At 67.2% G+C, this 110817-nt stretch carries 111 protein-coding genes and 5 tRNA genes; 41 read left to right on the forward strand and 75 right to left on the reverse strand.

Annotation, left to right across the window (positions count from 1 at the left end; all coding sequences use genetic code 11):
* Window positions 1-309 precede the first annotated feature (309 nt).
* From FY251_RS04195 to FY251_RS04215, 5 genes are all read right to left on the reverse strand, one after another.
* Window positions 310-1278: an ROK family protein gene (locus FY251_RS04195; protein WP_148413939.1), complete on the reverse strand. Its 969-nt coding sequence runs from the start codon at window positions 1276-1278 to the stop codon at window positions 310-312.
* Window positions 1279-1362: 84 nt separating this feature from the next.
* A complete protein-coding gene (locus FY251_RS04200; protein WP_148413606.1) occupies window positions 1363-2040 on the reverse strand; it encodes a TIGR00266 family protein in 678 nt (225 codons plus the stop codon).
* Window positions 2041-2119: 79 nt separating this feature from the next.
* On the reverse strand, window positions 2120-2578 hold the full coding sequence (locus FY251_RS04205) for a universal stress protein (RefSeq protein ID WP_148413607.1): 459 nt from the start codon (window positions 2576-2578) through the stop codon (window positions 2120-2122).
* Between the two features lie 192 nt (window positions 2579-2770).
* The gene (locus FY251_RS04210) at window positions 2771-3151 is read right to left on the reverse strand and encodes a DUF5611 family protein (protein WP_148413608.1); all 381 of its coding nucleotides are present in this window, start codon (window positions 3149-3151) and stop codon (window positions 2771-2773) included.
* A gap of 70 nt (window positions 3152-3221) precedes the next feature.
* Window positions 3222-4238, reverse strand: coding sequence for a hypothetical protein (locus FY251_RS04215; RefSeq protein WP_148413609.1), 1017 nt, complete (start codon window positions 4236-4238; stop codon window positions 3222-3224).
* A 104-nt stretch (window positions 4239-4342) separates the two neighbouring features.
* On the opposite strand from FY251_RS04215, the gene FY251_RS04220 reads away from it, so the two are divergent.
* Together FY251_RS04220 and FY251_RS04225 are read left to right on the forward strand one after the other, a co-directional pair.
* A complete protein-coding gene (locus FY251_RS04220; RefSeq protein WP_148413610.1) occupies window positions 4343-4642 on the forward strand; it encodes a DUF6432 family protein in 300 nt (99 codons plus the stop codon).
* A gap of 139 nt (window positions 4643-4781) precedes the next feature.
* Window positions 4782-5879 (forward strand): aminomethyltransferase family protein, encoded by a 1098-nt coding sequence (locus FY251_RS04225; protein WP_148413611.1) that lies wholly within the window; start codon window positions 4782-4784, stop codon window positions 5877-5879.
* Window positions 5880-5915: 36 nt separating this feature from the next.
* Here FY251_RS04225 and FY251_RS04230 read toward each other — a convergent pair whose 3' ends face one another.
* From FY251_RS04230 to FY251_RS04245, 4 genes are all read right to left on the reverse strand, one after another.
* The gene (locus FY251_RS04230; RefSeq protein WP_148413612.1) at window positions 5916-6998 is read right to left on the reverse strand and encodes a geranylgeranyl reductase family protein; all 1083 of its coding nucleotides are present in this window, start codon (window positions 6996-6998) and stop codon (window positions 5916-5918) included.
* A 72-nt stretch (window positions 6999-7070) separates the two neighbouring features.
* Window positions 7071-8081, reverse strand: a complete 1011-nt coding sequence (locus tag FY251_RS04235) for a sialidase family protein (RefSeq protein ID WP_148413613.1) — start codon at window positions 8079-8081, stop codon at window positions 7071-7073.
* A gap of 103 nt (window positions 8082-8184) precedes the next feature.
* Window positions 8185-8988, reverse strand: a complete 804-nt coding sequence (locus FY251_RS04240) for an ABC transporter permease subunit (protein WP_148413614.1) — start codon at window positions 8986-8988, stop codon at window positions 8185-8187.
* Window positions 8981-9880, reverse strand: a complete 900-nt coding sequence (locus FY251_RS04245; RefSeq protein ID WP_148413615.1) for an ABC transporter ATP-binding protein — start codon at window positions 9878-9880, stop codon at window positions 8981-8983. Before FY251_RS04245 ends, FY251_RS04240 begins: the two co-directional genes overlap by 8 nt.
* 133 nt (window positions 9881-10013) lie before the next feature.
* On the opposite strand from FY251_RS04245, the gene FY251_RS04250 reads away from it, so the two are divergent.
* Complete coding sequence (locus tag FY251_RS04250; RefSeq protein ID WP_148413616.1) at window positions 10014-11966, forward strand: COG1361 S-layer family protein; 1953 nt, start codon at window positions 10014-10016, stop codon at window positions 11964-11966.
* A gap of 55 nt (window positions 11967-12021) precedes the next feature.
* Here the strand turns inward: FY251_RS04250 and FY251_RS04255 are convergent, their stop codons facing one another.
* The 3 genes from FY251_RS04255 to sepF all read right to left on the reverse strand — a co-directional run bounded on the left by FY251_RS04255 (window position 12022) and on the right by sepF (window position 16003).
* A complete protein-coding gene (locus FY251_RS04255) occupies window positions 12022-12444 on the reverse strand; it encodes a hypothetical protein (RefSeq protein WP_148413617.1) in 423 nt (140 codons plus the stop codon).
* A 133-nt stretch (window positions 12445-12577) separates the two neighbouring features.
* The gene (uvrA, locus tag FY251_RS04260; RefSeq protein WP_148413618.1) at window positions 12578-15526 is read right to left on the reverse strand and encodes an excinuclease ABC subunit UvrA; all 2949 of its coding nucleotides are present in this window, start codon (window positions 15524-15526) and stop codon (window positions 12578-12580) included.
* A 120-nt stretch (window positions 15527-15646) separates the two neighbouring features.
* Window positions 15647-16003 carry a cell division protein SepF gene (gene sepF / locus FY251_RS04265; RefSeq protein ID WP_148413619.1) on the reverse strand — a complete coding sequence of 119 codons (357 nt, stop codon included), beginning with the start codon at window positions 16001-16003 and terminating at the stop codon, window positions 15647-15649.
* A gap of 141 nt (window positions 16004-16144) precedes the next feature.
* On the opposite strand from sepF, the gene FY251_RS04270 reads away from it, so the two are divergent.
* Window positions 16145-16831: a DUF1028 domain-containing protein gene (locus FY251_RS04270; RefSeq protein WP_148413620.1), complete on the forward strand. Its 687-nt coding sequence runs from the start codon at window positions 16145-16147 to the stop codon at window positions 16829-16831.
* 46 nt (window positions 16832-16877) lie between these two features.
* On the opposite strand, the gene FY251_RS04275 is transcribed toward FY251_RS04270, so the two are convergent.
* Complete coding sequence (locus FY251_RS04275) at window positions 16878-17357, reverse strand: RNA-binding protein (RefSeq protein ID WP_148413621.1); 480 nt, start codon at window positions 17355-17357, stop codon at window positions 16878-16880.
* 195 nt (window positions 17358-17552) lie between these two features.
* On the opposite strand from FY251_RS04275, the gene FY251_RS04280 reads away from it, so the two are divergent.
* Window positions 17553-17855, forward strand: a complete 303-nt coding sequence (locus FY251_RS04280; protein WP_148413622.1) for a hypothetical protein — start codon at window positions 17553-17555, stop codon at window positions 17853-17855.
* Window positions 17856-17975: 120 nt separating this feature from the next.
* Window positions 17976-19295, forward strand: a complete 1320-nt coding sequence (locus FY251_RS04285) for a ribonuclease R family protein (protein ID WP_148413623.1) — start codon at window positions 17976-17978, stop codon at window positions 19293-19295.
* Window positions 19296-19445: 150 nt separating this feature from the next.
* Here the strand turns inward: FY251_RS04285 and FY251_RS04290 are convergent, their stop codons facing one another.
* From FY251_RS04290 to FY251_RS04300, 3 genes are all read right to left on the reverse strand, one after another.
* Window positions 19446-19685 (reverse strand): hypothetical protein, encoded by a 240-nt coding sequence (locus FY251_RS04290; protein ID WP_042663886.1) that lies wholly within the window; start codon window positions 19683-19685, stop codon window positions 19446-19448.
* Window positions 19686-19780: 95 nt separating this feature from the next.
* Window positions 19781-20155, reverse strand: a complete 375-nt coding sequence (locus FY251_RS04295; RefSeq protein WP_148413624.1) for a hypothetical protein — start codon at window positions 20153-20155, stop codon at window positions 19781-19783.
* Between the two features lie 100 nt (window positions 20156-20255).
* Complete coding sequence (locus FY251_RS04300; protein ID WP_148413625.1) at window positions 20256-20456, reverse strand: hypothetical protein; 201 nt, start codon at window positions 20454-20456, stop codon at window positions 20256-20258.
* A 173-nt stretch (window positions 20457-20629) separates the two neighbouring features.
* On the opposite strand from FY251_RS04300, the gene FY251_RS04305 reads away from it, so the two are divergent.
* A complete protein-coding gene (locus tag FY251_RS04305; protein ID WP_148413626.1) occupies window positions 20630-21061 on the forward strand; it encodes a hypothetical protein in 432 nt (143 codons plus the stop codon).
* A 452-nt stretch (window positions 21062-21513) separates the two neighbouring features.
* Here FY251_RS04305 and FY251_RS04310 read toward each other — a convergent pair.
* From FY251_RS04310 to FY251_RS04335, 6 genes are all read right to left on the reverse strand, one after another.
* Window positions 21514-21585, reverse strand: a tRNA-Ala gene (locus tag FY251_RS04310).
* A 252-nt stretch (window positions 21586-21837) separates the two neighbouring features.
* Complete coding sequence (rpsJ, locus tag FY251_RS04315; RefSeq protein ID WP_004044563.1) at window positions 21838-22146, reverse strand: 30S ribosomal protein S10; 309 nt, start codon at window positions 22144-22146, stop codon at window positions 21838-21840.
* A gap of 2 nt (window positions 22147-22148) precedes the next feature.
* Complete coding sequence (tuf, locus tag FY251_RS04320; protein ID WP_042663874.1) at window positions 22149-23414, reverse strand: translation elongation factor EF-1 subunit alpha; 1266 nt, start codon at window positions 23412-23414, stop codon at window positions 22149-22151.
* Between the two features lie 191 nt (window positions 23415-23605).
* Window positions 23606-24559, reverse strand: a complete 954-nt coding sequence (locus tag FY251_RS04325; RefSeq protein ID WP_148413627.1) for a homoserine dehydrogenase — start codon at window positions 24557-24559, stop codon at window positions 23606-23608.
* Window positions 24556-25125, reverse strand: coding sequence for an amino acid-binding protein (locus FY251_RS04330; protein WP_148413628.1), 570 nt, complete (start codon window positions 25123-25125; stop codon window positions 24556-24558). Before FY251_RS04330 ends, FY251_RS04325 begins: the two co-directional genes overlap by 4 nt.
* A 363-nt stretch (window positions 25126-25488) precedes the next feature.
* On the reverse strand, window positions 25489-27672 hold the full coding sequence (locus FY251_RS04335) for an elongation factor EF-2 (RefSeq protein ID WP_148413629.1): 2184 nt from the start codon (window positions 27670-27672) through the stop codon (window positions 25489-25491).
* A gap of 190 nt (window positions 27673-27862) precedes the next feature.
* On the opposite strand from FY251_RS04335, the gene FY251_RS04340 reads away from it, so the two are divergent.
* Entirely contained in the window at window positions 27863-28618 is a 756-nt protein-coding gene (locus FY251_RS04340; RefSeq protein WP_148413630.1) for a DUF5781 family protein, read from the forward strand.
* Between the two features lie 99 nt (window positions 28619-28717).
* Here the strand turns inward: FY251_RS04340 and FY251_RS04345 are convergent, their stop codons facing one another.
* The 9 genes from FY251_RS04345 to FY251_RS04385 all read right to left on the reverse strand — a co-directional run bounded on the left by FY251_RS04345 (window position 28718) and on the right by FY251_RS04385 (window position 39167).
* Complete coding sequence (locus tag FY251_RS04345) at window positions 28718-29332, reverse strand: 30S ribosomal protein S7 (RefSeq protein ID WP_042661920.1); 615 nt, start codon at window positions 29330-29332, stop codon at window positions 28718-28720.
* A gap of 2 nt (window positions 29333-29334) precedes the next feature.
* Window positions 29335-29763: a 30S ribosomal protein S12 gene (locus FY251_RS04350; RefSeq protein WP_004044570.1), complete on the reverse strand. Its 429-nt coding sequence runs from the start codon at window positions 29761-29763 to the stop codon at window positions 29335-29337.
* 227 nt (window positions 29764-29990) lie between these two features.
* The gene (locus tag FY251_RS04355) at window positions 29991-30884 is read right to left on the reverse strand and encodes a mechanosensitive ion channel family protein (RefSeq protein WP_148413631.1); all 894 of its coding nucleotides are present in this window, start codon (window positions 30882-30884) and stop codon (window positions 29991-29993) included.
* Between the two features lie 51 nt (window positions 30885-30935).
* The gene (locus FY251_RS04360) at window positions 30936-31355 is read right to left on the reverse strand and encodes a NusA-like transcription termination signal-binding factor (RefSeq protein ID WP_148413632.1); all 420 of its coding nucleotides are present in this window, start codon (window positions 31353-31355) and stop codon (window positions 30936-30938) included.
* Window positions 31356-31357: 2 nt separating this feature from the next.
* The gene (gene rpoA2, locus FY251_RS04365; RefSeq protein ID WP_148413633.1) at window positions 31358-32617 is read right to left on the reverse strand and encodes a DNA-directed RNA polymerase subunit A''; all 1260 of its coding nucleotides are present in this window, start codon (window positions 32615-32617) and stop codon (window positions 31358-31360) included.
* Entirely contained in the window at window positions 32610-35534 is a 2925-nt protein-coding gene (locus tag FY251_RS04370) for a DNA-directed RNA polymerase subunit A' (RefSeq protein ID WP_148413634.1), read from the reverse strand. Before FY251_RS04370 ends, rpoA2 begins: the two co-directional genes overlap by 8 nt.
* Window positions 35535-35546: 12 nt before the next feature.
* Window positions 35547-37376, reverse strand: coding sequence for a DNA-directed RNA polymerase subunit B (gene rpoB / locus FY251_RS04375; RefSeq protein ID WP_004044575.1), 1830 nt, complete (start codon window positions 37374-37376; stop codon window positions 35547-35549).
* Between the two features lies 1 nt (window position 37377).
* Window positions 37378-38943, reverse strand: coding sequence for a DNA-directed RNA polymerase subunit B'' (locus tag FY251_RS04380; RefSeq protein ID WP_004044576.1), 1566 nt, complete (start codon window positions 38941-38943; stop codon window positions 37378-37380).
* The gene (locus tag FY251_RS04385) at window positions 38940-39167 is read right to left on the reverse strand and encodes a DNA-directed RNA polymerase subunit H (RefSeq protein WP_004044577.1); all 228 of its coding nucleotides are present in this window, start codon (window positions 39165-39167) and stop codon (window positions 38940-38942) included. Before FY251_RS04385 ends, FY251_RS04380 begins: the two co-directional genes overlap by 4 nt.
* Window positions 39168-39434: 267 nt before the next feature.
* Here FY251_RS04385 and FY251_RS04390 point away from each other — a divergent pair.
* Both FY251_RS04390 and FY251_RS04395 read left to right on the forward strand, forming a co-directional pair.
* Window positions 39435-39507, forward strand: a tRNA-Asp gene (locus tag FY251_RS04390).
* A gap of 29 nt (window positions 39508-39536) precedes the next feature.
* Window positions 39537-39609 (forward strand) — tRNA-Asp (locus FY251_RS04395).
* A 794-nt stretch (window positions 39610-40403) separates the two neighbouring features.
* Here FY251_RS04395 and FY251_RS04400 read toward each other — a convergent pair.
* Genes FY251_RS04400 through FY251_RS04410 form a run of 3 tightly spaced genes read right to left on the reverse strand, consistent with a single transcriptional unit; the run spans window position 40404 to window position 42162 of the window.
* A complete protein-coding gene (locus FY251_RS04400) occupies window positions 40404-40760 on the reverse strand; it encodes a CrcB family protein (protein ID WP_148413635.1) in 357 nt (118 codons plus the stop codon).
* Window positions 40757-41092 carry a CrcB family protein gene (locus FY251_RS04405; protein ID WP_148413636.1) on the reverse strand — a complete coding sequence of 112 codons (336 nt, stop codon included), beginning with the start codon at window positions 41090-41092 and terminating at the stop codon, window positions 40757-40759. Before FY251_RS04405 ends, FY251_RS04400 begins: the two co-directional genes overlap by 4 nt.
* Window positions 41093-41112: 20 nt before the next feature.
* Window positions 41113-42162, reverse strand: a complete 1050-nt coding sequence (locus FY251_RS04410) for an ATP-binding protein (protein WP_148413637.1) — start codon at window positions 42160-42162, stop codon at window positions 41113-41115.
* 75 nt (window positions 42163-42237) lie between these two features.
* Here FY251_RS04410 and FY251_RS04415 point away from each other — a divergent pair, with 75 nt between their 5' ends.
* Entirely contained in the window at window positions 42238-42681 is a 444-nt protein-coding gene (locus FY251_RS04415; protein WP_148413638.1) for a carboxypeptidase regulatory-like domain-containing protein, read from the forward strand.
* Between the two features lie 24 nt (window positions 42682-42705).
* Here FY251_RS04415 and FY251_RS04420 read toward each other — a convergent pair whose 3' ends face one another.
* Window positions 42706-43971, reverse strand: coding sequence for a tRNA(Ile)(2)-agmatinylcytidine synthase (locus FY251_RS04420; RefSeq protein WP_148413639.1), 1266 nt, complete (start codon window positions 43969-43971; stop codon window positions 42706-42708).
* Between the two features lie 142 nt (window positions 43972-44113).
* Here FY251_RS04420 and FY251_RS04425 point away from each other — a divergent pair, with 142 nt between their 5' ends.
* Both FY251_RS04425 and FY251_RS04430 read left to right on the forward strand, forming a co-directional pair.
* Window positions 44114-45088: a transcriptional regulator gene (locus tag FY251_RS04425; protein ID WP_148413640.1), complete on the forward strand. Its 975-nt coding sequence runs from the start codon at window positions 44114-44116 to the stop codon at window positions 45086-45088.
* A 73-nt stretch (window positions 45089-45161) separates the two neighbouring features.
* Window positions 45162-45545, forward strand: coding sequence for an MmcQ/YjbR family DNA-binding protein (locus FY251_RS04430; RefSeq protein WP_148413641.1), 384 nt, complete (start codon window positions 45162-45164; stop codon window positions 45543-45545).
* A 56-nt stretch (window positions 45546-45601) separates the two neighbouring features.
* On the opposite strand, the gene FY251_RS04435 is transcribed toward FY251_RS04430, so the two are convergent.
* From FY251_RS04435 to FY251_RS04465, 7 genes are all read right to left on the reverse strand, one after another.
* Window positions 45602-45856: a glutathione S-transferase N-terminal domain-containing protein gene (locus FY251_RS04435; RefSeq protein ID WP_089779625.1), complete on the reverse strand. Its 255-nt coding sequence runs from the start codon at window positions 45854-45856 to the stop codon at window positions 45602-45604.
* Window positions 45857-45959: 103 nt separating this feature from the next.
* Entirely contained in the window at window positions 45960-47348 is a 1389-nt protein-coding gene (locus FY251_RS04440) for an aryl-sulfate sulfotransferase (RefSeq protein ID WP_148413642.1), read from the reverse strand.
* Between the two features lie 91 nt (window positions 47349-47439).
* Window positions 47440-48852 (reverse strand): NCS2 family permease, encoded by a 1413-nt coding sequence (locus FY251_RS04445; protein WP_148413643.1) that lies wholly within the window; start codon window positions 48850-48852, stop codon window positions 47440-47442.
* A gap of 186 nt (window positions 48853-49038) precedes the next feature.
* Window positions 49039-49752: a phosphoribosyltransferase family protein gene (locus tag FY251_RS04450; RefSeq protein WP_148413644.1), complete on the reverse strand. Its 714-nt coding sequence runs from the start codon at window positions 49750-49752 to the stop codon at window positions 49039-49041.
* Between the two features lie 74 nt (window positions 49753-49826).
* Window positions 49827-50357, reverse strand: a complete 531-nt coding sequence (pyrE, locus tag FY251_RS04455) for an orotate phosphoribosyltransferase (RefSeq protein WP_148413645.1) — start codon at window positions 50355-50357, stop codon at window positions 49827-49829.
* A gap of 124 nt (window positions 50358-50481) precedes the next feature.
* Window positions 50482-51678 (reverse strand): glycosyltransferase family 2 protein, encoded by a 1197-nt coding sequence (locus tag FY251_RS04460; RefSeq protein ID WP_148413646.1) that lies wholly within the window; start codon window positions 51676-51678, stop codon window positions 50482-50484.
* Window positions 51679-51906: 228 nt separating this feature from the next.
* On the reverse strand, window positions 51907-52449 hold the full coding sequence (locus FY251_RS04465; protein WP_148413647.1) for a CDP-2,3-bis-(O-geranylgeranyl)-sn-glycerol synthase: 543 nt from the start codon (window positions 52447-52449) through the stop codon (window positions 51907-51909).
* Between the two features lie 126 nt (window positions 52450-52575).
* Here FY251_RS04465 and FY251_RS04470 point away from each other — a divergent pair, with 126 nt between their 5' ends.
* On the forward strand, window positions 52576-53415 hold the full coding sequence (locus tag FY251_RS04470; protein ID WP_148413648.1) for a proline dehydrogenase family protein: 840 nt from the start codon (window positions 52576-52578) through the stop codon (window positions 53413-53415).
* Window positions 53416-53496: 81 nt separating this feature from the next.
* On the forward strand, window positions 53497-54144 hold the full coding sequence (locus tag FY251_RS04475; RefSeq protein ID WP_148413649.1) for a DUF502 domain-containing protein: 648 nt from the start codon (window positions 53497-53499) through the stop codon (window positions 54142-54144).
* Window positions 54145-54225: 81 nt separating this feature from the next.
* On the opposite strand, the gene FY251_RS04480 is transcribed toward FY251_RS04475, so the two are convergent.
* Entirely contained in the window at window positions 54226-55164 is a 939-nt protein-coding gene (locus FY251_RS04480; RefSeq protein ID WP_089779639.1) for a branched-chain amino acid transaminase, read from the reverse strand.
* Window positions 55165-55254: 90 nt separating this feature from the next.
* On the opposite strand from FY251_RS04480, the gene FY251_RS04485 reads away from it, so the two are divergent.
* Window positions 55255-56145, forward strand: coding sequence for an NAD(P)-dependent oxidoreductase (locus FY251_RS04485; protein WP_148413650.1), 891 nt, complete (start codon window positions 55255-55257; stop codon window positions 56143-56145).
* A gap of 37 nt (window positions 56146-56182) precedes the next feature.
* Here the strand turns inward: FY251_RS04485 and ribB are convergent, their stop codons facing one another.
* The 3 genes from ribB to FY251_RS22440 all read right to left on the reverse strand — a co-directional run bounded on the left by ribB (window position 56183) and on the right by FY251_RS22440 (window position 58015).
* On the reverse strand, window positions 56183-56872 hold the full coding sequence (ribB, locus tag FY251_RS04490; protein ID WP_148413651.1) for a 3,4-dihydroxy-2-butanone-4-phosphate synthase: 690 nt from the start codon (window positions 56870-56872) through the stop codon (window positions 56183-56185).
* Window positions 56869-57609, reverse strand: a complete 741-nt coding sequence (locus FY251_RS04495; protein ID WP_187367343.1) for a DUF120 domain-containing protein — start codon at window positions 57607-57609, stop codon at window positions 56869-56871. The genes ribB and FY251_RS04495 overlap by 4 nt, the downstream gene beginning before the upstream one ends.
* A gap of 253 nt (window positions 57610-57862) precedes the next feature.
* The gene (locus FY251_RS22440) at window positions 57863-58015 is read right to left on the reverse strand and encodes a hypothetical protein (RefSeq protein ID WP_167344136.1); all 153 of its coding nucleotides are present in this window, start codon (window positions 58013-58015) and stop codon (window positions 57863-57865) included.
* 212 nt (window positions 58016-58227) lie between these two features.
* Here FY251_RS22440 and argS point away from each other — a divergent pair, with 212 nt between their 5' ends.
* Window positions 58228-59991 (forward strand): arginine--tRNA ligase, encoded by a 1764-nt coding sequence (gene argS, locus FY251_RS04500; RefSeq protein ID WP_148413652.1) that lies wholly within the window; start codon window positions 58228-58230, stop codon window positions 59989-59991.
* Window positions 59992-60036: 45 nt separating this feature from the next.
* Here the strand turns inward: argS and FY251_RS22445 are convergent, their stop codons facing one another.
* Together FY251_RS22445 and minD are read right to left on the reverse strand one after the other, a co-directional pair.
* Window positions 60037-60174 carry a hypothetical protein gene (locus tag FY251_RS22445; protein WP_187367344.1) on the reverse strand — a complete coding sequence of 46 codons (138 nt, stop codon included), beginning with the start codon at window positions 60172-60174 and terminating at the stop codon, window positions 60037-60039.
* Between the two features lie 39 nt (window positions 60175-60213).
* Window positions 60214-62079, reverse strand: coding sequence for a MinD/ParA family protein (minD, locus tag FY251_RS04505; RefSeq protein WP_148413653.1), 1866 nt, complete (start codon window positions 62077-62079; stop codon window positions 60214-60216).
* 155 nt (window positions 62080-62234) lie between these two features.
* On the opposite strand from minD, the gene prf1 reads away from it, so the two are divergent.
* The gene (gene prf1 / locus FY251_RS04510) at window positions 62235-63479 is read left to right on the forward strand and encodes a peptide chain release factor aRF-1 (protein WP_089779650.1); all 1245 of its coding nucleotides are present in this window, start codon (window positions 62235-62237) and stop codon (window positions 63477-63479) included.
* Window positions 63480-63536: 57 nt separating this feature from the next.
* Here the strand turns inward: prf1 and FY251_RS04515 are convergent, their stop codons facing one another.
* The 11 genes from FY251_RS04515 to ahaH form a co-directional block, all read right to left on the reverse strand.
* Window positions 63537-63920, reverse strand: a complete 384-nt coding sequence (locus FY251_RS04515; RefSeq protein WP_148413654.1) for a DUF6276 family protein — start codon at window positions 63918-63920, stop codon at window positions 63537-63539.
* A gap of 88 nt (window positions 63921-64008) precedes the next feature.
* Complete coding sequence (locus FY251_RS04520; RefSeq protein WP_089779654.1) at window positions 64009-64698, reverse strand: V-type ATP synthase subunit D; 690 nt, start codon at window positions 64696-64698, stop codon at window positions 64009-64011.
* A 134-nt stretch (window positions 64699-64832) separates the two neighbouring features.
* Entirely contained in the window at window positions 64833-66830 is a 1998-nt protein-coding gene (locus FY251_RS04525) for a bacterio-opsin activator domain-containing protein (RefSeq protein WP_148413655.1), read from the reverse strand.
* A 129-nt stretch (window positions 66831-66959) separates the two neighbouring features.
* Complete coding sequence (locus FY251_RS04530) at window positions 66960-68366, reverse strand: ATP synthase subunit B (RefSeq protein ID WP_148413656.1); 1407 nt, start codon at window positions 68364-68366, stop codon at window positions 66960-66962.
* A gap of 4 nt (window positions 68367-68370) precedes the next feature.
* Window positions 68371-70131: an ATP synthase subunit A gene (locus FY251_RS04535; RefSeq protein WP_148413657.1), complete on the reverse strand. Its 1761-nt coding sequence runs from the start codon at window positions 70129-70131 to the stop codon at window positions 68371-68373.
* A 6-nt stretch (window positions 70132-70137) separates the two neighbouring features.
* Complete coding sequence (locus FY251_RS04540; RefSeq protein WP_089779662.1) at window positions 70138-70458, reverse strand: V-type ATP synthase subunit F; 321 nt, start codon at window positions 70456-70458, stop codon at window positions 70138-70140.
* On the reverse strand, window positions 70455-71501 hold the full coding sequence (locus FY251_RS04545) for a V-type ATP synthase subunit C (protein ID WP_148413658.1): 1047 nt from the start codon (window positions 71499-71501) through the stop codon (window positions 70455-70457). Before FY251_RS04545 ends, FY251_RS04540 begins: the two co-directional genes overlap by 4 nt.
* Window positions 71498-72082 (reverse strand): V-type ATP synthase subunit E, encoded by a 585-nt coding sequence (locus FY251_RS04550; protein WP_089779666.1) that lies wholly within the window; start codon window positions 72080-72082, stop codon window positions 71498-71500. The genes FY251_RS04545 and FY251_RS04550 overlap by 4 nt, the downstream gene beginning before the upstream one ends.
* A gap of 21 nt (window positions 72083-72103) precedes the next feature.
* Window positions 72104-72361 carry a F0F1 ATP synthase subunit C gene (locus FY251_RS04555; protein ID WP_089779668.1) on the reverse strand — a complete coding sequence of 86 codons (258 nt, stop codon included), beginning with the start codon at window positions 72359-72361 and terminating at the stop codon, window positions 72104-72106.
* A gap of 171 nt (window positions 72362-72532) precedes the next feature.
* Entirely contained in the window at window positions 72533-74722 is a 2190-nt protein-coding gene (locus tag FY251_RS04560) for a V-type ATP synthase subunit I (protein ID WP_148413659.1), read from the reverse strand.
* Window positions 74709-75041 carry an ATP synthase archaeal subunit H gene (gene ahaH, locus FY251_RS04565; protein ID WP_089779672.1) on the reverse strand — a complete coding sequence of 111 codons (333 nt, stop codon included), beginning with the start codon at window positions 75039-75041 and terminating at the stop codon, window positions 74709-74711. The genes FY251_RS04560 and ahaH overlap by 14 nt, the downstream gene beginning before the upstream one ends.
* Before the next feature lie 154 nt (window positions 75042-75195).
* Between ahaH and FY251_RS04570 the strand changes: the two genes are divergently transcribed.
* Window positions 75196-75819 carry a methyltransferase domain-containing protein gene (locus tag FY251_RS04570; RefSeq protein WP_148413660.1) on the forward strand — a complete coding sequence of 208 codons (624 nt, stop codon included), beginning with the start codon at window positions 75196-75198 and terminating at the stop codon, window positions 75817-75819.
* Between the two features lie 51 nt (window positions 75820-75870).
* On the opposite strand, the gene FY251_RS04575 is transcribed toward FY251_RS04570, so the two are convergent.
* Both FY251_RS04575 and FY251_RS04580 read right to left on the reverse strand, forming a co-directional pair.
* Complete coding sequence (locus FY251_RS04575) at window positions 75871-76353, reverse strand: type IV pilin (RefSeq protein ID WP_148413661.1); 483 nt, start codon at window positions 76351-76353, stop codon at window positions 75871-75873.
* Window positions 76354-76392: 39 nt separating this feature from the next.
* Window positions 76393-77769 (reverse strand): hypothetical protein, encoded by a 1377-nt coding sequence (locus FY251_RS04580; protein WP_148413940.1) that lies wholly within the window; start codon window positions 77767-77769, stop codon window positions 76393-76395.
* On the opposite strand from FY251_RS04580, the gene FY251_RS22450 reads away from it, so the two are divergent.
* The 5 genes from FY251_RS22450 to FY251_RS04600 all read left to right on the forward strand — a co-directional run bounded on the left by FY251_RS22450 (window position 77741) and on the right by FY251_RS04600 (window position 81993).
* Window positions 77741-77902, forward strand: coding sequence for a hypothetical protein (locus tag FY251_RS22450; protein ID WP_187367345.1), 162 nt, complete (start codon window positions 77741-77743; stop codon window positions 77900-77902). The two genes, FY251_RS04580 and FY251_RS22450, sit on opposite strands and share 29 nt — an antisense overlap.
* Before the next feature lie 13 nt (window positions 77903-77915).
* Entirely contained in the window at window positions 77916-79085 is a 1170-nt protein-coding gene (locus tag FY251_RS04585; RefSeq protein WP_148413662.1) for a hypothetical protein, read from the forward strand.
* A gap of 69 nt (window positions 79086-79154) precedes the next feature.
* Window positions 79155-79952: an electron transfer flavoprotein subunit beta/FixA family protein gene (locus FY251_RS04590; RefSeq protein ID WP_148413663.1), complete on the forward strand. Its 798-nt coding sequence runs from the start codon at window positions 79155-79157 to the stop codon at window positions 79950-79952.
* Complete coding sequence (locus FY251_RS04595; protein WP_148413664.1) at window positions 79949-80902, forward strand: electron transfer flavoprotein subunit alpha/FixB family protein; 954 nt, start codon at window positions 79949-79951, stop codon at window positions 80900-80902. The genes FY251_RS04590 and FY251_RS04595 overlap by 4 nt, the downstream gene beginning before the upstream one ends.
* A gap of 248 nt (window positions 80903-81150) precedes the next feature.
* Entirely contained in the window at window positions 81151-81993 is an 843-nt protein-coding gene (locus FY251_RS04600; RefSeq protein WP_148413665.1) for a polyprenyl synthetase family protein, read from the forward strand.
* Between the two features lie 57 nt (window positions 81994-82050).
* On the opposite strand, the gene FY251_RS04605 is transcribed toward FY251_RS04600, so the two are convergent.
* Both FY251_RS04605 and FY251_RS04610 read right to left on the reverse strand, forming a co-directional pair.
* Window positions 82051-83184, reverse strand: coding sequence for a DUF373 family protein (locus FY251_RS04605; protein WP_148413666.1), 1134 nt, complete (start codon window positions 83182-83184; stop codon window positions 82051-82053).
* A 131-nt stretch (window positions 83185-83315) separates the two neighbouring features.
* The gene (locus FY251_RS04610; protein ID WP_148413667.1) at window positions 83316-85196 is read right to left on the reverse strand and encodes a PAS domain S-box protein; all 1881 of its coding nucleotides are present in this window, start codon (window positions 85194-85196) and stop codon (window positions 83316-83318) included.
* 107 nt (window positions 85197-85303) lie between these two features.
* Here FY251_RS04610 and FY251_RS04615 point away from each other — a divergent pair, with 107 nt between their 5' ends.
* Window positions 85304-86299, forward strand: a complete 996-nt coding sequence (locus tag FY251_RS04615) for a radical SAM protein (protein ID WP_049904989.1) — start codon at window positions 85304-85306, stop codon at window positions 86297-86299.
* A gap of 34 nt (window positions 86300-86333) precedes the next feature.
* Here FY251_RS04615 and FY251_RS04620 read toward each other — a convergent pair whose 3' ends face one another.
* The gene (locus tag FY251_RS04620; RefSeq protein WP_148413668.1) at window positions 86334-87020 is read right to left on the reverse strand and encodes a hypothetical protein; all 687 of its coding nucleotides are present in this window, start codon (window positions 87018-87020) and stop codon (window positions 86334-86336) included.
* A 90-nt stretch (window positions 87021-87110) separates the two neighbouring features.
* Here FY251_RS04620 and FY251_RS04625 point away from each other — a divergent pair, with 90 nt between their 5' ends.
* The 3 genes from FY251_RS04625 (at window position 87111) to FY251_RS04635 (ending at window position 89067) form a co-directional block, all read left to right on the forward strand.
* Entirely contained in the window at window positions 87111-87575 is a 465-nt protein-coding gene (locus FY251_RS04625) for a TRAM domain-containing protein (RefSeq protein WP_089779695.1), read from the forward strand.
* A 76-nt stretch (window positions 87576-87651) separates the two neighbouring features.
* Window positions 87652-88146, forward strand: a complete 495-nt coding sequence (locus FY251_RS04630) for a Tfx family DNA-binding protein (RefSeq protein WP_089779697.1) — start codon at window positions 87652-87654, stop codon at window positions 88144-88146.
* Window positions 88147-88281: 135 nt separating this feature from the next.
* Window positions 88282-89067: an SDR family oxidoreductase gene (locus FY251_RS04635; protein ID WP_148413669.1), complete on the forward strand. Its 786-nt coding sequence runs from the start codon at window positions 88282-88284 to the stop codon at window positions 89065-89067.
* A 15-nt stretch (window positions 89068-89082) separates the two neighbouring features.
* On the opposite strand, the gene FY251_RS04640 is transcribed toward FY251_RS04635, so the two are convergent.
* From FY251_RS04640 to FY251_RS04650, 3 genes are all read right to left on the reverse strand, one after another.
* Window positions 89083-89730 (reverse strand): hypothetical protein, encoded by a 648-nt coding sequence (locus FY251_RS04640; protein ID WP_148413670.1) that lies wholly within the window; start codon window positions 89728-89730, stop codon window positions 89083-89085.
* A gap of 41 nt (window positions 89731-89771) precedes the next feature.
* Window positions 89772-90776, reverse strand: a complete 1005-nt coding sequence (locus FY251_RS04645; RefSeq protein ID WP_148413671.1) for a mannose-1-phosphate guanylyltransferase — start codon at window positions 90774-90776, stop codon at window positions 89772-89774.
* A gap of 63 nt (window positions 90777-90839) precedes the next feature.
* Window positions 90840-91121, reverse strand: coding sequence for a hypothetical protein (locus FY251_RS04650; RefSeq protein ID WP_148413672.1), 282 nt, complete (start codon window positions 91119-91121; stop codon window positions 90840-90842).
* Window positions 91122-91292: 171 nt separating this feature from the next.
* Between FY251_RS04650 and FY251_RS04655 the strand changes: the two genes are divergently transcribed.
* From FY251_RS04655 to FY251_RS04665, 3 genes are all read left to right on the forward strand, one after another.
* A complete protein-coding gene (locus FY251_RS04655) occupies window positions 91293-92228 on the forward strand; it encodes a replication factor A (protein ID WP_148413673.1) in 936 nt (311 codons plus the stop codon).
* A complete protein-coding gene (locus FY251_RS04660; protein WP_004969002.1) occupies window positions 92229-92819 on the forward strand; it encodes an RPA family protein in 591 nt (196 codons plus the stop codon).
* 173 nt (window positions 92820-92992) lie between these two features.
* On the forward strand, window positions 92993-93406 hold the full coding sequence (locus tag FY251_RS04665) for a ribbon-helix-helix protein, CopG family (RefSeq protein WP_148413674.1): 414 nt from the start codon (window positions 92993-92995) through the stop codon (window positions 93404-93406).
* Between the two features lie 43 nt (window positions 93407-93449).
* Here the strand turns inward: FY251_RS04665 and FY251_RS04670 are convergent, their stop codons facing one another.
* Complete coding sequence (locus FY251_RS04670; RefSeq protein ID WP_148413675.1) at window positions 93450-93911, reverse strand: DUF5814 domain-containing protein; 462 nt, start codon at window positions 93909-93911, stop codon at window positions 93450-93452.
* Between the two features lie 150 nt (window positions 93912-94061).
* Here FY251_RS04670 and FY251_RS04675 point away from each other — a divergent pair.
* Window positions 94062-94134, forward strand: a tRNA-His gene (locus FY251_RS04675).
* A gap of 677 nt (window positions 94135-94811) precedes the next feature.
* Window positions 94812-95636, forward strand: a complete 825-nt coding sequence (locus tag FY251_RS04680) for a molybdopterin-binding protein (protein ID WP_148413676.1) — start codon at window positions 94812-94814, stop codon at window positions 95634-95636.
* A gap of 7 nt (window positions 95637-95643) precedes the next feature.
* Here the strand turns inward: FY251_RS04680 and FY251_RS04685 are convergent, their stop codons facing one another.
* Window positions 95644-96816, reverse strand: a complete 1173-nt coding sequence (locus FY251_RS04685) for a M50 family metallopeptidase (RefSeq protein ID WP_148413677.1) — start codon at window positions 96814-96816, stop codon at window positions 95644-95646.
* A gap of 86 nt (window positions 96817-96902) precedes the next feature.
* Here FY251_RS04685 and FY251_RS04690 point away from each other — a divergent pair, with 86 nt between their 5' ends.
* From FY251_RS04690 to FY251_RS04710, 5 genes are all read left to right on the forward strand, one after another.
* Window positions 96903-97292: a cupin domain-containing protein gene (locus tag FY251_RS04690; RefSeq protein WP_148413678.1), complete on the forward strand. Its 390-nt coding sequence runs from the start codon at window positions 96903-96905 to the stop codon at window positions 97290-97292.
* Window positions 97293-97423: 131 nt separating this feature from the next.
* The gene (locus FY251_RS04695; protein WP_148413679.1) at window positions 97424-99481 is read left to right on the forward strand and encodes a DEAD/DEAH box helicase; all 2058 of its coding nucleotides are present in this window, start codon (window positions 97424-97426) and stop codon (window positions 99479-99481) included.
* Window positions 99482-99661: 180 nt separating this feature from the next.
* Window positions 99662-101410: an SLC13 family permease gene (locus FY251_RS04700; RefSeq protein WP_394349424.1), complete on the forward strand. Its 1749-nt coding sequence runs from the start codon at window positions 99662-99664 to the stop codon at window positions 101408-101410.
* 49 nt (window positions 101411-101459) lie between these two features.
* Window positions 101460-101532, forward strand: a tRNA-Pro gene (locus tag FY251_RS04705).
* Window positions 101533-101841: 309 nt separating this feature from the next.
* Window positions 101842-102033 (forward strand): hypothetical protein, encoded by a 192-nt coding sequence (locus FY251_RS04710; RefSeq protein ID WP_089779721.1) that lies wholly within the window; start codon window positions 101842-101844, stop codon window positions 102031-102033.
* Between the two features lie 83 nt (window positions 102034-102116).
* Here the strand turns inward: FY251_RS04710 and coxB are convergent, their stop codons facing one another.
* Window positions 102117-102881: a cytochrome c oxidase subunit II gene (gene coxB / locus FY251_RS04715; protein ID WP_148413681.1), complete on the reverse strand. Its 765-nt coding sequence runs from the start codon at window positions 102879-102881 to the stop codon at window positions 102117-102119.
* Window positions 102882-103068: 187 nt separating this feature from the next.
* On the opposite strand from coxB, the gene FY251_RS04720 reads away from it, so the two are divergent.
* Together FY251_RS04720 and FY251_RS04725 are read left to right on the forward strand one after the other, a co-directional pair.
* Window positions 103069-105345, forward strand: a complete 2277-nt coding sequence (locus FY251_RS04720) for a DUF6789 family protein (protein WP_148413682.1) — start codon at window positions 103069-103071, stop codon at window positions 105343-105345.
* The gene (locus FY251_RS04725) at window positions 105342-105854 is read left to right on the forward strand and encodes a hypothetical protein (protein ID WP_148413683.1); all 513 of its coding nucleotides are present in this window, start codon (window positions 105342-105344) and stop codon (window positions 105852-105854) included. The genes FY251_RS04720 and FY251_RS04725 overlap by 4 nt, the downstream gene beginning before the upstream one ends.
* Before the next feature lie 47 nt (window positions 105855-105901).
* Here FY251_RS04725 and FY251_RS04730 read toward each other — a convergent pair whose 3' ends face one another.
* Window positions 105902-106714, reverse strand: a complete 813-nt coding sequence (locus FY251_RS04730) for a heme-copper oxidase subunit III (protein ID WP_148413684.1) — start codon at window positions 106712-106714, stop codon at window positions 105902-105904.
* A 66-nt stretch (window positions 106715-106780) separates the two neighbouring features.
* Complete coding sequence (locus FY251_RS04735) at window positions 106781-108376, reverse strand: spermidine synthase (RefSeq protein WP_148413685.1); 1596 nt, start codon at window positions 108374-108376, stop codon at window positions 106781-106783.
* A 134-nt stretch (window positions 108377-108510) separates the two neighbouring features.
* Here FY251_RS04735 and FY251_RS04740 point away from each other — a divergent pair, with 134 nt between their 5' ends.
* Entirely contained in the window at window positions 108511-109209 is a 699-nt protein-coding gene (locus tag FY251_RS04740; RefSeq protein WP_148413686.1) for a hypothetical protein, read from the forward strand.
* 50 nt (window positions 109210-109259) lie between these two features.
* Here FY251_RS04740 and FY251_RS04745 read toward each other — a convergent pair whose 3' ends face one another.
* From FY251_RS04745 to FY251_RS04755, 3 genes are all read right to left on the reverse strand, one after another.
* Window positions 109260-109862, reverse strand: a complete 603-nt coding sequence (locus tag FY251_RS04745; protein ID WP_148413687.1) for an L-threonylcarbamoyladenylate synthase — start codon at window positions 109860-109862, stop codon at window positions 109260-109262.
* Between the two features lie 90 nt (window positions 109863-109952).
* The gene (locus FY251_RS04750; protein WP_148413688.1) at window positions 109953-110459 is read right to left on the reverse strand and encodes a redoxin domain-containing protein; all 507 of its coding nucleotides are present in this window, start codon (window positions 110457-110459) and stop codon (window positions 109953-109955) included.
* A complete protein-coding gene (locus tag FY251_RS04755; protein WP_148413689.1) occupies window positions 110459-110722 on the reverse strand; it encodes a glutathione S-transferase N-terminal domain-containing protein in 264 nt (87 codons plus the stop codon). Before FY251_RS04755 ends, FY251_RS04750 begins: the two co-directional genes overlap by 1 nt.
* Between the last annotated feature and the right edge of the window lie 95 nt (window positions 110723-110817).

Here is a 110817-nt window from a genome sequence, read left to right on the forward strand (position 1 = left end):
GGTGTGGGTTACCCCGCCCGCGTCGGTCGGTCGACGATGGTGGTGGGGGGTGTCGACCGGTCCCGTTCTAGGCTTCCGGTGGAACGCCCGTGCACCGTGCGGTTCGACGAGAACGGGAACGCGCCGACCGATGCGCCGAATGACTCGGCGTCGTCGGGTGCACGTCATCGCGTTTCTCGACCGGGGTTATAAGACTGCGCCACCGAGTATCAATCGAGATAATTCGACGACGAGGCGACGAAGCGACGAGTTACAGCCGCGAGCGGTCGCCAGTTCCGCCTGCGCTACCACCGGTGAGTCGTCTCGACATCACAGTCGAGACCGGTCACCGGTGCCACCGGTCATCGCGCTCGCCAACGCCCCTTCGACCACGACCTCGTCGCCGAGCGTCGTCAGTTGAATCTCGGGGATGTTCGACATGACCATCTCGCTCATCTGCTCGCGGATGGGGTCTAACACGAGGTCCGGGTTGTTGAGCGCGACCGCGCCGCCGACGTAGATGATAAGCGGCGCGTACGCGTGGACGATGTTGGCGACGCCCATCGCGTTCCAGTGGCCCAGTTGGCTGATGATGTGGTCGGCGAACTCGTCTTCGCCGGCGTGTTCGAACACGTCGACCGCGGAGAAATCGGGGTCGGAGACGGGGAGCGCGGTGTCGACCGGGTCCTCCTCGTGGAGTTCGCGGGCGTACTTCGGGATGTTGTTCCCCGAGCAGTAGCCCTCCCAGTGGCCGTTGTGGCCGCACCCGCACGTCATGAAGCCATTCGGGTCGAGCGTCAGGTGGCCGACCTCGCCGGCGTTGCCGTCCCACCCGGCGAGGACGTGCCCGTCGACGCAGACGCCCGCGCCGATACCGGAGGAGATGGTGAGATACACCATGTCGTCGGGGTTGCGGTCGGAGTGGAACCGCTCGCCGATGACGCCGGCGTTCGTGTCGTTGTGCAGGTACACCTCGTCCGTCTCCAACAGCACCGAGAGGGGACCGGTCAGCGGGATGCGGTCGATGGTGTCCGGGAGGTTCGCCGGGTTCTCGACCGCGCCCTCGGCCAGGTCGAGCGGGCCGATCGCGCCGATGCCGGCCGCGACCGCGTCGCTCGGATCGATGCCCGCCTCGGCACACGCCTCGCGGACGACGCCGAGGACCGCCTCGGTGACCGCGATTCCGGTCGGGCCGCGCGGTGTGTTGTCACGGGCTTCCCCGAGGATAGTCCCCTCGTCGTCGCCCACCACGGAACGGACGTTCGTCGCCCCCAGGTCGACGCCCACGTAGTACGCCATCGTTCCCATAGGGATGCGCCCACCACTTAACTAAGCGGGATTTTCGGCAGATTTACTCGCGGCGATGTAACTCTCGGTTCGGGATCACGCGGAGTTGTTGGTCGGGAGTTTGGGGATGAGCCACGAGAGGAACGAGTCCATGCTGCGCGACTGCGTCCAGACGGTCCCCGGCCCGGTGAAGGTACAGACGAGTCCCTCGCCGCTGAACAGGGTGGACTTCAGGCCGCCGACGCGCTCGACCGAGAAGTCCGTCGTCTCGTCGAAGGCGACGATGTGGCCGGTGTCGACCGTGTAGCGCTCGCCGTCGCCGAGTTCGACCTCGTGGATGGCCCCGTAGCTCGACAGGAAACAGTCGCCGGTGCCGGTCAGTTTGAGCAGGAACAGCCCCTCGCTGCCGAAGAACGTCTTCGCCCCGCCGAAGGAGGTATCGAGGTCGAGACCGGGGTCCGAAGCGAGGTACGACCCGGACTGGACGTACAGCGTCTCGTCGGCGAGACCGTGGTGGACGATGTCGCCCGGCAGCGGGGGCGCTAACGAAACCTCCCCCGCCTGCCGCGCGCTGAACGTGTTCTGGAAGAACGACTCGCCGCCGAGGACGCTCCGCTTGAGCGACCCGAACAGGCCGCCGTTCGCGTTCGTCTCGATATCGATGCCGTCGGAGTAGCTGACCATCGCGCCGGCCTCCGACCGGAGCGACTCGCCCTCGTCGAGCGAGACGGTGAGGAGGGCGAACGACGGGCGGTAGTCGATGGAGTGGTCCATGCGGAAGCTGACGGCGCGCTAAGATATGTAGTTGCCTGCGAGAGCCGGGGAAATCAGGGCTCGCGCCGCCCGCGGACCGTCACTTCGTGTCCGCGCGGACGAACGTCACGGGGCACGGCGCTTCGAGCATGACCTCCTGTGCGACGCTCCCGAAGACGGCCTTACCGGTCGGCGAGCGCTTCCGACCGCCGACGACGAGGCGGTCGGCGTCGACCTCGCCCGCGAGTTCGACGAGCTTCTCGCCGTGGTGGCCGACCCGGCCGTGGATGACGTAGTCGACGTCCGCCTCGTCGAAGCGGCGCGTGAGTTCGCGGACGGTGGCGTGCCGTCGGGCCACGTCGTCCGCCGAAACCTCCTCGGCCGTGATGTCGAAATCGAGGTTGTCGAGCGCGTCGTCGTACTCGTCTCTCGTGAAGACGTGCCCGATGACGACCGTCGCGCCGGTCGGTCCGGCCACGTCGATGGTCTCTTCGGCGAGTCTGTCGATTCGGTCGGCGTCGCCCGCGCCGATCGCGAGCAGGATAGTTTCGATAGCCATACCAACCCGTTCGCCCCGGCATCACTTAACCGTGCCGGAGATTTTTACTCACAATCGAAATAAAAATTCGTGTTCGTGGCTGGCGAGGTCGCTGTCAGCCGGAGCGTCACGTGCTAACACTATGTACGTTTCGCCGGCGGCGCGGCCGCTCGACGGGCGGGTACGCGAGAAAATCGGGGCGCGTCGAACGGCTCAGACGTCGGGCGCGTCGTCTTCGACCGCGCGCTTCATCGAGTCGCGGCGGGACTTCGCGTCGCGGCCCGTCGCCTCAAGGAGGAAGTCGTTTTTCGCGCTGACGGCCTCGCCCGCGGCTTCGAGGTCTTCGGGAGCGAGGTCGGCCGGGTCGGCCTCCTCGAAGTTGACCGCGAGCTTGTCCTTCTTGCCGCTGTACTTGACCGCGCCGGCGACGATGCGGGTGAACACGGGATTGTCGGGTTCGCCGACGACGTAGAGGTCGCTTCCCTTGAACTCCTCGGTGCCGGTGATGGGGCCGAAGTAGTCTTCGACCGTCGCTTTCATGTCCGGAATTCGCTCTTCGAGCGTCTCCCCACGACGCATCTTGTACTCCTTCATGGACGCCTTTTCGACAGGGTACGGTTTACCTGTTTCGCGACTCCGCGACGCCTGTGACGCCGTGGCGCGGTCAGGATTCCCGCTCGGCGATGTAGCCCTTCTTACACTCGGGGCAGATGTCGCCGGCCCGCATCGACGACGAGGACGCGCCGCGGGCGTGGCCGCAGTTCGGGCAGTAGTACTCGACCGCGTCGTCGGGGGCCTCGTTGCCGACGTTCGACTCGTCGGCGCGGACGAAATCGTCTTCGTCTTCCGCCTCGACGTACTGGCCGTTCGACTGCCGGCCCTGCGGGGCGCTCTCCTCCGGTGTCAGCCCGCCGCCGAACGAGACCGAGACGGGCTCTCCGTCGTCTGGCTGGGCGTTCCAGCCCTCGTCGTCGCCCGGCGCGTCGGGCCACGCACCGCGTTTTCGCTCTCGGGGCTGTTCCGACTCCGCCTCGGCGGCGTCGGCGTCCGCGTCGATGAACTCCGCGTCGTCGCCGTCGGCCGGCGGCGTCGGGTCGTCGGTCTCGACCTCGTCGACCTCGTCGGGCCACTGCGTCCGGTCGCGGGGTTCCGACTGCGATTCGTCGTCGTCGAGGATGACGCCGTCGTCGGTCACCGCCGGGGCGTCGGCGGTCCCGGTGTCGGCGGCACCGGCGTCGCCGCCCGCGTCCGACTCGGCGGCCGGTTGGGCGTCGGCGGCGTTCGCGGCCTCGGCCGGCTGCTGCGCCGCGGGGTCCGCGCCGGCGTCCGCCTCGGTGTCGCCCGCGGCGTCGGCTTCGGCGGCGTCGATCCCGGCCCGCGTCTCCGCGTCCGGAGCCGTCTCGATGGCGGCGTCCTCGCCCTCGGAGGCGCCGGGCTGTGGCTTCGCCGGCTCGAAGCCCGCGGCCGCGGTCTCGACTTCGCCCTCCGTCATCCCGACCTCCTCGGGCGTTCGGATGGCCGTGACCTCCTTGTTCTCGCTGATTATCTGTTCCTGTCCGCACCGCGAGCAGACCTGTATCTCCCGAATCGAGACGACCACCTCGTCGCCGCGTTCCTCGCGCTCCCGTTCCGTCTCGGCGTCTCCGTAGGAGTGCCCGAGAAGACGGCAAGTAAGTCCCATTACGCGAGGATTCCGGGATTCGGAAACAAAAAGGTACCCCCTGCCCGTCCGACGCCCGTCAGACGGGCGGTACAAGTAAACAGGAGGCGAACGATGTACCCGCTATGAGAGCGAGGCGGGAGTTTCGGAACCGCCGCGACATCGAGGTCGCGGTGCTCGACGCGCTCGTCGACCGCCACGACGAGGGAATGACGGTGTTCGAACTCCGTGCCGCCGTGGACGCCGACATCGACACCATCGAGGAGGCGCTCTCGGCGCTCAAAGACGAGAACCTCATCGTGGTCGAGGAGGCCGACACGCGGGTGCTCATCCACGCCGACGAGCGCGTCGTTCCGGACCCGAGCGAAGCCGTCGAAGAGGACGCGTCGCTGTTCGAGAAACTCCGCGAGCGGTTCGGACTCTGAGCGGACCGAGGCGGGGCACAGACTCGTTTTGACTTCCACGCGCCACGAGCGACCGACGCCGCGCCGGCCCGCGACCGAAAGCCGGGCGAGTCGTCCGGGAGTGGGAGGGTTTTACGCGCCGAAGGCGAAACGGGGGGTAATGACACTCGTCGCCGACATCCACGAGGCACACGGTGCGACGTTCGAGACGCGCGGCGGAATCGAGGTCGTGAGCCACTACGGCCGCCCCGAGCGGACCCACCGCGCCGTCAGAAACGGCGTCGGCGTCATCGAACACGGCTACGGCGTGGTCGTCGTCGAGGGCGAAGACAGGGTCGACTACGTCGACAACGCGGTGACCAACACCGTCCCCGACGAGGACGGCGAGGGCGTCTACGCCCTGCTTCTCGACCCCGACGGCCGCATCGAGACGGAGATGTACGTCTACAACGCCGGCGAGCGACTGCTGATTTTCACCCCGCGGGACCGCGCGGAACCGCTCGTCGAGGAGTGGCGCTCGAAGACGTTCCTCCAGCGCGTCAAGATACGCGACGCCTCCGACGAGTTCGGCGTCTTCGGCGTCCACGGCCCGCAGTCGACCGAGAAGGTCGCGAGCATCCTCTCGGGGGCTGGCGCGCCGGAGCCCGAGCTTTCCTTCGTCCGCGGCTCTATCGGCGGCGAACTCGGCGTCACGGTCGTCGCCTCCGACAACCCGACCGGCGAGGAGGGCTACGACGTCATCTGCCGCGCGAAGGACGCCGAAGACGTGCTCGACGCGCTCCTGTTCTACGGCAACCCCTCGGTCCCCGTCGGCTATCAGACGTGGGACAGCCTCACCGCCGAGGCCGGCACGCCGCTTTTCGAGTCGGAACTCCGCGGCAACGTCCCGAACGTCGTCGGCGTCCGCAACGCCCTCGATTTCGACAAGGGCTGTTTCGTCGGCCAGGAACTCGTCTCGAAGATAGAAAACCGCGGGCGGCCCTCGCGCCGGCTCGTCGGCTTCCGCGCCGACGCACTCCCCGAGTCCGGTGCCGAGGTCTCGGCCGACGGCGAGTCGGTCGGCACCGTCACCCGCGCCGTCGAGAGCCCGATGCTCGACGCGCCCATCGGCTTCGCGCTCGTCGACTACGGCCTCGATACCGACGCCCTCGAAGTCGCCGTCGACGGCGACCGCGTCGGCGCGACCCGCGAGCCGCTCCCGTTCGTCGAGGGGAGCGCGGTGTCGGCGCGGATTCCGACGTATCCGGGCGAGAACTAGGAGCGACAATCGTGCGACCGGCGGCTCCCGGCCGCCTCAGAGCAGTTTCTTCAGGTGCTCGCGCGAGAAGAACGAGCTCGGCTTGTCCATGTGGACGCCGATTTCGCCCGACAGCGACCGGAGGCCGACTCGCTGGAGCCACTCGGGAAAGGAGTAACACCGGCGGACGAGGTGGCCCAGCCGAATCTCCCGGGAGAGTTCGTCGCGCCACGCCGACTCGTAGGCCGACAGCGTCTCGGGGTCGTCGGGGTCGATGGTCGACGCGGCGATGTCGGCCGCGGTCATCCCGTAGAGGATGCCGCCGCCGGTGAACGGCTTGGTCTGGGCGGCCGCGTCGCCGACGAGGAACGCCCGCCGGGTCGTCGCCCGGTCCGGCGGGCCGATGGGAATCGCGCCCGAACAGAAGTGCTCCGTCTCCACGTCGTAGGTTCGGGTGAGCGCGTCGAACATCTCGTTGACCTCCGCGCCCGGCGGGGCCGCGAGGCCGTACTCGACGCCGGCGTCGCCGCGGGGGATGCGCCACGCGAAGAACCGCGGGACCGTGAGGTGCACGTCCACGAAGTCGCCGTCGTCCGGCTCGGGGTCGAACGCGAGGACGCCGTGGAGCGTCTCCGACGGTTCGGGGAGGGAAAGCGCCCGGCGGACCCGCGAGGTCGGGCCGTCGCAGCCGGCGACCATCTTCGACTCGAACTGGACGGTCCCCGATTCGCCGGCGACGCTGACGGTCAGTCGGACTCGGTCGTCGAGTTCCTCGACGGCGGTGACGGTGTGGCCCTCGCGGACGTCCGCGCCGGCCTCGCGGGCGCAGTCGGCGAGCGTGCGGTCGAGTTCGACGCGGTCGATGACGTTCGAGACCTCGCTTTGCTTGTAGAACGGGTAGGCCTTCGAGTTCGGGCCGCCGACGCGGAAGTTCGCCCCGTAGATGCGGTTCTGAAACAGGCGGTCGCGCGCCTCGTCGGGGACGTACTCCCAGATGTCGGTGCTGACGTGGCCGGAGCACGCGAGGGGCGTCCCGACCTCGCCTTTCTCCAGCGCGAGCACGTCGTAGCCCGCGTCGGCCGCGCGTCGGGCGAACCGCGCGCCGGCGGGACCGACGCCGACGACGGCGAAATCGTACATAGTGGGGCGTCGCCGCGACGGCCAATGAATCTTCTCGCTTCGGGCGAGGGGACCCCCGACGGAAACCCCCGACTACGCGACGACCGCCAGCCCCGCCGCGGTCCGCCGCGTCCCGTCCCACGGGACGTCGATTCGGTCCCACGAGTCGCCGAAGTCGGTCGTCCGGTAGACGCCGCGGTCGTTCGCGGCGTAGCACTCGCCGCCGGTTCGCCCGGCGGCCAAGACCGCCCGCGTCGCGCCCGGTCCGGTCGGAAGGCCGGTCCCGTCGAGGCGTTCCCACGACTCGCCGCCGCCGTCGCCGTCGCGGGCCGCTCGGCGGTAGAGGTACGCCTCCGCGGACTCGACACGGTGGGCGCGCATCGGCCCGGAGGCGGCCGTCAGGAGCACCGACGCCGGGTCCGCGGGGTCGACGACGACGCTCCAGCAGTAGCCGTGGCCGAGCCCCGCGGTCGGCGTCGTCCACGTCTCGCCCGCGTCGTCGGTCTCGGCGTAGCCGTCGCCCGCGGCGACCCAGACGCGGCCCGGTCGGTCCGGGTGCGTCGCCATCGAGTGCGTGTCTCGCTTGCTCGACGGCACGCGGTCTTGCCACGTCTCCCCGCCGTCGAGAGACCGGACGAACGCCCCGGCTTCGACCGCGACGAACAGTCGGTCGGGGTCGGTCGGATCAACTTCTATCCAGCGGACGTGGTGGGTGTGCGGGCGGGGCGGAAACGCCCACGACGACGCCGAATCGAGGTCCGAAAGCGGCGCGAGTTCGGCCCACGTCTCGCCGCCGTCGCGGGAGCGGAAGACGGCCGAGGGTTCGGTCCCGGCGTAAATCACGTCGGGGTCGGCCGGGGAGACGGCGAGGCTCGTCACCGACTCGGGGAGCGCGTCGGTGCCGACCGCGTGCCACGACGCGCCGCCGTCGGTCGTTCGGAAGACGCCGGCGTCGAAGGTCCCGCAGAACGCTCGGGTCGGCGCGCGCGGGTCGGCCGCGACGCACTCGACTCGGTGCTCGTCGAGTCGCCGGCGGGCGGTGAAGTCCTCTGACGACCCCGAGACCGCGAGGACCGCGCCGTTCGCTGCGGCGTAGAGGTGCATGGGGGACGTAGGCGCTCGGCGGTGAAAAGCGCGGGTGCCGGGCGGCGGCTCGCGGCACTCGCGCGGGCCGCGCGAGGAATCGCGTCCGGGACCGCAGCGACGACTACGACAGGTCGCGTCGCTCGAACACCTCGGCCGCGAGGACGACGAGGGCGCACGTCACGGCGACGAGCACGGCGACGCCGCCCCAGTCGACGTCGCCGGCGACGAGGAGTTCGCCGGGGTCGAGATAGCGCGTGAGCGACAGCGCGCCGAGGAACTCGTAGTCGGTGTCGACCGTCAGGGAGTCGAGGAGGAACGTCCCGAAGACGACGCCGATGGCCGCGCCCTGCGCCCGGCGGACCCGCCCGAAGAACGCCGACGCGAGGAGGCCGATGGCGACGCAGGCGACGAGGTAGAGGCCGCCGACGGCGTGGACCGCGAGGAGGCGAGAGAGGTGAATCTCCTCGTCGATGAGCCCCGCGCCGACGACGACGGCCGCGAGGAGCGCGAGGTCGACGACGGCGACCGCCGGGAGCATCGCGAGGAACTTGCCGACGACGAACCGCGTGCGCGAGACGGGCCGGACGAGGACGAGTTCGACCGACTGGCGGTCGACCTCGCCGGCGACGAGCGACCCCGCGGCGTAGGCGAAGTAGCTCCCGACGATGAGGAGCCAGACGAGCTGGTAGAGTTCGACCACGAGGTAGCCCTCCAGCGAGGAGATGTCGGTGACGCTCCCGACGAACGCCGACTGCAACTCCTCGGGATACGACTCCAGCAGTTCGGCGAAGTCGATGTCGGACTCGCCGAACGACGGGTAGACGGCGATGGTGAGCCCCGCGGTCGCCACGAGGAGCACGCAGACGACGAGGAGGCCGCGCCGCCGCCGGGCGAACTCGAAGGCCGCGATGTCGAGTTCACGCATCCGCGGACTCCTCGTCGTAGAAGTGCATGAACACGTCCTCGATGGCCGTCTCGCGGACTTCGAGGTCGTCGACGCGGTAGCCGTCGAGGGCGTCCACGAGGGCGTCGTAGTTGCCCGAGGTGACGAGTCGGAGCGAGCCGTCCGGTTCGATGCGCGCGTCGATGGTCTCCGGGAAGTCGAAGTCCGCGAGGTCGATGGCGTCCGGCGACCGGACCGAGACGACCTTCCCGCTTCGGGCGAGCAGGTCGTCGATGTCCTCGACGGCGACGAGCCGACCGTCGCGGATGATGGCGACGCGGTCGCAGACCTCGCGGACCTCCCCGAGGATGTGCGTCGAGAAGAACACCGTCACCCCGCGGTCGCGCTCCTCGCGGAGGAACTCGTAGAACTCCTGTTGGACGAGGGGGTCCAACCCCGAGGTCGGTTCGTCCATCACGACCACCCGCGGGTCGTGCATGAACGCCTGCACGATGGCGAGTTTCTGCCGGTTCCCGCGCGAGTAGGCCCGGACTGAACGGTCGAGCGGCACCGGAAAGCGGTCGAGGAGTTCGTCGCGCCGGTCGTCGCCGGAGAGCCCGGCGAAGTAGTCGAGCGTCTTGCGACCCGTCACGTCGTCGTAAAACCGCGGGTCGCCGGGGATGTGGCCGACGCGCCCGAGCACGTCGAGGAAGGCCGCGCGGTCGTCCACCGGGACGCCGAGAATGCGCGCCGTGCCGTCGGTCGGTTTGAGCAGGCCGAGCAGCAGGCGAATCGTCGTGGACTTCCCCGCGCCGTTGGGGCCGAGGAAGCCGAACAGTTCGCCCTCCGGGACCGAAAGCGAGAGCTCCTCGACCCCGCGAACGTCCCCGTAGAACTTCGTCAGACCGTCGATGTCGATGGCGGGGACGGACATACTCACACGTAGGCGCGCGCCGAACGTATCCCTTGCGTGACGTTACCGCCGACCGAGAGTCGAGCGTGTTGTTAAGATTACATACCGCGTATCTACGGTGACTGAAGCGGGGTCGCCCGCCGGTCTCCTCACCATGACTCCCCGCGGCCGGCGTACGAGCGCGGCGCTCCTCGCCACCTTACTAGTCGTGTCCGCCCTCCTCGGCGCAACGGGGAGCGCCGCGGCCGTCAGTCAGGTGGCCGGGAGGCCCGACCTCACGGTTATCGCGCCGGAGAACCGGCTCGTCGCGGGCACCGAGACCGCGGTCGAGGTGTTCGTCGTCAACAGCGGGACGGTCACGGACGACGGCCCCGAGGAGTACGAGGCGCTCGTCCAGACGGCCCGCGCGCTGACCATCAGCGCGGATTCGAGCGGGCCGATTACGGTCCTCAGCGGCGAGATTCCCGTCGGGACCGTTCCCGAGGGCGTCTCCGGGCCGGTGTCGCTCCGCCTCCGCGTCGCCGAGGGCGCTCGCCCCGGCACCTACGACGTACCCGTCACGTTCACCTACGACTACACCGCCTCGGTGTTCGTGGACGGCGACGACGTCGACGCCACCCACCGGAGCCGAACCGTCACGCGAGACCTCGAAGTCGTCGTCGAGCGCCGCCCCGCGTTCGAGGTCCGGGCGGTCGACGCGGCCCTCGCGGTCGGCGACAGCGGGACCGTCGCGGTCGACATCGAGAACGTCGGTCCCGTCGGGGCCGCGGACGCGACCGTCACCGCCACCTCGACCGACCCGGAGATAACGTTCGGGAGCGGCGTCGCCTCCGCGGAGACCTTCGTCGGCGAGTGGGACGCGGGCGAAACAGAGCGCGTCGAGTTCCGCGCCCGCGTCGCCGACGACGCCATCGTCCGCGACTACTCGGTCGACCTGACCGTGACCTACCGCGACGAGGACGGCCAAGAACGGACCTCGCGGGCGTTCGTCGCCGGGGTTCGTCCGACCCGCGGGGCCGACTTCGAACTCGCGGACGTGGACGCCGCGGTCGCCGTCGGCGACACCGGCACGCTGACGCTCGAACTCGTGAACGTCGGCGACGCGACCGCCGCGGCGACGACCGTCGGCGTGTCCTCCGCCGACTCCGAGGTGACGTTCGGGGCCGGCGCGCCCGCCGCGGAGGCCTACGTGGGCGCGTGGGAACCCGGCGAGACGAGGCGCGTGAGCTTCCGCACCCGCGTCGCCGACGACGCCCTCGACCGGCCCTACTCGCTGGACGTGGCCGTCTCGTTCCGCAACCCCGGCGGCGACCGGAAGACCCAGTCGCTCGTCGCCGGTCTCGACCCCGGCGCGGGCCCGGCGTTCGACGTGACGGTCGACGAGAGCACCCTCAGAGTCGGCGGCGTCGGCCGCGTCGTCGGCACCGTCGAGAACGTCGGCGGGACCGAGGCCCGCGACGTGGTGCTCCGCCTCGAAACCGAGGATCCGGCGCTGACGCCGACGGACCTCGACGTGACCGTCGGGACGCTCGCGCCCGGCGAGTCGACCGGGTTCGAGTACGCCATCGGCATCGCCGCGGGGTCGACGCCGGGGACGCGCCGGCTCCCGTTCGTCGTCGAGTACCGGCCGCCGGGCGACGAACTGCGCGCGGCCGACCGGACCGACGTGCTCGCGTCGGTGAGCACCGGCGACCCCGCCGTCGCGGTCGAACCGCGGAACGCGACGTTCGAAGTCGACTCGACGGGCCGACTCGTCCTCGCGGTGACGAACACCGAGTCGACGCCGCAGACAGACGTGACGGTCAGACTCGCCGTCGAGGAACCGCTTTCGAGCGAGGACGCCGTGGCGTTCGTCCCCCGGCTCGACGCCGGCGAGACGCGCCTCGTCGTCTTCGACCTCGAAGTGAGCGACGACGCCGTCCCGAAGACGCAGGTCGTCGGCGTCGACGTGAGCTACGAGGACGACGCCGGCAGACAGCTCTCGACGGACACCCAGCAGGTCGCCGTCGAGGTGGTCCAACCGGCGACGACGTTCCCCGTCCTCCCGGCGCTCGTCGTGGCGCTCGCGCTCGCGGGCGTCGGCTACTGGTGGTACCGGCGGCGCTGAGGGACCGGCGGCGCTGAGTGTATCGTCGACGCCGAAGAAAAGTCGAAGCGCGCGCTCAGTCGTCGGCCGGCGACGCGGGACCCGGCATCCCGCCGGGCGTCGTCGGCTCGCTGACCCACGCCTGCCACGCCATGATGAGCATGGAGACGATGAGACAGAGCCCCCACAGGAACGTCGTCGGAATCAAAAAGAACAGTCCGAGTCCGACGCCGACCCAGATAGTGAGGGGCAACAGCCACTGCCCGACGACGAACAGCCCGCTCACCGCCGCCCGGAGCCGCCCCGTCAGCGCGAACGCGTCCACCGCAAAGCCCATCACGACCGCGAGAATCGAGAGCACGCCCAAGTGCGCGTGGCCGCCCACCAACCACGACGGTACGCCCCCAGATTCCAGTAGCGTGTACTGGTACAGCCCCACCACCATCATCGTCGCCAGCCCGAGGAACCCCGATGTCTTGAGTATGCGTGACATACACATACAGATGACGCGTTGCGATTTGAAATGTTTTTCTCTCGACTAGTTTGGCAGGCGAATGTCAGGTCCGCCGGCAGTCGCTCCCCGGTGGGCGCGAAGCGACCGTCGAAAACAAGGCTCCGTGCCTGCGGCCGGCTCAGTCGTCGTTCGTCACTTTCGCGGGCTTGCGGCGGTCCGACCGCGGGCCCTCTTCGTCCACGTCGGGGAGGTAGTCGCGGAGGTACCGGCCCGTGTGGGAGTCGGGGTTCTCGGCGATTTCCTCGGGCGTGCCGCTGGCGACGATAGTTCCGCCGCCAGCGCCGCCCTCGGGCCCGAGGTCGACGATGTGGTCGGCGTTCTTCACGAGGTCGAGTTCGTGTTCGACCACGAGGACGGTGTTGCCGTTGTCGACGAGGCGCTGGAGCACCTCGATGAGCTTCCGCTCGTCTTCCTTGTGGAGGCCGGTCGTCGGCTCGTCGAGGAGATAGAGCGTGTCGCCGGTCTGCTTCTTGCCGAGTTCCTCGGCGAGTTTCACGCGCTGGGCCTCGCCGCCGGAGAGGGTGGTCGACGGCTGGCCGAGCTGCATGTAGCCGAGGCCCACGTCGTGGAGCAGTTGGAGGCGGCGGCGAATCTGCGAGTTCGCCTCGAAGAAGTCGAGCGCCTCGTCGACCTCCATGTCGAGCACGTCGGCGATGGTCCTGTCCTTGTACGTCACGTCGAGCGTCTCGGCGTTGTAGCGCGCGCCGTTACACTCCTCGCAGGGGACGTACACGTCCGACAGGAAGTTCATCTCGATTTTGACGTTGCCCTGTCCCTTGCAGGCCTCACAGCGGCCGCCCTTGACGTTGAAGGAGAAGCGACCCTTCTCGTAGCCGCGCTGTTTCGAGAGCTTCGTCTCGGCGAACAGCTCGCGGACGTAGTCGAAGACGCCGGTGTACGTCGCCGGGTTCGACCGCGGGGTCCGACCGATGGGCGACTGGTCGATGAGCCGGACCGTCTCGATTTCGTCGTAGCCCTCGATGGCGTCGTGCTCGCCGGGGTCGACGGAGGTGTTGTCGTTCATCCGGCGGGCGAGCCCCTTGTAGAGAATCTCGTGCATCAGGGTGGACTTGCCCGACCCCGAGACGCCGGTGACGGCCGTGAACGTCCCGAGGGGAATCGGCACGTCGAGGTCGTCGAGGTTGTGCTGGCGCGCGCCGCGGACGACGAGTTCGCCGTCGCCCTCGCGCCGCGAGTCGGGCACGTCGATGTCCTTGCGGCCCGAGAGGTAGTCGGCCGTGATGGAGTCGTCGGCCGCGACGATGTCGTCGAAGTCGCCCTGCGCGACGACCTCGCCGCCGCGCTTGCCCGGACCGGGCCCCATGTCGATGATTTCGTCGGCCCGGCGCATCGTCTCCTCGTCGTGTTCGACGACGATGAGCGTGTTGCCGAGGTCGCGGAGGCCTTCGAGCGTGTTGAGCAGTTTGTCGTTGTCGCGCTGGTGGAGGCCGATAGACGGCTCGTCGAGGACGTAGAGGACGCCCACGAGGCCGGAACCGACCTGCGTGGCGAGGCGGATGCGCTGGGACTCGCCGCCCGAGAGCGTGGCCGCCTCGCGGTCCAAGGTGAGGTATTCGAGGCCGACCTCGGTCATGAAGCCGAGGCGGGCGCGAATCTCCTTGAGAATCTCCTGTGCGATGGTGCGGTCGCGCTCCGAGAGGTCGCGTTCGAGGCCCTCGAAGTGTTCGAGCGCGCCCGCGATGGTCATGCGGTTGACCTCGGGGAGCGTCGTGCCGCCGACGCGGACGTGGCGGGACTGCTCTTTGAGCCGCGAGCCGTTGCAGTCCGGACAGGTCGTGACGGCCATGAACTCCTCGATGTGGTCGCGCGTCCGGTCGGAGTCGGTCTCGACGTGGCGGCGTTCGAGGTTGCCGACGACGCCCTCGAAGGGGTGTTCCTTGTGGCGCGTGCCGTTTTTCGTCGTCCACTCGAACACCACGTCCTCGGTGGTGCCGAACAGGAAGGCGTCCTGCACCTCGTCGGAGAGCTCCTCGAACGGGGTGTCGACGCTGACGCCGAAGTGGTCGGCGACGTTGTCGAGCTGGCGGCGGTAGTACGTCCGGTTGTAGCTCCACGGCTCGAAGACGTGCTTGAGCGGCTTCGACGGCTCGGTGACGACGAGGTCGGGGTCGACCTCCTTGGCCTTGCCGAGGCCCTCGCACTCCGGGCAGGCCCCGTGGGGGCTGTTGAACGAGAACGACCGCGTCTCGATTTCGGAAAAGCGGAACGACGAGTTCGGATTGCCGAGTTCCTCGGAGAACTCGACGACGAGGCGGTCGTCGCCCTCGCCGGCGAGCGACCCGGTCGACCGGGTGTTGGAGGCGAAGGGCAGGTCCTCGGGCGGGTCGGGAACGATGAGTTTGAGGACGCCGCCGGCCTCCTCCAGCGCGGTCTCGACGGAGTCGGCGATACGCGAGCGCGCCTCGGGCGCGACCTTCACGCGGTCGACGACCACGTCGATGGTGTGGTCGTAGTTCTTGTCGAGTTCGGGCGTCTCGAACGAGAGGTCGAACTCCTCGCCGTCGACCTCGACGCGGGCGTAGCCCTCGGAGACGAGGTCCGAAAACAGGTCTTTGAACTCGCCTTTCTGGTCGCGGACGACCGGCGCGACGACCTTCGCGCGGGTGCCCTCGGGGAGTTCGAGAATCTGGTCGACCATGTCCTGTGCGGACTGCTCGCCGACCTCCTCGCCCGTGATGGGGTCGTACTGGGTGCCCACGCGGGCGTACAGGAGGCGGAGGTAGTCGTGGAGTTCGGTGACGGTCCCGACGGTCGACCGGGGGTTGTTGGCCCCGTTCTTCTGGTCGATGGAGATGGCGGGCGAGAGGCCCTCGACGGCCTCGACCTTCGGCTTGTCCATCTGGCCGAGGAAGTTCCGCGCGTAGGCCGAAAGCGACTCGATGTACCGCCGCTGGCCCTCCGCGTAGACGGTGTCGAACGCGAGGGAGGACTTGCCTGACCCCGACAGGCCGGTGACGACGGTGAACGTCTCGCGGGGGATGCGAACGTCGAGGTTCTTGAGGTTGTGCTCTTCGGCACCGCGAACCTCGATGTAGTCCTTGCTCATTCGGACGACTCTAGGAACGAGAGGACCGAATAGGCATCGGTTCGGGCCGTTCGAACCGCATCGCTCGCGTCCGCGAGTCGGGGAGAAATCGGAGTGGAAGGGAGATGTCGTCCGCCGGCGTCAGCTGTTGAGCTTCTGTCGCGAGATGGAGATGCCCGTCGGCGTGATGACGATCTGGTCGTCGCCCTTCTGGACGATGTCGCCGTCGACCTCGCGCGCGACCTGCCGGAGGTCGTCGATGATGTGTTCCATCGTGTTGTCGGAGGTCGTGTGGCGGGTGATGTCCGCGATGACCAGATTGCCGTCGTAGACGGCGTCCTTGATGGCGATAACGTCCTGCTGGCCGCCGATCTCGGCGATGTGAACCGAGAGACCGGCGTCGCCGCGAGCGGTGTCGAAGTCGTCGAGGTCGAGTTCGACGTAGTCCTCGGTCGTTCGGGAACCACCACCACCGAGAATCTTACTCATGATACCCATAGGACGTAGAGAGGCCACAACGGGGTTAGTTCTTACGTCAGACGACTGTCGAAACGCAGACATTTCTCGGCTCGACGCGCGCCGGCCGCGCCGTTTCGCGGGGTGTTTTTACCCCGCGGCGCGCGGGGGGAGACGAACACGATGACTTTCAGCATCTGCGTCCGCGAGCCGTACGCCGACGCCGACGGCGACGACCAGCACCGCTTCGGCGTCGCCGTGACGACCCGGCTTCCGGGCGTCGGGGCCCTCTGCCCGTTCGCAAGCGAACACGGCGCGGTGGCGACACAGGCGCTGACGAACGTCGAGCTCGGGGAGAAGGGCATGGACTACCTCGAAGACGGTCTCGCCGTCGACGACGCCCTGCGGGCGCTGTTGAACGCCGACGACGGCCGCGCGGAGCGACAGCTTCACGGCGTCGGCCCCGAGGGGACGTTCGCCTTCACCGGCGACGACTGCCTCGGCTGGGCGGGCCACCGCGAGGGCGACGACTACACCGTCGCGGGCAACCTGCTCACGGGAGAGGAAGTCGTCGAGGCCGCCGCCGACGCCTACGAGCGGAATCGCGACGGCGACAGCGACGAACCGCTCGCGAAGCGACTCATCGACGCGCTCGGCGCGGGGCACGCCGCGGGCGGCGACAAGCGCGACGACCTCGCTATCCAGAGCGCGGCGGTCGTCGTGACCTCCACCGAGGACCGCGAGCTAAACCCGTACTACAACGACCTCCGGGTCGACGCGACGGAGACGCCGCTGCGCGACCTGCGCGAGACGTTCTCGATGGCGCGGGAGGGGTACGAGGCGGCGCTGGAGAAGTACGCAGAAGCGTAGCCGAGCGGAGCGCACACGGCGTGCGCCGAGTCCTGCGACCGCGGGCTCAGACCGAGAACTCGAAGAGGTCGTCGCCGACGTGGTGGATTGACTCGACGACCTTGCCGGAGTCGCCGACGAGGTCGGCCCCGTCTTCGAGCGCGCGACCCACGGCGAGCACCTTGCCGTGGGTCTCCTCCGCGATGACGACCAGGTCGCCCGCCTCGATGGTGTCGTCGGCCTCGGTGATGCCGGGGCGCATCACGTCGGCCCCGCCGGAGACGAACGAGACCGCGCCCGCGTCGACCGTGACGACGTTCGTCGTCGGCGGGAACTGGTTCGCACCCTTGACCGTGAGAAACGGCTGGTCGTCGACGTACATGACCGCCGGCTCGCCGTCGACGAGGACGACCTCGTAGTCGGCGTCGGCGAACTCGACCGCCTCGAACGCGTCGCCGTCGAGGGCGACGCCGAGGGACGATTCGATGGAGTCGCACAGCGCGTCGATCTCGTCGCTTCGGAGGTGGTGGCGGGACTTGACCTTCATACCGGGTCGTGGACGCTCGCGGCCGATAAATCGACCGCTCCGCGTCGAGTGGGCGGCGGCGACCGACTGCCGGCGACCGACCGCTGACGACTGACGACCGACCGCCGCGAGGCGAACCGAGCCGAACCGGCGTCCGACGCGCGTCAGACTGTGTCGGGGTAAACTGCTAAGTACGATTGGGTCCACACCAACGATATGTGGCGCTCCCGGACGAACCGGGACCGGAAGCGCGTCGTGTGCATCGCATGCGGTGACGCGGTCCTCCGGTCGGCGGCGCGCGAGTACGACAAAGAGGGGAACCGCTGGGAACGACACGGCAAGCGGTTCGAACACCTCTGTAAGTCCTGTTACCGCGGACTCTGTCACCAGCCCCGCGAGGAGCTCGAAGGCCTCCTCGTCGACATCGAAGAACACGGCATCACCAACGAGGAGTTCCTGCTTCGCTACTTCGACGCGGTCAAAGAGCGGTACGAGTCCCCCGGCGAGCGCGGGCGCTGAAGACGGGTTCGTCGGCCCGTCGCCGGTTCGCGCAAACGCGCGCTGACGAGTGATATCAATTCTCGTCCGTCGCGGCTCGTGCCCGACACTCATTTCTCCCTGCCCCGTCTAGTCGGGGCTATGTCAGACGACGCGCAGGCGTACGCCGGGACCGCCGAAGGGCAAGGACCGGTGGAGATAGACGCCGAACTCGCGCGACACCTCCAGAACAAGCGCGAGGACCTGTTCGAGGAGTTCGAGATTCGTGACGCGTTCCCACCGGAAGTCCTCTCGGAGGCGCGTGCGCGCACCGACGGCGTCCACGAGGAGATCGAAGACGAGCTCGAACACCGCAAAGACCTCCGAGACCTCACGACGTGGACGACCGACCCCGTCGACGCCCAGGACTTCGACGACGCCCTGAGCATCCGCGAGAACGAGGAGACGTACACGCTGTGGGTCCACATCGCCGACGTGACCCACTACGTCCATCCCGGCTCTGAGATGTGGGCCGAGGCCGTCAAGCGCGGCAACACCGTCTACCTCCCCGCCTACACCATCCACATGCTCCCGCCGGCGCTGGCCGAGACAGTCTGTTCTCTCGTCCCCGAGGAGGACCGCCTCGCCCACACCGTCGAGATGGAGATCAAGAAGGACACGCTCTCGTTCGAGACCATCGACATCTACAAGTCCGTCATCCACTCCAACGAACGGCTCACCTACACGCAGTGTGAAAACCGGCTGGAAGACCCCGGCCTCCCCCTCCACGAGGAGAACTCCCTCGTCTTCGACCTCGCCGACCAACTCCACGAACAGCGCAAGGAAGACGGCTCGCTGGTCCTCAACCCGAGCCGGGACCGCGCCCACACCATCATCGAGGAGTGCATGCTGAAGGCGAACAAGGCCGTCACGCACGAACTCATGTGGAACCGCGGCGTCGAGGCGATGTACCGCGTCCACCCGCAACCGACCCCCGACCAGTGGGACAAGGCGCTCCGCGAAATCACCGAGCTCGACGGCGTGAGCATCCAGTCCACGTCGTGGGACGAACCCCGAAAGGCCGTCAACGACGCCTTGGAGAGCGCGAACTCCCGCACGCTCAACAAGATTCAGCGCGCCGTGCTGAAGGTGATGCCCCGCGCGAAGTACATGAACGACCCCTTCGGCGGCCACTACGCGCTCAACTTCGACATCTACGGCCACTTCACCTCGCCCATCCGGCGGCTGTCGGACCTCATCAACCACTGGATCGTCCACGAGAACGACGTGCCCGAGGACCTCGTCGAACTCTGCGACCGCGCCTCGGACCGGCAGAAGGACGCCGAGACGGCCGAGCGGCTCTACAAGCAGTTCCTCCAAGAGGTCGGCTTGGACCCCTACGCGGTCAACAACCGCGGTATCGTCACCGTCGACGACGACGGCGAGGTCATCGACGAAAACGGCCTCCCGCCGCGCGAGTAACCGCGCGGTCGCTCCCGTTCGACCGACTCGTTTTTGACGGACAGCGCCGACAGGAGTCCACCAGCCGATGCCGACGAGCCGACCGCAGAGCGACAGATTCGACTAACCGAGGTGTCGAAACGGTGGCCTTCGCTCCCTCGCCGCGACCGTCTACTCCTCCTGTTTGTGCGTGAACAGCAGCACGTCGCCGTCGTGTTGTGTCACACAGAGGTCGAGCAGCATGCTCAGTTCGAGGCTGTTGTAGTCGTTCTCGCAGACGACCAAGTCGTCGAACGGCTTCTCGCACGCCGGACAGGCGATAGAGACGGTGTTCTGGTAGGTGGTGACGCCGCCGCTGGACTCGTAGGGCGTGAGCGACGACCGGAGTTCGTCGAGTTCCTCGTCGTTCATGAACGTGTTGTGCGCGGGGCGTGCGTATAATTCTTCACGGTCGGACACCGACCGCGGTTAGACGCGACTCACGAATACGGCTCACGATTCTTGACTCACGACTGCCCCGCGTCGTCCAACCCGCAGACCCACCGGAAGTGCGGGTGAACCCACGACAGTCCCGCGGCGTTGGCTTCGACCCACGACGACGGGTCGCTCAGCCGACGCGACAACACCTCCGCGCGCTCCTCGTGGGTCCCCTCGCGGTCGAACGGTATCAGTTCGAGCGTCCGCGACGCGGGATTGAAAAAGACCGCCCGCTCGGTGGCCGCGTCGAGTCCGACCAGCCGCGAGCCGTTGGCGTCTCTCTGGAGGAGCGCCTGCGCCATCCGGTGTTGGTGGACCCCGCGGCGCGTCTCGCGGAGTTTCGAAACGATGGCTCGAAAGAGGGCCGTCGGGTCCGACGGGGGATCGCCTCGTCGTGTTTCCATACCGACGCCCTCGGAGCGAGACGGTAAGAGGGTCCGCCATGAGCGGAGTGAAAGTGTCGGGTTCGGCGGAAGTGAAGGGCCCGCTCGATAGTCGATGACGCTACGGAGAGTACCGCTTGAACAGCGGGACGAACGGTTTGAGAAGGACGAGTCCGACTCCAAGAACGACGTACAGCGTCGCTTCATCCGGGAGACCGAACTGACGGAGGCCCAGCGTAACCCCGAGCGTGAGGAGAACGTAAACCCAAAAGACCGCGATGACCGGTCCGTACCCCTGGACCGACGCCGGTGTCTCGAACACTGGTCACTCTTGACGTGTAGTTGCTGAAAGTCTTGTGTCAGAACGGGCGTGGTAGTCGGTTCCGGTACCTTGGTAGATGAACGCGTACACCACGAAGCCAACTACGACTAAAGGCGACAGCCACCACAGACGCCATACACTTACTTGTCGCCAGTTCAACATCAGATTGACGAATGGCCCTCGCTTGGCGCGTCAGGTTGGTTCTCTGTGTCCTCCTCGTCGCCGGCTGTGCCGGTGGCCCCAGTTCAACTGCGACGACGACCGACGGAACACCGACGACCACGCTAACGACCACCCCGATACCGACTGACAACTCAACGCCAACCAACGAGACGCCGACGGCCGGCGACCCGGCGTACGGGACCGAGTTCGTCTCAGTCTCGAAACTGGAGAACGGAAGTCGAGTCGAGACGTGGCCCGATAACAAAACCGTCCGCTTCGAGAACCTCTCCGAATCGCGGAAAGCGGTGTTTCGGGACGCGATTGACGGCCGAGTTACGTTCGGGCCCGACGAGGAGAATCCGTTCGCGTTCAGCGATTCTGACCGACCCGAACTCGTCCGGTACGAGGGAGAGTGGTACTTCGTTCGGGTCGCGATTGTGTAGCCGCGAACGCTACAGCTCAGTATTCGTCACGGTGGGTGGCGTCACGAAAATAGCAGTAGCTCAGTCCGTGAGACGTATATGATAATTTTAAAACATTTCTTTGCGTGTGATTATAGTATGGAATCCCCTCCAAAAGACTTCATGCAGGGGCGGTCCAGCGCATGGTCCAGTAAATTTGGACTGATAATTATTTCGCTACCCCCTATTGGATTCTCTGCGGTCGTATCACGGTTTCTTGGTGTCAACTCACCAAATTCAATCGTTGAACTCTTCTATTTTCTAAGCACGTTCTGCACCGTACTTCTCATATCAATGTTCAGTACGTACTTCGTGGCATATCAACTCGGCATGGGACAGAAATGAGAAACTGGACGTGCATCTGTCCGCAACGCAGTAGTGACTCGTCGGACCCCTAAGTTACGACTCGCTGGGTTGCGTCGCGAAAATGGTAGTGGACTCGCGGGGATTTGAACCCCGGGCCTCTTCCTTGCGAAGGAAGCGATCTGCCACTGATCTACGAGCCCTCATTCCCACGGAGTCGTGGGATACACTTATACCCTATGTTTTGTCCGCGGCCGGGCATGCGATAGCATCCCGTTCCGTCGGGCGATTCTGCGGACGTCTGCTCGCGCGTCGAACGGAAGTGAGATGACACGCGCCTTAGCGCTGAAGGTCAGCTCGGAGGCAGAGTCCTCCGGACGCGCGCCTCGACAGCCGCGAGTGTGACGGGCGGGCCGTCACGAACGGGCGGTCCGTAGGTCCGGACAGCGCCGTCGTTAGTCTTCGAGGACGATCTCGATGCTGACGTCGTTCGGAACCTGAACGCGCATCAGCTGGCGCAGAGCGCGTTCGTCAGCGTCGAGGTCGATGAGACGCTTGTGGACGCGCATCTCCCAGTGCTCCCACGTCGCCGTCCCCTCACCGTCAGGCGATTTGCGGGCGGGGACTTCGAGCGTTTTCGTGGGCAGCGGGATCGGCCCGCTGAGGTTGACGCCCGTCTTGTTCGCGATCTCGCGGACGTCGTCGCAGATATCGTCGAGGTCTTCCGGACTCGTGCCGGCGAGCCGAACGCGTGCCTGTTGCATCGTTATCGCTCGTTGACTTCGAGCACTTTGCCGGCCGCGATGGTCTGACCCATGTCACGGACAGCGAAGCTGCCGAGCTCCGGAATCTCGGAGGACGGCTCGATGCTGAGCGGCTTCTGCGGACGGACGGTCACGATAGCGGCGTCGCCGGACTTGATGAAGTCCGGGTTCTCCTCAGCAACCTCGCCCGACGCGGGGTCGAGCTTCTGGTCGATCGACTCGATGGTACACGCGACCTGCGCCGTGTGGGCGTGGAAGACCGGCGTGTAGCCAGCGGTGATGACCGAGGGGTGCTGCATGACGACGACCTGCGCCTTGAACGTCTCGGCGACCTTCGGCGGGTCGTCAGCCGGGCCACAGACGTCGCCGCGGCGGATGTCGTCCTTGCCGACGCCACGAACGTTGAAACCGACGTTGTCGCCAGGTCCGGCCTGGTCGACTTCCTCGTGGTGCATCTCGACGGTCTTGACCTCGCCGCCGACGTCAGAGGGCTGGAAGCTCACGTTGTCGCCGGGGTTGAGGGTACCCGTCTCGATACGGCCGACCGGGACCGTACCGATGCCGGAGATGGTGTAGACGTCCTGGATGGGCAGGCGCAGCGGCGCGTCCGTCGGCGGCTGCGGTGCCGGCAGGTTGTTGAGCGCTTCGAGGAGGATGTCGCCGTCGTACCACGACGTGTTGTCGGAGCGCTCGGCGATGTTGTCGCCCTCGAAGGCCGAAATCGGGACGTAGGTCGCGTCGTCGGAGTTGAAGCGGACCTGCTTGAGGAGCTTGTTGACCTGCTCCTTGACGTCCGTGTACTTGTCTTCGCTGTAGTCGACGACGTCCATCTTGTTGACCGCGATGATGAGTTCGCCGATGCCCAGGGTGCGGGCGAGGAAGACGTGCTCGCGGGTCTGCGGCGCGACACCGTCGTCGGCGGCGACGACGAGAACCGCGTTGTCAGCCTGCGAAGCACCGGTGATCATGTTCTTCACGAAGTCGCGGTGGCCAGGACAGTCGACGATGGTGAAGTAGAACTCGTCCGTGTCGAACTCCTGGTGGGCGATGTCGATGGTGACACCGCGCTCGCGCTCTTCGGCGAGGTTGTCCATGACGTAGGCGAATTCGAATCCGCCCTTGCCCTTCTCCTCGGCTTCCTCTCGGTGCTGCTCGATGACGTGCTCCGGGACGGAGCCGGTCTCGAACAGGAGTCGGCCGACGAGCGTACTCTTACCGTGGTCGACGTGGCCGATAATGGCCAGGTTCTGGTGGGGTTTGTCGCTCATTGGTGTGTTCACGCGCTAAGGCGCTCTGTGGGGAATGTTTTTGCTGAAACCCCTAAAACGATTTCGATACGCGCTACGGGCCGTCTAACCGCCGTACTGCGATTTGCGGAACCATACCACGGTCGCGGAAACGGAACGGCCGGTCGAGGTCGACTGTCAAAGAAAACGAGGGGCACAGGCTGTCTCCCGGCCTATTCGAGGCGAGACACGTCGGACAGAACGGCCGTCGCCGTCTCGGGACCGCCCGCGCCGCGGCCGCTGATGTTCAGTTGCCCCGCGTGTTTGGTCTCCAACTGGACGATGTTCTGCGTGCCCGTGACCGACAGCGCGGAGCCCTGCGGAATCAGCCGCGGCGCCACGCGAACCCCGTCGGCGGTCGCCTCGCCGATGAGGCGGACCGTCCGGCCGTCCTCGGCGGCGAGGTCGAGCGCCGTCCCCGGGACGTTGCGGATACCCTCGACCGCGGCGTCGTCGAGCGCGTACTCCGTCTCGCCGTCAGAGAGGACGTTCGCGAGGATGACGAACTTCAGCGCGGCGTCGATGCCGTCGACGTCGAAGGTCGGGTCGGCCTCCGCGACGCCGAGGTCCTGCGCCTCCGCGAGCACGTGCTCGTAGTCGAGTCCCTCGGCGGCCATCCGCGAGAGGATGAAGTTCGCCGTCCCGTTCAGCACGCCGCGCGCGGCGGTCACGTGCGGCGCGCCGAGGTCCGAGATGGTCGAGAGGATGGGAATCGCGCCGCCGACGGCCGCCTCGAACTGGACGGTCCCCTCGCTTTCGGCTTCGAGCGCGCGCAGGTCCGCGTAGCGCTCGGCGACCGGACCTTTGTTCGCCAAGACGACGTGGCGGTCGTCGCCCAAGGCGCGCTCGACGTGCGAGAAGCCGGGTTCGGCGTCGCCGAGCGTCGTCGGCGTCGCCTCCACCAGCACGTCGTAGTCGGCGTCGAACACCGCCGCGGGGTCCGCGTCGCCGACCACGCCCTCGCGTTCCTTGCGGTCGTGGACCGCGCTCGGGTCGAGTCCGGCGGGGTCGGCCACCGAGGACGACGAGTCCGCGAACGCGACGACGTCGTGGCCGTAGTCGCCCGCGAGGTCGAGCACCGAGCCGCCGACCGCGCCCGCGCCGAGCACGGCGAGTCTGAGGCTCATTGGGCCCCCTCCGCGAGCGGTTCGACGACGTGCAGTCCCTTCTCGGCGGCGAGGTCGCGAACGACCGCGAGCGTCTCGTCGACGCGGCCGGAGCGGACCGCGAGTCGGAGCCGGGCGCTCGACGCCTCGTCGGTCCCCTCGCGGGCGGACAGCGACAGGTCCTGAAGCGTCGCGTCAGCCGAGGACTCGATACGGTGGAGCGTGTCCGAGAGGTCGGAGTCGACGGTGTCACCCACGAGGATGACCATCACCTCCTCGCCGAAGTGCTCCGCGCCGGCGCGGATGACGTTGACGCCGGCGTCGCGGAGCGCGTCGACGATTCGCTCGAAGCGGTCGGGCGGGCATTCGAGGTCGACCTCCACGGGGATGTGTCCGCGCGGGGTCAGATTCCCCCGCTCGTGGAAGATAGAAAGCAGGTTACCGCCGTTGTCGGAGATGGGTTCGAGCGCGGCGAGAAGCTGTCCGGGCTCGTCGGCGAGTTCGAGCCGAATCGTGTGCGGTTTCGGCATCTCGCCGCTCCCGTCGGCCTCGGCGTCGTTCCCGCCGTCGAGGTCCTGTGCGCTCATCGCCCCACCCCCGCGGGCCGTCCCGACGCTGTTGTCCGCGACGCGCGGCTCGGTCGTGGTTTCGCGTCGTCGCGCCAGGAGTCGAGAGACGTGCCCTTACGCATATCTACCCGTGATTCGGCCACGCGGTATAAGCCTTCGCAGCCGACACGGTTTGCCGACGCCGAGGGCGTGCTGGCATGTGTCACGGACGGCGGTCGACCGCGAGCGCGACGGGGAGCGGCGAGTCGGTCGCGTAGCGACGAGACGAGAGAGACGCCGGCGGCGACACGGGAACCGGCCTGCGGCGACGCGAAGACGGGCCGACGAACCGGGGCTATGGCTGCCCGGGTGAAAAAACGAAAGAAGGCGCGACGGTCGCGCTTAGATGTAGTCGATAGCCTGCGAGAGTTCGAGCTTCATGCCCTTGCGCTCGCGGATCTCCATGATCTTCTCGCGCTGGAGGTTGTCCGAGAGCACGCGGAAGCCGGCGTTCTCCGTGTTCCAGGAGGCGCGGCCTTCCGTGGCCGAACGGATGTCCGACGAGAAGCCGATCATCTCTTCGACGGGCGCGATGCCCTCGATGACCATGAGGTCACCTTCCTGATACATGTCGTCGACGCGGCCGCGGCGACCCTGAATCTCGCCGGAGGCCGAGCCCATGTATTCGGAGGCGACGTCGATGCGGACGTTCTGGATGGGTTCGAGGAGCTTCACCTGACCCGCGATGAGCGAGCGGTGGACCGCGTCGCGCGTCGCAGGGATGACCTGGGCGGGACCGCGGTGGATGGTGTCCTCGTGGAGTCGCGCGTCGTGGAGGCGCAGGAGCGTCCCCTGGACGGGCTCCGCGGCGAGCGGACCGTCGTCGAGCGCCTCTTCGAGACCCTCGATGACGAGTTCCATCGTCTCGTTGAGGTGCTGGATACCCTTCGTGTCGTCGATGAGGATGTTCGTCCCGTGGATGTGTTCGACGTTCTGGGACGTGTCCTTGTCCATGCCGGCTTCCTGCAGCGCCTCGCGGCGCTCCAGTTCGGGCATGTCCATCGAGATTTCGCCGAGCTTGATGGAGTCGACGATGTCCTGCGAGAGGGGTTCCGCCGTGATGTAGAACTTGTTGTGGCGGTTCGGGGAGACGCCCTCGACCTCGTGGGACTGGCCCTGGACCTGCTCGCGGTAGACGACAATCGGCTCACCGGTGCGGACCGGAATGCCCTGGTTGTCGCGGATGCGCTGGGTGATGACTTCGAGGTGGAGCTCGCCCTGACCGGAGATGAGGTGCTCGCCCGTGTCCTCGTTGATCTCGATGCGGATGGTCGGGTCTTCCTTCGCGACCTGCTGGAGCGTCTGGATGAGCTTCGGCAGGTCGTCCATGCGCTCTGCCTCGACGGACTTCGTGATGACAGGCTCGGAGATGTGCTCGATGGACTCGAACGGCGTCATCTCGACGGAGGAGACGGTGGAACCGGCGATGGCGTCACGGAGGCCCGTGACGGCCGCGATGTTCCCCGCGGGGACGCCGCGGTCGAGCTCCTCGCGCTCGCCGCCCATGAACACACCGACGGACTGGACGCGGTTCTTGCCCGCGGTCCCGGAGACGTAGAGCTCCTGGCCCTTGCGGATGGTACCGGAGAAGAGGCGACCCGTCGCGATTTCGCCCGCGTGGGGGTCCATCGAGATGTCGGTCGCCATGAAGACGACTTCGCCGTCGTCGTCGACCTCGCGCATCTGGCGCGCGAGGTCGGACTCGGAGTCACCGCGCCAGACCGTCGGGATACGACGGGGCTGGGCGTCGAGCGGGTTGGGGAAGTGCTCCGCGACCATGTCGAGGACGACGTCCGAAAGCGGCGTACGCTCGTGGAGTTCCTGGCGGTCGCCACCGCGTTCGAGTTCCATGATGTCGCCGAAGGAGATGCCGGTCTCCTCCATCGACGGCATGGAGACGCCCCACTTGTAGAGGGCGGACCCGAAGGCGACGGTCCCGTCTTCGACGGAGACCGTCCAGTCGTAGTCCTTCTCCTCGGTCATCCCGCGGATGAGTTCGTTGACGTCGGAGATGACGTCGACGAGGCGCTTCTGCATCTCCTCGGGACCTTCCTGCAGCTCGTTGATGAGGCGGTCGACCTTGTTGATGAAAAGCGCCGGCTTGACGCCCTCTCGGAGCGCCTGACGCAGGACCGTCTCGGTCTGCGGCATGGCACCCTCGACGGCGTCGACGACGACGAGCGCGCCGTCGACGGCGCGCATCGCGCGCGTCACGTCGCCACCGAAGTCGACGTGGCCCGGCGTGTCGATGAGGTTGATGAGGTGGTTCTCGCCTTCCCATTCGTGGGTCATCGAGACGTTCGCGGCGTCGATGGTGATGCCGCGTTCCTGTTCGTCTTCCTTCGTGTCCATCGCGAGCTGCTGGCCGGCAGTCTCGTCAGAGATCATGCCCGCGCCCGCGAGGAGGTTGTCGGAGAGGGTCGTCTTACCGTGGTCGACGTGAGCGGCGATGGCGATGTTCCGGATCTGCTCCGGCTTGTCCATCAGTTTCTCACATTCCTGGACGATCTTCTTTCGTCGGCCCATTATACAGGGGTCTACCGGCAGGAGGGTCAAAAGAGTAGTGTTTTTGCCGAGCGGATTTCCCATTTTCAGCCGCCCTACCGCCGGGGTATGAGCATTTTTGTCACGATACCCGAGACTGTCCGCCGGACGCGAATCTCGTCGCCGCGGTCGGCGCAAGAGTCATGTTGGTTGATAACATTCCTCAACTTGAATGGACCTCCGAGTCGTCGGGGGCGCACCGGCAGACCCGTTCTTGAGCGCCGCCGACCTGTTCGAAACCGAGTTCGAGCTTTCGTACCCCGTGTTCGTGCGCGTGCGCGACGACCCCGATTCCCGCACGTGGGCCGGCCACTATCAGGACCACCACGTCCTCAACATCTCCCGGCAGGCCGCCACCAGCGCGATGGCCCGCGAGCTCGCGCTCCACGAGCTCTCGCACATGGCCCGAAACGAGGAGGGCCACGTCTCGCACTACCAGTCCACGCGCGAGGCTGTCTTTCTCGCCCTCGCGGGCCGGACCGTCGAGCGCCGAAAGCTCGCGCACTGCTACCAGATCGCCAACCACTGCAAGGACATCTACGCCGACGACCTGACGCTGTCTGTCGCGCCCGCGGACAAACTCGTCCAGTTCCTCGAATCGCAACTGGCCGCGGCGCTCGCCGACCGACCGCAGTCGCCCGCGCGGCCGGGCTCCCGACTCGTCACCGCGGGATCGGACCCCGAAATCACGGCCGTGAACGCCGCGTTCGCCCTCGCGCTCGTGGAACGGCACGACCTCGTCGAACCGGACCACCGGCTGTACGACCTCGCGCACGCCGCGGCCGACGACGCGCCGTCAGTGTCGCTCGACACGTTCAAAGAACAGTTCCGAACGCTCGCCGACGACCCCTCGAAAAGCGAGTACCGCCGGACGCTCGTGGACGTGGTGAAACACTACGTCGTCAACCCCGGAGTGGCGGCCGACTGAACGCCGCGCGACGATTGCGAGAAAGCGAGCGAACGGGCCGCGAGCCCGCAGTGCGGCGTCACCACTCGCCGCGGTGAAAAACGAAAGAGAGTGGAGAGATTACCGGGCCGCTTCGGCGACGCGCTCTTTCTCCTCTTTCTGGGAGATAGCGTACGTCTGGACGTCGTAGTCGGCCGCGCCGATGAGCTGTTGTGCGAGCGCCTCGGCGGCGGTGGTCGTGGACTTGTAGGAACCGCTGAGGGTACCCTGCGCGATGAACTTCAGCGCCTCGTCGACGCGGCGCTGCGGGGCGACGTCGACGGCCTGCGGGACCGAGATACCGCCGTACTTGAGGCGGACGGTCTCCTCGCGGGGACCGGCGTTCTCGACCGCGCGGATGAGCACCTGCACGGGGTTCTCCTCGGTGCGCTCGTTGACGATTTCGAACGCTTCCTTGACGATTTTGCTCGTCTTCTGTTTGTGTCCCGTGTTGTCCTCGGTCTGCATCAGGCGGTTGATGAGCCGCTCGACGATGCTGATCTCGGACTTCTGGAACTGCTTCGAGGCGTGACGACCCATCGTGTGGGCGATGGGCGTCGCCTTGATGTACCGGCTCATGCTGGGGTCGGTGTACTCCATCTCGGAGACGTCCCAGACGCCGAACAGAAGCGCGTTCTCTTTCGCTTCCTCGCTGCTCGCGGGGGACTCGGGCTCGGGTGCGTCGCTTTCCGACATGGTTAGCGCACCGGCTTTTCGGCGTTTCCGCGGACGAGTTCGATCATCGAGACGCCGTTGACCTTCTCGACCTTGTAGTTGACGCCCGAAAGGTCACCCATCGCGCGACCCTTCGCGCCGCCGATACCGGCGATGGTGACTTCGTCGTGCTCGTCGATGAACGAAATCGCGCCGTCACCGGGACAGAAGGCGGTGACCTGCTTTCCGTTCTTGATGAGCTGAACACGGACGCATTTCCGAATCGCCGAGTTCGGCTGCTTCGCTTCGATACCGACCTTCTCAAGGACGATGCCGCGACCCTGCGGGGCACCCTCAAGCGGGTCGGACTTCTTGCCGAGACCGCGCTCACGGCGCGCGTACTCAGAGTCGGACCAGCGGCGCTTCTGCCGGTCCTGCTTGAGCTTGCGCGCGGCGTATTTGCCGTTCGCCATAGTGAACAACAGTTCCAGATGGAGCTACTTAAGCCTCCCTTTTCGAATCCGGCGAGACGGCTTCAGGGGCGATTAGCGGCCCCTAAGGAGGAATCTGAGGTCGTTTCGTCGGTTCGAACGGCGGAACCTCCGCGTCGAAGAGCGACTAAACCGCCCGGAGACGGTGTCGTTTCGACCTCCGTGCGAACCGTCGCCACACCGGCCGTTTTCGCCCCCGTTCGACCGGGTCACTCGCCGCCGCGCTCGCCGACGAGGTCCACGTCGAGGCGACCGCTGAGCTCCCGTCCCGACGCCGGTCCGAGCGTCAGCCCCTCCTCGTCGAACCGTCGCTTGACCCGACGCCGGAACCCCGAGCGGACGTCGACGAGGCTCACGTCCATCGGCGAGGCGACCCAGAACTCCGCCTGCAACCCGACCGAACTCCCGGCGAATTCGAGGATGCGCGCGGTCGGCTCCGGCTCGTCCAGCACGCGGTCGTCCTCCCGCGCCGTCTCGACGAGTTCGCGGAGCGCCAGTTCCGTGTCGTCGGCGTACGCGACGTCGACGCGCTCGGTGATTCGGTAGCGCTCTCGGCCGTACGGTCGGGTGAGCGCGTTCGTCGTGAGCTCCGTGTTCGGCACCGAGATGGTCTCGTTGTTCACCGTCCGTACGCGCGTGACCCGGAAGTCGACCGCCTCGACGACGCCCTCGCCGCCGGGCCACGATATCCAGTCGCCGACGTTGAAGTCCGGGTCGGCCACGAGAAAGAGGCCGCTGATGAGCGCGCCGATGACCTCCTGTCCGGCGACGCCGACGACGAGCGTCAGCGCCGCGACGATGAGCGCCGTGTCGGTCAGGACCGACGCGTACCCCGCGCCGATGACGCCGGCGAGCGCGGCGACGACGATGACGACGGCGTGCGCGTAGGTCTCCGTCGCCGACTGCAGCGTCGGGTTGTTCCGGTTGCGGGAGCCGACGAGTCTCGTCACGGCGGGGACCACGAGCAGCCGACCGACGAGATAGACCGCGACCGCCGCGGCGGCGAACCCCGCGGTCGCGCTCGCGAGCTCCTCGTACTCGGAAAATCCCGTCGGGTCGAGCTGTCCGACCGCGACTCCGACAGACTGTCGTATCGGCGACATGCGTAGCTCGCCGTTCGGTGGGGACAAAAACGTGTGGTCGCGTCGACCGCCCTACGTCAACTGGATGTCGTCGATGTCGTAGTGGCGACGCGCCAGTTCGCGCGCGGTGTCGATGGTCTTCCCGCTCGCGCCGATGGCGACGCCGCGGTCGGCGTCGGCGACCTCGACGTACGCGACGGTGTCGTTCTGCTTCGAGAGAGTCACGTGTCGGACGGCCGCCGGCGCGAGCGCGCTGGCGACGAACGCCTCCGGCGTGTCGGCGTCCTCGACCAGTTCGACCGTCCGGCCGAGTTGCTCTTCGACCGACTGGACGGTCCGCCCGCCGGGACCGATGGCCGTCGCCATGTCGCCCGCGGCGACGAGGAAGACGACCCGGTCGTCGAAGACGAGGCAGTCGTGTGCGGTCGCCTCCGTCTCCTCCTCGAAGAGGGCGATGAAGCGGCGGGCCGTGTCCGACAGCGTAACTTTCATCGTCAGTCGTCGGACGGTTCGGGTGCCGCGTTGGCGTCCGCGTCCTCGACGTCGAGCGAGCCCATGCGGAGGTCCACGTCGCCGGTGCCGATTGCGATCGGCTTGCCGACGATGACGTTCTCGATGACGCCGTCGAGGTCGTCTTCCTCGCCGTGGATGGCGGCGTCGAGCAGGTGGTTGACCGTGACCTCGAACGCGGCGCGGGCGAGGACGGAGTCCTTCGACCCGGAGATACCGTGACGGCCGATGGACTCGATGGTCCCGTCGTTCGTCATGATGTCCGCGACGAGCATCAGGTGGCGGATGTTCACGTCGTCGAGACCCTGCTCGCGGAGCGTGTTCATCGTCTCGTCGATGATGGCCTCGCGGGCGGCCTCGATGCCGAGCTGCTTGTGCACCTCGTGGATGTTGTTCGAGGTGGTCCGCGAGGCGTCGACGCCCTCGATGGCGAGCGCGTCGCCGAACGCCGAGCCCTCGGTGTAGAGGACGAACTCCTCGCCGTCGGTGTTCTCGTTGTCCTCCTTGCGGATGACGACGCGGGAGACCTCCTCGATGCCCTTGAACACGATGTCGCGCAGCTCCTCGACGAGTTGGAGGAGCCGGCGGTAGCTCGGGCTCTCGGGGCCGAACTCGATGAGCGTCCCCTCGCGGCGGGTCTTGATGCCGAGCGCGTCCTCGATGGTCTCGGCGATTTCGCTCGCGATGACGCCCTCGTCGTCGTACGTCGGCCAGCGTTCGAGGAGCGTCTCGTCGTTGAGGTTGACCTGCACGACCATGTCGGCGACGTTGGTCGAGATGTCGCCGAGCGCCAGAATCTTCGTGGACTCGATGTTCCAGACGACCTGGTGGGCGAGTTCGCGGTTGTTCGCGTACTCGTCGTCGAGGTACACGGTCATCATCGGCGTGTCGGGGGTCTTCCGCGCGTCCACCAGTTCGATGAGGCGCGGCAGCCCCTGCGTGACGTCGATTTCCGCGACGCCCGCGTAGTGGAACGTGTTCATCGTCATCTGCGTCCCCGGCTCACCGATGGACTGCGCCGACACCGTCCCGACGGGGTCGAGCGGGTCGACGCGGGTGTCGAGGTAGCGTGCCTCGACGGCCTGCGCGATCTCGCCGGCCTGGTCGAGGGTGACGCCCTCGCGCTCTTCGATGGTCTGGTAGATGCGGTCCTTCAGGCGTCGAGACAGCTCTCTGGACTCGACGACGTCGACGATGGCGTCGTCGACGAATTCGTAGTCGGCGGTTGCGTCGTGTTCAGTCATCGGATTCGACCCCCGCACGGGCGTCGACACGCGGTTCGGCGTGCTCGGAGAGGTTGGTCGGCGGTGCGCGCTCGCCGAGGAAGCGTTCCTTCTCCTCGTCGGAGCTGAACTCCGAGGTGAGGATGCGGTCGGCGATGTTCTCGACGTCGATGGGCGTCTCGTCGTCCGAGGAGACCTTCACCGGGCTCGTGCCGTCCTCGCCGAACTCGAACTGGACGATGGTCCCCGACGTGTCGCGGACGGAGCCGTCGTACTGCGCTTCGAGCTCGGAGAGGGCGTTGATGAGCCGACGCTGGAGGTAGCCGGACTTCGAGGTCCGGACTGCCGTGTCGACAAGCCCCTCGCGGCCACCCATCGCGTGGAAGAAGAACTCGCGCGGCGTGAGGCCGGCGCGGTAGGAGTTCTCGACGAAGCCGTGGGCCTCCGCCGAGAGGTCGCCCTTCTGGTAGTGGCTCAGGGTGCGGCCCTCGTAGCCGCGGTTGATGCGCTCGCCCCGAACCGCCTGCTGGCCGACGCAGCCGGCCATCTGGGTCAGGTTGAGCATGGACGCACGCGCGCCGGACTTCGACATCACGACCGCCGGGTTGTCCTCTTCGAAGTGGTCTTCGGCGATTTCACCGGCGGAGTCGCGCGCCTTGCCGAGGCGCTGCATGATCTTCATCTCCAGGGTCTCGTCGACCGAGCGGCCCGGCAGGGATTCGAGTTCGCCCGCCTCGTAGATTTCGATGAGCTCCTGAATCTTGTCGTAGGCGGCGTCGATGGCCTCGTCGACCTGCGCCGTCGCCTCGTCCGGGATGGACTCGTCGTCGATACCGATAGACAGCCCGAAGTGCATGATGGCGCGCATCGCGAGCGAGGCGATCTCGTTGATGAAGATGCGCGAGCGCGTCTTCGAGTAGTCCTTCGCGAGGGCGTCGACGATTTCGCCGCCGAACGCGCCGACGGCGTCCTCGTCGATGGTGCCCTGCACGAGCTGGCCGTCCTCGATGAGGACCGTGTCGCCGACCTTCGAGGTGAACTCCATGTTGAGGTCGTCCGGCAGGAGCTCGGAGAAGATCTGCTGGCCGGTCCAGTAGGGCTGGCCGTCCTCGTTTTCGCCCGCGGGCTCGGGGAGCGTGTCCACGCGCGTCGCGCGAAGCAGGTCGAGCGCCTGCGTCTCGACGAACTCGGGGTTGTCGTGAGTGAGCAGGTAGGTGCCCGAGATGTGGTCCTGAATCGCGCCGATGATGTTCTCGCCGAAGCGCGGCGAGAGAATCTGCTCTTGGACGCGCATGAGGACGCGCGCCTCGGCACGGGCCTCCTCGTTCTGGAGGGCGTGCATGTTCATCTCGTCGCCGTCGAAGTCGGCGTTGTACGGCGGACAGACGACGGTGTTCAGGCGGAACGTCTTGTACGGCATCACGACGACTTCGTGCGCCATGATGGACATCCGGTGGAGCGACGGCTGTCGGTTGAAGATGACGATGTCGCCGTCGACGAGGTGGCGGTTGACCTCCCAGCCGAGTTCGACCTTCTCCGCGAGTTCCTCGCAGTTCTTTTCGGTCACCTTCAGGCGGCGGCCGTCCGGGCGGCGGACGTAGTTCGCGCCGGGGTGGCTCTCGGGTCCGTTACGGACGTACTGGCGAGCCTCGTCGATGTTGCGCTCGGTGACGTTCATCGTCTGGGTCATCTCGGACGCGACGCGGTCCGGGACGCCGACCTCGTTGAGCGAGAGCGTCGGGTCCGGCGAGATGACGGTACGCGCCGAGAAGTTGACGCGCTTGCCGGACAGGGAGCCGCGGAAGCGACCCTCCTTGCCCTTCAGGCGCTGGCTGAGCGTCTTCAGCGGGCGGCCGGAGCGGTGGCGCGCCGGCGGCGTGCCCGAAATCTCGTTGTCGATGAACGTGGTGACGTGGTACTGAAGCAGCTCCCACAGGTCCTCGATAATCAGCTGCGGCGCACCCGCCTCGCGGTTCTCCATGAACCGCTGGTTGATGCGGATGATGTCCACGAGCTTGTGGGTCAGGTCGTCCTCGGAGCGCTGGCCGTTGTCCAGCGTGATGGAGGGACGCGCCGTGACCGGCGGGACGGGGAGGACGGTCAGAATCATCCACTCGGGGCGCGACCGGCTGGGGTCGATGCCGAGCGTGACGAGGTCCTCGTCCGGGACGTCCTCGAACCAGTCGCGGATGTCCGAGGGCATCAGCTTGTTCATGTCCTCTTCCGTGAGGTCGAGGTCGAGCGCCTTTTCGAGCGCCTTGCGGTCGTCGCCGACCGGTCGGAACTCGCCGGCGAGCACCTGATTGACGCGCTCGGCGTCGAGACCGGTCTCGTTGGCGAGGGCGACGGGGTCGACGCCCTCGTCGTCCTCGTCGTCGGGGTCGGGCTGCATCGCTTCGGCGATGCGCTCGGAGTAGTCCCCGGCGAGCACGTTCTGGACCTCGTAGTAGGTCGTCGGCTTCTCGTGTTTGATGTCGTGTTGCGGCGAGCCGCAGTGGGGACAGCGGTTGGCCTTGCGGGCCTGCCGGACCGCCGACTTCATCACGTCGCTCCAGTCGTCGCCGAGTTCCTTCGTGCGACCGAGCTTGTCGCGGTACTCGTCGGCCTCCTCGTCCGTGAGCGAGAGGCGACCGCACTCGCGACACGTCGAGCGGAGCAGGCGGCGGATGAGCTTCGTGAATCCGACGTGGATAACGGGCGCGGCCAGTTCGATGTGGCCGAAGTGCCCGTTACACGAACCGGAGTGCTGGCCGCAGGTGCGGCACTGCAGACCGGGGTCGATGACGCCCAGCCGCGGGTCCATGAGACCCATGTCGATTGGGTAGCCGTCGTCGTCGTAGGTGTCCGCGGTGATGACCTTCGTCGCGGACATGTCTCGGTACGTCTCCGGGTCCATCAACCCGAACTGGATGCTGCCGATTTCTTTGGGTGTCTGCATTGACATGAGTGGTTAGACCGCGTCCTTCAGTTCGATTCGCGGGCGGACGCCGAGCGCGACCATCTCGTCGAGGAGCAGCTTGAACGCGTAGCTGATCTCGATCTCGTGGATGTTGTCCTCGTCGCCGGTGACCGGGTCGTAGATGCGGCGCTGGTCGCGGTCCTCGACGGCGACCATGCCGGTGTCGGCGGAGATGTAGACCTTCTCCTTGTCGGAGGAGTCGAGCAGGCGCTCCTGGAGCACCATCGCGGCACCGTGGCCGATGACGGTGTCGCGCTCCATCTCCCCGAGACGGAGGCCACCCTCGCGGGCGCGACCCTCCGTCGGCTGGCGGGTGAGCACCTGCACGGGACCGCGCGAGCGGGCGTGCAGCTTGTTGCTCACCATGTGGTACAGCTTGTGGTAGAAGATGATGCCGACGAAGATTTCGGCCTCGATCTTCTCGCCGGTGACGCCGGAGTACATGACCTCCTTGCCGGAGGACATGAAACCGCGCTCTTCGAGGGCCGAGCGGAGCTCCTCTTCGTTTTCGCCCTGGAAGGCGGTGCCGTCGACGCGGCGGCCTTCGAGCGCGCCGACCTTGCCGCCGAGCATCTCCAGCACGTGGCCGACCGTCATGCGCGACGGCAGGGCGTGCGGGTTGAGCACGAGGTCGGGAACGACGCCGTCGGCGGTGAAGGGCATGTCCTCCTGGGGAGCCAAGTGGCCCACGACGCCCTTCTGTCCGTGACGGGACGCGAACTTGTCGCCGAGTTCCGGAACGCGCTGGTCACGGACGGACACCTTGGCGAGCTTCGAGCCGTCTTCGCCCTCCATGAGCGTGACCGTGTCGACGACGCCGGATTCGCCCGAGCGCATCGTGACGGAGGTTTCGCGGCGCTTCTGCGGCGAGAGACCAGCCATGTCGTCGGGCTCTTCGAGGAACCGCGGCGGCGAGGTCTTGCCGAGCAGCACGGAGTTCTCGTCGACGACCGTCTCGGGGTTGACGAGGCCGTCCTCGTCGAGGTGCGAGTACGCGTCTTCACCGCGCGCGCCGCGCACGTCCTGCGACGGAATCTCGAAGCGGTCTTCCTGCCCGCCGGGGTAGCGGCGCTCCTCGCCCTCGTAGGTGCGGAAGAAGTGCGAGCGGGCGAGGGCGCGTTCGACGGAGCCCTTGTTCATGACGAGCGCGTCCTCGATGTTGAAGCCCTCGTAGGACATGACGGCCACGACGAAGTTCTGGGCCGCCGGTCGCTCGTCGAACCCGATCTGCTCCGTGGTCTGCGTCTTGACCATCGAGAGCTGCGGGTAGTGCATGAGGTGCTGGCGGGTGTCCGGGCGGATGCGGTAGTTCGCCGCGGGCAGTCCCAGCGACTGCTTCATCATCCCCGCACCCATCGTAATGCGGGGCGAGGCGTTGTGCTCCGGGTACGGAATCATCCCGGCACCGATGCCGAAGATGAGCTGCGGGTCGATTTCGAGGTGCGTGTGGTCCTCGTTGAGTTCGTCCTCGTCGACCGCGACGTAGATGTCTTCTTCCTCCTCGGCGTCGATGAACTCGACGAGCCCGCGCTCGACGAGGTCGTCGAAGTCGAGTTCGTCGTTGTCGAGCGCCTCGACGTGGTCGTCGTCGAGGAGCGGTTCGCCGTCTTCGACGACGATGAGCGGACGGCGGGCGCGGCCCGCGTCGGCGTTGATGATGACTTCGCGGGTGCGCTCTTTGACGGAGACGTTCACCATCTGGCTCACGTCGCCGCGGCGGCGCGCCTCTCGAATCTGTGCCGCGAGTTGGTTGGGGTCCGGGTGGGTCCCGACGAGACTACCGTTGACGTATACTTTCGCTTCTCGCTGTGCCTGAGCCATGTTAGTCGTCCGCGGGTGCGGCGTCGACGCTGTCGATGCCGGGGATTCCCTCGACACCCATCGACGCGAGTTCTCGTTTCAGCGACTGTTCGTCCTCGACGTTCTGGGAGAGCTCCATCGCCTGCGCGAAGTTCTTCACCAGACCGCAGTTCGGTCCCTCGGGGGTCTCGGAGGGACAGATGCGACCCCACTGGGTCGCGTGCAGGTCGCGCGCCTCGAAGTGCGGCTGCGACCGCGACAGCGGACTCCGGAGGCGACGCAGGTGCGACAGCACACCCATGTAGTCGGTGCGGTCGACGAGCTGCGAGACGCCGGAGCGGCCGCCGACCCAGTTACCCGTCGCGATGGGGTGTTCGAGCCGCTCCGTGAGCACGTCGGACCGGACGACGGTGTTGACCGTCAGGTTCCGGTTCCGCATGTTGGCGCGTTCGAGCTGGTACTTCACGTCGCGCGCCAGCTTGTTGAGCGCCGTCCGGAAGAGGTCCTTCATGAGGTCGCCGGAGACCTTCAGGCGCTTGTTGGCGTAGTGGTCCTTGTCGTCCGAGTCGCGGCGCTGGAGTGCGAGCTCGAAACACGCCTCGGCCATCCGGCAGAGGTAGTACGCCTTGTTCATGCGCACTTCCTCTTCCTCCGCGCCCTCCTCGTGGAGGTGCGGGAGCAGGTAGCGGTCGATGACGTAGTTGGCGCGTTTGAGCTGGTAGTTCTTACCCTGCCCGCCGGCGACGCGCTTGCCGAGCGCCTCGATGGCCTGCTCTTGGGTCTGCACCTCGGCCTCTTCGAGGTTTTCGAGCATGAACTTCACAATCTCCGGGTCGTCGGAGACGCGGTGGACGATTTCCTCGTCGGATTCGAGGCCGAGCGCGCGGACGAGCGTCACGAAGTTGACGCTCCCGGAGACCGACGGGAACGACACTTCGAGGAGCCCCTCGCGGTTGCGCTCACACAGCACGAGCGCGCGGTAGCCGCGGCGCTGGCTGAAGGTCTTGGCGACCTGAATCTCGTCGCCGTACTTCGTGTCGTACTCGGCGAGAATCTTGTTCGGTGCGAGGTCCTCCGAGGTCATGAGCACGCGCTCGGAGCCGTTGACGATGAAGTAGCCGCCGGGGTCGACGGGGTCCTCGCCGATTTCGACGAGGTCCTCGTCGGAGAGCTCCGCGATGTTGCACTTCGAGGAGCCGACCATGATGGGCATCCGGCCGACCTTCGTCTCGGCGGTGTCGACGACGACCTCCTCTTCTTCCTCGCCGCCGCGGACGATGGACATCTCCATGAACACGGGGGCGGAGTAGGTGATGTTGCGCAGGCGCGCTTCCTGCGGGAAGAGCAGTTCCTCGGAGCCGTCGGCCTCGCGGACGCGGGGCGTCTCCACGCGGACGCCACCGAGTTCGACGTAGACGGGTTCCTCGCCCTCCTTGTCGCCGATGTCGGTCTCGATGGTCGCCTTCTCCTCGACGACGTCCATCATGCCGCGTTCGAGGAACGCGTTAAACGAGCGGAAGTGGTGTTCAGCGAGCCGTTCTTCGGAGAAGTACTTGCGAGAGACCTCGCGTCGCGCTTGTCGGTTCATTCAATCACCAGTCGATATACGACTGCTTTGTCTGTCGTTCGAGAGTTCCGAACGATCTTGATGACGTCGCCGGGCTCTGCGTCCTCGGGGAGCGCCGGGTCCTTCAGCTTGATCTTCGGGAGATTCGTCTTCTCGACGTTGTACTCCTGTAACACGTCCTCGACGGCCTCGTCGTCGAGTTTCGTGTGTTCCGGAACCAGTTTGTGTTGGCTTACGTCTACCATGTATGGTGCTGCTGGGTGCTGGAAGAAGCTGTCACGGGATACTACGGCTGATTTTGGGGCGCACCCATTTAACACTTGCCAACTGCGTCGAAGAAAGGCGACGCTATCGGCAGTCACGCACCGGAGATGCGCGAATCGTCACACCTTGGCATGGGGTGTCGCGATATAAATGTCTTCGGGGCGGGAATCGCGGTACCGCGGGCCAAGGGCAACCAAGATGGTAAGTCTTATCTATAAACCTCGGCTACGGATGAGTGCAGACGGAGGGCCCGGGTGGTGTAGTGGCCCATCATACGACCCTGTCACGGTCGTGACGCGGGTTCAAATCCCGCCTCGGGCGCTCTCCGTACCGCAAACTCACTTCAGTAAGCCCGGGTGGTGTAGTGGCCCATCATACGACCCTGTCACGGTCGTGACGCGGGTTCAAATCCCGCCTCGGGCGCTTCTCTGATTTCAACTCCTCCAGCGAGGCGTCTCGAAGGATAAGTTGACACAGTATCCTCGCGCCTTCCACTACAGCCGGTTTTATTATTCAGGAACAGTCGAGTTCAGTCAGAAAAACCCATGTCAGATGATATGTCCAGTCCTCCTAACTCACGGTGGTGGTATGGAGTGGCATTCTTCATCGGAGTTTTAGGTCTCACATGGGCTTCGTACGGTCTCCTCCACTTAGTTAGCGAACCCTCAGTTGGCTCTCCCTCAAGTCTTGTTCCATCGGGTCCAGAGACTGGGTTATTATTTATATTCTCCTTGATTACGGTAGCGGCGATGATTCTGATCGGTGGTCTTCTAGCACCTCTGTACTCAATATGTCTTTACCTAGATGTCAAAGCGCTCCAGCAGAACAACAGCGATTGGACACCGAACCGAGTATTGTGGGGAGTCATTAGCGTACTGCACCTTGGTTCGTTTGTGTTCTCAGCCGTGCAGTTGATAACGATTCCAGCAGGAGTTGTGTATCTATACAAGCGTCACAAAGAGGTCAAGCTCAGTTAATTAGCCAAATTCGTTTGACTCAAGATGGCCGACTTGCGCTTCCTACTCAGCACGGTCTCCACTAAAGATCGGTAGTCAAGAGTTTCGACAGAGCCCAGAATTTCATACTGCAGTCGTGGAAAGAATTGGACTGGTAAACAAGCTCCTGTCAGAGTTAATTAACCGGCCTCTGGATGAGTTCACCGGCGTACTTGATACGTTATTCTTGACGGGACATAGTGGGTGACATATCACTTACTCTCACCCCACAATCCCACCAGCAGCAGCCCCAATCGCCACGCCGACCAACGCCGCCAGCAACGTCCCGAAGGCGTACCGAGCGGCCGTGTCGTAGTCGCCCGCCTCTGCGAGTTCCGCGACGCCGACCGCGAACGACGAAAAGGTCGTGAAGGCCCCGCAGAATCCGGTTCCGGCGAGCGTCGCGGCCGCGTCGCCGACGGACGCAGTGACGATGAATCCCAGCGCGACGCTCCCGAGGACGTTCACCGTGACGGTGCTCCACTTGCCGACGACTCGCTGGTCGACGGTGTGCCGGGAGACCGCGCCGGCCATCCCGCCGACGCCGACGAGGAGGGCCGAGAGAAGCGAGGGAGTCATCGCCGCCCTCCGAACGCGAGGCCGAGCGCGGCGGCGGCGAAGCCGAGCGCGTAGTTCGCGCCGACGTTGAGCGCGCCGCCCATCGGCGACAGCGACGCGGTCTGGACGGCGAACGTGCTGTACGTCGTGAGCGACGAGAGCAGGCCGGTCCCGAAGAACAACTGCGCCCGGCGGGAGGAGACCGACGTGATGAACGTCCCGAGGGCGAAGCTCCCGAGGACGTTCACCGCGAGCGTGCCGCCCGCGCCGGGAATTGCGACGGAGACGCCGTAGCGCAGTATCGCGCCGGCGAAGCCGCCGAGGGCGACCAGCGCCAGTTCCGAGCGGTCCATACGGCTCTTCTCCGGCCGGACTACTCCACGGTTTCGGAACGGTCGCGCTCGGGGACCGCCCGCGGCGTCGCGCCGCCGTCGGGCGTCTCACGGGGACGAACTCGCACGTCGTGGACGGACTCCGTGGTGTCGTCGACGACGAGCGCACAGCCGCGTTCCCGCGGGAGCCGAGCGCGGAGCGACTCGTCGAAGTACGTCGGGTCGGCGGCGGCCATCGCCGACACGTCGGGGCCGGCGGTGAGGCGGTGGACGACCCGGAGGTCGGCCTGCGAGACGGCGACCTCGGGGAGCGCAGAGGGGCGCTGGGTCGCGAGGACGACGCCGACGCCGGGAGCGCGCCCGCGCGTGAGAAGCGTTTGGAGCGCCGGGTCGGCGAGTCCGCCGACGAACGCGTGGGCCTCGTCGAGAAGCAACCACGGAATACAGGAGACCGAGCCCGAAACACGGGCGTCGTAGAGGCCGCGGGCGACGACGCGAACCACGGCGCTCGCGGGGGTCGCGTCCAGACCGGAGAGGTCGAGCACGTCGGGCGCGGGGCCGCAGAGCGACCGCGGGTCGAGGCCGTCGGGGGAGAATACGTCCCACGAGTCGGCGAGCGCGAGATGGTTCGCCGCGGCTCTGCGCGCCTCGGGCGCGGCGTCGGCGTCGGCGACCGCCCCGCGCATCGCCAACAGCGAGTCTTCCGCGGCCGCGAGTCGCCAGACGAGCGACCCCGCGGGCGCGGTCGGGTCGAGACCGAGCAGCTCCGGCCACGCGCTCGGCGGGAGCGCGTCGCCGCGGACGCTCGGCGAGTCGTGAACCGTCGCGTCTATCGGCGACTCGGCGAGGCCGTCGAAGACGCCCATCGGGTCTATCACGACCGGCGCGACGCCCGCAGCGCGTGCCAGTCCCTCGGCCACGACGCCGAGCGTGTGGGACTTCCCGCTCCCGCGCTTGCCGACGACGACCGCCGCGTGCGGGCGGTTCACGTCGAGGCCGACGGCCGCGCCGTCGCTCCCGTCGCGGGCACGGTAGCATCCGAACCGACAGACCGGGCCGTCCTCGTCCGACTTGCGGCCGATAGTGTGCATGGCGCGGACTGGCCGCGCGATGCGACTTGAACCCCCGGACGAGGGTTTATATACGAACCCGCGGCCAGACGGGCTATGCTCGATACGTTCCGGTCAGACACGCGCGCTATCGAAGGACTCCCGGTTCGCCTCGTCATCGCCCTCGTGGTCGGGGTCGCCAGTATGAGCGTCATGCTCAACATGCTCTCCGGCGTGCAGGGACTCGCAACCTCGGAACTCGACGTGAAACCGACGCCCGACGTGGTCGGCCCGGGCGAGCAGGCGCTGGAGTTCACCGTCGTCGACCACGAGGGCGACCCCGTCGAGGGCGCGACGGTCATCGTGAAGTCGGGAACCGCAGAAATCGACGGGGTTGCGACGGCGAAGACGGGTGACGGCGGGTCAGCGACCGTCGACGTCGACGCCGAACTCGGCGCGAACCGCGAGGACGGAACGCTCGTCGTGGACGTGAAACCGCCCGCCGGGGGGTCGTTCGTCGACCGCCGCGAGAACACGAACGTGCTTGTCGTGCAGGACTGAGCGCCGAACCCGAGAACCGCGACCTCAGCGCTCCGGGTGCGTCGCCGCGTCGAAGCCCCCGCGAACGAGCGGTTTGGCGATGTGCCGGCGGGCGCACGGCGGCACCTCGTACCAGCCGGGTTCGAGGTCGCGGTCGACCGCCCGGTCGACTTTGCCGGGCGCGTCGGTCCCGCAGTCGCGACACCGGTAGCCCTGATTCCGGCCGGCGCTTTTCATCGTCCGCCCGCAGTCGGGGCACGTCGGTGTCGCCGGTTCCGTCCGCACGAGGTCTCGGACCGCGAACTTCTCCAGTTTGAGCGTCCCGTCGCCGACCTCGCCGCAGGCGGTGAGGGCGTCGCCGACGCGGAGCGCCCGCACTCGGTTTCGGAACCGCTTCGTCGGTTCGAAGGCGGCGACGGAGACCGCAGAGCCGTCGGCTTCGAGGTCGAAAAAGACGTGGCCGCCGGGTCGGGTCTCCGGTTCGGAGGCGACGGTGCCGGCGACGCGGTAGGCGCGGCCGTCGCGGAGGTCCGAGACGACGCCCGACCGGAGGTGCGCGTCGGTCCCCTGATTCGTGAGGAACGTCGCCGAGCGGTCGACGGGTTCCGAGTCGATGGCGGCGGCGACCTCGCGGACGGTGTCGGCGTCGTCGCCGCGGATGCCGTGGAGAATCGGCCCCGGCGCGTTCGGCACGCAGACGGCCTCGCCCTCCTCGCGGTCCACGGTGTCCCACGCGTCGGGATACGCCGCGTCGGCGGCGTCGAAGACGGAGTCGAAGTCGACCTCGCGGGGCGTCCCGCAGCGGTGGAACTCGCGGTAGGAGATGTGTTCGTGGGTCCACTCGTCGAAGGCGGCCCACGCGCCGACGGCCGCGAGCGCGCCGATGCGGCCTCGACCGCCGTGCCAGCCCTCGGTCAGAAAGCCGGAGCGCTCGGCGAGGTCGACCGCCGCGTCGAGGTCGTGGAAGCCGCGGACGGCGTCGCGGGCGAACTCGGCGACGGCGGTCGAAACCGTGTCGGACCCCGGCGCGACGACGATGCCCGGACTGGTCCGGTCGTCGTCGAGGACGGCCCAGCGGTCGAGTTCCTCGCGGGCGAGGTCGAACGCCGCGCCCGCGGGGAGGTCGGTGTGAATCGCCAGCGCCGCGTTCCCGCGGGTCTTGTGTTCGACCGCCGGGTTCAGGCGGACGAGGAGTCGACGCTCGACGGTCCCGCCGCGGGCCTCGACCGCCTCGGCGACGAGCGTCGCCAGATAGGTCGTACACATCCCGAGGGTGCGGGAGTCGGTGTCGTCGAGGCCGATGACGGTCATGAGCGGAGATTGCCGGAGGGCGCAGTAACGCCTTTCGGGACGGTCTCGGCTATATAAATGCGGCATCGAGAACGGATACACCACGGCGAGGGCGGCGGTATCGGGGAAAACGCTTTATGGGCCGAATCGCTTATTGCCCCCTATGTCCCGGTCAGCGCTGGTTGGTAATGTCGCCGCGATGCTCCAAGACGCGGGCTTCGTCGTGAGCGACCGCATCGCCATCCGGCCGAAGAGCTTCGACCTCGCCGCCCGGAGGGGCGAGGACCTGTTGCTCCTGAAGATACTGGGGAACATCGACGCGTTCGACGGCGTTACCGGCTCCGAGATGCGACGCCTCGGCTCGTACCTCGACGCCACGCCGTTGGTCGTCGGGCTTCGGACCCGAGACGAGGACCTCAAACCCGGCGTCGTCTACTTCCGCCACGGCGTGCCGGTGTTGAACCCCGACACCGCCATGGACCTGTTCGTCGAGGAGGTTCCCCCGCTCATCTACGCCGCCCCCGGCGGGCTGTACGTGAGTCTCGACGGCGACGTGCTCGCCGAAGAGCGGCAAGAACGCGGGTGGAGCCTCGGACAGCTCGCGACCGAACTCGGCGTCTCGCGGCGCACCGTCTCGAAGTACGAAAACGGCATGAACGCGAGCATCGAGGTGGCGATTCACCTCGAAGAGCTGTTCGACCGGCCGTTCTCGAACCCGGTCGACGTGCTCACGGGCGCGGAGGACGTGCGCGACGCCGAGCCGACGCCGGACGACCCCGACGTCGACCCCGACGACGAACACGTCCTGTCGGTGCTGACGCGCGCCGGCTTCACCGTCCACCCGACCGCCCGCGCGCCGTTCAAGGCCGTCAGCGAGGACGCCGGGCGCAGAAAGGAGACGAACGTCCTCACCGGGCACTCACCGTTCACCCGGAGCGCCGAGAAGCGCGCCCAAATCATGTCGTCGCTCGGCGAAATCACGCGGACGCGCTCCGTGTACTTCGTCGAGGAACAGCAGAAACGCGAGTCGGTCGACGGCACCGGCATCGTCAGCTGCGAGGAACTCGCCGCCATCGACGACCCCGACGAGATTCGCGACCTGATTCGCGAGCGGACCCGCGACCCCGCCGAGAGCTAATCGCAGGGGTCGCAACGCGGCTCTCGTGGGAAGTTGTGCTATCGTTATCTCCGTTGCCAGCGTAGCGGTCGCTATGTCGAACGCGCGAGGGCCGAACGGGAACGACGGGGCGAGCGAAGCGTCGCGGGCGGCCGTCGAGACGCTCGCGGCCGCGGTGTGGCGCGACGCCGCCTCGTGGCCGGCGGTCGAGCGGACGGTGCTTTTCGGCCGTCCGTCGTTCCGGGCCAACGGGACGCTCTTCGCCGTCGTCTCGGAGCAGGGACTGTCGCTCACGTCGTTGCCGGCCGAGGCGAGAACCGCGGTTGCGGAGCGCCACCGCGTCCGACCGTTCGAGGCGAACGGTCGCGTCGTCGGGTCGTGGGTCACCGTCGATATCGAACCGAGTCGGCTCGCCGACCTCTCTGACGCGCTCCGCGCGAGTTACGAGGCGGCTCTGGGTCGAAAACGAGAACAGTAGGCGGGGGAGGCGGGAGCGCGACGCGCACCGCCTGACGGGCCGAGGAACGAGCGGGATTACGCCGCCGAGCCGTAGGTCTCTTCGAGGTAGTCGACGATATCGTCGCTCTCGGCCATCCCCTCGACGCCGTGTTCCTCGTCGACGAGGACCGGGACGCCGGTCTGGCCGCTCACCTCCTCGACTTCCGTGCGCTCGGCGTGGGCGCTGGGAACCATCTGCGACTCGTAGTCGAGGTCGAGTTCGGCGAGCTTGTTCTTCACCTTCGCGCAGTACGGACAGCCCTGTAGTTCGTAGAGGACGAGATCGGACATCACGCCGTGGTACGGAGCCGCGGCTAAAGAGTGCCATGGTCTTATGCGACCTCGCCACACGACCCCGAAAGGCGCGCCGCGGGGTCGGGCTGCGGGGTCGGCGTTATCTCCCGAACAGCCCCCGGAGCGCGTCGAGTAGCCGGTGGCGCAGCAGATACAGCTCTCCGCCGGTCGCGGTGAGACCGACGCCGACGGCGCACACCGCCCAAAACAGGTCCCACGGCGTCATCCAGACCGGGCGGAGCCACGGGAGCACGTGCGACAGTCGGGTCGAGAGCCCGCTCATCGGTTCTTCGAGCGGCGTCCCGGCGAACGTCGACTGGACCCGCGAGACGAAGCCGACGCTCTCGTTTCCGCCCGCGGTGAGGTTCGCGCTCCCGGTGATTGGATAGGAGCCGCTGGCGTTGAGGTCCCGAATCGTCGGCCCGGAGGACTCGTCGCCGTAGGCGACCCGTTCGGCGTCGTACGGCCCCCACGTCGCGTAGAACTCCCAGACGACCTCGCCGGTCGGCGTGATTTCTACCACGCGGTGGTTGAGCGTGTCGACGACGAGCGTGTTCCCGTTGGGGAGGCGGTCGGCGTCGCGCGGCCAGTTGAGCGTGTTCGACCCGACGGACCACGTTCGGACCCACTCGCCGTCTTCCTTCGCGTACTCGACGATGCGGTTGTTCCCGCTGTCGGCGACGAGCATGGTCGGCGTGCCGTTCTCGCTGACCAGCCAGTCGGGGTTGTGCTGTTCGTTGAGCACGTCGTAGTCGTCGTCGGTACCGAGCCGTTCGACGATTTCTTTCGACTCCATGTCGACGACGATGGCTTGGTCGAAGTTCCGCGGCGACAACAGGAGCCGACCGTCGCCGATGTAGTCCACGTCGTTGACGTGGCTCCAGTCGGCGTTGTAGCCGCCGTCGGTGTCCGCGGGGAAGTGATCGTTGAAGTACCACTCCCACGTTATTTCGTCGGTGGTTCGGTTGTACACGACGATTCGGTCCTCGCTGACGCCGGCGGAGTCGTTCCACTCGCGCATGTTGGCGATGAGGAGTTCGTCCTCGCCGAAGGCGTCGACGTCGTGGGTGTCTTCCATGTCGAACCGCTGTTCCCAGACGCGTTCGCGGGTGTCCGGGTCGAGTTCGAAGACGACGGTGTCGGTCCCGCGCGGCGACGAGACGAGCAGGTTCCCGTTCGGGAGCGGGTCGACGTCGAAGAACCACGCGCTCCCGCCGACCGAGTCGTCGTACGTCCACTGGAGGCTCCCGCGTTCGCCGACCGAGACGACGCGAGCGGGTTTCTTCGGGTTCGTGTTCCCCTGGAAGGTGTAGCCTTGGACGCTCACCAGCGTCGAACCGTTGGCGGGACTGGTGACGGTCCCCGGTTCGAGGGTCGTCTGCTGGGAGGGGTCGTACGTCAACGCGGAGACCGCAGAGGGTGTGAGAAGGCCGATAATGAGGAGTAGAACGGCTCCACGGAGGGCGAGCCGCTCGTTCGGAATGTTCATACGGAGTAGCTTAGAACCGCAGTCGTTCAATACTTTATGAATCCGATCGGGTCGTGAGAAAATCAGCGCGGAGAGAGAGTCGTCGGCGCGGTCAGACCTGCGCCTGCAGCATCCCCGAGGTGCGGACGACGAAGTAGAGGACGAACGCGACTGCGAGCGCCCACTGACCGGCGCTGACCTCGTCGTACTCGCCGGCGGCGACCTTCACGAGCGGGTACGAGACGATGCCCGCCGCGATGCCGTAGGCGATGGAGTACGTGAAGGGCATGACGAGGATGGTCATGCCGGCGGGGATGGTGAAGGTCAGGTCGTCCCACTCGATGTCGACGACGTTGCGGAGCATGACGACGCCGATGACGACGAGCGCGATGTGCGAGGCGTACTGCGGGATGGCCGTCGCGAGCGGGACGATGGCGAGCGACGCGAGGAAGAGGAGCGCGACGACGAGCGCGGTGAGGCCCGTGCGCCCGCCCTCCTCGACGCCGGTGGCGGACTCGATGTACGTCGTGACCGTCGAGGTGCCGAGCATCGCGCCCGCGGTGGTGCCGACCGCGTCGGCCATGAGCGGCTTGTCGATGTCGGGGAGGTCGCCGTCCTCGTCGAGGAAGCCCCCGGCCTGCCCGACGCCGACGAGCGTGCCGGCGGTGTCGAAGAAGTCGACGAAGAAGAACGTGATGACGATGAGGGCGAAACTGAACGCCTCGACGTTCCCGAAGCCGGAGACGAACGCGCCGGCGAGCGGCGTGATGTCGTAGGTCGCCGCGGAGGAACCGGCGACGAGATCGGCCTCAGGGGCGACGAGGCCCGAGACGGTGAGGCCCCAGCCGAGAAGCGACGTGCCGACGATGCCGATGATGATGGAACCGGGGACGTTCGCCGCGTAGAGCGCGAACGTGAAGAACAGACCGACGATGGAGACGATTGCGACGGGGTTCGACGCGAGGTTACCCATCGTGACGAGCGTCGCGGTGTCGTCGACGACGATGCCCATCGCCTGCAACCCGATAATCGCCAAGAACAGGCCGATACCGGTCCCGACGGCCATCTTGACCGGTTCGGGGAACACCTTGATGATGGCTTCCCGAGCGCCGACGGCGGTGAGCGCGATGAAGATGATTCCCTCGACGAAGACGGCCGCGAGCGCCGTCTGCCACGGGACGCCCAACGCGCCGACGACGGTGAACGCGAAGAAGGCGTTCAGGCCGAGGCCGGGCGCTTGCGCGAAGGGTCGGTTGGCGTAGAACGCCATGACCGTGGTCGCGATGGCGGCCGCGAGGATGGTGACGACGGCGAGCATCGACTGGACCTCGCCCGGCGTGTAGCCGGCGATGGCGATGCCGTCGACGCCCTCGATGTACGGTTGGTCTGTGAGAAGCGACGGGTTGACCACGACGATGTACGACATCGTGAGGAAGGTCGTCAAGCCCGCGAGAATCTCGGTCCTGACCGTGGACCCGTGTTTATGCACGTCGAAGTAGTTTGCGAGGGTTTCAGAGAGCCCCATGATGCACGACTAAGCATACCCATGATTGCACACATAAGCATTACCATCCGACCGAGAAGAATTATTCACGAACGTGAGTTAAACGACCCATTCGACGTGAACGAATGGCACAGAAGTGCCTACTTTTCCAGCATTTGTAGTTGAACTAAGAGGTTTGGAACGGTTTATCGGCGCGGTCGCGGGGCGTCAGTCGAAACTGCTCAGCGCGCCGACCGGGGCGTCGGTGAGTTCGCGGGCGCGGTTCGTCCCTTCGTCGCCGACGGCGATGAGCGCGAAGACGCCGGCGATGTCGGCGTCGGCCTGCAAGGCGATGTCCAAGAGGAGTTCCTGCGTCTCGCCCGAGCGGATGAGGTCGTCGACGACGAGGACGCGCTCGCCGTCGTCGATGGCGCTGGCGGGGAGGTAGTAGGTGAGTTCGATGCCGGACGCGAGGCGCTGGCGCGACTCGATGAAGTCCTCGACGGCGGTCTCTTTCGACTTCTTCGCGTACGCGAGGCGCGCGCCGAAGTAGCTCGCCATCGCCGCGCCGAGGGTGATGCCGTCCGTCGCCGCGGTCAAAATTACGTCGGGGCGTTCGAGGTTCAGCGCATTCGCCGCGACGGGCGCGACGAGGTCGAGGAACGACTGGTCGAAGACGACGCCGGAGTTGTCGACGTAGCCCTCGTCGTCGAATCGGACGCGGGCTTCGAGTTCGTCGGCGAGCGCGTCGCGGCCGACGCCCTCGACGACCTCGCGGGCGCGTTCGACCCCGGGCAGGACGTGCCCGTTGACGTAGCGGTTGAGGTCGCCGGCCGGCAGTCCCGTGAGTTCGGCCAGCTCGTCGTACGTCCGGGTCTCTTTGAGCATCCGGAGCACGGAGACAGCCTGCAACTGGAGTGCGGCCTTCTCTGCTCTGTTCATGCCTCCGGCTTCGTACTTGCACAAAAATGAATACTTCGATTGCAGATTGCGAGTGAATTAGTCACAAGCGTGTATTAGCCGTCGGCGTCAGCCAGCAGGTCCTCGGCGGTGAGAAGCGACTCCAGTTCGATGTCGTGGTCGGCTAACAGCTCCGCTGCCCCCTCCTGTCGGTCCACGACGACGACGACGCGGTCGACGACCGCGCCGGCCTCGCGGAGCGCTTCGACGGCGTCGACGGCGCTCTGGCCGGTCGTCGCGATGTCTTCGAGGACGACGACCTCCTCGCCCTCGTCGAGCGCGCCCTCGATGCGCTTGGCCGTTCCGTACTCCTTTGCCTTCTTGCGGGCGATGACGTACGGCTTGTTCGTCTCGACCGCGGTCGCGGCCACGAGCGGGACCGCGCCGAGCGCGACGCCCGCCAGTTTGTCGTCGTCCGCGACGCGCTCCGCGAACGCCTCGGCGATGAGCTTCAGACACCGGGGGTCGGTCTCGAAGAGGTACTTGTCCACGTAGTAGTTCGACGTGCCGCCGTGGGAGAGTTCGAACTCGCCGAACTGGACCGCGTCGGCGGCTCGAAGCGCCTCGATGAGTGCTGCGTTCGCCATCTTGTTTCGAGAGGGTTCAGGGAGGCGCTTAAGCGGGACGGTTCGGGGCGGTTCGGGGCGGTTCGGGACGCACGGGGCGGGACTGACACGACGACCCCCGCGACCGCGACACCCGAGGCGAGCCCTACTTCCCGGCCTTCTTCGTCACGCGGAAGTCGCGGGGCGGGTCGAGGATGCCCGCGACCGTCCCCATCGAGTGGACGACGGTGACGACTGGCGCGAGCGGGACCGCAAGCGCCCACGAGAACTTGTCGCGGCCGTAGTAGACCACGCCCCGCAGGTACCAGAACGCCGTGAGCGCGCCGAGTCCGAGCGACGCGAGCGCGAACAGGCCGCTGGCGACGAGACCGACGCCGAGCACCGAGAGGGGGACCGCGACGACGGTGACCACCGGCGAGAGCGCCCACGCGTAGTTGCGGACGCGAGTGAGGAGTTGGTAGTGAGCGGGGAGCGCCGTCGCGGCGTCGAGGTTGCCGGCGGCCCAGCGGCGGCGCTGCTGGAGAATCTCGGTGAGCGACGGTGGGGCCTCGTTGGCGCAGGTCGCCGTCGCGAGGTCGAACGTGAAGTCGTCGCGTTCCTGCGCGGCCGCCCAGACGAACGCGGTGTCCTCGACGAGCGTCTCGCGGTCCCACGTGACGGCCGCTTCGACCTCCCGGCGGACGGCGATGCCGCCCCCCCACGCGAACAGCGGAATCGAGAGGCGCGCGAAGGCGCGCTGTTCTATCTGGACGCCCATCCGGTAGACGTCGGCGAGGTAAGAAAACAGCGAGTCGGTCCGACGCGGCCGCTCGCGCAGTTGGACCACGTCGGAGCCGGGAAGCCCGTCGAACGACTCCAGCAGGCTGTCTTCGTCGAGATAGAGGACGTACTCGCGGTCGGTTTCGAGGGTCCGCCGCGCCCACTCGATTGCGCGCCCCTTTCGGACAGCGTCGCAGTCGAAGTCGTCGGGGACGGCGTGGACCGACGCGCCCGCGACGTCGATGTCGGTCTCGGCGACGACGTGGACCTCGTCGAACGACGCCGAAAGCGAGTCGACGGTCGATTGGACGACCGACTCGGCGTCGACGGTGAGGATTCGGACCTGAATCTCGTCGGGGCCGTACTCCGGGGCCGGCGGTTCGTAGCCCGCGCCGACGACGTAGGTGAGGACGACCCAGACGAGGGCCGTGAGAGTGAAAAGCGCCGTCGTTCCGACGACCAGCAGTTCGCCCGCGGCGGTCCAGTCGACCCCGCCGGGTGCGAGCCACGGTGCCGCCGTCCCGACGGCCGCGAGGACGGCCACGAGTCCACCGACGATGAGCGAGATGCGTTCGGTCTTCATCTGGCCGAGTCGCAACCCTCGGAGGGACTTGAACCGCGGCGTCCGTCCAGCGCAGTACGGGACGTTTGGCCCGGATTACGCCGAGTTAATCGCGGTGTCTCGCGGTGATCTCGGCTTCGTAACAGGAACGAGCGGGACCCGAGAGGACGACCGAGAGAGCGACCGCAGACGCGGTGTCGTCTGCTCGCGCGCGTCGGTCGGCGACCCGCCGCGCGGACGCTCGATCGCCTACCACGGCTCGTTTTTCAGCCCCAGCAGGTACGCGCCGACGTTGGTGACGACGTGGAGCACGGGCGTCATCACGAACACCACCGCGAGCACGGGCAGGGTGAACGTCGCCGAGAACCACCCGGGCGCGACGACGAACGCGAGGGCGAGCGCGCCCACGACGAAGTCGAGTTGGTCGAGGCCGGGGAAGGCGGCCCCGCGCTCGCGGCCCGACCGGCGCTTGAGGAACGACGCGCCGATGTCGCCGAGCATCGCGCCGAGCGCGAGGCCGACCCCGGCGGCGAGCGGGAACGTCGGGAGCGAGACGCCGAGCGCACTCGAAACCGCTGGCGCGGCGGCGTTGAGGGCGACGGCGAGGAGCGTCCCGGCCAGCGTCCCGGCGGCGGTGCCGCGCCACGTCTTTCCGTCCCCGAGGACGCGCCGGCCGCCCCACGTGCGCCCGCCGTCGATGGGGCGACCGCCGCCCGCGAGGACGGCGGCGTTGTTCGGCACGTACGCGGGCAGCATCGCCCAGAAGGCGGTGGCGACGAGAGAGACGACCATACCGACCCGTCGGCGGCGAAGACTGTAAGTCCCGACGGTTCGTCGCCGGGCGAGGCGACGGAGTCGTTCGATTTCGCGTCCGAATCGATGATAACCCTCAATAGCTGAGGGTCGTAATCGTTCGTTATGATTCCGCCCATCGCGAGCAGGTTCGTCGCGGGAGAGTCCGCGGCGGGAGCGCTCGACCACGCCCGACGGATGAACGACGACGGCGTGGCGGTCATCCTCAACCTCCTCGGGGAGCACTACGCCGAGCGCGGCCCGGCGGACGAGGACGCGGCGGCGTACGTCGAACTCGTCGAGGACATCGCCTCGACCGGCATCGACGCCTGCGTGTCGGTCAAGCCCTCGCAAATCGGCCTCGACGCGGGCGACAGCGCGTTCGAGGAGAACTACCGGCGCGTCGCCGAGGCGGCGGACGAACGCGGCGTCTTCCTGTGGTGCGACATGGAGGACCACGAGACGACCGACGTGACCCTCGACGCCTTCGAGGAGCTCGCCCGCGAGTTCGACGGCGGGATGGGGCTGTGCGTGCAGGCGAACCTGAAACGGACGCCCGAGGACCTCGAACGCCTCGCCGACGTGCCGGGGAAAATCCGCCTCGTCAAGGGTGCGTACGACGAACCGGCGGCTCTCGCCCACAAGCAGAAGTCGGTGGTCAACGAGGCGTACAAGGAGCTCCTCGCGTACCTGTTTCGGGAGTACGACGGCGGCATCGCCGTCGGGAGTCACGACCCCGAGATGATAGCCTACGCTCGGGACCTCGGCGCGGAGTACGACCGCGACTACGAGGTGCAGATGCTCATGGGCGTGCGCGAGGACGCCCAGCGCGAACTCGCCGCCGACGGCGTCGAGGTGTGGCAGTACGCGCCCTACGGCGACAAGTGGTTCTCCTACTTCTACCGCCGGGTCCGCGAGCGCAAGGAGAACGCGCTGTTCGCGCTCCGCGCGGTCGTCGGTGTCTGAGCGAGCGCCGGAACGCGGCGCGTGTCTCTCGTCCCACACTAGAAATCCCCTTATGCCCGCGGGTTCACGTACTCCATATCAATGTCCTCGTGGAGACGCGATTTCGCCAGCGGCCTCGTCGTTCTCGTTCCGCTCATCGTCATCATCTACATATTTACGATATTTTACAATAGCATCACACAGTTGCCGTTCGTTTCGACGGTCCTGTTAGAGCCGGGCCAGGAGCCGACCACCGAATCACAGGTGCTCGGTTTTTTCATTGCTATCATCATCTTCCTCCTTCTCGTCCTCTCGGTGGGCTACCTCATGCGGACCACCGTCGGCCGCGTGCTCGAATCGGGCATCGACGCGGCGATGAACAAGGTCCCGCTCGTCCGAATCGTCTACAACGCTTCTAAGCTCGCGGTCGAAACCGCACTCACCGGCACCGAAGACCTCCAGAAGCCGGTCCGTCTCGAAACGTGGCCGGGCATCCGAATGACCGCGTTCAAGACGGGGAAGACGACGAAAGACGGAAAGGAGATTATCTTCATGCCGACCGCGCCGAACATCACCACCGGGTTCGTGATGGAGGTCGACCCCGAGGATATCGAGGAGACCGGCGAGAAGGTCGAAGAGGCCCTCACGCGCGTCCTCTCGGCCGGGTTCGCCGAACAGGAGGGCGTCGACGAGTTCAACATCGAAGTGACGGAGGAGACCGGCGACGGGCGGGTCCCCAGCAACGAGTGAGGGTCCGGCGGCGGTCGTCGCTCTCGCCCCGCGGCAGGACTGCGACGTGAAAAGGGAGCTCGCGTTCGCGGGCGTCTCCGGTTACTGTTCGTCGACGTAGGTGAACCACTCTTCGTGGTCGTCGGTGCGGCGCTCCACGAGGTCGAAGAAGGCGGACTGCAGTTCCTCCGTGACCGGGCCGCGGGTGCCCTCGCCGATGACGACGTTGTCGACCTTGCGGATGGGAGTCACTTCGGCGGCGCTGCCGGTGAAGAACAGTTCGTCGGCCGTGTTGAGTTCGCCGCGGCTGATAGTCGCGCTGTCGTCGACCTCGTAGCCGCGCTCGCGGGCGAGCGTGATGACGGTGTCGCGGGTGATGCCGTCGAGGATGCTCTGGGAGAGACCGGGGGTGTAGAGCTTCCCGTCGCGGACCATGAAGATGTTCTCGCCGGGGCCCTCGGCGACGTTGCCCTCCTTGTTCAGGACGATGGCTTCGACGTAGCCGTTGCGGCGGGCCTCCTCGCCCGCGAGCATGGAGTTCACGTAGAGCCCGGTCGTCTTCGCGTTCGTCGGAATCTGGCTGGAGGCGTGCTTGCGCCACGACGAGACCATCACGTCGACGCCGTTTTCGAGCGCGTCCTCGCCGAGGTAGGTCCCCCACGGCCACGCCGCGATGGCGACATCGGTCGGGTTGTCCTTGGGGCTGACGCCGAGCGAGTCGTAGCCGTAGAAGGCGATGGGGCGGATGTAGCCGCCGTCGAGGTCGTTGCGCCGGATGACCTCCAGCGTCGCCTCGGTGAGTTCCTCCCGCGTGTACGGAATCTCCATGTCGTAGGGCTTCGTGGAGTTGTAGAGCCGTTCGAGGTGTTCCTCCCAGCGGAAGATGGCCGGGCCGCGGTCGGTGTCGTAGGCGCGAACCCCCTCGAAGACGCCCGTCCCGTAGTGGAGGCCGTGGGTGAGGACGTGCACCGTCGCGTCCTCCCAGTCCCGGTATTCTCCATTCATCCAGATCGTCGAGACATCCATCTCGTCAAATCCCATGTAGTGGCCTTCGGCGGCCCCCCTCTAAAATCATGACGACCCGACTACCGCGGCCCCCGCGGTTTTGTCCGCGGGCCGCCATGACGGGGTATGAGCCTCGAATCCGTCGCCGTCACGGGCGGCACCGGGAATCTCGGGCCGACCGTCGTGGCCCACCTCCGCGCGAACGGCTACACCGTCGCGAACCTCTCGCGACACAGCGAGTCGTCGCTCGCGGACCGCGATTACCGCGTGAGTGCGCTCGACCCGGGCGACCTCACCGCGGCGCTCAGCGACGTCGACGCCGACGCGGTCGTCCACCTCGGGACCATCTCGACGCCGACGAACGACCCCGGCCACCGCGTCTTCGAGAGCAACGTCCAATCGACGTACGTCGTCCTCGAAGTCGCCGCCGCGCTCGGCATCGACCGCGTGGTCGTCGCCTCCAGTATGAGCGCCATCGGCGGGAGCTTCGAACCCGACCCGGCCCGAATCGACTTCCTCCCGGTGGACGAGACCCACCGCGCGACCCCCTCGAACCCCTACGGACTCGGGAAGTACGTCGCAGAACAGACCGCAGCGGGGTACGTCCGCCGCGACGACGCCCCGGAGGCGGTCGCCAGCCTCCGGTTCCCGTGGATGCCCAGCGAGGAGGAGGCGAGGCAAACGTTCGCCGAGGCCGACCGCTCGCTGTCTGGACTGCGGGACGCCGGGCACTTCCACACCGCGCGCAACACGCTGTTCGCGTATCTCGGCAGAGAGGACGCGGCGCGGCTCGTCCGGCGGGCGCTCGAAGCCGACTTCGCGGGCCACGAGGTGTTCTGGGCCGCGGCCGCCGACACCTCGACGACCGTCGAGTCGGCGACGCTCGCCCGCGAGGTCTACCCCGGCGCGGAGGTGAGAACGCCCCGTTCGGGCCACGAGGCGCTCGTCTCGACCGAGAAGGCGGAGCGACTGCTTGGCTGGGAACCGACGTGGTCGTGGCGCGACGGGCCCGCGTGAGAAAGGAGAAGGTAAACCGGGGCGACCCCGCGGTCGCTCAGACGAGTTCGTCGATGAGGCCGTCGCCGTCGACGAACGCGAAGCCGTGTCGGTCGGCGTAGTCGCGGGCGGCGTCCTTCGGGAGCGCCGCGCCGGTCTCGTCGTCCAGCATCTCGCAGACGACGACCGCCGGCGAGATGCCCGCCTCGTCGGCCAAGGCGAGACCGAGTTCGGTGTGGCCCTGCCGGTCCGAAAGCAGGTTCGGCGCGCCGCGGAGCAGGTGGACGTGGCCGGGCGCGCGGAACTCGCCGCCGAAGTCGTCGGCGTCGTACTCCCCGGTACGGGCGGCCTCGGCGACGGGCGCGAGCCGCGAGATGGTCATCGCGCGGTCGCGGTCGGTGATGCCCGTAAACGAGTCGCGGTGGTTCACGGTGAAGGAAAACGACGACCGCGAGTCGTAGACGAGGTCGTGTGAGGACGCCGCCGGGTGGTCGAGCACCTCGTCGATGAACGGCAGCCCGAGGGCCTCGGAGACGTCGTTCGGGAGGGCGACGCAGACGAGGCCGCCGGCGTCGTTGCGCATCCGGGCCACGTCGGCGGGGCCGACCGCGCCCGCGGGGTAGACGAGGTCCGTCTCGCCCTCGCGGTCGTCGAAGTCGTGGACGAGCACCGGTTCGCCGGCGCGGAAGGCGTCGAGGACGCGCGAGACGGAGTCGAAGTCGCCGGTCGATTCGGCGGTGCGGCTCATTCGTACTCCGCCTCCTCGACGCGGACCGTGACCGCGTCGCCGTCGTCGAGGTCGAGTTCGTCGCGGAGCTTGTCGGGCGCGATTATCTCCAGTTGCGACTCGTCGTGGTGGGTCCGCTCGGGGACGATGATGTGGACCGGCTCGTAGGAGTCGCCGCCGACCGCGACGGAGGCGGCGTAGCACGTCGCCGGACCGAAGGTGCGTTCGTCGTCCTCCCAGCCGTCTATCGGGACCGCGTCGAGGGCGGTCATCCCGGCGCGGGCGCGGACCGCGTCGTCGCCGAGGCGGACGTTCAGCGTGCCGGGGAACGGCTCGTAGCCGAGTCGGTCTTTGAACTGCTCCATGTAGCCCGGAAGCGAGATGTAGTGGCGGCCCTCGCCCATGCCACCGGTGACCTCGCCGTCGAGGACGACCACGGAAGGCGTCTCGAAGATGCGCCGATAGTCGGCGTACTCCTGTCTGAGCGCGGACTCGCCCGCGTCGGTGATGGTTATCCACTGGCCGTCGGCGACGACCTCGCGGTCGATGAAGTCGGCCTCTTCGAGGCGCTGGAGGCGGCGAGAGGCCGTCTGGTTCGATACGTCGAGCCGGTTCGCGACCCCGGAACAGGAGAGCTTGACCGGGCCGGAGCGCCCGCCGTCGAGCGCGACGAGCTTGAGCGTGGCCAACTCGTCGTACCCGACCGCCGCGGCGACTGCCGATTCTGACATACCTCCCGCTTCGAACGCGCCGCCCATAAGCGTATCGTAAGTGGAATGCGTTCCAAAAATGAGACAGGAACGGGGCGACCGGGGAACGCGCCCCCGGTGGATGCGCCACAGTATCAATCGCGGACGGGTAAGTCCGTCGGTCAGTCTACCGCGGCGAGAACGGGGTCGTTCGAGGGAGGGCGCGGCCAGCTTCGGGGGCCGCGACAGGCGAGTCAACCGTCGAGGTCGGCGTGGCGGCGCGCGGGAGACGCGAGCGGCGTGGCGTGACCGAAGCGCGACCTCAGAGAGACGACGCTCGCCGCTCGGTGCTGACCTGTGAGATACCCGCGTTCGCCGAGCAACTGGGACACGCGTACACGTTGCCGTCCTCGTCGCCGAAGACGCGGACGAAGTTGTTCGACACGAACGTCTCGCAGTGGTTGCATTGACTCATGGGTGGGTGGTGGGGACGGCGGGTCGCCGCCCCGTGGTTCGACTGTCGTCCCCCGGAAGTATACCACTACTACCTTACTAGTAAGGTACTTTCGCGGGGAGAGACAGGGCGACCCAACGAACGGCGGGAAACGAACGAACCCACTCGGCGCGGTCCGCGGTCGCTCGGACGGTTCGGAAAGGCCTTTAGCCGCCTATCGAGAATCCGCGTACATGTTCAGACAGTTCCGTGAGGAGGTCGAGACGGCGCTCTCTGCGGCGCTCTCGTCGCTCGACCTGCCCACCGACGACCTCGGGGTCGAGGAACCGCCGGAGGACGTACCCGCGACGCTCGCCTCCAGCGTCGCCTTCCGACTCGCCGGGGTCGTCGGCGCGCCGCCGCCGAAAATCGCCGCCGACATCGCCGAGGAACTCTCCGTCGAGGGCTACGACTACCTCGCCGCGGTCGACACGCAGGGGCCGTACGTCAACTTCCACGTCTCCGACGCCTACTACGACGACACCCTCGAAGCCGCCGCGACCGACGAGGCGTACGGTCGCCTGCCCGCGACCGGCGACAGCGTCGTCGTCGAGCACACGAGCGCGAACCCGACCGGCCCGGTCCACGTCGGCCGCACCCGCAACCCGGTCATCGGCGACGCCGTCGCCAACCTGCTCGACTTCGCCGGCAACGACGTCGAGCGCCACTACTACGTCAACGACGCCGGCCGGCAGATGGCCGTCTTCACGTGGGCCTACGAGACGTTCGACGAGGAGGACCTCGACAGCGAACCCGCGCGGGAGCGCGTCGAGTACGACCTCGTCCGCTACTACCGCAAGGGCAACGCCTTCCTCGAAGCGGCCGACCCCGAGGACGTCGAACGGGCCGAAGCCGAAATCACCGAGATTCTCCAGGGCATCGAGGAGGGCGACGAGGAGACGTACGCCCGCGTCGAGACCGTGGTCGACCAGGTGCTCGGCGGCATGCGCGAGTGTCTCGAACGCCTCCCCGCGGAGTTCGACGAGTTCGTCAAGGAGACGCGCTTCATGTTCGACGGGAGCACCCGCGACCTCGCGGAGCGCCTCAAGGAGACCGACCACGCCGTCTACGAGGAAGACGCGTGGCAGCTCGAACTCGGCGACTACGGCTTCGAGAAGAACCTCGTGTTCCTCCGCTCGGACGACACCTCGCTGTACACGACGCGCGACCTCGCCCACCACGAGTGGAAGTTCGACAACTTCGACCGCGCCGTGACCGTCCTCGGCGAGGACCACAAGCTCCAGTCCGGACAGCTCCGCGCCGCGCTCGACATCCTCGGCAACGACGTGGACAAACTGGAGAACGTCATCTACTCGTGGGTCAACCTCCCCGGCGGCGAGACGATGTCCACCCGGAAGGGGACGGGCGTCATGCTCGACGACCTCCTCGACGAGGCCATCGACCGCGCCCGCGACGAGGTCGAGACCCGCCTCGAAGGCCGCACCCGCGACGACGACCTCGGCGAGGCCGACATCGACCGCATCGCCCGTCAGGTCGGCATCGGCGCGGTCCGCTACGACATCGTCTCCAAGCAGCCCACGAAGACCATCACCTTCGAGTGGGACCAGGCGCTCAACTTCGAGGCCCAGTCCGCGCCGTACATCCAGTACGTCCACGCGCGCTGTTGCGGCATCGCCGACGAGGCGGCCGCCGCCGGCCTCGGCGCGAGCGAGGTCGACCCCTCGGTGCTGACGACCGACGCCGAGCGCGACCTGCTGGCGACCATCGCGCGGTTCCCCGCGGTCGTCGAAACCGCCGCCGACGACCTCGAACCGCACACCGTGGCGACGTTCGCGCGCGAACTCGCCGAGGTGTTCAACACCTTCTACCGCGAGTGCCCCGTGCTCGACGCCGACGAGGAGGTCGGTGCGGCCCGACTCGCGCTCGTGGAGGCCTCGCGGAACGCGGTGGCGAACGCGCTCTCCATCGTGGGCGTGGAAGCGCCCGAGTCGATGTGACCGCGGGCTAAACGAGTTCTTGGCAGACGGGTTTTTTCGAGCGGTTCAGAAGAAAAACGGGAGCACCGCGGCTCCGGAGATGAGCGACCCGCCGACCGAGAAGACGACGGCGGCTCCGCCGCCGAGCGCGAGCACGAGAAACAGGACTATCCACCAGAAAGGAACGGACTCGGATTCTGCCATAGAGGCCATTCCGCAGACGCGAGTAAAAGGCCTTCCCGTTTAGCCGAGGAAGCGTCTGAAGAATCCCTTCTTCTTCTCGTCGCGCTCGTCGTCGTCGAACGACTCGACTTCCTCGACGAGCGAGGTGGTGTAGACGCCCTCCTCGTCGCCGTCGTCAGCCTCGTCGTCGTCATCGGCGTCCGCGTCGGCCCCGGACGCGTTCGGTTCGGCCTCGGCGACGAGCGGTTCGTCCGCGTCGGGCGCGTCCGCCTCTGCCCCCGCCGCCTCGGACGGCTCGTCCGAGACCGAACTGGCGGCCGGGTCGGCGACCGGCTCGGCTTCGGCCGCGCCTTCCGCGAGCGGGTCCGCGCCCGCCGAATCGGCGTCGGCATCTTGGGCGACGTCGTCGGCGTCGTCGGCGTCGCCGACCGCCTCCTCGTCGGCGGTCGAGGTCCCGCGGGTGACCGCTTCGAGGTCCGCCGCCAGCGGGTCGGTGTCGGGACCCTCCTCGCCCACCGGCTCGGAGTCGGAGATCATCGAGTCGTCGGCCGCGTCGGCGGCCAGCGGGTCGGTCGGCGCGTCCGCCGCGTCGTCCTCAGCGGGGTCGGCCGCGTCGGCGGGGTCGGGGTCCGCCGCTTCGACCGGGTCGGCGACCGCATCGGAGTTGCCGTCGGCGTCGCCCGCGTCGTCGGCGGGAGGCGAGTCGGGGTCCGCGGTGGGGGCGTCCGAGTCCCCGACGGGACCACCCGAGAACGGAATCGACGCAGCGAGGTCGTCGTCGGCTGCGGACTCGTCGTCGGCGTCGGAGCCGGCGTCGGCTTCCGGCCGTTCCTCGGGCTCGAAGTTCGGTTCGGTCTCGGGCTCGGTCTCGGTCTCGGTCTCGGGTTCCGGTTCGGATTCGACCTCAGACACCGGTTCTGGTTCGGCCCCGGCCTCGGGTTCCGCCGTGATTCGGTCTTCGTCCGCGACCGCGGCGACGTCGTCGGGGGTGGGTTCGGGGTCCGAGTCCGGGGCAGTCTCAGGTTCCGGAACCGTCTCCGACGCCTTCGCGGAGTCGGCGTCGGCCGGCACGACCGAGGCGTGTTCGTCCGTCTCCGGTTCGGTGGCTTCGCCGTCACCCGTGTCGTCGCCGTCGGTCGGTTCGTCGGTCGGGGGCGCTGCGTCCTCCGCGTCCGTCTCCGCCTCCGTCTCGGCGACGTCCGCCGCGGCGTCCGGAATCGGGACCGGCTGGCCGGTGAGCGCCTCGGCGAGCGCGCGGTAGCCCGCGGCCGCGATGCTGTCGGGCGAGCGGGCGACGACCGGAATCTGCGTGTTGAGCGCCTCGCGGATGGCCGGATCCTCCGGGACGACGGCGATGACGCCGGCGTCGAGGAGCGAGGCGACCACCTCGGCGTTCGGGTTCGACTGGTCGACCCGCGTGAGGACGACGCCGACCACGTCGGCCCCGATGCGGTCGCCGAGCTGTCGGGTCTTTTCGGTGTCGCCGAGCGCCTCGCGCTCCGTCGTGGAGACCAAGACGACCTCGTCGGCGAGCTTCAGCGGGACGAACGTGTCGTCGCTCAGCCCCGCGCCGGTGTCGATGATGACGATGTCGTGGGTGGCTTCGAGCGCCGAGATGACGGAGTCGAGTTCCCGCACGTTCGCGGTCGCGAACGCTTCGAGGGCGTTCGAGCCGGGGACCACCGAGAGTCCCGCCGGTCCGTCGTAGACGGCCGTCTCGACCGCCGATTCGCCTGTCAACACGTCGTGGAGCGTCGCCCCGTCCGGGTCGACGCCGAGCGCGCCGGCGAGGTTCGGCATCCCGAGGTCACCGTCGACGACGACGACGTCGTGACCGGCCATCGCGAGCGTCGTCCCGAGGTTGGCCGTGGTCGTCGTCTTTCCAACCCCGCCTTTCGCGCTGGCAACTGCGTACACCCGGGCCATAATTCCAACGTCGAAGTCCACCCGTGACAGCCACATAAATGTTCTCCGACCGCGCCCGTCTCCGCGGTCGGGCCGTACGGCCCCTCGTGCGGCGAGATACCGCGGCGCGTGCCCAGTCAAAGGTTACTTAGCCGCTGGAGGGACTAGGTGGAGTGATGAGTAGCGACGCCGAGGAGGCGAGCGAAGACCGCCGAAAGTACGAGTTCAAGAAGGTCATCGAGGACCTGCGAGAGTACGAAGGGTCGGGAACGCAGCTCGTCACCATCTACATCCCCGAAGACAAGCAGATTTCCGACGTGGTCGAACACGTCATCACGGAGCACAGCGAAGCGTCTAACATCAAATCGAAGCAGACGCGAACGAACGTCCAAGACGCCCTGACGAGCATCAAGGACCGACTCCGGTACTACGGCAACTTCCCGCCGGACAACGGCATCGTGATGTTCTCCGGCGCGGTCGACGCCGGCGGCGGCCAGACGACGATGGTCACGAAGGTACTCGAAAGCCCGCCGGAGCCGATTCAGTCGTTCCGGTACCACTGCGACTCGAACTTCCTCACCGGGCCGCTCGAAGACATGCTCATGGACAAGGGCCTGTTCGGCCTCATCGTCCTCGACCGCCGCGAGGCCAACGTCGGCTGGCTCAAGGGCAAGCGCGTCGAGCCCGTCAAGAGCGCCTCGTCGCTCGTCCCCGGCAAGCAGCGAAAGGGTGGCCAGTCCGCCCAGCGTTTCGCCCGCCTCCGCCTCGAAGCAATCGACAACTTCTATCAGGAGGTCGCCGGCATGGCCAACGACCTGTTCGTCCCCAAGCGACACGAGATGGACGGCGTCCTCGTCGGCGGTCCCTCGCCGACGAAAGACGAGTTCCTCGACGGCGACTACCTCCACCACGAGATTCAGGACCTCGTCGTCGGGAAGTTCGACGTGGCCTACACCGACGAGTCCGGTCTCTACGACCTCGTCGACGCCGGCCAGGACGCGCTGGCCGACCAGGAGGTCATCAAGGACAAAAAGCAGATGGAGGAGTTCTTCGAGAAGCTCCACCGCGGCAACGAGTCCACCTACGGGTTCGAGGCGACCCGGAAGAACCTCGTGATGGGGTCGGTCGACCGCCTCCTCATCTCCGAGGACCTCCGAAAGGACATCGCCGTCTACGACTGCGGCGGCCAAGAGGAGTACGAACTCGTCGATCACCGTCGCGACACGCCCACCCACGAGTGCGACGACGGCTCGGAAGCCGAACTGAAAGACCGCGAGGACGTCATCGAGTGGCTCATGGACCTCGCCGACCAGCGCGGCACCGAGACGAAGTTCATCAGCACCGACTTCGAGAAAGGCGAACAGCTCTACGACGCGTTCGGCGGTATCGCCGGCATCCTCCGGTACTCCACCGGCGTCTAAGCGGCCTCCTCCTCGGCGTCTTCACGCCACGGTTTCGACGGCACGGAGCGGCGGCGCTCAGAGGAACGCGTCCAACTGGCTCTGCCGACGGGCGACGTCGAAGTGGGGGTCTGTCGCCGCCCGCTGGAGCCGGTCGAGGGTGAGATGCACGTCGGTGCCGGACCGCTCGGCGAACTCGACGCAGTCGACGATGCCGGCGCGGTTGAGCGCCAGCGAGTCGAGCATACCGACGAGAAGTGCGACCGCCGCGCCCGCGTCGCCCTCGGGAAGCGCGTCAGCGAGCGGCCGCGACTCACCGTCGCTGGGTGGTTCCTCGGTCGGGTGAAGCCGGAGGCAGTCGGCGCACAACCCGACGGTCAGCGCCGCCTCGGGCGCGTGGGCTTCGAGCGGTTCGGGCACCGCGAAGACGGCGAGTTCGCCGTCGCAGTCGGGACAGGACATGGGAGTCCCTACGCGCCGGTGCGATGAAAAGCGGTCGGAGACCCGACCGAGAGGAAACGGAATCGAGAGAGAAAACGGGCGAGTCCGGTCAGTCGGCCGTCGCCGCTTCCGCTTCGGCCGCCGCGTTCTCCGCGGCGCGTTCTTCCTTCTCTTCTTCTTCCTTCTTCGCCTTGATCTTCTTCAGGCGGAAAATCTCCTCGCGCTCCTGTTCTTCGAGCTTCTGCTCGATGTACTCCTGATTCTCGTAGAGCTCCGGGAGCAGTTTGAATTCGAGCGCGTTGACGCGGCGCTTCGTCGTCTCGATCTCTTCGAGCATCTTCTTCATCGCCGTCTCGACCTCCGCGGCGAGGATGATGGATTCGAGGAGCTCCTCGTAGGCGTCGGCGGCCTCGTCGATGCGGGCCGAGGAGCCGAGGAGGCCGTAGCCGCGCTGGTCGAGGCTCTTTTTCACGCGCGAGGACTCGATCTGCGGGACGACGACGCCCATGATGTTCTTCGACTGCGTCGTGATCTCGGGGTACTCCTTCAGCGCGGCGGCCGCGCCGCGAACCGCCACGTCGCCCTCCATGGCGCGGGCCATGTTGATCTTGTTCTGCGCGCGCTCGTAGTCCTGATTGAGGTTGGCCCGCACGTCTTGTGCCTGGTCGAGGATGTCCATGAACTCCATGATGAGCCCGTCACGCTTCTGTTCGAGCGTGTCGTGGCCCCGCTCGGAGAGTTCGATGCGATCTTCGATCGCCATCAAGTTCTTGCGGGTCGGCTTGACGTCTTCGGCCATCGTTAGCGGGGGTTGTTCGCCTGGGGTGTTAATCTTTTACTGTCTGGCCGGCCGGACCGCCCGAAATCGGTCTGAACGCTCGGTGGATTGACGTCTCCGGCTCGCCGGGCCGCCCCCCGGAGGTCGGCGCGGCGCTACCGCGTCCCCTCCTCGAAGAAGCCGGCGACGAGCTTTCGCTGGGCCGCGCGGAGGTGTTGGTGAAACGTCGCCCGCGAGACGTCCATCGCCGCCGCGAGTTCGTCGCCGGTCACGGCGTGGGGCCACTCGAAGAAGCCGCCGAGATGCGCGAGCTGGAGCGCAGTCTGCTGTCTGTCGGTGAGCGCCGCGTTCACCTCGGCGGCGAACCCCCGACCCGTCCGCGGCGGGGCCGACCGCTCCCTAACCGCCCGGAGTTCGACGCCGGCGGCCGCCGCCGAGAGATCGTCGAGTAGCGCCCGTCCCGCGCCGCGGTCCGGGACGACCGCGGTGAACCGGCAGCCGTCGCGGTCGGCTTCGAGGCCGCGGAGCCGCCCGCCAGCGTCGGCAACGAGGTGGGTCAGCGACCCCGCGTCGAAGACGACCTCGTAGAGCCCGACGCCGTCGCCGCGGGGGAGCCGAGTCACGTCGACCACGCCGGGGAAGTCGCCGTCGACGTTCACATCGGCCTCGACGTCCGCGAGTCCGTCTGTCGGGGGGTCCGTCGAGACGAACAGGCTGAGCGTCCCGTCGTCGTGAGAAATCGCGCCCTCGTAGTCGAGCGCGCACGCCCCCGCGACGGCGAGTCGGACCAGCGGTTGCGTCTCGTCGCGCACCTCGATTTCGAGTTCGAGTCGCTCGTCGGACAGCAGCGACCGCCGGCTCTCGAAGGCGTCGATGGCCGCGCCGACCGCCCGCCCGAGCGTCCCGAACACCACCCGGACCTGCTCGTCGAGTTCCGCGGCGTCGGTGTAGACGGTCAACACGCCGTAGAGCGTCTCGCGGTGGACCAGCGGAACCGCGATGGCCGAGTCGAACGGGACGACCGGCTCGGCGTCGACGCCCCCCTCGCCGACCGCCGCCGACCGGACGGTCCGCGTCTCGGCGGCGCGAGCGGTGGGGTCGTCGGGGTCAAACCGGTCGATTTCGAGGTCGTCGAGGAATCCAACGTCGGTTCCGGCCCACTCGTTGGGAACGATGACCGCCGGCGAGAGGTCGCAGTGGCCGACCCACGCGCAGTCGAACGAGCCGGCGGCGGTGACCCGGTCGCAGACGGCGGCTTCGAGCTCCCGTCTGCTCTCGGCGCGGACGAGCGCGCTCGTCACGTCAGCCAACAGCCCCTCGATGTGCTCGACGAGCGTCTGGAGGCGCGCGCGCTCCTCGTCGACTCCGGCGGCGTACCGCTCGGCGGCCGCCTCGGCGCGCACGCGCTCGGTAATATCCGTCTGGAAGCCGACGTAGTGGGTCACCTCGCCGCCCGGCCCGCGCAGGGGCGCGACGTCGACCCGGTTCCAGAACGTCTCGCCGTTCGCGCGGTAGTTCAGCAGTTCGACCGACGCCGACTCCTCGGCCTCGATAGCGCGGCGGAGTTCGGCGACGCGCTCGGGGTCCGTGTTCGGTCCCTGAAGATATCGGCAGTTCCGCCCCAGCGCCGCGTCGGCCGAGTAGCCCGTCATCGTCTCGAACGCCTCGTTGACGTAGACGAGCGGTCGGTCGGGCAACGAGCAGTCGGCGACGGTGATGCCGACGGGGGCCTCGTCTATCGCCTGTTCCTTCAGGTCCTCCGTGATCTCGCTCACGGCCGCCGCGCCGCGGCGACGCCACGCGACGGCGCTCTCGACCCGCGCCGGAAGCCGCTCGAAGAGGTTCGAGTCGACGACCGGGACCACGTCTGCCGCGCCGGCGTCGCGGGCGGCCGCCGCCGAGAGGTCGCCGTCGGGCGGGACGACGACCACGAGCGGGACCGCGATTGCCCCGTGGACCGCTTCGACGTCGGCGAGGCGGTCGGTCGCGAGCACGACGCAGTCGACCTGTTCGTCGGCGGCGCGCCGGCCGGCCGCATCGGCGGACTCGGCGACCGACACCGAAAGCGGCGAGAGCGCGTCCACGAGTCGCTCCCGGTCGACGGCGGGACCGACGACCGCGAGGACGCGGACGGGAGACGAAGTGGCGTCCATACCGAGACGTAGACGGCGAGACGTAAGGAAGTTCTCGCGGACGACGCGCGGCCGCACGGCTCGGGGAACTCGGGGCGCGAATAGAAGAGGAGAATCGAACCGAGGGACGAACGCGGCGTTCGCCGCGGTCTAGGCTTCCGCTTCGACCGACTCGGCGTCTTCGTCGTAGTAGTCCTCGATGAGCTCTTCGTCGATACGGTTGAGTTCGGACTTCGGGAGCGTCGACAGGAGGTCCCAGCCGATGTCGAGAGTGTTCTCGATGGACCGGTCCGTGTCGAAGCCCTGATTGACGAACTCGGCTTCGAAGCGCTCGGCGAAGTCGAGGTACTTGTTGTCGCGCTCCGACAGCGCCTCGCGGCCGACGATGTTCACGAGGTCGCGCAGGTCCTCACCCTCCGCGTACGCCGCGTACATCTGGTCGGACACGTCGGCGTGGTCCTCGCGGGTGAGCCCCTCGCCGATACCGTCGTCCATGAGCCGCGACAGGGACGGAAGCGGGTTGATCGGCGGGCGGATGCCCTGCGAGTTGAGGTCGCGGTCGATGTAGATCTGGCCTTCCGTGATGTAGCCGGTCAGGTCAGGAATCGGGTGCGTGTCGTCGTCACCCGGCATCGTGAGGATGGGAATCTGCGTGACAGAGCCGTCGCGTCCCTCGATGCGACCCGCACGCTCGTAGAGCTGTGCGAGGTCGGTGTACATGTAACCCGGGTAGCCACGGCGACCGGGGACCTCTTCGCGAGCCGCGCCGATTTCGCGGAGCGCCTCGCAGTAGTTGGTCATGTCGGTCAGGATGACGAGGACGTGGTAGTCCTTGTCGAACGCGAGGTACTCGGCGGTGGTCAGCGCGAGTCGCGGCGTGACCGTCCGCTCGACTGCGGGGTCGTCCGCGAGGTTCGTGAAGACGACGGAGCGTTCGAGTGCGCCCGTGCGCTCGAAGTCCTCCATGAACTCGTTGGCCTCTTCCTGCGTGATACCCATCGCGCCGAAGACGACTGCGAACTCCGATTCTTCGCCGCTGTCTTCGTCCTCGGGCACCGTCGCCTGACGGGCGATCTGGAGCGCGAGGTCGTTGTGGGGAAGCCCCGACGCGGAGAAGATGGGGAGCTTCTGGCCGCGGACGAGGGTGTTCATGCCGTCGATGGCGGAGACGCCGGTCTGGATGAACTCCTCGGGGTACTCGCGGGAGTAGGGGTTGATTGCCGCGCCGACGATGTCCCGACGCTCGTCGGGGACGATCTCGGGGCCGCCGTCGATGGGCTGGCCGGACCCGTCGAGCACGCGCCCGAGGAGGTCCTCGGTCACGGGCATCTTGAGGGTCTCGCCGAGGAACTTGACGGACGCGTTCCTGTCGATACCGGTCGTGCCTTCGAACACCTGAATCGCGACGAGGCCCTCGGAGGATTCGAGGACCTGTCCGCGCTTGGTCTCGCCTTGGGGCGTCTCGATTTCGACGATTTCGTCGTAACCGATCGGCTCGTCGACCTCGGCGAACACCAGCGGGCCGCTGATTTCGGTGATGGTCTGGTATTCCTTCATGGTCTCAGTACAGCTCGCGGAGCTGCTCGGTGATCTCTACTTTGAGGTCCTCGATGTACGCCTCCCAGTCTTCCTGCACACCGATGCGGTTCAGCCGGGGAGCCGCCTCGATGGCCTGAATCTCTTCGACGGGGACGCCGGCTTCGAGCGCCTTGAACGCCTCGTCGTTGAACGCGTGGATGGCGGTGAGGATTCCGTACGTCTTCTCGGGGGAGCAGTACGTGTCCGTCGGGTGGAACGCGTTCTGCTGGAGGTACGCCTCGCGGAGGTAGCGAGCGATTTCGAGGGTCAGCTGCTGGTCCTCCGGCAGGGCGTCCTTACCGACGAGCTGAACGATCTCCTGCAGTTCGTTCTCCTCGTCGAGCACGTCGACGGCCCACTGGCGCTCTTCGGCCCAGTCGTCCTCGACGTTCTCGACGAACCACGGGTCGAGCTGCTCTTGGTAGAGCGAGTACGACTCGTTCCAGTTAATCGCCGGGAAGTGACGGCGCTCTGCGAGGTCCGCGTCGAGCGCCCAGAACGTCTTGACGATACGCAGGGTGTTCTGCGTGACCGGCTCGGAGAAGTCGCCGCCCGGCGGCGAAACCGCGCCGATGACGGAGACGGAGCCTTCCTCGCCGTTGACGGTCGTGAAGTAGCCGGCGCGCTCGTAGAACTCGGAGAGACGCGCGGCGAGGTACGCGGGGTACCCCTCTTCGCCGGGCATCTCTTCGAGACGCGACGAAATCTCGCGCATTGCCTCCGCCCACCGGGAGGTGGAGTCGGCCATGAGCGCGACGTCGTACCCCATGTCGCGGTAGTACTCCGCGATGGTGATGCCGGTGTAGATACAGGACTCGCGGGCCGCCACGGGCATGTTGGACGTGTTCGCGATGAGGCACGTCCGGGCCATAAGCGGGTTGCCCGTCTTCGGGTCGTCGAGTTCCGGGAAGTCCTCGATAACCTCGGTCATCTCGTTGCCGCGCTCGCCACAGCCCACGTAGACGACGATGTCCGCGTCGGCCCACTTGGCGAGCTGGTGCTGGGTGACCGTCTTCCCGGAGCCGAACGGACCCGGAATCGCGGCCGTTCCGCCCTTCGCGATGGGGAACAGGCCGTCGAGGATGCGCTGCCCCGAGACGAGCGGTTCGCGCGGGGTCTTCTTCTCGGCGGCGGGGCGAGCCTGACGCACCGGCCACTCTTGGTGCATCGTGATCTCCTCGCCGTTGCCGAGTTCGACGACCGTCTCGGTGACGGCGAACTCGCCTTCCTCGACGGCGACGACTTCGCCGCCCTCGAAGTCCGGCGGGACCATGACCTTGTGTTCGATGGTCACGGTTTCGGGGACCGTCCCCACGACGTCGCCGGGGGCGACCTCGTCGCCCTCGGAGACGGTGGGTTCGAACTCCCACTCCTTTTCGAGGTCGATACCCGGCGCGTCGACACCGCGGTCGAGGAACGCCGAGTTCATCTTCGACTCCAGCACGTCCAGCGGACGCTGGACGCCGTCGTAGATGGCGTCCATCATCCCCGGACCGAGGTCGACGGTCAGCGGTTCGCCCGTACTCTCGACGGGTTCGCCGGGACCGACACCGGAGGTCTCTTCGTACACCTGAATAGTCGTGAGGTCGCCCTCGATTTCGATGACCTCGCCCATCAGCCCTTCGTCGCCGACGTAGACGACGTCGTTCATGCGGGCGTCGAGGCCACGGGCGGTCACGACCGGACCACTCACGCTTGCGATGACACCGTCCTCGCGAACGGAATCTTGTGTTGCCTGACTCATGTTTGGTTATTCGTCCATCAGATCGATACCGATTGCTCTCTTGATCTGGTCACGGAGGCCGCTCGCGCCGCCGGAACCGCCGAGCGTCACGAGCGTCGGCTCGATGCTGCGCTCGACCGACTGCCGGGCGGTACGCGAGAGGTGGTCGAGGTCGTCTTCGTGCATCACGATGATGCCGACGTCCTCGTCCTCCAGCGTCCGCGTCACGGCCTCGTCGAGTTCGTCGTCCTTCGCTTCGTCCGGGACGTTCTCGAACTTGCGGACACCCGCAAGCCGAAAGCCCGTGGTGAAGTCCGGACTGCCGATAACTGCGATTTCCTGGCTCATATGGTGACCAGCTCCTCTTCTATTGCATCGGGGTCCAGCCCGGCCTCGCGGCCGCGGGCGATCGCCCGAATGTTGTCGACCTCGCGCTCCTTGGCGAGGATGTACGAGACGATTGGCGTGACAGAAAGCGGGAACACGTAACCGAGCGTGTCCGCGTACTCCAAGAGCGCCGCGTCGAGGGCGCGCTCGAAGCCGATGAGGCTGTCCGCCTCTTCGAGGTCCGAGAGGGCCGACGAGAGGCGGTCGCCGTACCGGCTGTCACGGATCTTCGACACCAGTTCGTCCGGACTGGTCGCCAGCGACGCGATCTCCCCGGCGCGGAACAACGCACCGCCCTCGATGAAGTAGTCCACGGGGTCGAGGTCGGTGCCGCTGCGAGCGATTCGGAGCGCGTTGCGGGCGTTTCGGAAGTCTATCTCCGCCTGGAGGAACTCGTGGTACTGCTCGGTTTCCTCGCTGACGACGAGCCCTTCGAGCAACTGCTCGTAGAAGGCGCGGTCGACGGCGTTTTCGAGCGGAACGAGAACGCCCACAGTCTCGAAGTCGTCGTACGCCTTCGCGAGTCCCTCTCCGAAAACCGTCCCCGACAGCTGTTCGACGACCTCCTCGATCTCCGTCGCATCGAGCAGACGCGAGATGAGGCGGTCGCTGAACTCCCCGGCGCGGATGAGGTCGGCTTCGACCTCCTCGCGGGGGGTGTCGGAGTAGAGGCCGCGGATAATCGTCTTGACGTTCCACGCGTCGAACTTCCGGAGGTAACGCGCGATGAGGCCGTAGAGGCGGCCGCCCGACCAGTCGAGGATGTCGTTGAACTGCTTCGCCAGGTTCTGGTTCAGCGCGTACTCGATGAGGTCGACGCCGGAGAACCGACTCCCGAGGGCGTTGATCTCGGTCTCGTACTCCGAGTCCTCCATGAATCGGGCGATTTCGGCCGGACTCATACGGACCAGTTTGCGGTAGTCCTCTTCGCCGAACAGCGCACTGCGCCGCGCTCGAACACGAGCGATAACGTATTCGGGATTCGAGCCGCCAGCAGTGCTCATTGGTCGTCGAACAGTCGCGTGCTCACTTCCTTCAGGTTGTCCTCCCAGACTGTGTCGAGGACCGAGTCGAAGGTGTTGTTCACCCGAACGCGCGAATTCGTGCCTTCGACCACGACGCCACCGAGGCAGTCGCGCTCACCGGCAAGTTCGTAACCGTCGTAATTGGAGAGGATATCTTCGAGGAGGCCAGCGTCGGACGCACGGCCGTAGACGAGGACCTCGTCCTCGTCTTCGAACTCGACGGAGGCGGCGTCGAGGAGCGTTTTGGTCAGCTCCTCGCGTCGGTCGCCCTCAAGTTCTGCGAGCTCCGTCTCGACCTGCTCGCGGACGCGCTGAAGCACGTCGCGGCGGGCGCTCAGCCGGGCCTGCTTGGCTTCGAGCTTCGCGCTGGAGAGCGCCTGTTCGCGCTCCCGTTCGAGTTGTCGCTCCACTTCGGCCTCGCGCTCTTCGACGAGCGCTTCGGCTTCGGCCTCGGCTTCGGAACGAATCGTTTCGGCTCGTTCTTCGCCGGCCTCTTTGATTTCCTCCGCACGTGCGCGGGCTTCGTCTCGGATGTCCTCAACAACGTTGTCCAAACTCATGATGGGAAAGAGAGGGGGTGCTTAGGCCGCGAAGACAACGACCAGCGCGAGGATGACGAGGGTCTCGGGGAGAACCGTAAGGATCAGCCCGTTGACGAAGAGGTCCTCGTCTTCTGCGATGGCGCCCATCGCGGCGGAACCGATGCCACGCTCCGCGTAGCCGGCGCCGAAGGCGGCGAGACCGACGGCCAGGGCCGCCGCAGCGTCGGAGGTAATAGCGGGTGAGGAAGCGGCTTCACTCTGCAGTACAGTCATGAGGGGTTCGATTGCTTCAATCATTGTGTGTTCCTGAGTACCGGATTGTCGTCTCCGAACGTCCGTATGTGCTGGCAGCCGTATCATAAAGGTTCCCAAAACGTTCGGAGCAGTCTGTCTACGACGGTGGAATCGTCGTCATTGCAAAAGCAGTCGCTCCGAACGGACAAAGTCAAAAAAGGACCGATTAGAGGGTTAGTCTTCGGTCGTGAACTCGCGGTCGTAGCCGAACGGCATGTACTCGCGACCGCCGCCCTCGAAGAACTTGTTGAAGAACTCGACGTATTCGAGACGCACGGCCTGCAGGCCGGCGCTCGTGACGCCGAGCGCGAGGACGACGAGGTGGCCGACGACGAGGACGAGCAGCCCGCCCACGACGCCCGCGGCCCCCGAATGGAAGAGACCGCCGAACATGACTTCGGTCACCTCGTGGCCGTGGTACATATCGCCGACGTGATACATGTGGCCCAGGCCGAAGTGCCACTCCGCCTCGCTCCCTTCGCCGGTGACGAACACGCCGAAGACGAGCAGGTTGACGGCGAACGCCATCGACGCCTTCGCGATGAGGACCGCGCCGAGACGCGTGTACGACAGGACGTTCGACAGCGGGGCGGCGAACTCGACGAGTTCGGCCAGTTCGGCCATCCCGAGGAGCACCGCACCGAGGATGTACATCCCGAAGCCGACCCAACCGACGGTGAACGAGAAGCCGGAGAAGCCGAGCGGGATGAGCCCGTCAGCGGCGAACGTGGTGAACAGGAACTCCGGCGGGACGCCACCGAGCGCGTCGCTGAAGATCCAGATCCACAGCCCGTTCAGCATGAGGATCCACGAACCGCTTTCGAGGACCGCCTCCTTCGCGCCGTGGAGCTCGTAGCTCTCGACGAAGTCGAAGATGTAGCCCACGTTGACGTGGATGATACCGACGACGACGCTCACGGTGAGCCAACCGAGTGCCCACTCAGCGGTGGCCGGCGACAGCCCCTTCTCGATGGGCGGGTGCGACAGCCCGAGCATCCCCTCCCAGAAGTACTGGGTGATGAGGTGGAAGCCGAATATCTCGCCGTAGAGGATGCCGAACAGCGTCGTGAACAGCCCCGCGGCGAGGGTGACGCCGCCCATGCTCTTGAGCGCGCCGTCGTCGAACTTCGAGTAGAGGAAAAAGCCGATGGCGGTGTAGATGACACCGTACCCGAAGTCACCGATCATGAACCCGAAGAACGTCGGGAACGTCAGGAACAGGATGATCGTCGGGTCGAACTCGTAGTAGTTCGGGCGGTTGACCGCCTGAACGAGGAGTTCGAACGGCTCGACCGCGCCGCCGTTCTTCTGGACGACCGGCGGGTCGTCGCTGGACATCGAGACCGTTCCGCCGTCGGTGGCGGCGGCCGCACTACCGCTCTCGGCGACCTCTTCGCGCGCGTGGTCGTGCCCGTCGCGCGAGAACTCGGCGCGTTCGATCTCTTCGACGTCGACGTGCTCGCCGACGGCGTCCTTCAGCCCGGTTGCGAACTCGTTGTATCGCTCGGTGGGAATCCAGCCCTCTGCGACGAAGGCGTTCTCGGTCGTCGCGAACGACAGCGGCGCTTCCGTCTTCTGGACGTCGATCGCCAGTCGCTCCTCGGCCGCGAGGAGGAACTCGCCCTCTTCGACGGCGATGTCGTTCAGTTCGGACTCGACGGTGTTGAGCTTCGATTCCAGCTCGCGCTTCTGCTGCTGGAGGTCCTGGATGTAGTCTTCGGGACTCCCCTCTGCGTCCGGGATTTCGAGCGTCGCGAAGTCCGTGCCGACGAGGGCGTCCACGAGCGCCGTCTCCGACGCGTCCTCCGTGGGACGGCCGAAAATCGCGTGGGTCCGCTCGCCCGAGAATATCTCGTAGGCGTTGATGTCGTCGGCGTCGACGACCGCTCGCTCGACGGTTTCGACCTTCCCCTGACCGACGACGACCTGCAGGGACTCGTAGCCCGAAAGCAGGTCGAGGTCGATTCCGAGGTCGACGAACGGCTCCATCGCGTCGACCTCTTCGTCGATGTCGTCGAGGCGGCTCCGCAGTTCGGAGCGACGGTCGTCCAGTTCGTTGACCTCGGTGCGGATCTCTTCGAGGGGCTCTTCGAGCGCGTCGTCCGGGACGATGCGCTGGCGGCCGGCCTCGGTCTCTTCGACGCCGAGGATGCTCTTGAGCGAGCGGATGGTGACGAGTTTATCGGAGGCGCTCTCGGCGCCTTCGATCGGCGTCCCCGTCTCGAATCCGAACTCCTCCCGCCACGAGCCGTCGTATTCGGTGACGTGCAGCAGTCGGAGGTCGTGGGTAGCTTCGATGACCTCGGGCATGACGCCCTTCGAACCGGTCACCGAGACCTTGCTCATCTGCTCAGGTCTGAGCATCAACCGCCTCCTCGAATTGGCCGATGGCGAACTCGACCGCGTCGTCGATGTGGTCTTCCGCCTCGGCAACTAGTTCGTCGCGGGCCTCCTCGCCTTCTTCGAGGATACGTTCTCGCTCCGCCTCTATCTCCGCGCGTCCCTCCTGTAGACGCTCGGATTCGAGTTCCGCGGCCTCTTCTTCGGCCTCGGAGCGAATCTCATCGGCTTCGCTACGCGCCTCCGCGACGAGTTCCTCACGTTTAGCCTCGGCCTCTTCAACGATGTCGTCGGCCTCCTGCTCGGCCGTTTTGATTCGTTCGAGAACCTCTTGTCTCGGCATACTCGTATCACAGGAACGTTGCACAAGCGCTGTATAAGGTGTTTGCGGAAAGTTTGCGACAGACCCCCGAAAGGCGCGACCGAGACCCCCCTCGAACGCCGACTCGCGCGGCGAATCCGCACCGTTATCATCGGTGAGTCCTAATCCCGGCGCGATGGGAGTCCTCGAAAACAAAGCGCGGGCCCGCCTGTTCTACAAGTACCTCTCGAAGGTGTACGACCGGGTGAACCCGTTCATCTGGAACGAGGAGATGCGCGACGAGGCGCTGGAGATGCTCGACATCCAGGAAGGCGACCGCGTCCTCGACGTGGGCTGTGGCACCGGCTTCGGAACCGAGGGACTGCTCCGCTACACCGACGACGTTCACGGCCTCGACCAGAGCGTCCACCAGATGCAGAAGGCGTGGGAGAAGTTCGGCAAGAACGACGAGGTCCGGTTCTACCGCGGGGACGCCGAACGGCTCCCCTTCGCCGACGACGCCTTCGACGTCATCTGGTCGTCCGGCTCCATCGAGTACTGGCCGAACCCGGTCACCGCGCTCGAAGAGTTCCGCCGCGTCGTGAAACCGGGGAACAAGGTGCTCGTCGTCGGCCCCGACGACCCGAAGTCCGGCGTCTTCCAGAAACTGGCGGACGCCATCATGCTGTTCTACGACGAGGAGGAGGCCGACCGGATGTTCGAGGCCGCCGGCTTCGTCGACATCGAACACCACATCCTCCAGCGCCAACCCGGTAGCCCGCGGGCCATCGTGACTATCGCGCGCGTGCCGGAGGAGTAAGGGCCCGACCACACCCGTTCGACTCGGGCGCTCGTTTTCGCCGCGGCCGACTCACGACGCTCTCGCTTCGAGCGCCGCGACCGGCGTGTCGCCGTCGAACACGCGGACGGTCACCGTCGCACCCGGTTCGATGTCCGGGTCGTTCGTCCCCGCGAGTTCGAGCGTCGCCGTCTCGCCGACGGTCCACCGGGAGTCGGCGGCGGCGTTGAACGGGCCGGTCGGACCGGGTCGGAAGCCGCTGGCCGAGAAGAACGGCACGGGCGGTTGGTGCGCGAGCGGCTCTCCGTCCACCGAGATGCGAACCGCGAGCGAGTCCACGTCCAGCGGCGCGCCGCCCTCGTGAACCAGCGACAGCGTGTCACCCGAGACGGACAGCGACAGCGCCGTGGGCCGCGTCGGGGTCGGCGAGGAGTCGGCCGCGTCGAACGCCGCCGCGCCGACGGCAGCCGCGACGACGACCACGAGGCCGATGAGGAGCACGCTCCCGAGGAGCACGGACGAGCCGCGGGTCGAGTTGCGGAACTGGCGAGGCATCGAGACGGGGTGGCCCCGTCATGGGATAAGAAGCTCCGGTCAACCGTCGGCGGGCGGGCCGGCGGGGCCGCTCTGCGAGACCGTCGAGACGGAATCGGTCGACTCGGCCGACTCGGTCGGCGTCGACGTGACCGTCGGAGACGTGTCGTTTTCCGCGGCGGTCGCGTTCCCCGCGAGGTAGGGCATGGGCGTCGGCGAGGTCGTGAGCACGACCGCCGAGTTACCTCTGATGACCGTGACGGTGTAGGGCGCTGACGGCGAGACGGTCCAAATCGTCCCGTCGGACCCGGTGTGGCCCAACAGCGTGCTCTCCTGAGTGGCTTCGAGTCCGATCGTGACGTTCGCGTCGACCGGGTCGCCCGACTCGCTTTCGTTCAACCCGATGCGAAGCGGTCCACCGGGATAGGTCCGGTCGACGGTGAGCGCCAGCCCGTCTCTGACCCCGGTGGCGGTGTCACGGGCCGTAATCGATTCGAGGGGGCGCGTCTGCGACTCCTTGAACACCCGTCCGGTTCCGGCGTCGACGTACGCGGTCAACTGACCGTCCCTGTAGTTGATGCGCACGCGGTGGCTGTCGCCGGCACTGATGACGTTGGTCCCGTTCTGCGCGGCGCGGCTTGAGTAGATCGTCGGGTAGTCCTCCGCGACGATGTCGAGCGCCTCCTCGTAGGAGACCGTGTTCCGGTCGCGGTTGCGGAGGTCCGCGCGGTAGGCCTCGCGGACGTACTCGCCGTCGGTCACGACACTGAGAACGACCCCGGTCTCGCTCGTCCGCACGGAGAACCGCGCGGAGTCGGACTGGCCGGTCACGACCGAGACGGCGTGCCTCCGAACCGGACCGGTGAACGTATCGAGTTCGCGTTCGAGCGCCGCGAGCCGCCCGGAGCTAATCGAGAAGTCCGGCGTCTCGGTCGTGATGTCCCGGAGGGCGACGCGCCGCTCGTCGAGTTCTCGCGCCTCGGCGTCGATTCGCGCGAGTTCGATGAGGAGGTCTCGCGCGGTGATGTCGTCGGCGTTGAACCGTTCGATAGCGGAGCGCTGCGCGCTCTGGAGCGCAATCGCGCGCTGCTCGATGCTGTTTAGCTCGTCGAGGATGAGCTGTTGTCGCGTGCTGTCGTCGGTCGCGGACTCGATGCGCTCGATGGACGCGCCCGTCCGAATCTGGCCGCCGGCCCTGAGAGCGGAGAAGTCGAGGGACGGACCGAGGTCGACGTGGTGGGCTTCGACCGTCGACCGAACCAGCGCCGACGACGGGATGTCGAGGACGTGCGTGGTCTCGTTGGACGGCGACTCGACCTGTGCGGACACCTCCCCGTCGGGAGCCATCGAGCGAGTCGAACCGTCGGCGGGACCGACCGCGCCGAGCACCGGCGACGCCACGAGGAGCATGACGACGACGAGCGGGAGGGCCTTCATCGCCGTGAGGGTACACGGCGGCGGTACTAAAATGACCCTCTTGACGCTGTCGGCGTCGGCGACGGCGGGAGAGCGCATCTCGGCGGCGTCTGACACTGTTGAATCGATGGAAAGCGTTTTCATCGCCGGATGAAACGGATTTACGTATGCGGAGCGCCGCCCTCATCGTTGCCCTCCTCACCATCGTCGCCGGCGTCGCAGCACCGGTGGCGGCCACAGACGCGGCTGCTGCCGGTGCGCAGAGCGCGGACACGGTCGTCGGCGTCTCCGCCGTGAATACGCGTGCGGGCGCGGACAAGATAACGGCCTTCGGGCGTCCGTCGGTCGTCGCCCAGCAGACGAGTCTCGAACGGTCGCCGCAGACGGAGATCTCGATTCGACTGCGTGCCGACCGCTCCGCAGACTGGCGAATCGAGATGCGCTACGAGCTCGACACGCGAAACGAGACCGCGGCGTTCGAGGAGTACGCACGGGAGTACGAACAGGGAACCACCGACGTCGGTCCCGACGCAGCGTTCTTCGGACGCGTCAGTCAGATGGCCGCCGAGCAGGCCGGCCGGTCGATGACGGTTCAGAACGCGACGACGAGGGGCTACGTCGAAAACGAGACGGGCGTCCTCGTGTTGACGTTCACCTGGACCAACTTCCTAGAACAGACCGACGAAGGACTGCGCCTCGGCGACGCCCTGTCGGCCGATGACGGCGAGACGTGGCTCACGTCGCTTCGGTCGAATCAGAACCTCACGATTCAGACGCCGCCCGGACACGCCGTCAGCGACACGGAGCTTCCCCTGGAGAACAACGCCGTCGTCGTCGAGGGGCCGCGGACCTTCGAGTCGACCGACCAGTTGACCGTGGCGTACGTCTCGACGGGCACGGACCAGGGTGTCCCGTGGGCGCTCGTCGGCGGCGGTGCCGTCATCCTCGCGGCGGTCGTTGCGGGCGTCGTCCTGTTCACCCGGCGGCGGCCGAGCGGGACGGAGCCGGCCGGAACGTCGGTGACCCCCGAGCCGCGACAGGAGTCGGTGTCGGAGCCGACCGACGAGCCGGCGCCGGACGACGGCGACGGCGAGGAGTCCGACGACGACGTCGACCTCGACCTGCTCTCGGACGAAGAGCGGGTCGAACTCCTCTTGGAACGGAGCGGCGGGCGCATGAAGCAGGCGAACATCGTCAAGGAGACCGGCTGGTCCGACGCCAAGGTATCACAGCTCCTGTCGGCGATGGCCGACGAGGAACGCGTCGAGAAGCTTCGGCTCGGCCGCGAGAACCTCATCTCGCTCCCCGACGAGGACGAGGACGACGAAGCGGAGTAATCGAACGACTGCGGTGCGGACGGCCGCGGTGCGAAAACGTTTATTCGCCCCGGTCGGTAGTGAACGTTGATGAAAGTTCTCGTAACCGTCAAGGAGGTCGCCGAGGTCGAAGAGGACTTCGAGCTCGACGGGCTCAGCGTGGCGGACCAGTACCTCGACTACGACCTCAACGAGTGGGACGAGTACGCGGTCGAGGAAGCCGTCCAAATCGCCGAGGAGAGCGACGACGACGTGGAGGTCGTCGCCGTCACCATCGGTCCCGAGCGGTCCGAAGAGACCATCCGGATGGCGCTCGCCAAGGGCGTCGACCGCGCGGTCCGCGTGTGGGACGACGCGCTCGACGGCGTGGACCTGCTCGACGTGGGCGCGAAGACGCGCCTCCTCTCGGCGGTCGTCGAGGACGAGGACCCCGACCTCGTCCTGACGGGCGTGCAGGCGAACGACGACAGCTTCGGCGCGACCGGCGTCTCGCTCGCCTCGGCCATCGGCTTCGAGTGGGCCGCGGTCGTGAACGCCCTCGACCTCGACGCAGAGGGCGGGGTGGCGAACGTCCGCCGCGAACTCGAAGGCGGCGTGGAGGAGCTCACCGAAGTCGACCTCCCCGCGGTTCTCACCATCCAGACGGGTATCAACGAGCCGCGGTACGCGAGCCTGCGCGGGATTCGGCAGGCTCAGTCGAAGGAGATCAAGCCGCTCGCGCTCTCCGATCTCGGTCTCGACGCCGCGGCGGTCGAGTCCGACCTCGTCCTGACCGACGTGTACGAGCCGGAGACCGAGTCCGACGCGACCTACTTCGAGGGCGACGCCGGGGAGCAGGCCGCCGACCTTGCGACCGTCCTCCGCGAGAAGGGGGTGGGCGCGCAATGAGCGACGTGCTCGCCGTCGTCGAGCACCGCCGCGGAAGCCTCCGCGACGTGTCGTTCGAACTCGTGACGGCCGGTTCCGACCTCGTCGGCGACACCGGCGGCGACCTCCACCTCGCGGTCGTCGGCGGCGACGTGGACGCCTTCGCCGAGGAGCTCTCGCTCGATGGCGTGGACGCGATTCACACCGTCGCCGAGGGCGACGAGTTCAACCACGACGTGACCGTGCAGGCCGTCGAAGCGCTCGCCGGGGAGCTCGACCCCACGTACGTCCTCATGGGCAACACGGTCAACGGCCTCGACTACGCCCCCGCGGTCGCGGAGCGCCTCGACCGCCCGCTCGTGACCGACGCCATCGGCCTCCGGAACGACGGCGGCCTCGTCGTCACCCGCGAGATGTACGCCTCGAAGGTCGAATCGACCGTCGAGGTCGACGCCGACCGCGCCGCGGTCACCGTCCGCCCCGGCGAGTGGGACGCCGCCGAGGAGCCGGGCGAGCCCGCCATCGAGGCGTTCTCGTTCGACCTCGACGAGTCCCGCGTGCGCTCGCGCGTGACCGGCTTCGAGGAGGTCGGAAGCGGCGACGTGGACATCACCGACGCCGACGTGCTCGTCTCCGTCGGCCGCGGCATCGAAGAAGAGGAGAACATCGAACTCGTGCAGGAACTCGCCGACGCGCTCGGTGCGACGCTGTCGTCGTCGCGGCCCATCGTCGACAACGGCTGGCTCCCGAAGGACCGGCAGGTCGGCCAGTCCGGGAAGGTCGTCACGCCGAAGTTCTACATCGCAATCGGCATCTCCGGGGCCGTCCAGCACGTCGCCGGGATGAAGGGTGCGGAGAACATCGTCGCCATCAACACCGACCCCGACGCGCCCATCTTCGACATCGCCGACTACGGCATCGTCGGCGACCTCTTCGAGGTCGTTCCGGAACTCATCGAGCAGTTCGAGTAAGTAAGCGCGCCGACCGCGTTTTTGGTCCAGATATTTCCGGACGCGAACCCGTGAGCGTCCGGAAACACGCGCCTCCTCGCTCACGGTGCAAAACGGGGTGGACGAGCATTGATTTCGCGTCAGGGAACCCGAACGAGCACACAATCACGTCCTTTATAATCGGTCAGAAATCGGCGGCGACGACCGTTCCCGCGCTCGGTTTTCGGAAATCCGGTACGTACTTCCCTACCCAACCCTACGAACCGACAATGGAATACCTGGAGCGCCGGGTCACGATGGTAAACGACCGCCTTGAGGAGGTCGTCTCGGCGGTCGAGCCGTCGGAGCTCGCCGACCAACTCGACCACGTCGCTCTCGCGGGGGGCAAGCGCGTCCGCCCCGCCGTGACCATCCTCGCCTGCGAGGCCGTCGGTGGCAGCCCCGAGGACGCCGTCGACTTCGCGGTCGGCGTCGAACTCGTCCACAACGCCTCGCTCGTCGTCGACGACATCATCGACCGGTCCGACATCCGCCGCGGCACGCCGAGCGCGTGGGCCGAGTACGGCTACGGGCCGGCCATCATCGCCTCCGACGGCCTGCTCGGCGAGGCGTTCGCCCTCCTGTCGTCGTCCGACCGCGCCACCCGCATCGTCGCCGAGTCGATGGTCGAACTCGGCGAGGGCGAGGCGACCGAACTGGTCGCGGTCCCCGGCAACGAATCCGAGTACATGCAACTCGCCCACCGAAAGACGGGCGCGCTGTTCCGCGCCGCGGCCGAACTCGGCGCGGTCGCCGCGGGCGGCGACGCCCACGTCGTCGAGTCGTTCGGCGACTACGCGGCCCGCGTCGGCGTCGCCTTCCAGATTCGCGACGACGTGCTCGACGCCACCGCGGACGCGGAAGAACTCGGTAAGCCGACGGGGCAGGACGCCGAGATGGGCCGACCGTCGCTCGTGCAGGTGACGGACCTGACCCCCGAGGAAGCGAACCGCCGGGCCCGACAGCAGGCCGACGAGGCGCTTTCGGCCCTCGACGCCTCGGGCGTCGACGACTCCGAACCGCTGGAGTATCTCCGCGACCTCGCGGAGTTCGTCATCGTCCGCGAGAGCTGAGGTCGACTTCGAGTTTTCTGCGCCGCAGAATCAGCTGGAGCGACCGCCCGCGACTGCTTACGCCGGTTGCTCGCTTTCGCCGTCGGAGCCGGTGGGATACCGGGACTCGGCCACCGCGAACGTGAGCGTGCTCAGCACGCCGAGGAGCGTGCCGACCGTGAGCGCGACGGCGAGGCCGGGGAGGTAGAACTTCTGGACCCCGGCGACCCCCTCGGGGAGGAAGAAGCCGGACAGCGCGTACAGCACGATGGCGATGGCGAACACGTAGAACGGCGCGTTGAGGTAGCGCCACTTGAATCGGTCGTGGAGGTACTCGTCTGTCACCTGTCCGAGGCTGCTCGTGATGCCGGCGGCGGCGAACCACTCGACCGCGCCGTGGACGAGCGTGGCGAGGATGAGCCCCGGAGCGGGGTCGCCCGCGACGCTCTCGGAGACGGTTTCGAGGAGTTCCACCCCGCGGACGCCGCCGACGACGAGGAGCGCCGCGGCCGCGACGTAGGTGATGATGGTGACGCGGCCGGCGTAGAGGACGTTCCGCGCGCGGTTTGCCGCCTCGTCGACCGCCGATTCGAGGCCGAGGCCGCGGAACAGCGTGTACAGGCCGAGGAGCGCCGAGATGAGGCCGAGGACGACCGCGCCGGGCACGTCGAAGAAGCTGGCGATGGTGACGAAGGGGTAGATGAGAAGCAGGATGCCGAGCGGGACGAGGATGGTCCCGCGGGTCTCGGGGTCGGCGAGCACCTGCTTCATCGTGTAGTACATCGATTCGAGGTTCTGGGCCTGCCTGACGACGACCCGGCGGACCCCGTCGATGGGGACGCGCGAGCGGATGACCGGGAGGACGGACTCGTCCTGTGCGCCGTCGGTGATGACGATGGCGTGGACGGGCTCGCCGGTCGAGAGGCTCGCGAGGACGGTGTCTATCTCGTCGCCGATGGCGCGGTTCGCCTTCACGTCGCTGCCTTCCAACCCGGTGACCGCCGCGACCTCGACTTCCTCGTCCTCCGATTCGAGCAGTTCGTCGTGGACCTGAATGCCCTGAAAGAGGACGTTCACGTCGGAGTCCTCCGGGTCCGCGGTGGCCAGCGCCACCGCGGCCTCCTCGACGCGCTGTCGACCGACGACGGGCGTCGACAGCCCCGTCTTGCGGCCGAGGTCGTCGTCGAGGTCGACACAGAGGACCAAGAGCATCGTTGACTCCTATGCCACGGGGATATATCTGCTTTCGGGGGCGCGGTCGCGGTGGCGCGGTCCGTCGGTCTCGCGGAGCGAGCGGGCGACCGCCGCGACGCTATCGCGACCCCCTCGCGGGCCGCGGCCAGTCACTCCGTCTCGCCGGCCTCGCCGACGGGGTCGAAAAGCACCTCGAAGCGCGCGCCGGTCGCGCCGTCGACGGCCCGGATCGCCCAGCCGTGGGAGTCGGCGATCTGCCGGACGATACCGAGCCCGAGTCCGGTTCCGTCGCCGTCTTTGGTCGAAAAGCCCGAGTCGAAGACGCGGTCGCGGATCGACGGCGGGATGCCGGGGCCGTTGTCCTCGACGAAGAAGCCGCGGTGCGACGGGAGCGCGCCGACGCGAATCACGAGGTCCGAGTCGTCGCCGGTCGCGCCGGTGCGACCGCCCCGAGCGTGTTGGAGCGCGTTCCGAAACAGGTTCTCGAAGAGGCGCGTCGCCCGGCTCTCGTCGGCTTCGACCACCGGGAGCTCGCCGATTTCACAGCGGACGTGGTCGACGTTCGACGAGCACATCTCCCAGCCGGTGGCCGCGGAATCGGCCAGCGAGATCTCCGACGCGTCGAGGACGGAACGCTCGTCGCGGGCGAGAGAGAGCACGTCTTCGACCACGTCGGCGATGCGGCGGTGAGCGCGCTCGACGTGGTCGAGGTGGGAGTCGTCGTCGAGCTCGCGGGCGAGTTCGAGCCGGCCCTGTGCGACCGCCAGCGGCCCGCGGATGTCGTGCGAGAGGACGCGGGCGAAGGCGTCGAGCCGGGCGTTCTGCTGGGCGAGTTCGCGCTCGTGACTGATGCGTTCCGTGAGGTCGGAAACCACGCCGATGATGTTCGTCACGTCGCCGTGCTCGTCGAGGAGCGGGACCGCGCGGGCGTTCGCCCAGCGGATGGTGTCGCTTCCCTCGGGGAGGAATCTGAACTCGAACTGGTACTGCTCGTCGGCGACACCGTCTCGGATGTCGGCGAACATCTCGTCGATGGCCCGTCTCAGTTGGTCGCGGTCGTCGACGTGGATGAGGTCGAGGAACGAAAACGGGTCCTCGTAGAGCAGCGACACGTCTCGTCCCCAGGCGTCTTCGAACTGGTCGTTGATGTAGATGACGTCGAACTCGGTCGGCTCCGAGATGAACACCATATCCGGGAGCGACGAGATGATCTGTCTGGTGAGGCGCTCGGAGCGCCTGAGGAGCCGTTCGGACTCCAGTCGGGCCGTGACGTCCATCGCGGTCCCGACGACGACCTGCTCGCCGTCGACCGTCGTCCGCTGGCCGGTGATTTCCAGCGTGGTCAGGTCGTCGGCGTTGTCGCGGACGCGGACGGTGTACGACATCGATTCGACGCTCCCGTGCGACCGGTCTCTCAGGCTCTCGTCGACGATGGCGCGGTCTTCCTCGACGATGAAGTCGGTGATAGGTCGGTCGACCACCTCGTCTGTGTCGTAGCCGAGCAGGTTCGAGAGGTACTCGTTGACGAACTCGACTCGACCGTCTCGAATCACGTACAAGCCGACGAGCGACTGGTCGGCGATGACCCGGACCCACTCGTGCAGTTCGTCGAGTTCGGTCGACTGGCGGGCCGCGACGCTCGCCTTCGAGATGCGGTGCGCGAGGACCGCGAACTGGGCGTCGGTCGACCGCTTGTCCACCACGTCGGTGACGCCGGCGGCGAACGCCTCGCTGACCACGTCCTCGGAGTCGAGTCGGGTGAACAGAATCACCGGCGGCGGGTTCGGCGACTCGCGGACGCTGAGCAGGGTGTCGAGGCCGGCGGTGCCGTCGAACCCGAACTCGGTGACGATACAGTCGAACGGCGATTCGGCGTGCGCCTCAAGCGCCGCCGTCGGGTCGGCGACCGCCGCGACGTCGAGGTTGTCGCAGCCGTCGAGCGCCGCCACCGTGTCCGCGACGGCCTCGGTGTCGTCGACGATGAGGACCCGAATCGGACCCTCAGCGCGGGTGACGGGACCGAGAGACATGGCGTACTGTCAGACACATACAACAATAACCGTACCGGCGAGCGGGAGGTGCTCCGGGCGAAGTCGGACGCCTTTTGACGATGCGCCAAGTACAGTTCCGTAATCGAATGATCTCGAAGGGATGCGAGCAGTGCGCCATGGGCGGGAAGATGGTGCTGTTCGTCTACGGGTACTGCGACCAGCGCGATTGTTTCTACTGCCCGCTCGGCGAGAATCGCAAGAACGTCACCGACGTGTACGCCAACGAGCGGAAAGTCGAGTCCGACGCGGACGTCATCGAGGAGGCCAAACGCATGGACGCGCTCGGCTCCTCGATCACCGGCGGCGAGCCGCAGGAGGCGCTCGACAAGACCTGCCGTTACATCTCGCTTCTCAAAGACGAGTTCGGCGAGGACCACCACATCCACCTCTATACGGGTATCACGGGCGGCCGCGAGAACATGCGCCGACTCGCCGAGGCCGGCCTCGACGAGATTCGCTTCCACCCGCCGCTCGAACTCTGGGGCGACATGCACGGCACCGAGTGGGAGGACATCCTCTACATCGCCCGCGAGGAGGGCCTCACCCCGGCGTTCGAGATTCCGGGCATCCGCGCGGAGCGGGAGTTCCTCGACTTCCTCGACGAGGGGGCCGCGGAGTTCTGCAACATCAACGAGTTCGAGATGTCCGACGGCAACTACCGCCGGATGCAAGAGAAGGGCTACGAACTGCAGGACGGCCACATGTCGGCGGTCGACGGCTCGAAGGAGGCCATCCTCGACGAGATGGGCGACCACGAGCGCGTCTACTTCTGTACCTCCGTGTTCAAGGACGCCGCCCAGCACAGAAACCGCCTGAAGCGCATGGCTCGCAACCTCCGCCGGCCCTTCGACGAGGTGACCGACGACGGCACGCTCGTCTACGGCAAGACCTACACCCCCGCCGAGCGCTTCATCGAACTCGGCGTCCCCGACGAGTTCTACAGCATCAAGTCGAACCACGTCGAGGTCGCGTGGTGGCTCCTCGAAGAGATGATCGAAGACGGCGACGTCGACGACGGCGAAATCGTCGAGCAGTACCCGACCTACGACGGGACGGTCGTCGAGCGGACGCCGCTGGCCTGAATCGGGCGTTTTTGGTCCAGATTTTCACGCGCCGTCACGACCGATAGCGGCGGTTCGGTGTCCGGGTTCTCGCGAGCGCGACGAACAGGCTCGGCGTGAGCGCCGCGGCCACGGCCGCGGCAGTCGTCGGCCCGAGGGGGAGACGCATCGCGACGCCGATGCCCGCGACCGCGACGCCGACGAACACGCCCGCGGCGACCGCGGCGCGCTGTTGGCGATGGGTCGGTCGAAAGCCGCGGGCGTCGGCGTAGAGCGCCCCCGAGAGCCCGAGGACGAATCCGAGAAGCGCGCTCGTCGTCCCGAGGCGCGGGGCGAGCGCGAGGAACGCCGCGCCGACGACCGCACAGCAGGCGAGCGACGCGACCGGGGAAAGCGGGTTCGCGTCCGCGCCGAAGCGGACCGCGTAGGCGACGGGGGGAAGCGACACCACGACGGCGGCGAACAGCCCGCCGAGCGGCTCGACCGTCGCGCGTTCGAGGACGGCGGTCGCCGCGGTCAGGAGCCCGATGGCCGCGCCGAGACCGAGGACGACCCGCGGCGGGAGCGCCTCCGAGGGGTCCTCGGACCGGAGGACGCCGAAGGCGGCGAAGGGGTAACAGACGACGGCACCGAAGAGAAGCGGGCGAAACAGCGCCCCCGAGAGGACCGCCGCGGAGACGGTCGCAGAGAGGCCGAGGAAGACGCCGATGAGGAGCGCGAACTCGGGGACGCGTTCTGCCATACCGCGGAGTTCGAGCGCGCGACGGAAAGCGTTTCGGCGGCCGGCGGGCTACCCGCAAGCGTTTAGAGTGCCCCTAGTGTACCTCCCCGCATGTCCGACTGTCCACTCGCGGACGACTGCCCGAGCTTCTCAGAACGAATCGCGGGCATGGGGTGTCAGTACTACAGCGACCGGGGGGGCGCGGAGTGGTGCGACCACTACGAACGGCCCATCTCCGAGCTCAAACAACAGCCGGTCAAGCCGGGCGAGGAGGTCATCGTCACCGTCGAGGACATCCACGAGAGCGGTGCCGGCGTCGGTCGGACCGAAGACGGTTTCATCGTCTTCGTCGACGGGCTCCTGCCTGACGCGCGCGCCGTCGTCCGAATCGACCAGGTGAAAGGGAGCCACGCCCGCGCGAAGAAGATCGTCGAGCGCCTGCCGATGGACCCCGACGCCGAGGATATCGAATCGGGTGAAACCGCGGACGCCGACGCCGAATCGACGGGGAGCGGTCGCGACGGCCCGAAGCGCCCCGAGGCGCTCGGGAGCCGAGACAACTTCTGGGGCGAGTAACGCCGAGTCGTCGGCGGCGTCCCGTGGACAGTCAGCCTGCTGTATCTTTTTTCACCCCCGAGACCTACCCCGAGGTATGAGCGACGCCGGACGCGACGACGAGACGGTCCCCGACGTAGACCAACTCCTCGACAGGGCGGGATTCGACCCGGAAACGAGCGTGCTCACCCGGAGGCAGGCGGAGGTGCTCGCGCTGCGCGAGCGGGGGGTCCGACAGTCGACCATCGCCGACTTCCTCGGCACCTCGCGTGCGAACGTCTCCAGCATCGAGGCCAGCGCCCGCGCCAACGTCGAGAAGGCCCGCGAGACGGTGACGTTCGTCGACGCGCTCACCGCGCCGGTCCGCGTCGAGGTGCCCGCCGGGAGCGACCTCTACGACGTGCCCAAGCAGGTGTACGACGCCTGCGACGAGGCGGGCGTGAAGGTGAACCAGACCGCGCCGGACCTGATGAAAATCGTCTCCGACGCGGCCGGCGACGCGGTGGAGGGACGAGAGATCAAAGAACAGCTCTTCGTCGGCGTCACGAGCGACGGGCGCGTCCGGGTCCGCCGGCACGCCGACGGCGTCTGAGCCGCGCTCGCGTCCCGCGGCGTCCGTCCCGCGGCGTCCGTCCCGCCTGTCGCGTCTCCGAGCCCAGCGGCTCGGTTCACCACACGTCGTGCCGCGAGGCCCACGCTTTTGCTCGCGGCGGCCGTCGCCCCTCGCATGGACCTCGGACTCGACGGCGACACGGTCGTCGTCACGGCGAGTTCGGCCGGCCTCGGGCGCGCGAGCGCCGCGGCGCTGGCCGACGAAGGAGCGAACGTCGTCGTCTGCGGGCGCGACCCCGAGCGCCTCGCGGCGACCGAATCGGAACTGGGCGACCTCGACGGCGACGTGCTCGGCGTCGAGACGGACATCACGAGCAAGGGCGACGTCGAGGCGCTGGTCGAGGCGGCCGTCGAGGAGTTCGGCGGCGTCGACCACGTGGTCACCTCGGCCGGCGGTGTGCCGCCGGGCGGGTTCGCCGACCTGACCGAACAGGAGTGGTACGGCGCGTTCGACATGCTCGTCATGAGCGCCGTCTGGACCGTGCGGGCGGCGCGACCGCACCTCGAAGCGAGCGACGCGGGCACGATTACCTGCATCACCTCCACCTCTGTCAGGGAGGTCATCGACGACCTCATCCTCTCGAACGCGGTCCGCCGCGGCGTCATCGGCCTCGTGAAGTCGCTGTCGCGCGAACTCGCGCCGGGCGTGCGGGTGAACGCGGTGCTGCCGGGCGCACACGAGACGAGCCGCATCGAGGAACTGGTGGAGGCGGCCGTCGAGCGCGGCGACCACGACACCTACGAGGAGGGACTGGACTCGTGGTCCGACGGGATTCCGCTGGGCCGCGTCGGCGACCCGCGCGAACTCGGCGACGTGGTCGCGTTCCTCGCCAGCGACCGCGCGAGTTTCGTCACCGGGGCGTGCGTTCCGGTCGACGGCGGGCGACTGCGGAGCGCCTGAGTCGCGCCTCGCCGGTCACGGCGCAATTTTTGAGGGGGATACCGACGCCGCCACGTCCCCGTGGACCCGCGACCTGAGCGCGAGGTGCGAGATTCCCACGAGGAGCAGGCCGGCAAAGTATGCGAGAAGCGCCGCACCGACGAGACCGGCGTTTAGGTCGATGCCGGCGACCGACGGAACGTTGCCGCCGTAACGCTCCCAAGCCACGGGGCGCGTCGAAATCACGGCGAAACAGCCGTAGGCCACGACGCCGAGCGCGAGTTGAAACAGGTGCGGAACGTCGGCCAGCGACAGCCGCCCTCCCCTCCCGCGCTCGTCGCCGAAGACGCCGCCGCGGACGCGTTCGTGTCTGAACGGGGAGTCCGACGACCCCGCGAGCGCCGCCTCGATGACCGCGAGGTGCTTCGCCACGAAGAGCATCTGGTTGTGAGTGAGAATCACCTCGACGAACACGAGACCGATGAGAATCGGGACCATCCCGAGATACACGAGGTGGCCGGCGTAGAGCGCGTAGCCGATGACGGCGGCGATGGCGGCCATCAGCCCCTGAATCCGCCTTCCCTGTTGGTCGATGAGGTCCTGTTTTTCGCTCTGGAGGCACTCGTACTGCGTCAGTAACTGCTCGGCGCGCTGCCGTCGGTTCGGGAGGTAACGGTCACTCATACTGTCAATCCGGCTGAACTACGCGGAAAAGAACGGTTCGGTCAGAACATCTCTTTCCGCTTCAGCCGCGAGACGACCTCGCGGACCCTCTGCGCTCGTTCTTTCGGCACGACGAGCACGCGGTCGTCCCACGCGACGACCGCGAGGTCGGAGACGCCGACGAGCGAGACGTTCGCGCCGTCGGTGGCGACGACGTTGTCCGCGGCGTCCACGAACACCGGGTCGTCGCCGAGCGCGACGTTGCCGTCCTCGTCGGCGGCGGCGATTCGTTCGAGGGCGTCCCACGAGCCGAGGTCGTCCCACTCGAAGCCGACCGGGACGACCGCCGCGTCGGCGGCGCGCTCCATCACCGCGTAGTCGATGCTGACGGCTTCGACCGCCTCGAAGCCGGCGTCCGTGTCGCCGTCGTCGAGGGCGTCGAGGAGGGGGGAAAGCGGCGAGTCGCGCGCGGCGGAACACAGCGCCTCGGGCGTCCACGCGAACATCCCGGCGTTCCAGAGGTAGCCCTCGTCGACGTAGCGGGCTGCCGTCTGGGCGTCGGGCTTCTCGTGGAACGCGGCGAGGTCGCGGTGGTCGCCGCGGTCCGCGCCGGGTTCGATGTAGCCGTAGCCGGTGTCCGGGCGGGTGGGTTCGACGCCGAAGGCGACGAGCGAGCCGGTGTCGGCGGCGACGCGCGCGCCGCGGGTCATCGCCTCGGCGAAGCCGTCGCCGACGTGGTGGTCGCTCGGGAGGACGACGACGACCGGGTCGTCGTACAGCTCGGCGATTCGGTGGGTCGCGTAGGCGAGCGCCGGGCCGGTGTCCTTGGCCGCGGGCTCGACCACGATCTCGGCGTCGGGGGCGTGGTCGGCGACGTCGTCGGCGAACGCGGGGCGCGTCGAGACGACGACGTGGTCGGCGAAGTCGGCGCGGGCGACGGTCTCGGCGAGGAGGGAGCGGTCGCCGCCGAGCGGGAGGAACTGCTTGGGCCGGTCGCTCCGGCTCGCGGGGTACAGGCGGGTGCCGGTGCCGCCGGCGAGGACGAGCGCGACGAGTGGTCGGTCCATACGTCCCGGTGGCGCTACAGCCTCAAAACCGTACCACGTCGCACTCGCCTCGCCCACCCGCGCCTACCACGTCTCGACTATCCCCTCGCGGATGTCCTCGACGCAGCCCTGGCAGTCGGGGTGATCTGGGTCGAAACAGGCGGGGCGACCCGTCCCGTCGACGGCGACGGCTCGGCGCTCGGCGTGGCGGCGACAGACGAGTTTCGCGCGGCCCTCGCCGTCCCGCGGGAGCGAGTGCGCCGGCGACGGGTCGCGACCGTCTCGATAGGCGCGTTTGGCCTCCTCGTAGCGCTTTCCGGCGTTTCGAGCGGCGCTTCGAATGATGCTTTCGAGACGGTCGTCCATGCCGTCGAGTGCGTGCCCCGTGGCTATCAATTCCTCGCTCGGTGTGACGGTTCCGCCGCGCGCTCGGGCGTGACGTTCACTTTCACTGCGGGGTTTGCAACTTTTTATATGAGTACGCATCCAAGCTCAGTATGCCTCCCAATGGAAACCAAGGTGGAGGCGAGGTAGACCATGACTGATTTGCGAACCCACGCGGCTGAGATAGCCGACCAGTTCTCGGACCACTTAGACGTGTCCGCGGACGAAGTCGAAGAACGATTAGAGAGCCTCGTCACCGAGTACCGCGTCCCCGTCGACGAAGCGCGGCGGAGCGTCGTCAACAGTTACCTCGACGAGGCCGGCATCGAGCGCGACGAGCTCGCCGGCGGCGCCGGCGGGAACGAACAGACCCTGCTCAACGACATCGACCAAGACGAGCAGTGGGTCGACGTGCGCGCGAAGGTCGTCGAACTCTGGGAACCCCGGAGCGAGTCCGTCGCGCAGGTCGGCCTGCTCGGCGACGACTCCGGGCGGATGAAGTTCATCGCCTTCACCACGTCCGAACTCCCCGAACTCGAAGAGGGGAAGTCGTACGCGCTCGGCAACGTCGTCACAGACGAGTACCAGGGCAACTTCTCCGTGAAGCTCAACCGGACGACGAGCATCACCGAACTCGACGAGGAGATCGAAGTCGGCGACGACTCGACCAGCGTCGAGGGCGCGCTCGTGGACATCCAGTCCGGAAGCGGCCTCATCAAGCGCTGTCCCGAGGAGGGCTGTACGCGCGTCCTCCAGAACGGGCGCTGTTCCGAACACGGCAGCGTCGAAGGCGAGTTCGACCTCCGCATCAAGGCCGTCGTCGACGACGGCGACGAGGTCCACGAAGTCATCTTCAACAGGGAGATGACCGAGGAGCTGACCGGAATCGAACTGGACGAGGCGAAGCAGATGGCCATGGACGCCCTCGACACCACCATCGTCGAAGAGGAGATGCGCGGTGACCTCGTGGGGTTCTACTACCGCGTCACCGGCCCGACGCTGGGTCGGTACGTGCTCGCCAACGAAGTCGAGCGGCTGAGCGAGCCTGCGGACGCAGAAGAACTGCTCATCAAAGCGAGGTCGATGTAAATGAGTTCCAACGAAATCCCCACCCGAGAGGTCGCCCGGCGCGTCTTCGCACAGGAGTTCAACGACGCCGGTTACACGTTCAAAGAGTCGGACGACGAGCGCGCGCCCGTCTACCTGTTGCTCCCGACGGGCGAGAGCGCCAACCGCGTCTTCCTCGTCGGCACGCTGACCGAGAAGGAAGACGTCGGCGAGGACAACGAGTACTGGCGCGGTCGCATCGTCGACCCGACGGGGACGTTCTTCGTCTACGCCGGCCAGTACCAGCCCGAGGCCGCCAGCGCGCTGCGCGACCTCGACGCGCCCGCCTACGTCGCGGTCGTCGGCAAGCCGCGGACGTACGAGACCGACGACGGCAGTATCAACGTCTCCGTCCGCCCCGAGTCCATCACCGAGGTCGACGCGGCCACGCGCGACCGCTGGGTGACCGAGACCGCGGACAAGACGCTCGACCGCATCGCGGCGTTCGACGACGAGGGCGACGAGTACGCGCGGATGGCCCGCGAGCACTACGACCTCGACCCCGAGGAGTACAAACGCGCCGCCATCGCCGCGCTCGAAAGCCTCGAACAGGCCGACGAGCTGAGCGCGTAAGCAGACGCGTCTCGCCCCGCGTTCGACCCGCAGAGCCGACGTCCGAACCGAATCGACGACCGACTGACGGCTGATTTCCACCGTCACACACCCCTTTTTGCGCCGACTCACGACGCCCGAGACCCCTCGTCTGACGAACCATTAAGTGGCCTCACCACGGACCGAGAAATATCATGGGCAACAAGAACAAGACCATCTCGTTTCGCGTCAACGAAGACGCGTTCGAGACCCTCCGGGAGATTGCCGAAGAGCGGGACATCTCCCTGTCCGCCGTCTTCCGCGACTACGTGGACACGTTAGTTGCCCACGACGGTCAGGTGCAGGTCGTCCCCAAACACGAACTCGAAAAGCTGCGCGAGGGCGAAGAGGAGTCGTTCCCGCCGACCGTGGAGGTTCCCAAGAGCTTCATCCGCGAACACGAGCGCCTCGAACTGGAGGCCGAACACCTCCGCGAACAGCTCGAAGAGCACAAGGGCTACGTGAACTACCTGCGCGAGCAGGTCGAAAACGACCACGACGACGTCGAGGAGGTCATCCAACTGGAGGACCTCGACACGGGCGACGAGCCGTCGTTCCGCCTCGGCTAAGCACCGTAGCCTCCTCTTCGACGTCCGCTCGTACCGATTCGGTTCAGCGAGGACCGACGAGGTCCTGCTTCGCCCGCCGGGCGTCGTCCTGCATCTCCCTGTTGCCTTCTACGTCCGCGAGCGCCTCGACCGATTCGAGCGTCCGGACCGCGTCGTCGAGAAACGAGAGCACGTCGCCGGGGTAGGCGTACACCATGTAGTCGTCTGTCATCACGTCCACGATGGCGTCGGGGCCGAGACCCTGCGCGCGGAGTTCGAGCAGGTACTCGATGAACTGGCGCTCGGGGTAGCCGGTGTAGATGTCGTCGGAGTTCTCGCAGTCGAGGAAGTCCTGCGCGAAGTCGAGCAGGCGGTCGCGGGTGGCGTCGTCCACCTTGGCGAGCCCCTCGCCGGAGTAGAGGATTTCGAGGGTCGCACCGCTGAAGACGCGCTTGGGGATGTTCGTATCCAGTTGCGAGACGATCTGGCGGTGGTTTTTGAGATAGATCTTGTCCGTGATAGCCACTGCTACCCGCGACTTCGAGCCACCGCGGCAAAAGCGTCCCGCTCGCCGACGCGGAGTGGTCGACGCGGGTGACCTCTGTTACGTACTGTCATTCCGGGACCGTAGCGTAACGTATTTTAGTCGTAGCGGATTAGGAAGGGTTGCAACGTGTCCGGGTTGGGGTAGTGGACTATCCTTCAGCCTTGTGGAGGCTGAGACGCGGGTTCAATTCTCGCACCTGGACCTCTTCTTTGCATTTCGACCGGTGAGCGCCGCGTCTCGTGCGCGAACCCGTTCTCGAAATTTACTGTGAGGTATGGCTGCGAGAGTGAACCAGGGAGCGAAGTGAGCGGTAGCGAACGAAGTGACCGCGGTTCAATTCTCGCACCTGGACCTTCTTCACATTCTCACTCTTTCGAGCGTGTGCTCGCGCCAGCGAGCACCGCGAGAACCCACCGAGAATGTGCGAAGTCGAGCCGAGAGAATTGAACCGGGGAGCGAACGGAGTGAGCGACCAGGGTTCAATTCTCGCACCTGGACCTCTTCTTTACATTTCGACCGGTGAGCGCCACAATCGGTGCGCGAAGCACCTCAAAGCACCCACCAGACCCAAGTGTGTCATAGACAAACACACCAGATGGGATGAGAACCCAACTCCGCGCGGACAACTCGGTGTTCGACCGCATCCGCGACGCGATACTCAACCGCGGCGACCCGGAGGACAACGAAGACCCCGTCGGCCCCACGGTACCGACCGGGTGACGACTCGGTTGCGCACGGTCGCCGCCGGCCCTTCTCACTTTTCCGCACTCACACCGAGAGCGACCGTTCCGGAGCGGCGGGACTTCGGCCGTCGCCGACAACCCGAAGAGAACGCCGGAAACGGGCACGTCTTTCCTTCGGGAGCCTAACTACCCCTCCATGCAGGTCGCCATCCTCACCGTCGGCAACGAACTGCTGGCGGGAGACATCGAGAACACGAACGCGACGTGGTTGGCCCGGCGGCTCACCGAGGGCGGGGCGACGGTGGCGCGGATTCAGACGGTCCCCGACGACCACGGGGTCATCGCCGAGACGGTCGCCGACTGGGCGGCCGCCTTCGACGCGGTCCTCGTCACCGGCGGCCTCGGCGGGACGCCGGACGACATCACGATGGAGGCCGTCGCCGCCGGTCTCGACCGGGCGTTCGTCGTCGACGAGGAGGCCGAAAGACAGGTCGAATCGACCATCGCGGCGATTCTCGAACGCCGGCCGGACATCGACTTCGACCTCGAACCGGAGTGGTACGCGTCGATGCCCGCCGACGCCGAGGTGCTCCCGAACGAGGAGGGCCTCGCACCCGGCTGTCGGGCGGGGAACGTCTACGTCCTGCCGGGCATCCCCACGGAGATGAAGCCGATGTTCGAGGGCATCGCCGACCGGTTCGCCGGCGACGTTCGGTCGCGGGTGGTCTACGCCGACGCGCCGGAGGGGGCCGTCGCCCGCGAACTCGGCGTCGTCGCCGAGCGCTTCGGCGTGGACGTCGGGAGCTACCCCAACAGCGGCGGGCCGACGCGAGTCAAACTCACCGGCGGCGACCCGGCGGTCCTCGACGAGGCGATGGCGTGGTTCCGGGCGAACGCGACGGTCGACCTCTACGGGAGCGAATCGGCGGTCGAAGCGGCGCGCGAGGGGGAGACGGGCGGCGAAAGTGAGGATAAAATCGGCCGCGACGACGGGAGGCTGGGTGGCTCCGACGGCGAGTGAGAGAGGCTCAGCGGAGCTGTGCGAGGCCGGCGTCGGAGCGGGGCATGGCGTCGAGCGACCCGCGACTGCGGATGATGTTGAAGGCGGTGACGAGGTCCGACCGGGAGACGAGGCCGACGAGTTCGCCCGTCTCGTCGACGACGGGAAGCCGACCAACGCTTCGCTCCTGCATGAGTGCGATGGCGTCCATCGCGTCGGCGTCGGGGGTGATGGTCGCCAGTTCGTCGCTCATGATGTCGTCCACGCGGAAGGCGTCGCGCTCGACCTCCTTGACGCCGCGGGCGTCGTCGAGGGTGACCATGCCGACGAGGTCGCCGTTCCTGAGCACCGGATACCCCGTGTGGCGCTCGACGAACATGCGTTCGAGGAGTTCCGCGACCGACGTCTTCTCGTCGACCACGTCGAGGTTCTCGCGGCCGGTCATGATGTCGCGGACGACCACGTCCTGAAACGTCGCCTTGAGGACCGTCTGTTGGGCCTCGCCGGACGCGCCCATGTAGATGAAGAAGGCGAGCGCGACGAGAAACAGGTTGAAAAACAGGCCGAACAGGCCGAGCAGGAACGCGAACACCTTGCCGACCTCGGCGGCCATCTGCGTCGCCTTCGCGTGCGGGCGGTTCCGCGCGAGGAGCGCCCGGAGGACGCGCCCGCCGTCCATCGGGAAGCCGGGGAGCATGTTGAACACGGCGAGCGACACGTTCACCAGCGCGAGGTAGCCGAGGACGAACTGCGCGGGAGCCTGCGACTCGGGGAGCAACAGGAAGCCGGCGTAGGAGACGACGCCGATGGCGACCGAGACGAGCGGGCCGGCGACGGCGATGGTGAACTCCTGTTTCCAGTCCTCGGGAATCTCCTTGAACCGGGCGACGCCGCCGAACAGCCAGAGCGTGATGGACTCGATTTCGTAGCCGTAGCGCATGGCGACCAGCGAGTGGCCGAACTCGTGGAGCAGGACGCCGGCGAACAGGCCGATGGCGGCCGCGCTCCCGAGCACCCACTGCATCGACCCCGCGGAGATGGCCGCGCCGTCGATGCTCGCGCCGAAGAGGTCGTTGACGATGAGCGCGAGATTCGTCACGTCCGAGCCGATGAGCCACGCGAAAAGCGGGAGAACGATGAGGAACGTGAGGTCCAACTTTATCGGGATGCCGAAGACGCTACCGATGCGGATTCCTCGCATATCCGTAGTAGCCGCGGAGGGGCCTTAAGCAGTCAGGGCGGGGAGACGGGGAAATGCTTACGCGGGCGGGCAATCGACGGGGAGATATGAGCGATTCCCGACCGGAGCCGGCGGTCAAGCGGAGCGCGGACATCGAGTACGAGGCGGTCGGCGCGGCCGACGGGATGTCGAAGGGCGTCCTCGTCTCCGAGGCCGACGGCGCGCCGAACTTCGCCATCCGGCGGTTCGTCCTCGACCCCGGCGCGTCGGTGCCGAAACACACCAACGAGGTCGAACACGAGCAGTACGTCCTGTCGGGTCGGTACGTCGTCGGCATCGGCGACGAGGAGTACGAGGTCGAAGCCGGTGACTCGCTTCTGATTCCCGCCGGCGTCGTCCACTGGTACCGAAACGAGTCCGACGAGGAGGGTTCGTTTCTCTGTGCGGTCCCCAACGGCGACGACGCCATCGAACTCGCCGACGACGCCGACGCCTGAGCGCGGCGTGCCGTCGGTGGCCCTCGGGGCCGGGGGCGAGGAGGCACGGTACGAAGCCGCGTGCGGGTCGCTATCGAACCCGAGCGGTCGCAGGCGAATCCCTGAAATACCACGTCGCCGTAGCAGGCACCGTGTCTAAACAGGTCACCCGCGTCGACACGCTGTTTCTCCACCAGACGGGAGACGACTACCTCGTCGTCGCCCGTCGGGACGGAAAGCGGGTGCTCCGCGGCAAGCTCGAACTCAAAGAGACGAACGCGGGGCCCCGTCCCCTGCGCTTTCTGGTGACTCGGAAGGGAGACGACTCGCCGCGCGACCCGAGCCAGTTCGTCGAACTCGCCCGGTCGGCCGCCCGCATCCGCATCTCCCAACAGACGCCGAAAGACGGCCGCGACGAGCTGAAAGAGATGCTCGACGGCTACCAACTGGAGGCGCTGACGGTGCGGACCTGCCGCCGCTGTGCCGTCAACGGCCGCTACTCGCCCATCACCGACGACACGGCCATCAAGGCCGAACACGAGCACATCTGCCGCAACTGCGCCGTCAAAGAGTTGGAGGGCGAGCTCTCCTTCGCGGGCGGCCTCACGCAGGCGGCCCAAGAGCGGCTGGAGGAACTGCTCTACGAGACGGGCGACCTGACCCGCATCACGAACTTACTGCAGGGCGAGTTGGACCCCGACCTGACGAAGTTCGACACCATCAGCGCGACGACGGAGGACGTGGAGTTGGTCGAGACGAGCACGCTCGACCTCCACCCGAACCTGAAGTCGATGCTGACCGAGCGCTTCGACACCCTGCTTCCCGTCCAGAGCCTCGCCATCGACAACGGACTGCTCGACGGCGACGACCAGCTCGTCGTGAGTGCGACGGCGACCGGGAAGACGCTCGTCGGCGAACTCGCCGGCATCGACCGGATGCTGAAGGGAGACGGCAAGATGCTGTTTCTCGTCCCGCTCGTCGCGCTCGCCAACCAGAAACACGAGGACTTCAAGGAGCGCTACGGCCACCTCGGCAAGGTGACCATCCGCGTCGGCGCGAGCCGAATCAACGACGACGGCAACCGCTTCGACCCGAACGCCGACGTCATCGTCGGCACCTACGAGGGCATCGACCACGCGCTCCGGACGGGGAAAGACCTCGGCGACATCGGCACGGTCGTCATCGACGAGGTCCACACCCTGAAAGAAGAGGAACGCGGCCACCGCCTCGACGGGATGATCGCCCGCCTGAAACACTACTGCGAGGCCCGCGCGAAGCGCCGCGAGGGCGGCTACGGCGGCGCGCAGTGGATTTACCTCTCCGCGACCGTCGGGAACCCGGAGTGGCTCGCACAGAACCTCCGGGCGAACCTCGTCGAGTACGAGGACCGTCCGGTCCCCATCGAGCGCCACGTCACCTTCGCCGACGGCCAAGAAAAACCGCGAATCGAAAACCGCCTCGTGCGGCAGGCGTTCGACTCGAAGTCCTCGAAGGGCTACCGCGGCCAGACCATCATCTTCACCAACTCCCGTCGTCGGTGTCACGAAATCGCCCGGAAGATGGACTACAACGCCGCGGCGTACCACGCCGGCCTCGACTACGGCCAGCGAAAGCGCGTGGAGCGGCAGTTCGCCAATCAGGACCTCGCGGCCGTCGTGACGACCGCCGCGCTCGCCGCCGGCGTCGACTTCCCGGCGTCGCAGGTCATCTTCGACACGCTGGCGATGGGCATCGAGTGGCTCTCCGTCCAGGAGTTCAGCCAGATGCTCGGCCGCGCCGGCCGCCCCGACTACCACGACAAGGGCGTCGTCTACCTGCTCGTCGAACCCGACGCGAGCTATCACAACACGATGGAGATGACCGAAGACGAGGTCGCGTTCAAGCTCCTCAAAGGCGAGATGGAGGAGGTCCGGACGGTGTACGACCAGTCCTCGGCGGTCGAGGAGACGCTGGCGAACATCGTCGTCGCCGGCACGAAGGCGAAGGCGCTCAACAACCGGATGCTCGGCGAGTTGCCGACGACGCACGCGGTGGGGAAGCTCTTGGAGTGGGGCTTCATCGACGGGCTGGACCCGACGCCGCTCGGCCTCGCCGTGACCCGGCAGTTCCTCTCGCCGAGGGAGGCGTTCGCCATCCTCGACGGCATCCGAAAGGGGTCGTCGCCGTACGAAATCGTCGCCGACCTCGAACTCGACGAGGAAGGCCGGTAGGGCGGCGCGCTCAGCCGAGGCTGACAGTCCGAATCCCGCACGCTTTTTGGCCGGCGACGCATCGGTGACCGCGTGGTAGCGATAACGCCGGACATCCTCGTCGTCTTCGCCGTCATCCTCGTCGCGTTGGCGTTCTTCGCGACCGAGCCCGTTCCGGTCGACGTGACGGCCATCGGCGTGATGGTGTCGCTGATGCTAATTCAGCCCGCCTCCGAGGCGCTCGCCTCGGCGGGGATGCTCGGCGCGCCCATCGTGCTGTTCGAGTCCTACCCCGGCGACGCCCTCTCGGGGTTCGCCAACACGGCGACGCTGACCGTCCTCGCGATGTTCATCCTCAGCGAGGGCGTCCAGCGGACCGGCATCGTCCAGCTTCTCGGCGCGAAGATATCGACGTTCACCGGCGACAGCGAACTCCGACAGCTCGGCGCGACCGTCGGTGTCGTCGGTCCCATCTCCGGCTTTATCAACAACACCGCCGCGGTCGCCATCCTGCTCCCGATGGTGACGGACCTCGCCGACCGCGGGCGGACCTCCCCCTCGAAGCTCCTCTTACCGCTGTCGTACGCGTCGATGTTCGGCGGCATGCTGACGCTCATCGGAACCTCGACCAACATCCTCGCCAGCGACGTCTACTCGCGCATCACGGGCGAAGCGCCGTTCACGATGTTCGAGTTCACCGCGCTCGGCGCGGTGGTGATGGCCGTCGGCGTCGTCTACCTCATGACCGTCGGTCGGCGACTCACCCCGGCGCGCATCGAGCCGCGGCGGGACCTGACCGAGGAGTTCGAGATGGCGGAGTACCTGACCGAGGTCGTCGTCCGCGAGGACTCCCCGCTCGTGGGCCAGCAGGTCCAGCGGGCGCTCGTCGAGACCGAGTTCGACGTCGACCTCCTCCAGCTCATCCGCGGCGAGAGCGTCTTCCTCGAACCGCTCGGCCCGAAGGAGATTCAGCCGGGCGACGTGTTCACCCTCCGGACCGACCGCAACACGCTCGTCGAACTGCTCGACGTGGAGGGACTCGACCTCGTGCCGGCGACCGTCACCGAAGACGAACTCGAACTCGCCGACCGCGGCCAGAACCTCGTCGAAGTCGTCGTCGCGCCGGGGTCGGCGCTGGTCGGCGAGTCGCTCGCCTCGGCGAGTTTCAGACAGCGGTACGACGCGACCGTGCTCGCGCTCCGCCGCGGCGGCGAACTCATCCGCCGACGGATGGACAAACTCCCGCTCCGCGTCGGCGACACGCTGCTCGTGCAGGCGACCGTCGAGAGCATCGAGCGCCTCGACAACAACCGCAACTTCATCGTCGCCCAGGAAATCGAGCGCCACGACTACCGCGAATCGAAGATTCCCGTCGCCGTCGGCATCGTCGCCGGCGTCGTCGCGCTCGCCGCACTCAACTTCCTCCCCATCGTCGTCGCCGCGCTCCTCGGCGCGCTCGCCATGGTCGCCACGAAGTGCCTCCGCCCGACGGAACTGTACGACGCCGTCCAGTGGGACGTCATCTTCCTCCTCGCGGGCGTCATCCCGCTCGGCATCGCGATGGAGAACTCCGGGGCCGCCGAACTCCTCGCCGAACTGGTCGTGATGAGCGGCGAGTTCCTCCCCCTCATCGCGGTCCTCGGCGTGTTCTACTTCGTGACCGCGCTCCTGACGAACGTCATCTCGAACAACGCGAGCGTCGTGCTCATGATTCCGGTCGCCATCGAGGCCGCGACGACCCTCGGAGCCGACCCGTTCTCGTTCGTCCTCGCGGTCATGTTCGCGGCCTCGACGGCCTTCATGACCCCCGTCGGCTACCAGACGAACCTGTTCGTCTACGGTCCCGGCGGCTACAAGTTCACGGACTACGTCCGCGTCGGCGGCCCGCTTCAGTTGCTTCTCGGGGTCGTAACGACCGTCGGCGTCGCGTACTTCTTCCCCCTGACCTGACGGGGCGGAACGAAACCCTTTACTCCGCGACGGGGAGAGTCGTATGTGCGGGACCGTGGGTTAGCCTGGTATACTTCGGGCCTTGGGTGCCCGTGACCCCGGTTCAAATCCGGGCGGTCCCATTGGGTTTATAAACAAAGCGGCCCGTTTTGCCGCTACTCTCCACCCCAACAGAGGGGGGTCTGCGCGTGCCTCGCGAGTGCCCAACTTGCGGTCACGAGTCGGAGAGAAAGTTCCGCTGTGAGCGCTGCGGCCGCGACCTCGTCGGAGTTGGTGACCAGTGAGCGGCGACCCCGGCGAGGTGGTCGCGCCGACTCGGCGCGAATCGCCGCGCGAAAGTCGCACTCTGCCTACTGCTGGTCGTCCTGATCGGACGGGGGTGGTTGGCGGCGAGAACACTTTTGCGCCGAGCGGGAATCCTCTCGATTACGGTGTCAATTCAACCGCTCGACGTTCTCGGCGGCCTCATGTTCGTCGTGGGAGTACTGCTCATCGCGGGCGTCGTTGCGCCCGGTACCGCCACCAGCCAGCGGCTCGAAACCGGCGCGATGCTCATGGTGCTGGGAACTGCCGCCGTGGCGGGTCCGCGAGCGTACCGCAAGGCGCTCGACAGGACGGGATAACGGGTTCGTCCGCGAGCGGTATGCGACGAGGGGGCGAACCGCGGCGTCGCTCGTCGCCGACGCGGGTGCCGCGGTGATGTTCGTCACGACGCCGACGCCGTCGCCGTCGAGTTGTTCGTCGCCGAGACAGCTGTCGCGGAGCCGTTCGGGGAGGTCTTCGCGTCGACCCACGCGTCGTACTCCGACTGGGACATCACGACGACCTGTCCGTTCATCCTGCTGTGGCCCGTCCCGCAGAGTTCGGCGCAGTAGAGGTCGTACTCGCCGGTCTCGGTCGCGCGGGTCCGAGCGACCTGCTCTTGGGTGGGGAAGATGTCCTGTTTGACGCCGAGGTCGGGGACGTATATCGAGTGGATGACATCCTCGGACTCCATCACGAGGCGCACGTCCCTGTCCTGGGGGATGACGAGGCGGTTCTGCGTGGTGATGTTCTCCTCGGGGTAGCGGAACTCCCAGCCCCACTGGTACGCGACGACTTCGACCTCCATGTCGGCGGCGTCGTCGCCCGACTCGGCGGCGACAGCGGGCGTGAGATAGGGGTTCGTGAGGACGTAGTAGCCGGAGATACCGACGAAGACGAGGATGACCGCCGTCGCCACGGTCCACGTAATCTCCAGTGCGGGGTCGTCGGTGGTGGGCTTCGGATCGTCGTTGTCGCGGAAGCGGTAGATGGCGTAGAAGAGGACCAACTCGACGAACAGGGTGAGCGGGAGGGCGACGTAGAGCAGTTGCGTGTTGAGTTCGTCGATCGCCGCGCGGTTGAGAGACTGCGCGGCGACGGGGGTCGCGACCAGGCAGAGAGCCACCGCAACGAGTGCGAGTTTGACGAGCGACCGGAGGCGACTCATTACGTCGGCTACCACGCGGAGGGCCAAATAGGTTGGTCACCGCCGTCAGTTGGTTTTTCCCGACAGTTCGGTTTGTCGCACCGACAGGGGTCGTGCAACCTAGTTTTATTTCCGAACACAGTAAACGCCACGTAATGGCAATCATCCCGGGTCCCTCCATCGACGTCACGGGCGGTGAGTCGACCCGATGACGAACAGAGCACTCGTCGAAGTGACCGCGCTCGCGCTCGTCGTGTTCTCGGTGGCGGTGTTGTGGGTTCGGCTCCGACGCGAGAAGACCGTCGAGAGCGACGGCGGCGCGACCGTCCAAGAGAGCATCAGCGCCGAGCTCGGACGGTTCCAGAGACAGCTGTTCCGCATCTTGACGACGACGGACCACCGGGAAATCGGCATCCTCTACGTCCTCTTCGGAACGCTCGCGGGCGTCTGGGGCGGTATCGACGCGATGATGCTCCGGACGGAGCTTCTGACCCCGCCCGCGGACATCTGGACGCCGGAGACGTACAACGCGCTGTTTACGACCCACGGGTTGACGATGCTCATCTTCTTCGTCCTCCCCGTGTTCTTCGGCATCGCCAACTACTTCATCCCGCTTCTGGTCGGCGCGGACGACATGGCGTTTCCCCGGGTCAACGCCATCGGCTTTTGGCTCCTCCCGCCCGCGCTGTTGCTCGTCCGGATGGGACTGTTCGTTCAGGTCGGCGGGCAGTTGCTCGGCCTGTTCTTCCCGGAGGAGGCGATTCGCTTTTTCCTCAGCCTCCGGGAGGTCGGCGTCGGGTGGACGCTCTACGCGCCGCTTTCGGTACAGAGCCAGAACCCGCAGCTCGACCTGTTGATTCTCGGCCTGCACCTCAGCGGCGTCTCGACGACCGTCGGGGCCATCAACTTCATCGTGACCATCGTCCACGAGCGCGCCGACGACGTGACGTGGGCGAACCTCGACATCTTCTCGTGGAACATCCTCGTGACGAGCGGGCTGGCGCTGTTCGCGTTCCCGCTTCTCGGCAGCGCGCTCGTCATGCTCCTCCTCGACCGCAACTTCGGGACGACGTTTTTCGCCGTCGAAGGCGGCGGTGCGATCCTCTGGCAGCACCTGTTTTGGTTCTGGGGCCACCCGGAGGTCTACATCCTGTTCCTTCCCGCGACGGGACTCATGAGTACGATTCTCCCGAAGTTCGTCGGTCGGAAGCTCTTCGGGTACCGATTCATCGTCTACTCGACGCTCGGCCTCGGCGTCCTCTCGTTCGGAGTCTGGGCGCACCACATGTTCGTCACGGGCGTCGACCCGCGCATCAAGGCGTCGTTCATGGCCGTCTCCATCGCCATCGCCGTCCCCAGCGCCATCAAGGTCTTCAACTGGCTGGCGACGATGTGGGAGGGCGACATCCGAATGAGCGCCCCGTTCATGCTCTGTGCCGGGAGCATCTCGACGTTCATCATCGGCGGCGTCACCGGCGTGTTTCTCGCGGTCATCCCCGTCGACATCCTCTACCACGGCACGTACTACGTGGTCGGCCACTTCCACCTCATCGTCGTCGGCATCATCCCGTTCATGATGGTCGCCGCGAGCTACTACTGGTATCCGCTCATGACCGGTCGCTGGTACGACACGCGGCTGGCGAAGTTCCAGGCCGTGCTCATGATCGTCGGGTCGCTCGTGACCTTCGTGACGCTGCTCATCATCGGCGGGTTGGGACTGCCGCGACGCCACGCGATTTACCCCCACGAGTACCAGTTCGCGAACCAGATCGCGACCGTCGGCGCGTACGTCATCGGGCTGAGCGTCCTGCTGTGGCTCTACAACGTCGTGGTCTCGTACTGGCGGGGCGAGCCGGTCGAGACGACGGACCCGTGGAACCTCAAGGCGACCGGGCAGTTCACGAAGGAGTGGGAGTGGTTCGAGTCCCGGATGGTCACGCGGTACGGACTGTCGCCGGCCGCGCCGTCGTCGGTGCGGCGGTCGTTCGACCCCTCCGCCGAACCGGACGGGCTGGCCGGCGGCGTCGGCTCGGTCATCCAGGACGTGTCGCGGAAGGCCTCCGTGGCCGCTGTCGGGGGCGTCGTCGGCACGCTCCTCATGACCGGCGGGCTCGGGACGGCGGTGTTCATCGGCGTGCTCGACCCGGCCTCGTTCGGTGAAATCGCGGAGCTCGTCGGGCTCCCGGCGACCCCGGCCCTCGGCTCCGTCCTCTTTCTCGTCGGCGGGACGGTCACGTGGCCGCTTCTCTTCCTCGCCTTCCGCGAGTTCCTACCCGGGCGGCTGCTCTTCGAGCGCGGACTGGTGTTCTCGACGCTCATCTGGACCGGGTTCGTGGTGGCGTTCTACACCGGCCAGCAGGGACTCGGTCTCGTCGGCTACCTCGCGTTCGGCCTCGTCGCCCACTGGTCGTACGGCCTCGGACTGACCGTCACCTTCCAGTACCTGCGGTCGAGACAGCGGGCCGCGCTGGGAGGTGGAGAATGAGTCGGCGCGGCGATTCGGTGCTTTTCACCTACGTCGCGCCCTTCCTCGGCGTGTTACTCGTCGCCGTCGGTATCGCCGCGGCCGTCCCCGCCACGTACGACGTGATTCAAGACGACATCACGACCTGCGGAACGCCCACTATCGCGGTCGATTCGCCCGAGGAGACCACGGCCCGATTCGGCGAGGACCCGCGGCCGAACCTGACGCGGTTCGCCTACGAGGACCTCTCGGAGGCCGAGCGGAAGGCGTTCAGGGACGCCCTCAACGACTCCGTCGGGGAGGCGCGCGTCGACGGCGAGTTCCGACACTACGACGAGTTTCTCAACGGGAGCTTCGTCACCTACGAGGGCGAGCGCCACTTCGTCACTGTCGTCGCCGAGAACCCCTGTTTCGTTGCCGCACCGCTCCAGCTACCGCTGGGCGTGTTCGCAATCGTCCTCGGCGTCATCGGCATCCTGACGCCGCCCGCGTATCGAACGCTGGTGTCGATCGAAGAAGACGCGGGGTGAGCGGCCGCGGCGCGGGGTCGCCGTCGCCGCAGTCTCCGCACCTCTCCTCACCCGAGTTCCGCGCCGACGTAGACGACGAGGACGAGGAGAATCCACACCGCGTCCACGAAGTGCCAGTAGAGGGCGACCGTCCGAACCGACGTGTCCCGCTCGGCCGTGAACTGCCCGCGGAGCGCGCGCCCGAAGACGAGTATCAGGAGCACCACGCCGAGCGAGACGTGGAGTCCGTGGAGGCCCGTAAGGCCGAAAAAGGCGCTGGCGAACGCGCCGCTCGTGAGCGTAAAGCCCTCCTCGGCGACGAACTCGTAGTATTCGAGCGCCTGCCCGCCGAGGAAGACGACGCCGAGGGCGACGGTCGCCGCCATCCCGCCGAGGAAGCCGCGGCGGTTCCCGGCTTCGAGGGCGTGGTGGCCGTAGTGGAGCGTGACGCTGCTCACGACTAACAGGAGCGTGTTCACGAGGACGAGCGACCCGAGGAGGGAGGGGAGTTCGGTCGGGGGCCACGCGCCGACGCGAATGAAGCCGTAGTAGACGAACCCCGCGAGGAACGTCGCCACGTCGGAGACGAGAAACAGCGCCATGCCGCTGACGTACGTCGACGCGCTGTCGCCCGTCGAATCGGCCCAGTAGTCGGCGATGAACGCCTCGTAGGTCCACCCGGCGATGCCGCCGAGAAAGCCGAGGACGCCGAGGCCGACGAGGACGAGCGGAATCGCGGTCGGCACGAGCGCCGACCCCACGAGAAAGAGTCCGGCACCGGCGTACAGTCCGGCGGCACCGCCGGCGGTGACAAGCGGCCACCGACTCGTGTGTTCGTGTTCGCCGGTCGCCGACCCGACCGCGGCATCACTCGTGCCCATGCGAAAGCGGTGGGTTCCCGGTACTATAAACACCGGGACGACGGCGTCGGCAGGGGCGAATCGGAGTTACGACCGGGGGGCGACGGCGAGCGCGGCGGCGGCGTCCGCTTCGGTCTCGTTCGTCTCGTTCGTGCGCTGGACGACGTATCGCTGGCCGACCATCGGGTCCAAGAGGCTGTCGACCGGGGCGCGGTCGTCGGTGAGAAGCGGCACGTCGTCGGTGGGTTCGTCGTTCCGGTAGGACGTGAGTTCGGCCGCGAGGTCGATGCCGATGTCGCGGCGCTGGTTGCGCGCCTGTAGCTCCGCGGCCGTCACGAGCGTCCCGTCTTTCGTCGCCACCACCTCGATGTTCTGGACGACGACGCTCCCCGCGGTGGGGAAGCTGTACACCCGCGGGTAGACCGACCGCATCGTCCTGTACTCCGCGCGGTAGAACTGCGAGGCCGGTCCGCTCGGCGCGGAGATGATGTTGGCGAACAGGACGCCGTCCTCGTCGAGGCGGTCCGAGGTGAGCTGCATGAACTCCCGTGTCGTCATCTGAAACGGAACCTTGTCCTTCCGGTAGGCGTCGAGGACGATGAGGTCGTACGTTTGGTTCGTCTCTCTGAGGTACTGCCGACCGTCCATCGTGTGGACGTTGAGGCGGGGGGACTCCTCGACGCCGAAGTACTCCTCGGCGACGGAGACGACCTCGGGGTCGAGTTCGACCACGTCGACGGTCACGTTCGGGTACTTCTCCAAGAACACGCGCGGGCCGGTGAACCCGCCGCCGCCGACGAACAGCACGCGGTCCACGTCGTCGGACAAGAGGAAGGGGACGTGGAAGTACGAGGTGTAGTCGAAGACGTGCCGGGTCGGGTCGTCGAGGTCCATCGCGCTGTGGGGCTGGCCGTCGAGGTAGAGCGTCCGCGTCCCGTCAGCGTCGGCGACGCGAAGCTCCTGATAGGCGGTCTGGGTGTGGTAGACGGTCGTGCCGCGGGAGTCGAGCCCGATGCCGCCGGTCAGCGACGCGAGGACGAGGACGGCGGCGATGCCGACGCTCCAGACCGCCTCCTCTCGGCCGATGTCGGGACGCGCGAGCGCGAGCGCCGTCACGACCGAGACGAGTCCGAAGACGAGCCCGATGTTGGTGACGCTCAGAGAGGGGATGAGGAAGTAGGTGGTGGCGAACGCGCCGATGATGCTGCCGACGGTGCCGACGGCGTAGACGTGGCCCGAGGCCGCGCCCACGTCGGACCGCCCGGAGAGTTCGGCCGCGTAGGGGCTGATGAAGCCGAGGAAGTAGGTCGGCGGCCCGAACAGGAGCGTGATGGCGGGGAGCGACGCGAACCGGCTCGGGACGGGGAGTCCGGCGGTCGACTGGATGAACAGGTCGCCGAGGAGGATGACGCCCGCGATGTACGCCGCCGTGCCGATGAAGACGCGGGCGAGCGCGCCGTTCGACGCCCGTTCGGCCTGCTGTCCGCCCCGGTGGTAGCCGAGGCTCAGCGCCGCCAGAAAGACCCCGATGATGCTCCCCCACGTGTAGATACTGCTACCGAATTCGGGGGCGACCATCCGCCCGGCGAGAATCTCCAGACCCATGCTCGTGACCCCGGAGACGAACACGGCGAGTTCGGGCCGCGTCATCCGGAGCCACGAGGAAGAGGGCGTCGATGCCATGTCAGTGAACCAAGACGCGAAGCCGTATTAATGCACCCACGGCGGCGAACTGGACGCGCGCGAAGCGACGGCGACGAGCGGGCCGAGGGGTCGCGTCCAAACGTTCTTCCCCGATGACGGGACCACGCCGGTCCGTGTCCTCCCTCGTCGCCGCGTCCGACCTCGCACGCGCCGCCTACTGTCCGCGACAGCTCTACTACGCCCGCCGCGACGGCGACAGAGCGCCGCCGCCCGCGGTCCGCGAGGTTCGCGCGCTCGCCTTCGAGTACCCCGACCTGCTCGACGCCCCACGCGACGCGCTCGCGGCGCGGCCGATTTCGGTGTCGCCCGCGGCGTACCGCGAGCGCCTCGCACGGCTCCGCGAGCGCGACGACTGGGACGCGCTCACCGACCCCGTCGCCCGCGACGAACTCCTCGCGGGCAAGGACTGCCGCGGCGTCGCGCACAAACTCGTTCGCTCGCCCGGCGACGGGGACGACGACGGCGATGACGACCACCCGCCGGTCCCCTCGCTCGTCTCACCGGGCGAACCCCCCGAGCGCGGCGTCTGGGAACCCCAGCGCGTCAGGGCCGTCGCGCTGGCGAAGGCGCTCGCGTGGGAGCGCGAGGCGTCGATACCGCGGGCGCTGGTCGAGTACCCGGCGGTCGGCGTCGTCCGAACGGTCAGACTCACGACGGGGAACAAGGCGGCGTACCGGCGGGCGCTCCGCGTCGCCCGCGACCTCGATTTCGTCCCGTCGCGACTGCGGAACTCCGCGAAGTGCGAGTCGTGCGCCTACCGGGAGCGATGCGGCGTGAAAACGTGGTCGCTGTCGTCGCTGCTCGGGCGGTGAGGTGGGTCGCGTCGCCGACGGCGGGGCGGCGAGACGACGGCCGCCGCCCGCTACGCGTCGTCGGCGTGTTCGCCTAACCACGCCTCGATGTCGTCGGCCATCGCGCCGCGGCGGTGGACGACGCCGCGGCCGGGGTCGACGACGGTGCTCTCGGTGCCGGGGGTGGTCCCGCCGTCGAGGACGACGGCGACCGCCTCCCGAATCTCGTCGGAGAGCTGCGAGGGGTGGGTGATGCTCCCGGTTCCGGAGCGGTTGGCGCTGGTCGCGGTGACGGGCGTCCCGGCCGCGCGGAAGAGAGCGAGCGCGAGTTCGTGGTCGGGGACGCGGACGCCGACGCGGTCCTTGCCGGCGACGAGCGCGTCCGGCAGGCTGTCGCGCCGCTCCACGACGACCGTCACCGGCCCGGGGAGGAACCGGCGCATAAAGGCCTCCTCGCGGGCGTCGGCGACGACGTGCTCCAGCGCGGCGTCCACGTCGGGGAAGCCGGCGGAAAGCGGTTTGTCTCGGTCGCGGCCCTTGATGTCGAAGACGCGTTCGACCGCGTCGGCGTTCGTCGCGTCCGCGCCCATGCCGTAGACCGTCTCGGTCGGGTAGACGACCGCCTCGCCGCGGCGGACGGCGTCGGCGGCACGCTGCACGTCGTCGTCGCTCATGGACGAACGGACGCACAACGGGCGAAAAAGCGTGACGAAACGGCGATTCCGCGCGGGGTGGCGAAGGTCGGCGCGGCGGGAGCGAGCGACCTACAGGTCGTCGAGGGCGTCCGCGATTTCCTCGTAGTCCGGGAAGTCCGGCCACTCGTCGGCGACCCAGCGGTACTGGACCGTTCGGTCCTCGTCGAGGAGGAACACGGCGGGGCGGTGTTCGGTGACGCCGGCCATCCCGTCGAGGTCGTGTTCGAGGTCGTAGTCGGCCGCGACGCCGGCCGCGGGGTCGGAGAACAGGCGCGCGTCCACGCCGCGTTCTTCGAGGAACGACTTGTGCTCGTACGGCGACGAGATTGAGATGCCGACCGTCTGCACGTCCTCGGGGACGCCGCGGTCGCGGAGCTCGTTCCAGGCGTACGTCGCGGGGAACGCGCCCGCCATCGTGTGGAACACGAGGAAGACGGGGCCGTCGTCGGTGAGGTCCGAGAGCGAGGCGTCCTCCCAGAACTCCGCGTTGACGAGCGGTCGAGTGAAATCCGGGGCGGTGTCGCCCACGGACGGCGCGTCGTGGTCGGGCAGGGAGACGACGTCGAAGTCCGGCATCAGGCTCCCTCCCCGTAGGTGTGTTCGAGATAGTCGACGATGTTCGCCGACTCGGACATCGTGACGCCGGTGTTGTCGTCGACGATGGCCGGGACCGAGCGCTTGCCCGAGACGCGCTTGACGACGTTCCGGTCGGAGTGCATCGGCTCGACGAACCGCGACTGGTAGGCGAGTCCCTGCTCGTCGAGCGTGCGGACGACCCGCTCGCAGTACGGGCACGCCTGCAGTCGGTACAGCGTAATCGCCGGTTGCTCGTCGGACATGTGGGGCTGTTGGGAAGAGCGTCGCCTAAGCCCTTCGCTCGCGGGGATCCGCGCCGCAATATCGGTTCGGCGGGCGACTCGGCGAAGGCGACCGA

Source organism: Haloferax sp. KTX1 (assembly GCF_902410085.1).
Taxonomy (GTDB): domain Archaea; phylum Halobacteriota; class Halobacteria; order Halobacteriales; family Haloferacaceae; genus Haloferax; species Haloferax massiliensis.

Excerpts from the sequence above, each read along its gene's own strand:
- FY251_RS04195 (WP_148413939.1), bottom strand. The coding sequence starts at position 1,278 with ATGGCGTACTACGTGGGCGTCGACCTGGGGGCGACGAACGTCCGTTCC.
- FY251_RS04200 (WP_148413606.1), bottom strand. The coding sequence starts at position 2,040 with ATGGACCACTCCATCGACTACCGCCCGTCGTTCGCCCTCCTCACCGTC.
- FY251_RS04205 (WP_148413607.1), bottom strand. The coding sequence starts at position 2,578 with ATGGCTATCGAAACTATCCTGCTCGCGATCGGCGCGGGCGACGCCGAC.
- FY251_RS04210 (WP_148413608.1), bottom strand. The coding sequence starts at position 3,151 with ATGAAGGAGTACAAGATGCGTCGTGGGGAGACGCTCGAAGAGCGAATT.
- FY251_RS04215 (WP_148413609.1), bottom strand. The coding sequence starts at position 4,238 with ATGGGACTTACTTGCCGTCTTCTCGGGCACTCCTACGGAGACGCCGAG.
- FY251_RS04220 (WP_148413610.1), top strand. The coding sequence starts at position 4,343 with ATGAGAGCGAGGCGGGAGTTTCGGAACCGCCGCGACATCGAGGTCGCG.
- FY251_RS04225 (WP_148413611.1), top strand. The coding sequence starts at position 4,782 with ATGACACTCGTCGCCGACATCCACGAGGCACACGGTGCGACGTTCGAG.
- FY251_RS04230 (WP_148413612.1), bottom strand. The coding sequence starts at position 6,998 with ATGTACGATTTCGCCGTCGTCGGCGTCGGTCCCGCCGGCGCGCGGTTC.
- FY251_RS04235 (WP_148413613.1), bottom strand. The coding sequence starts at position 8,081 with ATGCACCTCTACGCCGCAGCGAACGGCGCGGTCCTCGCGGTCTCGGGG.
- FY251_RS04240 (WP_148413614.1), bottom strand. The coding sequence starts at position 8,988 with ATGCGTGAACTCGACATCGCGGCCTTCGAGTTCGCCCGGCGGCGGCGC.
- FY251_RS04245 (WP_148413615.1), bottom strand. The coding sequence starts at position 9,880 with ATGTCCGTCCCCGCCATCGACATCGACGGTCTGACGAAGTTCTACGGG.
- FY251_RS04250 (WP_148413616.1), top strand. The coding sequence starts at position 10,014 with ATGACTCCCCGCGGCCGGCGTACGAGCGCGGCGCTCCTCGCCACCTTA.
- FY251_RS04255 (WP_148413617.1), bottom strand. The coding sequence starts at position 12,444 with ATGTGTATGTCACGCATACTCAAGACATCGGGGTTCCTCGGGCTGGCG.
- uvrA (WP_148413618.1), bottom strand. The coding sequence starts at position 15,526 with ATGAGCAAGGACTACATCGAGGTTCGCGGTGCCGAAGAGCACAACCTC.
- sepF (WP_148413619.1), bottom strand. The coding sequence starts at position 16,003 with ATGGGTATCATGAGTAAGATTCTCGGTGGTGGTGGTTCCCGAACGACC.
- FY251_RS04270 (WP_148413620.1), top strand. The coding sequence starts at position 16,145 with ATGACTTTCAGCATCTGCGTCCGCGAGCCGTACGCCGACGCCGACGGC.
- FY251_RS04275 (WP_148413621.1), bottom strand. The coding sequence starts at position 17,357 with ATGAAGGTCAAGTCCCGCCACCACCTCCGAAGCGACGAGATCGACGCG.
- FY251_RS04280 (WP_148413622.1), top strand. The coding sequence starts at position 17,553 with ATGTGGCGCTCCCGGACGAACCGGGACCGGAAGCGCGTCGTGTGCATC.
- FY251_RS04285 (WP_148413623.1), top strand. The coding sequence starts at position 17,976 with ATGTCAGACGACGCGCAGGCGTACGCCGGGACCGCCGAAGGGCAAGGA.
- FY251_RS04290 (WP_042663886.1), bottom strand. The coding sequence starts at position 19,685 with ATGAACGACGAGGAACTCGACGAACTCCGGTCGTCGCTCACGCCCTAC.
- FY251_RS04295 (WP_148413624.1), bottom strand. The coding sequence starts at position 20,155 with ATGGAAACACGACGAGGCGATCCCCCGTCGGACCCGACGGCCCTCTTT.
- FY251_RS04305 (WP_148413626.1), top strand. The coding sequence starts at position 20,630 with ATGGCCCTCGCTTGGCGCGTCAGGTTGGTTCTCTGTGTCCTCCTCGTC.
- rpsJ (WP_004044563.1), bottom strand. The coding sequence starts at position 22,146 with ATGCAACAGGCACGCGTTCGGCTCGCCGGCACGAGTCCGGAAGACCTC.
- tuf (WP_042663874.1), bottom strand. The coding sequence starts at position 23,414 with ATGAGCGACAAACCCCACCAGAACCTGGCCATTATCGGCCACGTCGAC.
- FY251_RS04325 (WP_148413627.1), bottom strand. The coding sequence starts at position 24,559 with ATGAGCCTCAGACTCGCCGTGCTCGGCGCGGGCGCGGTCGGCGGCTCG.
- FY251_RS04330 (WP_148413628.1), bottom strand. The coding sequence starts at position 25,125 with ATGAGCGCACAGGACCTCGACGGCGGGAACGACGCCGAGGCCGACGGG.
- FY251_RS04335 (WP_148413629.1), bottom strand. The coding sequence starts at position 27,672 with ATGGGCCGACGAAAGAAGATCGTCCAGGAATGTGAGAAACTGATGGAC.
- FY251_RS04340 (WP_148413630.1), top strand. The coding sequence starts at position 27,863 with ATGGACCTCCGAGTCGTCGGGGGCGCACCGGCAGACCCGTTCTTGAGC.
- FY251_RS04345 (WP_042661920.1), bottom strand. The coding sequence starts at position 29,332 with ATGTCGGAAAGCGACGCACCCGAGCCCGAGTCCCCCGCGAGCAGCGAG.
- FY251_RS04350 (WP_004044570.1), bottom strand. The coding sequence starts at position 29,763 with ATGGCGAACGGCAAATACGCCGCGCGCAAGCTCAAGCAGGACCGGCAG.
- FY251_RS04355 (WP_148413631.1), bottom strand. The coding sequence starts at position 30,884 with ATGTCGCCGATACGACAGTCTGTCGGAGTCGCGGTCGGACAGCTCGAC.
- FY251_RS04360 (WP_148413632.1), bottom strand. The coding sequence starts at position 31,355 with ATGAAAGTTACGCTGTCGGACACGGCCCGCCGCTTCATCGCCCTCTTC.
- rpoA2 (WP_148413633.1), bottom strand. The coding sequence starts at position 32,617 with ATGACTGAACACGACGCAACCGCCGACTACGAATTCGTCGACGACGCC.
- FY251_RS04370 (WP_148413634.1), bottom strand. The coding sequence starts at position 35,534 with ATGCAGACACCCAAAGAAATCGGCAGCATCCAGTTCGGGTTGATGGAC.
- rpoB (WP_004044575.1), bottom strand. The coding sequence starts at position 37,376 with ATGGCTCAGGCACAGCGAGAAGCGAAAGTATACGTCAACGGTAGTCTC.
- FY251_RS04380 (WP_004044576.1), bottom strand. The coding sequence starts at position 38,943 with ATGAACCGACAAGCGCGACGCGAGGTCTCTCGCAAGTACTTCTCCGAA.
- FY251_RS04385 (WP_004044577.1), bottom strand. The coding sequence starts at position 39,167 with ATGGTAGACGTAAGCCAACACAAACTGGTTCCGGAACACACGAAACTC.
- FY251_RS04400 (WP_148413635.1), bottom strand. The coding sequence starts at position 40,760 with ATGACTCCCTCGCTTCTCTCGGCCCTCCTCGTCGGCGTCGGCGGGATG.
- FY251_RS04405 (WP_148413636.1), bottom strand. The coding sequence starts at position 41,092 with ATGGACCGCTCGGAACTGGCGCTGGTCGCCCTCGGCGGCTTCGCCGGC.
- FY251_RS04410 (WP_148413637.1), bottom strand. The coding sequence starts at position 42,162 with ATGCACACTATCGGCCGCAAGTCGGACGAGGACGGCCCGGTCTGTCGG.
- FY251_RS04415 (WP_148413638.1), top strand. The coding sequence starts at position 42,238 with ATGCTCGATACGTTCCGGTCAGACACGCGCGCTATCGAAGGACTCCCG.
- FY251_RS04420 (WP_148413639.1), bottom strand. The coding sequence starts at position 43,971 with ATGACCGTCATCGGCCTCGACGACACCGACTCCCGCACCCTCGGGATG.
- FY251_RS04425 (WP_148413640.1), top strand. The coding sequence starts at position 44,114 with ATGTCCCGGTCAGCGCTGGTTGGTAATGTCGCCGCGATGCTCCAAGAC.
- FY251_RS04430 (WP_148413641.1), top strand. The coding sequence starts at position 45,162 with ATGTCGAACGCGCGAGGGCCGAACGGGAACGACGGGGCGAGCGAAGCG.
- FY251_RS04435 (WP_089779625.1), bottom strand. The coding sequence starts at position 45,856 with ATGTCCGATCTCGTCCTCTACGAACTACAGGGCTGTCCGTACTGCGCG.
- FY251_RS04440 (WP_148413642.1), bottom strand. The coding sequence starts at position 47,348 with ATGAACATTCCGAACGAGCGGCTCGCCCTCCGTGGAGCCGTTCTACTC.
- FY251_RS04445 (WP_148413643.1), bottom strand. The coding sequence starts at position 48,852 with ATGGGGCTCTCTGAAACCCTCGCAAACTACTTCGACGTGCATAAACAC.
- FY251_RS04450 (WP_148413644.1), bottom strand. The coding sequence starts at position 49,752 with ATGAACAGAGCAGAGAAGGCCGCACTCCAGTTGCAGGCTGTCTCCGTG.
- pyrE (WP_148413645.1), bottom strand. The coding sequence starts at position 50,357 with ATGGCGAACGCAGCACTCATCGAGGCGCTTCGAGCCGCCGACGCGGTC.
- FY251_RS04460 (WP_148413646.1), bottom strand. The coding sequence starts at position 51,678 with ATGAAGACCGAACGCATCTCGCTCATCGTCGGTGGACTCGTGGCCGTC.
- FY251_RS04465 (WP_148413647.1), bottom strand. The coding sequence starts at position 52,449 with ATGGTCGTCTCTCTCGTCGCCACCGCCTTCTGGGCGATGCTGCCCGCG.
- FY251_RS04470 (WP_148413648.1), top strand. The coding sequence starts at position 52,576 with ATGATTCCGCCCATCGCGAGCAGGTTCGTCGCGGGAGAGTCCGCGGCG.
- FY251_RS04475 (WP_148413649.1), top strand. The coding sequence starts at position 53,497 with ATGTCCTCGTGGAGACGCGATTTCGCCAGCGGCCTCGTCGTTCTCGTT.
- FY251_RS04480 (WP_089779639.1), bottom strand. The coding sequence starts at position 55,164 with ATGGGATTTGACGAGATGGATGTCTCGACGATCTGGATGAATGGAGAA.
- FY251_RS04485 (WP_148413650.1), top strand. The coding sequence starts at position 55,255 with ATGAGCCTCGAATCCGTCGCCGTCACGGGCGGCACCGGGAATCTCGGG.
- ribB (WP_148413651.1), bottom strand. The coding sequence starts at position 56,872 with ATGAGCCGCACCGCCGAATCGACCGGCGACTTCGACTCCGTCTCGCGC.
- FY251_RS04495 (WP_187367343.1), bottom strand. The coding sequence starts at position 57,609 with ATGGGCGGCGCGTTCGAAGCGGGAGGTATGTCAGAATCGGCAGTCGCC.
- FY251_RS22440 (WP_167344136.1), bottom strand. The coding sequence starts at position 58,015 with ATGAGTCAATGCAACCACTGCGAGACGTTCGTGTCGAACAACTTCGTC.
- argS (WP_148413652.1), top strand. The coding sequence starts at position 58,228 with ATGTTCAGACAGTTCCGTGAGGAGGTCGAGACGGCGCTCTCTGCGGCG.
- FY251_RS22445 (WP_187367344.1), bottom strand. The coding sequence starts at position 60,174 with ATGGCAGAATCCGAGTCCGTTCCTTTCTGGTGGATAGTCCTGTTTCTC.
- minD (WP_148413653.1), bottom strand. The coding sequence starts at position 62,079 with ATGGCCCGGGTGTACGCAGTTGCCAGCGCGAAAGGCGGGGTTGGAAAG.
- prf1 (WP_089779650.1), top strand. The coding sequence starts at position 62,235 with ATGAGTAGCGACGCCGAGGAGGCGAGCGAAGACCGCCGAAAGTACGAG.
- FY251_RS04515 (WP_148413654.1), bottom strand. The coding sequence starts at position 63,920 with ATGTCCTGTCCCGACTGCGACGGCGAACTCGCCGTCTTCGCGGTGCCC.
- FY251_RS04520 (WP_089779654.1), bottom strand. The coding sequence starts at position 64,698 with ATGGCCGAAGACGTCAAGCCGACCCGCAAGAACTTGATGGCGATCGAA.
- FY251_RS04525 (WP_148413655.1), bottom strand. The coding sequence starts at position 66,830 with ATGGACGCCACTTCGTCTCCCGTCCGCGTCCTCGCGGTCGTCGGTCCC.
- FY251_RS04530 (WP_148413656.1), bottom strand. The coding sequence starts at position 68,366 with ATGAAGGAATACCAGACCATCACCGAAATCAGCGGCCCGCTGGTGTTC.
- FY251_RS04535 (WP_148413657.1), bottom strand. The coding sequence starts at position 70,131 with ATGAGTCAGGCAACACAAGATTCCGTTCGCGAGGACGGTGTCATCGCA.
- FY251_RS04540 (WP_089779662.1), bottom strand. The coding sequence starts at position 70,458 with ATGAGCCAGGAAATCGCAGTTATCGGCAGTCCGGACTTCACCACGGGC.
- FY251_RS04545 (WP_148413658.1), bottom strand. The coding sequence starts at position 71,501 with ATGAGCACTGCTGGCGGCTCGAATCCCGAATACGTTATCGCTCGTGTT.
- FY251_RS04550 (WP_089779666.1), bottom strand. The coding sequence starts at position 72,082 with ATGAGTTTGGACAACGTTGTTGAGGACATCCGAGACGAAGCCCGCGCA.
- FY251_RS04555 (WP_089779668.1), bottom strand. The coding sequence starts at position 72,361 with ATGATTGAAGCAATCGAACCCCTCATGACTGTACTGCAGAGTGAAGCC.
- FY251_RS04560 (WP_148413659.1), bottom strand. The coding sequence starts at position 74,722 with ATGCTCAGACCTGAGCAGATGAGCAAGGTCTCGGTGACCGGTTCGAAG.
- ahaH (WP_089779672.1), bottom strand. The coding sequence starts at position 75,041 with ATGCCGAGACAAGAGGTTCTCGAACGAATCAAAACGGCCGAGCAGGAG.
- FY251_RS04570 (WP_148413660.1), top strand. The coding sequence starts at position 75,196 with ATGGGAGTCCTCGAAAACAAAGCGCGGGCCCGCCTGTTCTACAAGTAC.
- FY251_RS04575 (WP_148413661.1), bottom strand. The coding sequence starts at position 76,353 with ATGCCTCGCCAGTTCCGCAACTCGACCCGCGGCTCGTCCGTGCTCCTC.
- FY251_RS22450 (WP_187367345.1), top strand. The coding sequence starts at position 77,741 with ATGACGACGACGAGCGGGAGGGCCTTCATCGCCGTGAGGGTACACGGC.
- FY251_RS04580 (WP_148413940.1), bottom strand. The coding sequence starts at position 77,769 with ATGAAGGCCCTCCCGCTCGTCGTCGTCATGCTCCTCGTGGCGTCGCCG.
- FY251_RS04585 (WP_148413662.1), top strand. The coding sequence starts at position 77,916 with ATGCGGAGCGCCGCCCTCATCGTTGCCCTCCTCACCATCGTCGCCGGC.
- FY251_RS04590 (WP_148413663.1), top strand. The coding sequence starts at position 79,155 with ATGAAAGTTCTCGTAACCGTCAAGGAGGTCGCCGAGGTCGAAGAGGAC.
- FY251_RS04595 (WP_148413664.1), top strand. The coding sequence starts at position 79,949 with ATGAGCGACGTGCTCGCCGTCGTCGAGCACCGCCGCGGAAGCCTCCGC.
- FY251_RS04600 (WP_148413665.1), top strand. The coding sequence starts at position 81,151 with ATGGAATACCTGGAGCGCCGGGTCACGATGGTAAACGACCGCCTTGAG.
- FY251_RS04605 (WP_148413666.1), bottom strand. The coding sequence starts at position 83,184 with ATGCTCTTGGTCCTCTGTGTCGACCTCGACGACGACCTCGGCCGCAAG.
- FY251_RS04610 (WP_148413667.1), bottom strand. The coding sequence starts at position 85,196 with ATGTCTCTCGGTCCCGTCACCCGCGCTGAGGGTCCGATTCGGGTCCTC.
- FY251_RS04615 (WP_049904989.1), top strand. The coding sequence starts at position 85,304 with ATGATCTCGAAGGGATGCGAGCAGTGCGCCATGGGCGGGAAGATGGTG.
- FY251_RS04620 (WP_148413668.1), bottom strand. The coding sequence starts at position 87,020 with ATGGCAGAACGCGTCCCCGAGTTCGCGCTCCTCATCGGCGTCTTCCTC.
- FY251_RS04625 (WP_089779695.1), top strand. The coding sequence starts at position 87,111 with ATGTCCGACTGTCCACTCGCGGACGACTGCCCGAGCTTCTCAGAACGA.
- FY251_RS04630 (WP_089779697.1), top strand. The coding sequence starts at position 87,652 with ATGAGCGACGCCGGACGCGACGACGAGACGGTCCCCGACGTAGACCAA.
- FY251_RS04635 (WP_148413669.1), top strand. The coding sequence starts at position 88,282 with ATGGACCTCGGACTCGACGGCGACACGGTCGTCGTCACGGCGAGTTCG.
- FY251_RS04640 (WP_148413670.1), bottom strand. The coding sequence starts at position 89,730 with ATGAGTGACCGTTACCTCCCGAACCGACGGCAGCGCGCCGAGCAGTTA.
- FY251_RS04645 (WP_148413671.1), bottom strand. The coding sequence starts at position 90,776 with ATGGACCGACCACTCGTCGCGCTCGTCCTCGCCGGCGGCACCGGCACC.
- FY251_RS04650 (WP_148413672.1), bottom strand. The coding sequence starts at position 91,121 with ATGGACGACCGTCTCGAAAGCATCATTCGAAGCGCCGCTCGAAACGCC.
- FY251_RS04655 (WP_148413673.1), top strand. The coding sequence starts at position 91,293 with ATGACTGATTTGCGAACCCACGCGGCTGAGATAGCCGACCAGTTCTCG.
- FY251_RS04660 (WP_004969002.1), top strand. The coding sequence starts at position 92,229 with ATGAGTTCCAACGAAATCCCCACCCGAGAGGTCGCCCGGCGCGTCTTC.
- FY251_RS04665 (WP_148413674.1), top strand. The coding sequence starts at position 92,993 with ATGGGCAACAAGAACAAGACCATCTCGTTTCGCGTCAACGAAGACGCG.
- FY251_RS04680 (WP_148413676.1), top strand. The coding sequence starts at position 94,812 with ATGCAGGTCGCCATCCTCACCGTCGGCAACGAACTGCTGGCGGGAGAC.
- FY251_RS04685 (WP_148413677.1), bottom strand. The coding sequence starts at position 96,816 with ATGCGAGGAATCCGCATCGGTAGCGTCTTCGGCATCCCGATAAAGTTG.
- FY251_RS04690 (WP_148413678.1), top strand. The coding sequence starts at position 96,903 with ATGAGCGATTCCCGACCGGAGCCGGCGGTCAAGCGGAGCGCGGACATC.
- FY251_RS04700 (WP_394349424.1), top strand. The coding sequence starts at position 99,662 with ATGGTGTCGCTGATGCTAATTCAGCCCGCCTCCGAGGCGCTCGCCTCG.
- coxB (WP_148413681.1), bottom strand. The coding sequence starts at position 102,881 with ATGAGTCGCCTCCGGTCGCTCGTCAAACTCGCACTCGTTGCGGTGGCT.
- FY251_RS04720 (WP_148413682.1), top strand. The coding sequence starts at position 103,069 with ATGACGAACAGAGCACTCGTCGAAGTGACCGCGCTCGCGCTCGTCGTG.
- FY251_RS04725 (WP_148413683.1), top strand. The coding sequence starts at position 105,342 with ATGAGTCGGCGCGGCGATTCGGTGCTTTTCACCTACGTCGCGCCCTTC.
- FY251_RS04730 (WP_148413684.1), bottom strand. The coding sequence starts at position 106,714 with ATGGGCACGAGTGATGCCGCGGTCGGGTCGGCGACCGGCGAACACGAA.
- FY251_RS04735 (WP_148413685.1), bottom strand. The coding sequence starts at position 108,376 with ATGGCATCGACGCCCTCTTCCTCGTGGCTCCGGATGACGCGGCCCGAA.
- FY251_RS04745 (WP_148413687.1), bottom strand. The coding sequence starts at position 109,862 with ATGAGCGACGACGACGTGCAGCGTGCCGCCGACGCCGTCCGCCGCGGC.
- FY251_RS04750 (WP_148413688.1), bottom strand. The coding sequence starts at position 110,459 with ATGCCGGACTTCGACGTCGTCTCCCTGCCCGACCACGACGCGCCGTCC.
- FY251_RS04755 (WP_148413689.1), bottom strand. The coding sequence starts at position 110,722 with ATGTCCGACGAGCAACCGGCGATTACGCTGTACCGACTGCAGGCGTGC.